The sequence below is a fragment of the Iodidimonas sp. MBR-22 genome (genome assembly GCF_029946565.1).
Classification (GTDB): Bacteria; Pseudomonadota; Alphaproteobacteria; order Sphingomonadales; family Rhodothalassiaceae; genus Iodidimonas; species Iodidimonas nitroreducens.
Genome location: NZ_JARKVQ010000001.1, coordinates 287,713 through 403,055, shown reverse-complemented (window position 1 = coordinate 403,055; position 115,343 = coordinate 287,713). Strand labels below are relative to the sequence as shown.

General features: G+C 57.8%; 94 protein-coding genes and 1 tRNA gene. 33 read left to right on the top strand and 62 right to left on the bottom strand.

The genetic code is table 11. The features are described from left to right. Window positions 1–441: 441 nt before the first annotated feature. The 4 genes from QK300_RS01840 (at window position 442) to QK300_RS01825 (ending at window position 6,881) form a co-directional block, all read left to right on the top strand. Window positions 442–1,980: a peptidoglycan DD-metalloendopeptidase family protein gene (locus QK300_RS01840; RefSeq protein WP_281299691.1), complete on the top strand. Its 1,539-nt coding sequence runs from the start codon at window positions 442–444 to the stop codon at window positions 1,978–1,980. A gap of 49 nt (window positions 1,981–2,029) precedes the next feature. Further along, window positions 2,030–2,626 (top strand): hypothetical protein, encoded by a 597-nt coding sequence (locus tag QK300_RS01835; RefSeq protein WP_281299692.1) that lies wholly within the window; start codon window positions 2,030–2,032, stop codon window positions 2,624–2,626. Further along, complete coding sequence (locus tag QK300_RS01830) at window positions 2,623–3,687, top strand: methyltransferase domain-containing protein (RefSeq protein WP_281299693.1); 1,065 nt, start codon at window positions 2,623–2,625, stop codon at window positions 3,685–3,687. The genes QK300_RS01835 and QK300_RS01830 overlap by 4 nt, the downstream gene beginning before the upstream one ends. A 170-nt stretch (window positions 3,688–3,857) precedes the next feature. After that, a complete protein-coding gene (locus tag QK300_RS01825; RefSeq protein ID WP_281299694.1) occupies window positions 3,858–6,881 on the top strand; it encodes a TonB-dependent receptor in 3,024 nt (1,007 codons plus the stop codon). Between the two features lie 91 nt (window positions 6,882–6,972). On the opposite strand, the gene QK300_RS01820 is transcribed toward QK300_RS01825, so the two are convergent. Beyond that, window positions 6,973–8,793, bottom strand: a complete 1,821-nt coding sequence (locus QK300_RS01820) for a tetratricopeptide repeat protein (protein ID WP_281299695.1) — start codon at window positions 8,791–8,793, stop codon at window positions 6,973–6,975. A 142-nt stretch (window positions 8,794–8,935) separates the two neighbouring features. Between QK300_RS01820 and QK300_RS01815 the strand changes: the two genes are divergently transcribed. Both QK300_RS01815 and QK300_RS01810 read left to right on the top strand, forming a co-directional pair. Next, complete coding sequence (locus tag QK300_RS01815) at window positions 8,936–9,532, top strand: hypothetical protein (RefSeq protein WP_281299696.1); 597 nt, start codon at window positions 8,936–8,938, stop codon at window positions 9,530–9,532. A gap of 264 nt (window positions 9,533–9,796) precedes the next feature. Then, window positions 9,797–12,976 carry a TonB-dependent receptor gene (locus tag QK300_RS01810; protein WP_281299697.1) on the top strand — a complete coding sequence of 1,060 codons (3,180 nt, stop codon included), beginning with the start codon at window positions 9,797–9,799 and terminating at the stop codon, window positions 12,974–12,976. Between the two features lie 96 nt (window positions 12,977–13,072). On the opposite strand, the gene clpB is transcribed toward QK300_RS01810, so the two are convergent. From clpB to QK300_RS01760, 10 genes are all read right to left on the bottom strand, one after another. Continuing rightward, window positions 13,073–15,682 (bottom strand): ATP-dependent chaperone ClpB, encoded by a 2,610-nt coding sequence (gene clpB / locus QK300_RS01805; RefSeq protein ID WP_281299698.1) that lies wholly within the window; start codon window positions 15,680–15,682, stop codon window positions 13,073–13,075. A gap of 197 nt (window positions 15,683–15,879) precedes the next feature. Beyond that, complete coding sequence (locus QK300_RS01800) at window positions 15,880–16,785, bottom strand: DUF4167 domain-containing protein (RefSeq protein ID WP_281299699.1); 906 nt, start codon at window positions 16,783–16,785, stop codon at window positions 15,880–15,882. Window positions 16,786–16,902: 117 nt separating this feature from the next. Next, window positions 16,903–17,880 carry a peptide chain release factor N(5)-glutamine methyltransferase gene (gene prmC, locus QK300_RS01795; protein ID WP_281299700.1) on the bottom strand — a complete coding sequence of 326 codons (978 nt, stop codon included), beginning with the start codon at window positions 17,878–17,880 and terminating at the stop codon, window positions 16,903–16,905. Beyond that, complete coding sequence (gene prfA / locus QK300_RS01790) at window positions 17,880–18,959, bottom strand: peptide chain release factor 1 (RefSeq protein WP_281299701.1); 1,080 nt, start codon at window positions 18,957–18,959, stop codon at window positions 17,880–17,882. The genes prmC and prfA overlap by 1 nt, the downstream gene beginning before the upstream one ends. Further along, on the bottom strand, window positions 18,956–20,266 hold the full coding sequence (gene hisS / locus QK300_RS01785; protein ID WP_281299702.1) for a histidine--tRNA ligase: 1,311 nt from the start codon (window positions 20,264–20,266) through the stop codon (window positions 18,956–18,958). The genes prfA and hisS overlap by 4 nt, the downstream gene beginning before the upstream one ends. Before the next feature lie 89 nt (window positions 20,267–20,355). Next, the gene (ispG, locus tag QK300_RS01780; RefSeq protein ID WP_281299703.1) at window positions 20,356–21,489 is read right to left on the bottom strand and encodes a flavodoxin-dependent (E)-4-hydroxy-3-methylbut-2-enyl-diphosphate synthase; all 1,134 of its coding nucleotides are present in this window, start codon (window positions 21,487–21,489) and stop codon (window positions 20,356–20,358) included. Between the two features lie 133 nt (window positions 21,490–21,622). After that, complete coding sequence (locus QK300_RS01775) at window positions 21,623–22,621, bottom strand: helix-turn-helix domain-containing protein (protein ID WP_281299704.1); 999 nt, start codon at window positions 22,619–22,621, stop codon at window positions 21,623–21,625. Between the two features lie 421 nt (window positions 22,622–23,042). Continuing rightward, on the bottom strand, window positions 23,043–25,298 hold the full coding sequence (ptsP, locus tag QK300_RS01770) for a phosphoenolpyruvate--protein phosphotransferase (RefSeq protein ID WP_281299705.1): 2,256 nt from the start codon (window positions 25,296–25,298) through the stop codon (window positions 23,043–23,045). Window positions 25,299–25,327: 29 nt separating this feature from the next. After that, window positions 25,328–26,329: a nitronate monooxygenase gene (locus QK300_RS01765; protein WP_348651807.1), complete on the bottom strand. Its 1,002-nt coding sequence runs from the start codon at window positions 26,327–26,329 to the stop codon at window positions 25,328–25,330. A 77-nt stretch (window positions 26,330–26,406) separates the two neighbouring features. After that, on the bottom strand, window positions 26,407–27,648 hold the full coding sequence (locus tag QK300_RS01760) for an aspartate kinase (RefSeq protein WP_281299707.1): 1,242 nt from the start codon (window positions 27,646–27,648) through the stop codon (window positions 26,407–26,409). Between the two features lie 136 nt (window positions 27,649–27,784). Between QK300_RS01760 and ubiG the strand changes: the two genes are divergently transcribed. After that, window positions 27,785–28,552, top strand: coding sequence for a bifunctional 2-polyprenyl-6-hydroxyphenol methylase/3-demethylubiquinol 3-O-methyltransferase UbiG (gene ubiG / locus QK300_RS01755; protein WP_281299708.1), 768 nt, complete (start codon window positions 27,785–27,787; stop codon window positions 28,550–28,552). A gap of 47 nt (window positions 28,553–28,599) precedes the next feature. Here the strand turns inward: ubiG and QK300_RS01750 are convergent, their stop codons facing one another. The 7 genes from QK300_RS01750 to QK300_RS01720 all read right to left on the bottom strand — a co-directional run bounded on the left by QK300_RS01750 (window position 28,600) and on the right by QK300_RS01720 (window position 34,872). Continuing rightward, window positions 28,600–29,157: a DUF1178 family protein gene (locus tag QK300_RS01750; RefSeq protein WP_281299709.1), complete on the bottom strand. Its 558-nt coding sequence runs from the start codon at window positions 29,155–29,157 to the stop codon at window positions 28,600–28,602. Window positions 29,158–29,252: 95 nt separating this feature from the next. After that, entirely contained in the window at window positions 29,253–30,104 is an 852-nt protein-coding gene (locus QK300_RS01745; protein WP_348651806.1) for a carbon-nitrogen hydrolase family protein, read from the bottom strand. Window positions 30,105–30,120: 16 nt separating this feature from the next. Beyond that, window positions 30,121–30,378, bottom strand: a complete 258-nt coding sequence (gene grxC / locus QK300_RS01740) for a glutaredoxin 3 (protein ID WP_042086922.1) — start codon at window positions 30,376–30,378, stop codon at window positions 30,121–30,123. 46 nt (window positions 30,379–30,424) lie between these two features. After that, window positions 30,425–31,258 (bottom strand): ComF family protein, encoded by an 834-nt coding sequence (locus tag QK300_RS01735; RefSeq protein WP_281299711.1) that lies wholly within the window; start codon window positions 31,256–31,258, stop codon window positions 30,425–30,427. A 3-nt stretch (window positions 31,259–31,261) separates the two neighbouring features. Beyond that, window positions 31,262–33,145, bottom strand: coding sequence for a cobaltochelatase subunit CobT (gene cobT, locus QK300_RS01730; RefSeq protein ID WP_281299712.1), 1,884 nt, complete (start codon window positions 33,143–33,145; stop codon window positions 31,262–31,264). 17 nt (window positions 33,146–33,162) lie between these two features. Beyond that, window positions 33,163–34,155 (bottom strand): cobaltochelatase subunit CobS, encoded by a 993-nt coding sequence (gene cobS, locus QK300_RS01725; RefSeq protein ID WP_281299713.1) that lies wholly within the window; start codon window positions 34,153–34,155, stop codon window positions 33,163–33,165. 78 nt (window positions 34,156–34,233) lie between these two features. Further along, the gene (locus QK300_RS01720; RefSeq protein ID WP_281299714.1) at window positions 34,234–34,872 is read right to left on the bottom strand and encodes a J domain-containing protein; all 639 of its coding nucleotides are present in this window, start codon (window positions 34,870–34,872) and stop codon (window positions 34,234–34,236) included. Window positions 34,873–34,950: 78 nt separating this feature from the next. Between QK300_RS01720 and QK300_RS01715 the strand changes: the two genes are divergently transcribed. Continuing rightward, a complete protein-coding gene (locus tag QK300_RS01715) occupies window positions 34,951–35,286 on the top strand; it encodes a BolA family protein (RefSeq protein WP_281299715.1) in 336 nt (111 codons plus the stop codon). A gap of 161 nt (window positions 35,287–35,447) precedes the next feature. Continuing rightward, complete coding sequence (rpmB, locus tag QK300_RS01710; protein WP_281299716.1) at window positions 35,448–35,756, top strand: 50S ribosomal protein L28; 309 nt, start codon at window positions 35,448–35,450, stop codon at window positions 35,754–35,756. Window positions 35,757–35,851: 95 nt separating this feature from the next. Here rpmB and QK300_RS01705 read toward each other — a convergent pair whose 3' ends face one another. Beyond that, window positions 35,852–36,958, bottom strand: coding sequence for an esterase-like activity of phytase family protein (locus tag QK300_RS01705; protein WP_281299717.1), 1,107 nt, complete (start codon window positions 36,956–36,958; stop codon window positions 35,852–35,854). Window positions 36,959–37,072: 114 nt separating this feature from the next. Here QK300_RS01705 and QK300_RS01700 point away from each other — a divergent pair, with 114 nt between their 5' ends. From QK300_RS01700 to QK300_RS01685, 4 genes are all read left to right on the top strand, one after another. After that, window positions 37,073–37,882 carry a dienelactone hydrolase family protein gene (locus QK300_RS01700; RefSeq protein ID WP_281299718.1) on the top strand — a complete coding sequence of 270 codons (810 nt, stop codon included), beginning with the start codon at window positions 37,073–37,075 and terminating at the stop codon, window positions 37,880–37,882. A 2-nt stretch (window positions 37,883–37,884) separates the two neighbouring features. Next, complete coding sequence (locus QK300_RS01695; RefSeq protein ID WP_281299719.1) at window positions 37,885–38,772, top strand: methyltransferase domain-containing protein; 888 nt, start codon at window positions 37,885–37,887, stop codon at window positions 38,770–38,772. Between the two features lie 115 nt (window positions 38,773–38,887). Then, on the top strand, window positions 38,888–40,135 hold the full coding sequence (locus QK300_RS01690; RefSeq protein ID WP_281299720.1) for a hypothetical protein: 1,248 nt from the start codon (window positions 38,888–38,890) through the stop codon (window positions 40,133–40,135). Then, window positions 40,135–40,422 carry a hypothetical protein gene (locus QK300_RS01685; protein WP_281299721.1) on the top strand — a complete coding sequence of 96 codons (288 nt, stop codon included), beginning with the start codon at window positions 40,135–40,137 and terminating at the stop codon, window positions 40,420–40,422. The genes QK300_RS01690 and QK300_RS01685 overlap by 1 nt, the downstream gene beginning before the upstream one ends. Before the next feature lie 29 nt (window positions 40,423–40,451). On the opposite strand, the gene QK300_RS01680 is transcribed toward QK300_RS01685, so the two are convergent. Continuing rightward, complete coding sequence (locus tag QK300_RS01680; protein ID WP_281299722.1) at window positions 40,452–41,366, bottom strand: carbon-nitrogen hydrolase family protein; 915 nt, start codon at window positions 41,364–41,366, stop codon at window positions 40,452–40,454. 181 nt (window positions 41,367–41,547) lie between these two features. On the opposite strand from QK300_RS01680, the gene QK300_RS01675 reads away from it, so the two are divergent. Beyond that, entirely contained in the window at window positions 41,548–43,950 is a 2,403-nt protein-coding gene (locus QK300_RS01675; protein ID WP_281299723.1) for a S8 family peptidase, read from the top strand. 28 nt (window positions 43,951–43,978) lie between these two features. Here the strand turns inward: QK300_RS01675 and QK300_RS01670 are convergent, their stop codons facing one another. From QK300_RS01670 to QK300_RS01655, 4 genes are all read right to left on the bottom strand, one after another. After that, window positions 43,979–44,479, bottom strand: a complete 501-nt coding sequence (locus QK300_RS01670; protein WP_281299724.1) for an RT0821/Lpp0805 family surface protein — start codon at window positions 44,477–44,479, stop codon at window positions 43,979–43,981. A gap of 98 nt (window positions 44,480–44,577) precedes the next feature. Beyond that, the gene (locus tag QK300_RS01665) at window positions 44,578–45,978 is read right to left on the bottom strand and encodes a sensor histidine kinase (protein WP_281299725.1); all 1,401 of its coding nucleotides are present in this window, start codon (window positions 45,976–45,978) and stop codon (window positions 44,578–44,580) included. Continuing rightward, on the bottom strand, window positions 45,975–46,688 hold the full coding sequence (locus QK300_RS01660) for a response regulator transcription factor (RefSeq protein ID WP_281299726.1): 714 nt from the start codon (window positions 46,686–46,688) through the stop codon (window positions 45,975–45,977). The genes QK300_RS01665 and QK300_RS01660 overlap by 4 nt, the downstream gene beginning before the upstream one ends. Beyond that, a complete protein-coding gene (locus QK300_RS01655) occupies window positions 46,688–47,071 on the bottom strand; it encodes a PepSY domain-containing protein (RefSeq protein ID WP_150007415.1) in 384 nt (127 codons plus the stop codon). The genes QK300_RS01660 and QK300_RS01655 overlap by 1 nt, the downstream gene beginning before the upstream one ends. Before the next feature lie 126 nt (window positions 47,072–47,197). On the opposite strand from QK300_RS01655, the gene QK300_RS01650 reads away from it, so the two are divergent. From QK300_RS01650 to QK300_RS01640, 3 genes are all read left to right on the top strand, one after another. Beyond that, window positions 47,198–48,061: a universal stress protein gene (locus QK300_RS01650; protein WP_281299727.1), complete on the top strand. Its 864-nt coding sequence runs from the start codon at window positions 47,198–47,200 to the stop codon at window positions 48,059–48,061. A gap of 22 nt (window positions 48,062–48,083) precedes the next feature. After that, entirely contained in the window at window positions 48,084–48,977 is an 894-nt protein-coding gene (locus QK300_RS01645) for an alpha/beta hydrolase (RefSeq protein WP_281299728.1), read from the top strand. A 133-nt stretch (window positions 48,978–49,110) separates the two neighbouring features. Beyond that, window positions 49,111–49,935 (top strand): thermonuclease family protein, encoded by an 825-nt coding sequence (locus QK300_RS01640; RefSeq protein WP_281299729.1) that lies wholly within the window; start codon window positions 49,111–49,113, stop codon window positions 49,933–49,935. Between the two features lie 7 nt (window positions 49,936–49,942). Here QK300_RS01640 and QK300_RS01635 read toward each other — a convergent pair whose 3' ends face one another. From QK300_RS01635 to QK300_RS01600, 8 genes are all read right to left on the bottom strand, one after another. Further along, window positions 49,943–50,449, bottom strand: a complete 507-nt coding sequence (locus QK300_RS01635; protein WP_281299730.1) for a CarD family transcriptional regulator — start codon at window positions 50,447–50,449, stop codon at window positions 49,943–49,945. A 426-nt stretch (window positions 50,450–50,875) separates the two neighbouring features. Next, window positions 50,876–51,214 carry a ferredoxin FdxA gene (fdxA, locus tag QK300_RS01630; protein WP_281299731.1) on the bottom strand — a complete coding sequence of 113 codons (339 nt, stop codon included), beginning with the start codon at window positions 51,212–51,214 and terminating at the stop codon, window positions 50,876–50,878. 122 nt (window positions 51,215–51,336) lie between these two features. Further along, the gene (locus QK300_RS01625) at window positions 51,337–51,798 is read right to left on the bottom strand and encodes a TerB family tellurite resistance protein (RefSeq protein ID WP_281299732.1); all 462 of its coding nucleotides are present in this window, start codon (window positions 51,796–51,798) and stop codon (window positions 51,337–51,339) included. Between the two features lie 25 nt (window positions 51,799–51,823). Continuing rightward, window positions 51,824–52,240, bottom strand: coding sequence for an RNA-binding S4 domain-containing protein (locus QK300_RS01620; RefSeq protein ID WP_281299733.1), 417 nt, complete (start codon window positions 52,238–52,240; stop codon window positions 51,824–51,826). Continuing rightward, entirely contained in the window at window positions 52,237–55,488 is a 3,252-nt protein-coding gene (locus QK300_RS01615; protein ID WP_281299734.1) for a helicase-related protein, read from the bottom strand. Before QK300_RS01615 ends, QK300_RS01620 begins: the two co-directional genes overlap by 4 nt. Window positions 55,489–55,539: 51 nt before the next feature. Further along, window positions 55,540–56,817: an HlyC/CorC family transporter gene (locus QK300_RS01610; RefSeq protein WP_281299735.1), complete on the bottom strand. Its 1,278-nt coding sequence runs from the start codon at window positions 56,815–56,817 to the stop codon at window positions 55,540–55,542. A 43-nt stretch (window positions 56,818–56,860) separates the two neighbouring features. After that, the gene (gene aroB, locus QK300_RS01605) at window positions 56,861–58,009 is read right to left on the bottom strand and encodes a 3-dehydroquinate synthase (protein ID WP_281299736.1); all 1,149 of its coding nucleotides are present in this window, start codon (window positions 58,007–58,009) and stop codon (window positions 56,861–56,863) included. Further along, on the bottom strand, window positions 58,006–58,587 hold the full coding sequence (locus QK300_RS01600; RefSeq protein WP_348651805.1) for a shikimate kinase: 582 nt from the start codon (window positions 58,585–58,587) through the stop codon (window positions 58,006–58,008). The genes aroB and QK300_RS01600 overlap by 4 nt, the downstream gene beginning before the upstream one ends. Window positions 58,588–58,791: 204 nt before the next feature. Between QK300_RS01600 and QK300_RS01595 the strand changes: the two genes are divergently transcribed. Genes QK300_RS01595 through QK300_RS01585 form a run of 3 tightly spaced genes read left to right on the top strand, consistent with a single transcriptional unit; the run spans window position 58,792 to window position 62,073 of the window. Further along, window positions 58,792–58,932, top strand: a complete 141-nt coding sequence (locus QK300_RS01595) for a hypothetical protein (protein ID WP_161760619.1) — start codon at window positions 58,792–58,794, stop codon at window positions 58,930–58,932. Next, entirely contained in the window at window positions 58,913–61,060 is a 2,148-nt protein-coding gene (locus QK300_RS01590) for a hypothetical protein (RefSeq protein WP_281299738.1), read from the top strand. The genes QK300_RS01595 and QK300_RS01590 overlap by 20 nt, the downstream gene beginning before the upstream one ends. 38 nt (window positions 61,061–61,098) lie before the next feature. After that, the gene (locus QK300_RS01585; RefSeq protein WP_281299739.1) at window positions 61,099–62,073 is read left to right on the top strand and encodes a tyrosine recombinase; all 975 of its coding nucleotides are present in this window, start codon (window positions 61,099–61,101) and stop codon (window positions 62,071–62,073) included. Between the two features lie 9 nt (window positions 62,074–62,082). Here the strand turns inward: QK300_RS01585 and QK300_RS01580 are convergent, their stop codons facing one another. The 3 genes from QK300_RS01580 to QK300_RS01570 form a co-directional block, all read right to left on the bottom strand. Further along, the gene (locus QK300_RS01580) at window positions 62,083–62,871 is read right to left on the bottom strand and encodes a LuxR family transcriptional regulator (protein ID WP_052371277.1); all 789 of its coding nucleotides are present in this window, start codon (window positions 62,869–62,871) and stop codon (window positions 62,083–62,085) included. A gap of 288 nt (window positions 62,872–63,159) precedes the next feature. Beyond that, on the bottom strand, window positions 63,160–63,819 hold the full coding sequence (locus QK300_RS01575; protein ID WP_281320804.1) for a hypothetical protein: 660 nt from the start codon (window positions 63,817–63,819) through the stop codon (window positions 63,160–63,162). Between the two features lie 122 nt (window positions 63,820–63,941). Continuing rightward, window positions 63,942–66,125 carry a malate synthase G gene (locus tag QK300_RS01570; protein ID WP_281299741.1) on the bottom strand — a complete coding sequence of 728 codons (2,184 nt, stop codon included), beginning with the start codon at window positions 66,123–66,125 and terminating at the stop codon, window positions 63,942–63,944. Between the two features lie 160 nt (window positions 66,126–66,285). Between QK300_RS01570 and QK300_RS01565 the strand changes: the two genes are divergently transcribed. After that, the gene (locus tag QK300_RS01565) at window positions 66,286–67,578 is read left to right on the top strand and encodes a Xaa-Pro peptidase family protein (RefSeq protein WP_281299742.1); all 1,293 of its coding nucleotides are present in this window, start codon (window positions 66,286–66,288) and stop codon (window positions 67,576–67,578) included. A gap of 23 nt (window positions 67,579–67,601) precedes the next feature. Here QK300_RS01565 and pyrF read toward each other — a convergent pair whose 3' ends face one another. The 6 genes from pyrF to aroA all read right to left on the bottom strand — a co-directional run bounded on the left by pyrF (window position 67,602) and on the right by aroA (window position 73,413). Continuing rightward, entirely contained in the window at window positions 67,602–68,321 is a 720-nt protein-coding gene (gene pyrF / locus QK300_RS01560) for an orotidine-5'-phosphate decarboxylase (RefSeq protein WP_281299743.1), read from the bottom strand. 66 nt (window positions 68,322–68,387) lie between these two features. After that, complete coding sequence (locus QK300_RS01555; protein ID WP_281299744.1) at window positions 68,388–68,825, bottom strand: LapA family protein; 438 nt, start codon at window positions 68,823–68,825, stop codon at window positions 68,388–68,390. 60 nt (window positions 68,826–68,885) lie between these two features. Next, entirely contained in the window at window positions 68,886–69,176 is a 291-nt protein-coding gene (gene ihfB / locus QK300_RS01550; protein WP_281299745.1) for an integration host factor subunit beta, read from the bottom strand. 303 nt (window positions 69,177–69,479) lie between these two features. Beyond that, a complete protein-coding gene (rpsA, locus tag QK300_RS01545; RefSeq protein WP_281299746.1) occupies window positions 69,480–71,183 on the bottom strand; it encodes a 30S ribosomal protein S1 in 1,704 nt (567 codons plus the stop codon). Window positions 71,184–71,350: 167 nt separating this feature from the next. After that, window positions 71,351–72,007 carry a (d)CMP kinase gene (gene cmk, locus QK300_RS01540; protein ID WP_281299747.1) on the bottom strand — a complete coding sequence of 219 codons (657 nt, stop codon included), beginning with the start codon at window positions 72,005–72,007 and terminating at the stop codon, window positions 71,351–71,353. Beyond that, window positions 72,004–73,413: a 3-phosphoshikimate 1-carboxyvinyltransferase gene (aroA, locus tag QK300_RS01535; RefSeq protein ID WP_281299748.1), complete on the bottom strand. Its 1,410-nt coding sequence runs from the start codon at window positions 73,411–73,413 to the stop codon at window positions 72,004–72,006. The genes cmk and aroA overlap by 4 nt, the downstream gene beginning before the upstream one ends. A gap of 145 nt (window positions 73,414–73,558) precedes the next feature. Between aroA and QK300_RS01530 the strand changes: the two genes are divergently transcribed. The 9 genes from QK300_RS01530 (at window position 73,559) to trxA (ending at window position 86,418) form a co-directional block, all read left to right on the top strand. Further along, complete coding sequence (locus QK300_RS01530) at window positions 73,559–73,891, top strand: TIGR02300 family protein (RefSeq protein ID WP_042083776.1); 333 nt, start codon at window positions 73,559–73,561, stop codon at window positions 73,889–73,891. A gap of 251 nt (window positions 73,892–74,142) precedes the next feature. Further along, window positions 74,143–74,218, top strand: a tRNA-Ala gene (locus tag QK300_RS01525). 290 nt (window positions 74,219–74,508) lie between these two features. Then, window positions 74,509–76,971 carry a PAS domain-containing sensor histidine kinase gene (locus QK300_RS01520; protein WP_281299749.1) on the top strand — a complete coding sequence of 821 codons (2,463 nt, stop codon included), beginning with the start codon at window positions 74,509–74,511 and terminating at the stop codon, window positions 76,969–76,971. Window positions 76,972–76,989: 18 nt separating this feature from the next. Continuing rightward, window positions 76,990–77,502: a tRNA (adenosine(37)-N6)-threonylcarbamoyltransferase complex ATPase subunit type 1 TsaE gene (tsaE, locus tag QK300_RS01515; protein WP_281299750.1), complete on the top strand. Its 513-nt coding sequence runs from the start codon at window positions 76,990–76,992 to the stop codon at window positions 77,500–77,502. Next, a complete protein-coding gene (locus QK300_RS01510) occupies window positions 77,499–78,581 on the top strand; it encodes a phosphotransferase (RefSeq protein ID WP_281299751.1) in 1,083 nt (360 codons plus the stop codon). Before tsaE ends, QK300_RS01510 begins: the two co-directional genes overlap by 4 nt. After that, a complete protein-coding gene (locus QK300_RS01505) occupies window positions 78,578–79,348 on the top strand; it encodes a nucleotidyltransferase family protein (protein WP_281299752.1) in 771 nt (256 codons plus the stop codon). The genes QK300_RS01510 and QK300_RS01505 overlap by 4 nt, the downstream gene beginning before the upstream one ends. A 12-nt stretch (window positions 79,349–79,360) precedes the next feature. Continuing rightward, a complete protein-coding gene (gene addB, locus QK300_RS01500) occupies window positions 79,361–82,414 on the top strand; it encodes a double-strand break repair protein AddB (protein ID WP_281299753.1) in 3,054 nt (1,017 codons plus the stop codon). 3 nt (window positions 82,415–82,417) lie between these two features. Beyond that, window positions 82,418–85,945 (top strand): double-strand break repair helicase AddA, encoded by a 3,528-nt coding sequence (addA, locus tag QK300_RS01495; protein WP_281299754.1) that lies wholly within the window; start codon window positions 82,418–82,420, stop codon window positions 85,943–85,945. Between the two features lie 140 nt (window positions 85,946–86,085). Then, a complete protein-coding gene (gene trxA / locus QK300_RS01490; RefSeq protein WP_081837021.1) occupies window positions 86,086–86,418 on the top strand; it encodes a thioredoxin in 333 nt (110 codons plus the stop codon). A 157-nt stretch (window positions 86,419–86,575) separates the two neighbouring features. On the opposite strand, the gene QK300_RS01485 is transcribed toward trxA, so the two are convergent. Together QK300_RS01485 and QK300_RS01480 are read right to left on the bottom strand one after the other, a co-directional pair. Beyond that, a complete protein-coding gene (locus QK300_RS01485) occupies window positions 86,576–89,545 on the bottom strand; it encodes a TonB-dependent receptor (RefSeq protein WP_281299755.1) in 2,970 nt (989 codons plus the stop codon). Window positions 89,546–89,624: 79 nt separating this feature from the next. After that, complete coding sequence (locus QK300_RS01480; protein WP_281320803.1) at window positions 89,625–92,534, bottom strand: TonB-dependent receptor; 2,910 nt, start codon at window positions 92,532–92,534, stop codon at window positions 89,625–89,627. 265 nt (window positions 92,535–92,799) lie between these two features. Here QK300_RS01480 and QK300_RS01475 point away from each other — a divergent pair, with 265 nt between their 5' ends. Next, window positions 92,800–93,573 (top strand): glucose 1-dehydrogenase, encoded by a 774-nt coding sequence (locus QK300_RS01475; protein ID WP_281299757.1) that lies wholly within the window; start codon window positions 92,800–92,802, stop codon window positions 93,571–93,573. A 157-nt stretch (window positions 93,574–93,730) separates the two neighbouring features. Here the strand turns inward: QK300_RS01475 and pufC are convergent, their stop codons facing one another. The 12 genes from pufC to QK300_RS01415 all read right to left on the bottom strand — a co-directional run bounded on the left by pufC (window position 93,731) and on the right by QK300_RS01415 (window position 104,707). Then, the gene (pufC, locus tag QK300_RS01470; RefSeq protein ID WP_281299758.1) at window positions 93,731–94,807 is read right to left on the bottom strand and encodes a photosynthetic reaction center cytochrome PufC; all 1,077 of its coding nucleotides are present in this window, start codon (window positions 94,805–94,807) and stop codon (window positions 93,731–93,733) included. 26 nt (window positions 94,808–94,833) lie between these two features. After that, window positions 94,834–95,805 (bottom strand): photosynthetic reaction center subunit M, encoded by a 972-nt coding sequence (gene pufM / locus QK300_RS01465; RefSeq protein WP_281299759.1) that lies wholly within the window; start codon window positions 95,803–95,805, stop codon window positions 94,834–94,836. Window positions 95,806–95,815: 10 nt separating this feature from the next. Further along, on the bottom strand, window positions 95,816–96,640 hold the full coding sequence (gene pufL / locus QK300_RS01460; RefSeq protein ID WP_042083789.1) for a photosynthetic reaction center subunit L: 825 nt from the start codon (window positions 96,638–96,640) through the stop codon (window positions 95,816–95,818). 169 nt (window positions 96,641–96,809) lie between these two features. Beyond that, the gene (gene pufA / locus QK300_RS01455) at window positions 96,810–96,986 is read right to left on the bottom strand and encodes a light-harvesting antenna LH1, alpha subunit (RefSeq protein WP_081837023.1); all 177 of its coding nucleotides are present in this window, start codon (window positions 96,984–96,986) and stop codon (window positions 96,810–96,812) included. Between the two features lie 18 nt (window positions 96,987–97,004). Further along, window positions 97,005–97,229: a light-harvesting antenna LH1, beta subunit gene (pufB, locus tag QK300_RS01450; RefSeq protein WP_281299760.1), complete on the bottom strand. Its 225-nt coding sequence runs from the start codon at window positions 97,227–97,229 to the stop codon at window positions 97,005–97,007. Window positions 97,230–97,341: 112 nt separating this feature from the next. Then, a complete protein-coding gene (locus QK300_RS01445) occupies window positions 97,342–97,578 on the bottom strand; it encodes a hypothetical protein (protein ID WP_281299761.1) in 237 nt (78 codons plus the stop codon). 56 nt (window positions 97,579–97,634) lie between these two features. Next, on the bottom strand, window positions 97,635–99,086 hold the full coding sequence (bchZ, locus tag QK300_RS01440; protein WP_281299762.1) for a chlorophyllide a reductase subunit Z: 1,452 nt from the start codon (window positions 99,084–99,086) through the stop codon (window positions 97,635–97,637). Then, the gene (gene bchY, locus QK300_RS01435; protein WP_348651804.1) at window positions 99,086–100,528 is read right to left on the bottom strand and encodes a chlorophyllide a reductase subunit Y; all 1,443 of its coding nucleotides are present in this window, start codon (window positions 100,526–100,528) and stop codon (window positions 99,086–99,088) included. Before bchY ends, bchZ begins: the two co-directional genes overlap by 1 nt. A gap of 97 nt (window positions 100,529–100,625) precedes the next feature. Further along, entirely contained in the window at window positions 100,626–101,588 is a 963-nt protein-coding gene (locus tag QK300_RS01430; RefSeq protein ID WP_281299764.1) for a chlorophyllide a reductase iron protein subunit X, read from the bottom strand. After that, window positions 101,585–102,544, bottom strand: a complete 960-nt coding sequence (gene bchC / locus QK300_RS01425) for a chlorophyll synthesis pathway protein BchC (protein ID WP_281299765.1) — start codon at window positions 102,542–102,544, stop codon at window positions 101,585–101,587. Before bchC ends, QK300_RS01430 begins: the two co-directional genes overlap by 4 nt. Window positions 102,545–102,707: 163 nt before the next feature. After that, window positions 102,708–103,799 (bottom strand): methyltransferase, encoded by a 1,092-nt coding sequence (locus QK300_RS01420; RefSeq protein WP_348651803.1) that lies wholly within the window; start codon window positions 103,797–103,799, stop codon window positions 102,708–102,710. A gap of 17 nt (window positions 103,800–103,816) precedes the next feature. After that, on the bottom strand, window positions 103,817–104,707 hold the full coding sequence (locus QK300_RS01415) for a polyprenyl synthetase family protein (protein ID WP_281299766.1): 891 nt from the start codon (window positions 104,705–104,707) through the stop codon (window positions 103,817–103,819). Between the two features lie 122 nt (window positions 104,708–104,829). Here QK300_RS01415 and crtD point away from each other — a divergent pair, with 122 nt between their 5' ends. Next, window positions 104,830–106,395: a 1-hydroxycarotenoid 3,4-desaturase CrtD gene (gene crtD / locus QK300_RS01410; protein ID WP_281299767.1), complete on the top strand. Its 1,566-nt coding sequence runs from the start codon at window positions 104,830–104,832 to the stop codon at window positions 106,393–106,395. A gap of 35 nt (window positions 106,396–106,430) precedes the next feature. Next, window positions 106,431–107,297 (top strand): hypothetical protein, encoded by an 867-nt coding sequence (locus QK300_RS01405; RefSeq protein WP_281299768.1) that lies wholly within the window; start codon window positions 106,431–106,433, stop codon window positions 107,295–107,297. Here QK300_RS01405 and QK300_RS01400 read toward each other — a convergent pair. The 7 genes from QK300_RS01400 to bchI form a co-directional block, all read right to left on the bottom strand. Further along, entirely contained in the window at window positions 107,238–107,447 is a 210-nt protein-coding gene (locus QK300_RS01400; protein WP_042083807.1) for a hypothetical protein, read from the bottom strand. The two genes, QK300_RS01405 and QK300_RS01400, sit on opposite strands and share 60 nt — an antisense overlap. 15 nt (window positions 107,448–107,462) lie before the next feature. Further along, the gene (locus QK300_RS01395; RefSeq protein WP_281299769.1) at window positions 107,463–108,509 is read right to left on the bottom strand and encodes a phytoene/squalene synthase family protein; all 1,047 of its coding nucleotides are present in this window, start codon (window positions 108,507–108,509) and stop codon (window positions 107,463–107,465) included. After that, window positions 108,490–110,016, bottom strand: a complete 1,527-nt coding sequence (locus QK300_RS01390) for a phytoene desaturase (protein ID WP_348651802.1) — start codon at window positions 110,014–110,016, stop codon at window positions 108,490–108,492. Before QK300_RS01390 ends, QK300_RS01395 begins: the two co-directional genes overlap by 20 nt. A 10-nt stretch (window positions 110,017–110,026) precedes the next feature. Then, entirely contained in the window at window positions 110,027–111,331 is a 1,305-nt protein-coding gene (locus tag QK300_RS01385) for a DUF3422 domain-containing protein (protein ID WP_281299771.1), read from the bottom strand. A 79-nt stretch (window positions 111,332–111,410) separates the two neighbouring features. Beyond that, window positions 111,411–112,346, bottom strand: a complete 936-nt coding sequence (gene bchO, locus QK300_RS01380; protein WP_281299772.1) for an alpha/beta fold hydrolase BchO — start codon at window positions 112,344–112,346, stop codon at window positions 111,411–111,413. 1 nt (window position 112,347) lies between these two features. Beyond that, the gene (locus QK300_RS01375) at window positions 112,348–114,177 is read right to left on the bottom strand and encodes a magnesium chelatase subunit D (RefSeq protein WP_281299773.1); all 1,830 of its coding nucleotides are present in this window, start codon (window positions 114,175–114,177) and stop codon (window positions 112,348–112,350) included. Further along, the gene (gene bchI, locus QK300_RS01370) at window positions 114,174–115,205 is read right to left on the bottom strand and encodes a magnesium chelatase ATPase subunit I (protein ID WP_281299774.1); all 1,032 of its coding nucleotides are present in this window, start codon (window positions 115,203–115,205) and stop codon (window positions 114,174–114,176) included. The genes QK300_RS01375 and bchI overlap by 4 nt, the downstream gene beginning before the upstream one ends. Between the last annotated feature and the right edge of the window lie 138 nt (window positions 115,206–115,343).

Below are 115,343 nucleotides of genomic sequence, written 5' to 3'. Positions count from 1 at the left end.
CCTGTCAAGTGGTCCAAACGAAACCACCGACCGCATCTCCCTTCTCTCATCAACACTGTCAAAGAGCGAATTCTACCCCCACGACTGCCGAAGCATTCGCAAAAACCTTTTCGGGTTGTAAGGCAAAATTTTGGCGTGCTCACCAATGTGAACATGCGCAAGACCGTCATATAAGCGTCTCGAATGAACGAGTCAAGCCAGAAGCTTAAGTGCCGGTGCCGACGTTTGCCGCCGACGAGGGGGTTTCTATGCCCTTGAGCCGCTGGGGTCAAGCGGCTTTTTTACCGATGCGTCATTTTTTTTACAGTTTGGGGGATGTGCGGTCATATTTCATCATGAATCCGCAGAATTCCGCCGATTGACAGACGCATCCCAACAAGACATGGTTATTTTAACCTTATTCATCGTAGAGTCTTCCCCATGAAGGCTCAGGAGATTGCTGTGACGGATAACGCATCGAATAGCCCCCATGATCAGGACGGAAATCATGCCAAAATGCATAAGAGTCATGGCCCGCGAAACTGCTGGCTGGGGCGGCGTTCGTCTGCTTCAGCCTCTGCACCCTGGCCGCTGGTGATTGATTTGTCGCGGAACAAGGGCGAGCGCGCATGGTGGGCCGGGCTTACCACATTGATGGCCGGGCTTGCTCTGGCCCTTGGCATTGGGTTGTCATCGGCGGGCACGCGCTTTGATCAGGCGACTGCTTTAGCGGATGCTGCTGAAACAGCGGCCGATTCTATGGATTTAGCCGATAGAACCGAAAGCCTGGGGCCATGGGCCGCCGCCCCCACCCCGCAATATTTCCCAATCATGGCAGGGCATATAGAGAGCGAAACTGCTGATCAATCGAAAGCGCCCTTTATCCGCACCATCACCATCGGCCGGGGCGACACCATGACCGAAGCGCTGATGCGCGCAGGCATTGACCGAACACAGGCCCATGCAGCGATCACGGCTCTTTCCAAGCATTATGATATGCGGCGTCTGGCGATTGGCCAGATCATCGATGCCACATTAGAGGCAGATGGGAAGACCTTGAGCCTGAACACACTTGCCCTGCGTGCCAGCTATGATCGCCTGATCATCGCAGACCGCCTTGCCGATGGCCGCTATGAAGCGCGCAATGAAGCGCTTGAGGTGACCCCCTTGCTGGCCTATGGCAGCGGCACCATTGATGACAGCCTTTATCTTTCGGCGCGGGCGGCCGGTGTGCCAGCCGAGATTATCGTGGAACTCATTCGGCTTTACAGTTTTGATGTCGATTTCCAGCGGGAAATCCGGACGGGCGACCGATTCGAGATTCTTTATCAGCGCACCATGGCACAGGATGATGGGGCCATCAAAGATGGGGCCATTCTGTATGCCCGGCTTAATCTGCGGGGGCGTGATCTGCCCCTTTACCGCCATACCCCGGCTGATAGCGGCGATTGGGATTATTTCGACGAAAACGGCAAAAGCGTCCGCAAGGCATTGATGAAAACCCCTCTGGACGGAGCGCGGCTGACCTCGCGATTCGGTAAACGCAAGCATCCCGTTCTGGGCTATGTACGCTCGCATCAGGGGGTTGATTTTGGGGCCCCCACCGGCACGCCGGTTTTTGCCGCCGGCGATGGGATCATCGAGCGCGCAAGCCGCTATGGCTCTTATGGGAATTATGTGCGTATCCGGCATAATGGCACCTATAAAACCGCTTATGCCCATCTCAGCAAATATGGCCGGGGCATCAAGCAGGGTGTGCGGGTGAAACAGGGCCAGATCATTGGCTATGTGGGGGCCACAGGCCGGGTCACCGGGGCGCATCTGCATTATGAAGTTTATATGGGTGAAGAGCGTGTAGATCCTCTGACCCTGAAGCTGCCATCCGGACGGGTTTTGACCGCCGATGCCCTTGATGACTTTATCGAGGCCCGGCAGCAAACCGATGCGGATCGTTTGGCCCTTTCAAGGGCGCAGGCGATTTTGCTGGCAAAAGCCGATTGATCGGAGGCACAAAGGCCTTTCTTTATATTCAAGTTGAAACGGAACCGGCATGCCTATCACGTTCAACCGACCCCGGCGGCAGATGATCGCCGCTGCTGCTTTGCTGCTGGCCCTGCTCATGCCGAATTTGGCGCAAGCGCAAAATCCCGAGCCTCCAAAAAGTCTGTCGGGGCAGATGCAGGCCTGTCGGCAGATCGCACAGGATACAGCAAGGCTTGCCTGTTTTGATCGCATCGAGCTTGATGCATCCGGCACCGAGATGGCGGATCGGACTGAGACTCTCGACCAACAGGCGCCGCAGGCCAGAGATAATGCCCAAAGCAGCAAAGAGAGCACCAAAGCCGAACGACCGAGCGATAACAGCCAAAGCAACGGCAGCGTGCAGGAAGATCGCTTTGGGTTTGCCCCGCGCCCGGAACCGGGCCAATCCGATGAAGCGCGCAGCATGACGGTGGAGAGTGCCGAAAAGTCCCTGCGTGGGCAATGGATCATCCGCATGGAAAATGGCCAGATCTGGCAACAGGTGGATACCGAGCGTTTATCAAGGATCAAGGGTGGCCTCAAAGCCGATATCGAAAAAGGCGTGATGAGCAATTTCATCATGACCATCGATGGCCGCAGCTTTCGTGTGAAACGGCTGCAATGATCAGCAATTCGCACCATCAAAGCTGGGCCTGGGATCTTTATTGGAAGGCTGACCGGCTGCAATCCTGTGTTCCCCAAAACAGCGCAGGCAGCGGCGATGCAGCGGCGGCGCTTGATGCGGCATGGATGGCGTGGTTTGCCAGCCTGCCTGCCAAAACCCGCCTTCTGGATGTAGGCACCGGCAATGGGGCGCTGGCGGCACTGGCGGTGCAATCGGCCCGCGAGCGAAAGGCAGATTTCACGATTGATGCCGTCGATGCCGCCGATATCGACCCTGTTCAATATGTAAAAACTGGGGGTGAGGCCCTGCAAAGCGTGCGCTTTCACCCCCGCACCCTGATGCAAAAGCTGCCCTTTGATGATGGCACCTTCACCGCCATCAGCGGCCAATATGCCCTTGAATATGCGCCCATTGATGAAGCCGTTCCCGAAATTTTGCGGGTCTTGGCCCCCGGCGGCGCTTTCCGCTTTCTGATCCATGCCAGCGATAGTGCGCTGATGGCCCATAGCCGCCAGCAGATGACGCAATTGCAGATGATCGAAGACAGCGGCTTGATCGCCTTGATGCGCGAACAAATCCCAGCGATCAGAAATATGGAGCAGCGCGTACAGCATCTCCGCACATCCGGCACATTGAATGCCCATGATAGCCATGCGCTGAAAGCCAAAGCCCGGGAAGCCAGCCAAAGCCTGTCCATCGCCGTCGCCCGGCTGGTGCGGGATGGAACCGCTTTGGGGGCGGGCGATATTTTCAAGGCCTTCATGGAAAGCGCAGGCTGGCTTTTCGAGCAAAGGCACAGGCTGGACGATGCCGCCATAAAAGCGCTGATCGATGAAATCGATCTGAAGCGCGCCGCTCGTCATCAGCGCTTGTCGGCCCTGCTCGCCGCAGCCCATGATGAAGACCAGGGCCGGGCGCTCCGCGATCTGTTTGCCAGACATGGAAGGCGCAGACATGGAAGGCGCAGACAGGGGGAGGGGGAAAGAGTCGCCATCTCACCGGCCATTTTCGGCACTCAGCAAATCAAGCTGGGCTGGTGGCTAACGGGAAACCGCTCATAAAGCGGGGTATTTGTTGCATCATAGCAACAGCTTTATGAAAGAATGATGAAGAGCCCCCGAATTTCACCCTACAGGCCTGTACAGGCAACCGCGTTTAGGTGATCTTACGCATCGCATAAGATGCATTCGCATTTTTTCTCTACGGACCGTAAAATCAAAAGGAAGCGCCTATGTCTCGTAACGGACCCATGAAGCGCAGAGCCCTCCTGCTCGGCAGTGCAGCCACTGCTCTCGCTGGCAGCCTGCTCTCGGTTTCTGCGCTGGCTCAAACCCAGCAAAATTCTGATGTGGCCGAAATCGAACAGATCGTGGTTACCGGCTCGCGTATTGCCCGCACCGATCTCACCAGTTCCAGCCCGGTTGCTGTGGTCAGCGCCGAAGAATTCAGGATTTCCGGCACGGTGAACGTCGAGCAGCTGCTCAATACCATGCCCCAGCTCATTCCTGCGACCACCGCCTTTTCCAATAACCCCGGAAATGGCGCGGCAACCCTCGATCTCCGTGGTTTGGGCACCACCCGCACCATGATTTTGGTGAACAACCGCCGCTATATGTTCTTTGATGCCAATCAGATCACCGATGTGAACACCATTCCATCGGCGTTGATTGAAAGCACCGAAGTGGTGACCGGTGGCGCGTCCGCCGTTTATGGCTCCGATGCCGTTGCCGGGGTTGTGAACTTCAAATTGAAGCAAAATTTCCAGGGCATCGAACTCAGCGGTCAATATGATATCACCAGCCGTGGCGATGCGGATCGCGCCAATATCGATCTCACCATGGGCGGCAATTTCGCCGATGGTCGCGGCAATGTCGTGCTGTTCATGAACTATTTCGATCGCGATCCGGTATTCCAGGATGCCCGCAATTTCTCGACCAATGCATTGATTGATGATGAAGATGCCAATGGCAATCCGGCGCTGGTGCCCGGCGGTTCGGCGTCCGTTCCCAATGGTCGCTTCACCGGCCCCAATGCGGGCGATGTCAATCAGGCTCTGCGCCCCGGGCTCATCACAGCCCTCAATAATGCCAACCTTGGCAGCCTCGGCGGATTGGGTTTCCTGCCCGATAATAGTGGCCGCAATGCCACCCCGTTCAACAATCCGGGCGATCTGTTCAACTATGCGCCTGATAACTTCCTTCAGCTTCCTCAGGAACGCTGGTTGATCGGCACCATGGCCAGCTTTGATATCAATGATAAGATCGAAGCTTATGCCGAAGGCACCTTTGCCAATAACCGGGTGGATTCCGAGCTTGCCCCCACGCCTATTACCGGCAACTTCCTGTTCAATGTGAACAATCCCTTCCTGTCTCCTGCCATGCAGGAAGTTTTGCGCCAAAATGATCTGGCAGAAGGCACCATCACCGGCACTGTGCGCGATGATGTTACCGGCGCTCTGATCAATCCCGGCACCCTCACCCTTGCCGGCACCGCCGGTGATGGGCAAACCACATTGGGCATCGGCCGCCGTTTGGAAGAAGTGGGCCCGCGCCAGAATCTTGATGAACGCAACAGCTGGCGGGTGGTCACCGGTGTGCGCGGCGATCTCGGTGATTTCAGCGACACCATGTTCAAGAACATGAGCTATGATGCCTATTACATGTTCTCCAGAACACTGAATACCCAGCGTCAGTTCGGCAATGTCTCCCGCAGCCGTTTCCAACAGGCCCTGCTCACCAATGAAGATGGCACAGCCTGCGCGGATCCATCGAGCGGATGCGTTCCCATCAATATCTTCGGACCCAATATCACCCCTGAAGCGGCTGGTTTCGTCCGCATCAATGCAACCAATGTTGAAGAATCCCAGCTTCAGGTGGCATCGGGTGTGATTTCCGGTGATATCATCGATCTGCCTGCCGGCACCATGGGGGCCGCCTTCGGCTTTGAATGGCGCTCGGTCTCGGCGCGCTTCAGCCCCGATTTTGCCCTTTCTTCGGGTGATGTGGTCGGCTTCAATGCCGGTCAGCCCACGCAGGGTGGCTATGATGTGTGGGAACTGTTTGGCGAAGTTCGCGTTCCTGTTGTTGCCGATCTGCCCTTCGCTAAACGCGTGGAGTTGAACGGCGCCTTCCGTTATTCCGATTATGATCTGGATAATGTGGGCGGTGTGTGGACCTATGCGGGTGGCGTGGACTGGCGCGTTACTGATGATGTGATGTTCCGTGGTCAGTTCCAGCGTGCCGTTCGGGCCCCGAATGTGCAGGAACTGTTCGGTGGTCAGGCTCAGGGCTTCCCCGGTGCGATCGATCCCTGCTCCAGCCGCTTTACCGGTGAGCGCACTCAGGCCCTTCGCGACATCTGCGTTGCCAGCGGTGTTCCGGCTGGCAGCGTTTTTGGGGCCATTCAGCCCAATTCGCAGATCCAGGGTCTTTTTGGCGGCAATCCTGATCTAAGGGAAGAAGAATCAGATACCTTCACTATAGGTGCGGTGATCACGCCGCGGGCCATTCCGGGCCTTAGCATCACGATCGATTACTATAATATCGAGATTGATGATGCCATCAGCGTGCTGGGTGGTTCATTGAACAATCTGCTCGATCTGTGCTTCAATGTGTCTCAGAATATCAATGATCCGCTCTGTCAGGCTGTTAATCGTGGCCCCGATGGGGTCATTCAGGAACCTAATTTCGTTGAAGTTCTGAATGCCAATATCGGGAAGATCGAAACCGATGGGATCGATGTTCAGATCGCCTATTCAATGGATCTGGGCCGTGGGCTTTTGAGCGAAACCAGCAGCCTTGATTTTGCTTTCGCCGGAACCTGGCTGAACAGCTTCGATGTGACCCCGGTGGCCACTATTCCTGATCGCATCGATCGCTGTGCCGGCACCTTCGGCAATACCTGCGGTGAGCCTTTGCCGGAATTCAAGACCACCAGCCGTGTGACCTATCGGACCGGTCCTCTCAATGTCAGCATGCGTTGGCGCTGGATTGATAGCACCCGGGATGATCAATTGCTCAATCCGAACGCCAGTGCTGAGGATCTTGCGGCACCAAAACTGGCAAGCCAGCATTATTTCGATCTGTCATCCACTTATGATGTGATGCAAAATCTGCAGATCTATGGCGGTGTCGATAATATCTTCGATAACAAGCCTCCTTTGGTGGGCGATTCCGCCGAGCAGGCCAATACCTTCCCGGGCACTTTCGACGTGCTGGGCACGCGCTTCTTCATGGGTGCCACGGTTCGCTTCTAAGACCGAGCCACCCGATAGATATGGAAAAGGCGGGGATCATTCCCCGCCTTTTTCTGTTTCATCTTCAAGTGATCCGGCTTTTTGACAAGGATCAATCCGGCACCACATCAAAAGCAATGGTCAGCCGTTCGGCCTCATCATCGAAAGGAATGGTGCCGTGATAAACATAGGATGGGAAAAGCACCAAACGGCCGGGCTTTGGCTGGATCACCCGCTGGATGGCATCCTCCCCGCCCAGGCCAAGGCTTGATTCGCCAAATTTGATCCAGCCCTGCTGGCCATCGCCCTGATGGGTGGAGGGCGGCAGTTCCACATAATAACACGAACTGATCCAGCCCTTGGCATGCACATGGTTCACATGAAAGCCATGGCGATGAAGGCGCACCGACCAGGACCCCGAAAAGCTGAAATCCCGGGATTTGCGATTTAAAAACACATGCGCCGGATCATCAGGCAGGGCTTTGATATAATCCTTGATCGCCGCCTCGAACAAGGCGCGGGCCTGCTGGATTTCTGGATAATCGCGGGAAAACAGGCTGCCCATGGTTTGCGATCCGCCGCGCAGGGTTTGCTCCATAGGGTGCTGATGAGCTTTATGCAAATCCCGCAAACAGGCCGCCAGCCTTTCATTAAAAGCTTCAATGCTCGCATATCCGGGCGGTGCGGGCAGATCGAACACACCGATAAACCGCTCATAATCATTGAGATCAGGCTCTCGCGCATCCCCCAGAAACCGCCAGGAAAGGGCGCGCCAAGCCAGCGCTTCCTGATCCAAAGGGGCCCGGCGCAGGGCTTTTTCAGCGGCTTGCTCTGCTTCCCTGTAGGATTTCGCCAAAAGACAACAGCGCGAGAGATCAAGGACGGCGGCCAAAGGTGCATCAGGCCGATCCGTGGCATCAATGAGGGCGGTTTGCGCTTTACCATATTGCCCCATGCCCATCAGGGCCCGCCCCAGAACATGGGAAAGCCGGGCATCATCATGGCCCTGATCCAAAGCCCCCGCCACCGCCGCCACGGCCTCGCCGCACTGCTCGGCCAAAATCAGCTTATCAGCCCAATCAATCCATAAATCCAAAGCCTGCGGCACTTTTTGCAGCGCCGTCTGATAGCTTTTCAGATAATGATCGCCCATCCCATGCTGCCAGAAAAGCTTGTTCAGGGTATCATGGCCTTCGCGATAATCGGGGGCGAGGGCAATGCACAGCTCATAGCTTTGGATGGCTTCATCGGTTCGCCCCAATTCATAAAGGGCATGGCCCCGATTATAATGAGCCAGAGCCAGATCAGGCTGCCGCGCCAAACATTGATCGAGCAGGTGAAGGGATTGTTCCGCCCGCCCGGCCACAAAATGTGTCACCGCCAGATTATGGAGCGCGGGCACATGATCGGGCTTGATCCGCAAAGCCTGTTCAAATGCCGCCACCGCCTGTTCATAATCCGCCAAGGCCCGCAAGGCCCGGCCATAGGCAGACCATATCTTCACGCTGCCCGGCGCAAGTTTTGTCGCCTGCTCCAGCACATGCCTCGCCTCATCAAGATGCCCGTCATCAAGCAAAAGCCGCCCCAGATTAAGCCGGGCATCGGCATAATCCGCATTAAGGGCAATGGCCCGCCGATAAGCCGCCACGGCCTCATCCCGGCGGGCAGATGCCAAAAGCGCATTGCCCAGATTATTCAACACATGGGGCTGCGCGGGGTTCATGGCCAAAGAGCGCTGAAAAAACTCTATGGCCGCAATCTGATCCCCCTGCCCGCGCTTCACCAAACCCATCAATTGCAAAGCATCGGGCTGATCGGGCCATTGCTCCAAAAGCCGTGATAAAAGCGCCTCCGCCTCGCCCAAGCGGCCCGATTGTGCCATGGAAAGGGCGGTTTGCAGGCTTTGGGAAAACGCCGTGTGTGAAGCCGTCATGGGCAAGTCCACCATTGGATCGGTCTGTCGATCATCAGAAAAGCACAGAGTCCCCCCAAACTGTCAATGCGCATCATTTACAGCCGCGCGCCCGGGCGCTATCGATAGTTCCTAAAGGCAACAGAAAAAAGTGAGATCCCCTATGCGCCGCCCCATCATTGCGATCAGCCTGCTGTGCTGCACAGTGCCCATTTTCCCCGCCACGGCACAAAACAGCACGGATACGGCGCAAAGCGTGCTGTCGGATTTTCTATCCTGCGACCCCCTGATCATCCCTGCCGAACGCCTTGGCTGCTATGATAGCCTGCTCAAGAAATACAAAATCCGCTATGGCCTGATCGAGGCAACACCCGAAGCCATCGCCGAGGCTGAACGCGACAGGCCGCGCCAGATCACCAGCCCCCGCGCCGTGCCCCAAGGGCGGGTTGGGGAGGAAAACCTAGGTGCCGATGATCAGGGGAAAACAACCCGTGGGTCATTTGTGACCAAGCTGGCCACCGCCGAAGACCTCACCCTGCCCCTTGAGACCAAAATCATGGATTTTGCCCAGAACAGAGCTGGTGATTTTAAAATCCGCATCAGCGAAGGCTTTGTTTTTGAGAGCGCGGGCGGCAGAATTCCTGATGATATCAACGCGAAGGGCCAGACAATCCTTTTAACCAAAAATTTCCTCGGCCAATGGCGGATGAAGCTATCCAGCTATGAAAAGCTGATTGAAATCAGACCAATATCAGACTGATCGGTCCAGTTTTCCAACGCTTTCACCCTTTTGATCCGCCAAAGTTTTGATCTTTTCAATTGTGACTAAATTGTCACAGAAAAAACTATATTCAAGAATGGCATTTTCTGCAGGTTTACAACTGTGGCAAAGCGTGGCTTTTTTCCAATCGAATTGCGGCATCAAAAAAAGCTGCGCTTCATGACGTACAGATAAAAAAATGAAATAAAATTTCACGCCAGCGCGGGACTATCAGTAACAATAATAGAGTTCAGGAGGGATAGAATGCACCCGCAAGATTTGAAAAAGGGCAGACGTTTAAGTCTGCTCGCCGCTTCGTCCATCGGTATTCTGGCGATGACGACAAGCGCCGTCTGGTCGCAGGAATCAGCCACCGAGGAAGATGAAAGCGCTCTCGAAGTTGAAGAAATCGTGGTCACCGGCTCGCGTATCCGGCGACCCGATCTGACCGCCGTTTCTCCCATCATCTCGCTCGATGCCGCTGATCTGCAAAACCGTTCTTTCACCAATATCGCTGATGCCTTGAACGAACTGCCTGCCTTTGGTGCCCCGGGTGCCAGCCCCGCAGGTGCCCAGAATGGTTTTGCGGTCGGGCAGAATTTCGTCAACTTCTTTGGCCTTGGCTCGCAACGGACCTTGACACTGGTGAACGGACGCCGCTTCGTTTCATCCAATGTTCCCTCCGTGTTTGGTGCAGCCGGTGGCCTTCAGGTCGATTTCAACGTCATTCCCATCGCCATGGTCGAGCGGATTGAAACCATTCCGGTTCGCGGTGCACCCATTTATGGCTCTGACGCCATTGCGGGCACGGTAAACGTGATCTTGAAAGATGATTATGAAGGCTTCAGCCTCAGCGGCCAATATGGCCTCACCACCGATAAGGGTGATGGCGAAACCTGGCAGGTGCAAGGCGTTTGGGGCGGCAATTTTGCTGATGGTCGCGGGAATGTGGTGACCAGCATCGAATTCAACCGTCAAGACGGCATTGCCGGCGGTACGCGCAAATTCTTCTCCGATAATGAAGCCTTCTTTGGGGAACAGGCCAATTTTGCCGATGCCGATGGGGACGGTCAGCTTGACGATGTCAACACCATCTTCCGCGATCAGATGGTCCAGATCGTAACACTGGGCGGGATCGTTTCCCCTGGGCCGACCGTCGTCCCCACCCTTGGTCTTGGGGCTTTTGGCGGCGAATTCCTCCAATTTGAGAATGGCACCGGCAATATTGTGCCCTTTACTCCGGGCACACGGCCTCCGGGCTCGGTCTTCTTTGCTGCCGGTGGCGATGGTGTGGATCTGTTTGATCTCACCGATCAGATCCAGTCCCCTCTTGATCGTATCGTCGGTTCTTCCATCGCCAGCTATAAGCTGACCGATAATATCACGGCATATTCCGAAATGCTGTTTGCCAATACGAATTCTGTTGAATTGGGCAATCAGGCCGGCTTCCAAACCTTCGCCTTTTCTGGCGATTCCGGGGCTCTTCGCTTCAATAGCGATCATCCCTTCCTCAATGCGCAGGCGCGAGGCGAATTGAATCGCGTGGGTGCGGATGAATTTTATGTCAGCCGCTTCAATTTCGATTTCCTTGATGGCGGTCGGAATTATCTGGAAAGCTCTTTGTGGCGCGTGGTTGCTGGCTTCAAGGGTGATTTTAACCTTGGTGAGCGCAAGTTCAACTGGGATGCCTCATCCGTTTTTGGTGAATCCGATATCGATACCCGAAGCACCAGCATCATCGACCAGAATTTCGTCAATTCGCTTGATGCGATTCAGGTGACGGAATCTGATTTGCAATCTTTGATCGACGCAGGGGCGGCCACTGATCGAGCCGGTGCCATCGCGGCCCTTGAAGCCTTGTCAGGTACCCCATCCGCAGGTGTGGGTGACATCATCTGTCGCAATGTTCTTGAATTTGCCCGCGGTGATATCGATCCTCCCATTTCCGGGAATGGGCTCGTCGATACCGACCTACCGGGCATTGAAGGTTGCGCTCCCTCCAATCTCTTTGGTGCCGGTCAAATGTCGCCAGAAGCTGTTGCCTTCGTTACCGGAAACAACGTCACCAGCTCCGATATTAAACAGCGCATTTTCAACGTCAACCTCTCGGGCGATTTGATCGAACTGCCCGGTGGTTGGGCAGGCTTTAACTTCGGTTATGAAAATCGTCAGGAATCAGCCGATTTCAATCCCGGATTTTTGGCCGCCAGCAATCTGAACCGCGCCTCACCATCAAACCGGACGCAAGGAACCTTCACCACCAATGAAATCTTCCTTGAAGGGTTCATTCCGATCATCTCTCCCGATATGAACATCCCCTTCCTTCAAAATTTCTCCTTTGAAGGGGCCGCGCGCGTGGTGGATAATTCCATTGCCGGAACGGATACCACCTATACATTCGGCGGGCAGCTTGGTTTCACCGAAGATCTGACAGTTCGGGGCAACTTCACCCAAGCTATTCGGGCGCCTTCGCTGACCGAATTGCTGACCCCTGATACCCTGAGCTTCTCTTTTGCCAATGATCCCTGTGACTCACGCTTTGTGAATGAAGGGCCAAGCCCCGACATTCGCAGAAGAAATTGTGAAGCCGTTGGCTTATCACAGGATTTCACATCTGATATCGTCAATGCGTCTCGTCAGGGCATCAATGCTGGGAACCCCAATCTGCAAAACGAAGTGGCTGAATCCTGGACACTTGGTGCGATCATCACGCCGCGCTGGGTGCCCGGTTTCTCGCTGACTCTGGATTATGTGAACATTTCGATTGATGATCGCATCGCGTCCCTTACGCTGACCCAAATCCTGCAGTCCTGCTTTGACTCAGCCGATTTCCCGAATGTCGGAACCTGCGATCAGTTCGAACGTGCTCCTGATGGTCAGATTATCGACTTCCGCTCAGGCTTCAATAATGCGGCAACCTCCGAGTTTCAGGCTGTCGTCTTTGATGCCAATTACCGCTTCGATGTTGCCGAAGCTTTGGGGATGATTTCCGAAAGCTGGGGCAGCGGCGATAAAGGTAATCTCCGATTCCGGGTCAATGGTATTCGCAGATATCAAAATGACTTCTCGGTCGTCGGGGAAGAGCCTGTCGAGGTGATCGGTGGCTTTAACAATCCCAAATGGTCGGCAACGTTCGACACCACATACAACTATGGCCCATTCCAGGCTTTCTGGCGTGTTGCCTATCAGGATGCCACTTTGCTCGATCCGCAAGGTGACAATTTCTTCCAGGATGAATCCGGTCGCTTCGTCAGCAAAACCGGTTCACGCTTCATCAATAATGTGACCCTGTCCTATAATTTCCTTGAAAATTATACGGCTCAGGTCACCGTTGATAATATTCTGGATCGCAATGTTACCGCGATTGAACAGGCCGATGGTGCTTTTGGTTTTGAAGAACTGCTTGGCCGGTTCATTACCTTCTCATTCTCCGCCCGCTTCTAATCCTTTCGAGGATTGAACAAAAAAGGCCCGCTCCCTGATGGGGGGCGGGCTGTTTTTTTGATATGTGTCTCAATCCGGTTTCGGGCTGAGGCGTTTTCAGGCAGCTTTTTCCTGCGGGTTTCTCAAGGAAAGCGCCAATTGCCCGCCATCCCCCACGCCCACCTTCACTATCTGGCCATCCTTCACCTCGCCACGCAGGATCATTTCGGCCAGCGGATTTTGCACCTGCCTTTGGATCGTGCGCTTTAGGGGCCGCGCCCCATAAACGGGATCATAGCCCGCCTCTGCCAGCCAATTGCGCGCCGCATCATCCAGTTCCAGCCTGATCTTGCGATCATCCAGCAGCTTTTGCACCCGCTGCATTTGAATATCCACGATCCCGGCCATCTGACTGCGGGCGAGCCGATGAAACAGAATCACATCATCCAGCCGGTTGAGAAATTCCGGACGGAAAGCCCCGCGCACGGTCTCCATCACCTGATCGCGGGCTTCTTCCACATCGGCCCCATCGGGCAAGGCGGCAATCGCCCCGCTTCCCAGATTGGAGGTGAGAATGATCAGCGTATTGCTGAAATCCACCGTGCGGCCCTGCCCATCGGTGAGCCGCCCATCATCAAGCACCTGCAACAGCACATTGAAAACATCCGGATGGGCTTTTTCCACCTCATCAAACAAAATCACCTGATAAGGGCGGCGGCGCACGGCTTCGGTCAAAACCCCGCCTTCTTCATAGCCCACATAGCCCGGCGGTGCCCCGATCAACCGGGAAACCGCATGTTTTTCCATAAATTCTGACATATCGATCCGCACCATCGCCTGTTCATCATCAAACAGAAAATGCGCCAAAGATTTGGTCAGTTCGGTTTTGCCAACCCCGGTCGGCCCTAAAAACAGGAACGATCCCAAAGGCCGGTTCGGATCCTGCAAACCCGCCCGCGCCCGGCGCACGGTATTGGAAACCGCGGTGATGGCTTCTTCCTGCCCCACCACGCGGCGGCCCAGCCCTTCTTCCATGCGCAAAAGCTTGTCGCGCTCGCCTTCCAGCATTTTTTCCATGGGAATCCCGGTCCAGCGCGAAACGATCCCGGCAATGTCATCCGCCGTCACTTCCTCACGCAGCAAACCTTCGGGGCTGCCATCGGCGCTTTGCTCGGCTTTGGTAATGCGCTTTTCCAGATCGGGAATAATGCCATAAGACAATTCCCCCGCTCGGCCCAGATCGCCGCGCCTTTGCGCCTGTTCCAATTCCAGCCGCGCCTGATCAAGCTGTTCCTTCAGCTTTTGCGAGCCGGTCAGCTTTTCCTTCTCGGATTGCCAGCGTACCGTTAATTCCGCGCTCGATTGCGATAGATCGGCCAGTTCCTTTTCCAGATTTTTCAGCCGATCCCGCGATGCCTCATCCTTCTCTTTTTTCAGGGCTTCACGCTCGATCTTGAGCTGAATGATCCGGCGGTCCAGCGCCTCGATCTCCTCGGGCTTGCTTTCCACCTCCATCTTCAGCCGGGCCGAGGCTTCATCCATCAGATCAATCGCTTTATCGGGCAAAAACCGATCAGTGATATAGCGGTTCGATAAAGTGGCCGCCGCCACAATCGCCCCATCGGTGATCCGCACCCCATGATGCAGCTCGTATTTTTCCTTCAGCCCGCGCAAAATGGAAACGGTATCCTCAACCGTGGGTTCGCCCACAAAAACAGGCTGAAACCGGCGCTCCAGCGCGGAATCCTTCTCAACATATTTGCGATATTCATTAAGCGTAGTGGCCCCGATGCAGTGCAATTCACCCCGGGCCAAAGCCGGTTTCAAAAGATTGGAGGCATCCATGGCCCCATCGCTTTTGCCCGCGCCCACAAGGGTATGCATTTCATCGATGAACAATATCACATCCCCAGCGCCACCCGTCACCTCATCCAAAACACCCTTCAGCCGCTCTTCAAATTCACCGCGATATTTCGCCCCGGCAATCAGGGATCCCATATCCAATGACATGATCCGCCGATCACGCAAGGATTCGGGCACATCGCCATTGGCCACGCGCAGGGCCAGGCCTTCAACGATGGCGGTTTTCCCAACGCCCGGCTCACCGATCAGCACCGGATTATTTTTGGTGCGCCGTGAAAGCACCTGAATGGTACGGCGGATTTCCTCATCCCGGCCAATCACCGGGTCCAGCTTACCATCCCGTGCGGCTTCGGTCAGATCGCGGGTATAGCGTTTCAGCGCCTCGAAACTGTTTTCCGCCCCGGCGCTATCGGCGGTGCGGCCCTTGCGCACCTCATTGATGGCGGCATTCAGCGCCTGCGCGGTCAGCCCGGCATCGGCCAGAATCCGCCCGCAGGTGGATTTCGTTTCGGTGGCCATGGATAGCAGCAAGCGTTCCGCTGTCACAAAACGATCACCCGATTTCTCGGCCAGCTTTTCCGCACTTTCAAAAATCCGGGCCAAAGCCGGGTCCAGATAAATCTGCCCCGCGCCCGATCCTTCCACCTTGGGGATTTTGGCGAGGGCGGCTTCGGTTGCCTCCAGTGCCTGCTCAGGCCGCCCTCCGGCAGCCCGGATCAGATTGGCGGCAAGGCCCTCCTTGTCATCCAGCAAAACCTTCAGCAGATGTTCGGGAGTGAATTTCTGATGATTGGAGCGGATAGCCAGTCCTTGAGCCGATTGAATGAAGCCTCTGGACCGATCAGTATAATGCTCGATATCCATGGATCCTTATCCCATGTTGTGGCAGGCCCCAACATTGGCAGCACTGCGCTGTGATCATCATCAAAGAGCAAAGCTTTTTTTGGCACGGAATATCCGCCCGGCTCGCTCTCGTCTCTCCTCGATATGGGGAGAAACCAGCGCCGCTCAAGGTTTATTTAAGCAATCTTCATCACCCCGCCTTCAATCAGACCCGACGATCAATCAGAAATCGCCGGGGCTTCTTCCCTATCTGCCACCGTCTTGCGCCGACGGCGGGGCTTTGGCTTCTCTGCATCCGCTAGGTCGGCTGATGGCTTTTCACTGGCCGGGGCCTTTTCACCTTCAGCCCCTGCATCGGCCTTTGGCTTTGCCGCCGGGGCCTTTCTGCGCGGACGCGGTGCAGGCTTTTCCGCAACCGGAGCATCATCCGCCGCCGAACGCTCGGCTGCTATGGGCAATTCACCTTGCGGTGCGGATTTTGGCGGCTCTTCTGTGCGATCATAAAAATCAGGACGCGCCTGATCCCCCTGATCTCGCTGATCTCGCTGGTCCCTGCGAGGGGCTTCTGCATCGCTGCGGCGTGGAGCCGGACGACGCCGATTGTTATGGCGCGGGCGCGGACCGCGATCCCGGCCATCCGCATCCCCATCCTCTGTCAGATGATCATCAGAACGGTCCGCACGTTCAGAACGCTCAGGCCGCTCTGGCCGTTCTGGCCGCTCTGGCCTTTCAAAACGCTCGGATCGATCCGCGTTCCCCTGTTCAGACAATGCGGCATCTTCGGCCCGCTGGCTGCGCGAGCGCTGCTGGCTGCGGGGCTGTGATTGCTGAAGATCATAATCGTCTTCATCGTCGTCGTCATCTTCATCATCATCGACGACCGGGCTCACCCCAAAACGTTCATTCACCACACGCTGATAGTGATCGGCATGCTGGAAATAATATTCCGCCAAAACGCGATCACCAGACTGCAAGGCATCACGGGCCATCAGCTTGTATTTATCCAGCGCCTGCTTTGGATTGCCCCGGGCCCGATTATCATTCCGAAGGCCCCCGCCCCCACCCTTGTTCGGGCGTTTCGGACCACGACCGCGCGGCCTGCGCGGACTTTGAGGTTTGTTCATAGAATAACTACCAGTACTTGCTGTTTTCGGTCACGGCACACCACCCCCGCAGCAAAGCCAAAAGACCGCCGCTTTGCGATATCAATTTTTATCATCGGGGGGCCCGGAGGGAGCGGTTCACTGCTTCTCACCGTGCCTTGTGAGCCAGACCCTAACCGTTTCAGAATCATATTCCAAGGTTTTTTCAACCGCGTCCGCTTCTTTTACCGGCAAACCCGCTTTGCTGGCCAGAACCACCCGATCAAAGCCTGCCAAATCCTTGTAAATCTGAGGGGTTGTGCCACAGTGCGACGCTATCATCTGCGCCACGGCATCGGCCTGCCCTGCCCCCACCTCGAAGGCCAAAAGACCCCCATCCGCCAAAATATGCGAGGCCGGGCCCATCAAAGCCCGATAAACATCAAGCCCATCCGCCCCGCCATCAAGGGCGCGCAAGGGCTCGTGATCACGCACATCCGCCATCAGATTTTGCACATCACCATGGGGGATATAAGGGGGATTGCTGATGATGATATCATAGCTCCGGCCATCATGCGGCACCCCCGCCAGCCAATCGCTTTCCAAAAAATCGGCACGCAACCCACAGCCCAGGTTTTCCGCATTCCGGCGCGCCATCAAAAGCGCATCCGCACTGATATCAAGCCCTAAGCCTCTTGCCTTGGGCAACGCCATAAGCAGGCTAAGCAACAAACATCCACTGCCGGTGCCCAAATCCAGTATCCGATAGGCCCCGTCGCGATCCGGCACCTGATCGAGCACCGCATCCACCAGCGTTTCGCTATCAGGACGGGGGATCAATGTTGCGTGATTGAGGCTGAAATCATGGCCATGAAATTCCCGCTTCCCCACAAGATAGGCAATGGGTTCATGACACATCCGCCGATCAATAAGAGCATGATAAGCATCAACCTCGGCCATGCCGGGCTCGATGGCCGGGTACAATACCAGATCCATCCGCGACCGCCCCAAAGCATGCGCCAGTAAAATTTGAGCATCAAGCCTTGCCGTCTCGATGCCTTGGCTGATCAGCTTTTCCAGGCCCCCGCGCAGCAGCGCCGCCACCGTCAAACCCTCAGCCTTTGGGTGATCGGGCATCAGGCCATCTGCTCCATCGCCGCCAAACGCTCCGCCTGATCATAAGATAAAAGGGCATCCACCACCTCGGATAAGCCGGGACCGGCCAGAATCTGATCAAGCTTATGCAGGGTGAGATTGATCCGATGATCGGTCACCCGACCTTGAGGAAAATTATAGGTGCGGATGCGTTCAGAGCGATCCCCCGATCCCACCTGCTGCTTGCGGGCATCGGCCCGTTCACGATGCACCTTTTCGCGCTCATGTTCATAAAGCCGGGCGCGCAGCACCTTCATCGCCTTTTCACGATTTTTATGCTGGGATTTTTCATCCTGCTGACTGACCACCACACCGCTTGGCAGATGGGTGATGCGCACGGCGCTATCGGTGGTATTGACCGATTGGCCGCCGGGGCCAGAGGCGCGGAAAATATCGATCCGCAGATCTTTTTCATCGATCTTGATATCCACATCCTGTGGCTCGGGCAGCACCGCCACTGTGGCCGCCGAGGTATGGATGCGCCCGCCGGATTCCGTGACCGGCACCCGCTGCACCCGATGGACGCCGGATTCAAATTTGAGATGGGCAAAAACACTTTTCCCCACCACCGAGGCAATCAGTTCCTTCACCCCCCCGGCATCGGATGCGCTGGCCGACAGAATTTCAAATCTCCAGCCCTGCTGTTCGGCATAGCGCTGATACATGCGTGCCAGATCAGCCGCAAAAAGCGAGGCTTCCTCACCCCCCGTGCCCGCCCGGATTTCCAGAATGGCGGGCAGATCATCGGCTTCATCTTTCGGCAATAACAGGCGCTGCAAATCCTGCTCCAACGCCTCGATCCGAGCCTTGCAGGCTTTCATTTCATCCTGCGCCAGCGCCCGCATATCGCTGTCATCGCCGCTCATCAAATCGAGCAGGCCCGCCTTTTCCGCAAGCGCCTCATCCAGCATCCGGGTGGCAGCCACCACCGGATCGAGATCGGCAAGTTCCTTAGAAATCCGCATGATCTCGGCAGCCTGAAGATCGGTGGATGTGTTCATCCTGTGCTGCAATTCAGCATGGCGATCAAACAGCGCCTGCAGCTTTTCGCGCGGGATCATGGCCGCTCCGCATCGATCGCATCGCGGCTGGCCGCAGTGGAAAGATCCGCAATGGGGGGGGCGGCCAGCATCATCCGCACCTGATCATGAACCGCCGTGAGGGGATAATCTTTTTGCGTGCTGTGATCGAGATCGCGCACCACCACGGCCCCCCGCGCCATTTCTTCATCCCCGATGATCAGGGCCAAACGGGCATCGGCTTTGGCCGCACGATTGAGCCGCTTTTTCATATTACCCTTGTAATCCATCAGGGTTCGCACCCCTGCCGCGCGCAGATCGCGGGCCAGCACCAGCGCCTGCTTTTCCGCCGCATCGCCCATGGGGATCAGCGCCACTGCCCGCATCGGGGCTGGCGGTTCATCGATCAGCAAGGCTAGCCGCTCGATCCCCGCGGCCCAGCCCACGCCCGGGGTGGACGGCCCGCCCATCATTTCGATCAAACCATCATAGCGCCCGCCGCCCAAAACGGTGCCTTGGGACCCCAAGGCATCGGTGACGAATTCAAAAGCCGTGTGAGAATAATAATCAAGGCCGCGCACCAGCCTTTGATCATGGATGTATGGAATCCCAAGGCTTTTGACACCCGCGCACACCGTTTCAAAAAAAGCGCGCGACCGCTCATTCAAATAATCGGCAATCTGCGGTGCATCGGGAAGCAGGGCCCGATCACCGGGGTCTTTGGAATCGAGAATGCGCATGGGATTTTTCTGCAAACGCATTCGGCTGTCTTCCGACAGGGCATCCACATGATCAGCAAAATAAGCCGTCAGCGCCGCCCGATAGGCAAGGCGGCTATCCTGATCGCCCAAGCTGTTGAGATGCAAAACAATGCGATCCGAAATGCCCAGATCGCTTAAAAGCTGCCAGGCCAAAGCCAGCAGATCAACATCGGCGGCAGGTTCAGCAGCCCCGATGATTTCGGCATCCAACTGATGAAATTGCCGGAAACGGCCCTTTTGCGGCCGTTCATGGCGAAACATCGGGCCCCAGCCAAACAGCCGCGACACCCCCGCCTGTGCCATCCCGCCCGACATATAAGCCCGGGCGATCCCCGCCGTATATTCCGGGCGCAAAGTGAGCAGATCGCCCGAACGATCCTCGAAGGTGTACATTTCCTTGGTCACGACATCGGAGGTTTCCCCCAAAGTGCGTTTGTATACTTCGGTAAACTCAAAGATCGGGGTGCTGATTTCATCAAAGCCATAAGCCTGTGCCAGTCGGTCAAAAATCCGCACAACATGGCTGAAGCGGCGCATATCATCGCCAAAAATATCCCGCGTCCCCCGAACGGGTTGCAGCTTGCTCATGGGTTCTTATTCCTTGTTGATGCCGCCCATACCAATCTATCGAGCCCTCAAAAAGGCCCGCAATGGCATCTTGTGATCAGAAGGGCGCCTTATTCCGCTGCATTCGAGCGGGCTTTTTCCGCTTCGATCTCCGCCTCGATGGCCGCCGCTTTTTGTTCCACCAGATCAACGATATGATCCACCATCTGATCATCGGCAATATGATGATCGGTCACCCCAGACAGATAAACCATATGCTTGCCATTGCCGCCGCCAGTGAGGCCGATATCGGTTTCCCGTGCCTCGCCCGGGCCATTCACCACACAGCCGATGATCGACAAGGACAAAGGCGTTGAAATATGCGACAGGCGTTCTTCCAGAACCTCAACCGTTTTGATCACCTGAAAACCCTGCCGCGCGCAGGAAGGGCAGGAAACGATCCGCACCCCGCGATGGCGCAGGCCAAGGGATTTAAGGATCGAAAAGCCGACTTTCACCTCTTCTTCCGGCTGAGCCGACAGCGACACCCGAATGGTATCGCCAATGCCCGACCACAAAAGCATCCCCAAACCCACCGATGATTTCACCGTGCCATCACGCAGGCCACCGGCTTCGGTGATGCCCAGATGCAAGGGATAATCGCAGGCTTCCGCCAGCCCCTGATAGGCCGCCACCGCCAAAAACACATCGGATGCCTTGCAGGAAATCTTGGTATTGAAGAAATCATTGTCTTCTAAAATGCGAATATGATCGAGGGCGCTTTCCACCATGGCATCGGGGCAGGGCTCGCCATATTTTTCCAGCAGATCCCGCTCAAGACTGCCGGCATTAACGCCGATCCGTATGGCACAACCATTTTCCTTGGCGGCCCGCACCACATCCTTCACCCGATCAGCCGAGCCGATATTGCCCGGATTGATGCGCAAACAGGCGGCCCCGGCATCGGCGGCTTCCAGCGCACGCTTATAGTGGAAATGAATATCGGCAATGATCGGCACATTGGCTTCACGCACGATAGTTTTCAGCGCGGCGGTTGATTCTTTATCGGGGCAGGAAACCCGCACAAGATCAACACCCGCCTCTTCAGCCCGACGAATTTGCGCGATGGTACCGGAAATATCATGGGTGAGGGTGTTGGTCATCGTTTGCACGGTGATCGGCGCATCCCCCCCCACGGGCACATTGCCCACCATAATCTGTCGGCTTTGACGGCGAAAAATATCGCGATAGGGGCGGATGCTCATGGTTATCCTCTTTCAACTGGGCAGCACAACATCACAATAGAACACGGCCCCGACCTTTGAAAGAGTCGCGGCTCCTCAATCTTTGAGGAAAATGATGGAGTTTTAAAGGAAAGGCAAGGCCCGGTGCGATCACTTAACGCAGAGCCAGTTTTTCCCGCTTTTTCAGACGATCAGGATTGAGCGAGACATCCCGCACAACATCGCCCGACTTGCCCAGAGCAGACAGCTCCTCGCCATCCACAAGGATACGCAAAGCCCCGGCATTGCTGGTCATCAGGCGCAAACCAGAACGACCAGAGGGGGGCGACCAGCGTTCGCCGGTGCGCAGCACGCCATTCCACACTTCCCGATTGGCCTCATCCACAATATAAAGCCAGGCATCCGAGCGGGCCTGCAAAACAAGGCGGCCATCCTTAGATGCCGCCCCATCATCACCAGAAACGGCATCAGAAGAGCCCGCATCCAGATTTGCAACCAAGGCGCGCACGGCATTGGGTTCAGAATTTGGATCAGCAGGGGTGCGGCTTTGATCGGCAGTTAAAGACCGGCCCGCAGCCTCGCCCGCAGGTACAGATTTGGTCACTGCCGAAGCGATCACCTTGCTGATCTGAGTATCCTGAGCATCCTGAGCATCAGAGTTGGATTTTTGCGCCTGATTGAGCATGGCGGCATCCTCGGCCGGCCCCGAGCCGATTTTGCCATCGGCGGCAATATCCGTGAGATGAGCGGTCAGATGATGCGGCACCGGATCCACTTGTGATTCCGCCATGGATATGGTGCCAAAATCAGCGATCCAGCCAAAATAAATAGCCAGCATCCCGGCAGAACCCGCTAAAAGAACAGCCCGCCCCGGCAAGCGGGAATCCGCTAAAGGCTCGGGAAAATGCAAATGCGATTGTTCATTGACCGCCCCGGCTTCCCTGCGGAAAGATTGCGCTAACGCTTGCCCATCAAGACCAAAAAGAGCCGCATAAGATCGCACGAAACCGGCACTGAAAGCGGGCGGCGGCATATCCCCATAGCGGCCATCTTCCAAGGCGGCCAGATATCGGCTTTTGATCTTCAATTCTGCGGCGCTCTCTTCAAGAGAACGGCCCTGCGCCAAACGCGCCTTTTGCAGAATTTGTCCCACAGATAAACCGGACCCTCCTGTATCGGGGCTCCTATCATCAGGTCGGGATAATTCATGCATTATGGATTGGCGCTCATCAGTCATGGCTTGCAACTTTCCGACTCAGTTTTCTATCCGCAGCCTTTGGTTTCATTCACAAATATCTGGCAATAAATATCTGGCAATTTTGAATGGCATCTCAGGGCCATCATGCAGCCATCCTCACCAGAGCAAAGCCCGTCTTCTATGAAAAGCGCTTGAACCAAGCTCTAGCCCATCCCTTTTTGCTTGGTTCTGCCCCTATAGCAATGATGGACCACGCCCATTTCCAGCATTCTGTTCACGATAGCGTATCATATAGGACACAGGTCAATAGAGGATTAATGATTAATCGCAATATTCTTCTAAAAAAATCTTATTTCTTCGTAATTCTTAGGAAAAATCACAAATCGACGGAATGATCCCGTGCATAATCCTTAAATTTTACACGTAATGAGTGATCAGGCGATTGGAGCATATCCAGAATGTAGTTTTCGATCTGCCGCACATTAAGCGAACGAATCATCCGGCGCACCGGGCCAATGGTCATGGGTGAAATCGACAGACGCCGCAAGCCCAATCCAATCAGGGCCATGGCCTCCAGGGGCCGTCCGCCCATTTCGCCGCACACGGTCACCGGCACCCCGGCCCGATCACAGGCCTTCACCACCATGCGGATAAAGCTCAAAACCGCAGGCGACAACAGATCATAGCGATCAATCAAACGCGGATTGGAGCGATCACTGGCAAAAAAGAACTGCATCAGATCATTGGTGCCAATCGACACGAAATCAACCAGTTCAAGAAGCGAATCAAGCTGCCATGCCAAAGCCGGCACTTCGAGCATGGTGCCGATCTGAAGATCCACAGGGCCCTTGAGGCCAAGACGCTCGAAGCGCTCCATTTCCTTTAAGGCAATTTTCCGCGCCGCCTTGAATTCGGCAACATCGGCGATCATCGGAAACATGATCGAAAGACTGCGCCCGGCTGCCGCCCCCATCAAGGCCCGCAATTGATAACGCAACAAAACCGGCCGATCGAGGGCAATGCGGATCGCCCGCCAGCCCATTGCCGGATTTTCTTCTTCTTCCTGCTGCAAAAAAGGCACGGCCTTATCGCCCCCGATATCAAGGGTACGAAACACCACCGGCCGATCCCCCGCCGCATCCAGAACCGCTTTATAAAGCTCTTGCTGGGTTTCAAGGCGGGGCAAAGTGGAGCTGACCATGAACTGAAATTCAGTGCGAAACAGCCCCACACCATCAGCCCCCAAAGCATCGAGATGCGCCATATCCGATTGCAGACCGGCATTCATATGCAAATGAATCCGCACCCCATCGCGGGTCACGGATGGTAAATTCCGCTCGGCCCGAAACTGGGCCGCCTGCGCGCGCTTGATCAGGATGCTGTCGCGATAGGTTTCGCACAGATCCTCGCCGGGGCGCACCAGAACCTGGCCGCTGTCGCCATCCAGAATGAGCCGATCACCAGCCCGCACATGCTCGCCAATATCAATGCAGCGACCAATCAGCGGAATCCCCATCGCCCGCGCCAGGATCACCACATGGCTGGTGGCGCTGCCATCTTCCAGAACCACGCCGGCCAATTTGCTGCGATCATAATCAAGTAATTCCGCAGGCCCCATAGTGCGCGCGATGATGATCGAATCTTCGCTCAATTCCTGACCATTCTGGCGACCAGCCAAAGTCCGCAGCAGGCGATTGGCCAGATCATCGAGATCCGACAGGCGTTCGCGCAGATAGGGATCGGGGCTGGCAATCATCCGCCGCCGATTTTGCTGCTGCACGCGCTCCACACTCGCCTCAGCGGTGAGGCCCGATTCGATGGCATCAAAAATGCGCCGCTGCCAGCCGCGATCATAGGCAAACATCTTGAAGGTTTCGAGAATATCGCGATGTTCGCCCGCCGTGCCGATTTCGGGCAGGGCAATCATCCGATCCACCTGTTCGCGCATGGTTTCAAAAGCTTCGAGCAGGCGCGCCTTTTCGGTTTCCAGATCTTCGGCCACAAAGCGGGTGACCTCGACCCGGCCTTCATGAAACACCGCCGCCCCAAGGGCAATGCCATCCGCCATCTTCTGGCCCTTGATGGTGAGCGGCAGGCCCGATTGATTGAGGCCATCGGCGATTTCATCGGGATCGACCAATTCCCCCGAGCCCACCAGTTCAGCCAGAACCATGGCCACGGTCAGCAGGGCTTCTTCTTCTTCGGCGGAATATTCCCGTGGCTTGACATTCTGCACCACCAGAATGCCCGCAACCTTATTATGCCGAACAATCGGCACCCCCAGAAAAGAATGATAGGTTTCTTCGCCGGTTTCCGGGCGATAGGCATAGCGCGGATGGCTAGACGCTTCCTGCACATTAAGGGGCAAAGCGCGCTGCGCCACCAGCCCCACCAGCCCTTCGCCAAAGCGCAGGCGGGTATGATGCACCGCTTCCTGCTTCAGACCTTCGGTCGCGAAAAGCTCAAGAATTTCGCCCGCCCGAACAAGATAAACCGAACAGACTTCGGCCACCATATTCTGGGCGATCACGGTCGTCAGCCTATCAAGCCGCTCCTGCGCACTGCCGGGCCCCGCCATCACCTGATGAAGGCGGCGCAAGAGCAGACGGGGACGACTGGCCAGATCGGTCACATCAGATCCAATTCTGCTGCATGAAATTCTCAGCCATCAAAGCTTGGGACAGAACCGGTCCGATCAAGATAATGGGCCGCCTCGGCCATCAATTCAGCCATGATCTCTTGCACCGATTGTTCCGATCTGACCAAACCAACACTTTGTCCTGCCATCACCGAACCCTGCTCCACATCACCTTCAATCACCGCGCGCCGCAAGGCTCCAGCCCAGAATCGCTCGATTTCAAGCTGCGCATCTTTGGGATTCAATTCCCCTTGATCAACGCGCGCGATCACCCTGCGCTGTTCTTCCATGAAACGCCGGGATGCATCATTTTTCAAGGCTCTTACCGGGATCACCGAAAAGCGGGGATCAAGCTGCACCGATGGCACCGCATCCCGCGCCGAAGCCCGGATGAAGGCCTGCTTGAATTTCGGATGCGCCGTCGATTCGGTGGCGCACACAAAGCGCGTGCCCAATTGCACCCCCGCCGCCCCCATTTCAAGATAAGCGGCCATCGCTTCACCCCGGCCAATGCCGCCCGCCACAAAAATCGGCACGGCATTGATATGGGGCAGAATTTCCTGCGCCAGTACGCTGGTTGAAACCGGGCCGATATGGCCCCCGGCTTCCGAACCTTCGACCACCAGAGCATCGACACCCGAACGCACCAGCTTTTTCGCCAAAGCCAAAGCCGGGGCAAAACAGATCACCTTGATCCCGGCGATTTTCAACCGATCGATCGCCCAGCCCGGCGGCAGGCCACCGGCCAGCACCACATGCCCCACATCCTGATCGATGCACACCGCCACCAGCTCAGCCAATTGATGATGCATGGTGATCAGATTGACCCCGAAAGGCCGGGTGGTCAGCGCCTTGGTCGCCGCGATTTCGGCAGCCAGCAGATCCGGGGTCATCGCCCCGCAGGCCAGAACCCCAAATCCCCCGGCATTGGAAAGAGCCGAGACCAGATGGCGTTCTGAAAGCCAGGTCATGGCGCCGCCCAGAATGGCCCGCTCCACCCCTAAAAACGCACAGCCCCGGGCCATCAGATGGGTCAGCCGCCGATGACCTTCAACCGCCTCTAAAGTCTGTGGCGGCTCGGTGGCCTCCGCCTTCAGATCTTTCATGCCCGCTCATCCTGCTGCTGCGCCGCATCCAAACCATAAGCGCTATGCAAAGCCCGCAGCGCCAATTCAGTATATTCCGAATCGATCAGAACGCTGACCTTGATTTCCGATGTGGAAATCGCCCGGATATTGATGCCGCGATCCGCTAGGGTTCGGAACATGATATTGGCGACCCCGGCATGGCTGCGCATTCCGATCCCGATCACCGAAAGCTTGACCACATCGGAATTGACCTCGATCGATTGATAGCCGATGCGGTCGCGATGATTGGCCAGCACCTCCTGCGTGCGCGCCAGATCGCTTTCCGGCACGCTGAAGGTCACTTCGGCCTCATCCTTATGGGGGGCCTGGCTTTGCACGATCATATCAACAATGATATCGGCTTCCGACAGCGGGCTGAACAGATCCGCCACGGTGCCCGGCCGATCCGGCATTCCATAAACCGTTACAACCGCATCGGCACGCGAATAGGCAAGGCCGGTTACCAGTTCTTTTTCCACGATTTCATCCTCATTCACCACAAGCGTTCCGGGCGTATCCTTGAAACTTGAAAGCACCTGAACCCGCACAGCATGGGTCATGGCCATGGCCACCGACCGGGTTTGCAATACTTTTGCACCAAGTGATGCCATTTCCAGCATTTCTTCATAGGTGACACGATCAAGCTTTCGCGCGCGCGTCACAATCCGGGGATCGGTGGTATAAACACCATCCACATCCGTATAAATATCACAGCGATCCGCCCCCAGGGCCGCAGCCAGCGCCACCGCCGAGGTATCCGATCCCCCGCGCCCCAGAGTGGTGATGCGGTTATCGGGCCCAATGCCCTGAAATCCGGCGATCACCGCCACCTGACCTTCGGCCATGCGTTTTCGCAATTCAGACACATCAATATCTTCGATCCGGGCGGCCCCATGCACGCCACTGGTGATCATCGGCATCTGCCAGCCCAGCCATGATCGCGCCGGCACCCCCATGCCCTGCAAAATGATCGCCATCAGCCCCACGGTCACCTGTTCACCGGTCGAGACGACTGTATCATATTCCCGAGCATCATGAAGGGGAGAGGCTTCCGTGCACCATTTGACCAGCTGGTTCGTTGTCCCGGCCATGGCCGAGACCACCACGGCCACTTCATGGCCTTCATCAACGGCCTGCTTCACATAAGCCGCCGAAGCCCGGATACGATCGAGATCGGCCACCGAAGTGCCACCGAATTTCTTGACAAGACGCGCCATAGAATGGTCCTTGAATCGAAGCAACGAGGACAGCACAACATCAAGATCGTCATGCCGCCCGCAACAAAGGTGGCGTATTCATAGGGCGAACTTTGCCTGCTCGCAAGTTACCCAAAGGATGATCGAAAGGTTTCTCATGAGCCCCAATACAGATCACAGCCCTAAATCCGCCACCATCGACCCTGCTGAAGCCCGCCAATTTGCCGATGTCGCCGCCCATTGGTGGGATCCAAAGGGCCCTTTTCGCCCCCTTCACAAGCTCAATCCCGCCCGACTCGATTTCATTCGCAAGGCCATCACAGATCATAAAAAATGTGATGCCGGATCATTAAGACCGTTCCAAGGCCAGCAGATGGTCGATCTGGGATGCGGCGGCGGGTTGATCTGCGAGCCTTTGGCGCGTTTGGGGGCCGATGTCACCGGGCTTGATGTTTCCGATGAAACCATCGCAATTGCCCAAAGCCACGCCCGATCCATGGGCTTGCCCATCAGCTATCTCAAGGCCAGCGCCGAGGATCTGGCCGATGAGGGCAAGCGCTATGATGTGGTTTTAGCGCTGGAGGTGATCGAGCATGTGGCCGATCCAAAGCTGTTTTTAAAGGCCGTGCGGCAATTGGTGAAGGCGGATGGGCTGGTGATCTTTTCCACCCTTAATCGCACGGCGCGGTCTTTTGCCGTGGGGATTGTGGCAGCGGAATATCTGCTGGGCTGGGTGCCCCGGGGAACCCATGATTGGAAAAAATTCGTCACCCCCGCCGAAATGACCGCACTTCTGGGTGAGCAGGGCTTTGATGTGGGCGCGATCGCTGGCCTATCTTATGATCTTTTAGGGGATCGCTGGCATCCATCCCATGATTGCGGGGTGAATTATATCGGCTGGGCCAAACCCCTTAAAACCGGCTGAAGGGCAAAACCGGCCTCATGGCTGGGGGGCAGGGGGGATGAGGCCGTTCAGGCATCTGATGGCCTGCGCCCGCCGGGTAAAGGCATCACATCCACCCCTTCATCGATCAGGTCGGCGGCATCTTTGAGGCTGGCCTCGCCATAGATATCGCGCTTTTCGGTTTCGCCATAATGCATCCGGCGGGCTTCTTCGGCAAAACGGTCTCCCACATAATCGCAATTTTGTTCCACCTGCCGGCGCATCTCTATCAGGGCTTTGTGCAGGGAATCCGGCATCGTTTTGGGCGGCATCGCTGTGGGCGGCATCTGGCCGGGGGCTGCCCGCGCATCATGGGGCATCGGGGGGGCGTGACCTGCCCCTTTGCCATCCTTTTCACCAGATGAGGAGGCGGCAGACAGCGTGCCGCCGGTCCGGTCCTGATCATCCCCCCCAGAGCCGCGTAAACCGGCAAGCTTGGGGGCTGAAAATGCTTTTGAAATATCCACCGATGCACATTCAGGACAGCTTAAAATCCCGGCATCGCGCTGGCGGCTGAAATCATCCCGCCCGCGAAACCAGCCTTCAAAGCTATGGCCATGGCCACATTTCAGATCAAAAACGATCATGCATTGTCCCTAAAACAAAAAGATCGGGCACCCCAAAGGGATCAATCTCCTATCCTTTATCGCAAAATAAACCGCCATCAAGAACGAAACGGCGATCAGATGGTCAAATGCCGATCATGGCCAAGGGCGGGGATCCGTGCCCGCGCCGCCGCCACCGCATCCAGATCGATGGTGAAAAGGCTCACCCCCCGATCCCGACCGGCATCCACCAGAACCTCGCCCCAGGGATCGACCAACAGGGAATGGCCAAAGGTATCGCGGCCATCCGCATGATGGCCCGATTGCGCCGGAGCCATCACAAAACACCCCGTTTCAATGGCCCGGGCGCGCAGCAGAACATGCCAATGCGCCCGCCCGGTGGTTTCGGTAAAGGCGGCGGGGATGCTCAAAATTTCTGCGCCTGCCTGCGCCAAAGCCCGATAAAGATAGGGAAAGCGCAGATCATAGCAGATGCTAAGCCCCAGTTTTGCAGGCCCGATATCGGCCAGAACGGCCTGTGCGCCGCCCTGATAGGTTCGCGATTCGCGATAGCTTTCACCCGCCCCCAAAGATACATCAAATAAATGGATCTTGTCGTAGCGGGCGATGATCCCGCCATCTGGGCCGATAACAAAACAGCGATTGGCCAAACGCCGCCCATCGTCCTCCTTGCCACCCTCTGTGGCATCAGGCTGAAAAGCGGGCAGTAAAATCGGCATCGAGCCGATCACAAGGGTGGCGCCGCAATCCTGCGCCAGCGCCCGAAAAGCCCTGAGCGCCCGATCCTCGGCTTCGGGCCGGGCCGTGGCCAGGGCACGATCCCGCTGGCGCACAAGGCAGCTTGTCATTTCAGGGGTTGCGATCAGCTGCGCCCCATCCGCTGCCGCCTGCCGGATCATGGCTGAAGCCGTGGCCAGATTATCCTCCACATCATCCGAGGATGTCATCTGCACCATCGCTATGCGCAGGGGGCACGGCATCGGTTCAGGCCCCCAGAAGGGGATCGAGCCCACCCTTGCGATCAAGGGCTACCAGATCATCGCAGCCGCCGATATGGCGATTGCCGATGAAAATCTGCGGCACGGTCGAAGCGCCCCCCGCACGTTCGATCATCTCGGCGCGCTTAGCAGCTTCACTGCCAATATCGATTTCGCGGAACGTCTGGTTCTTTTTCTTCAAAAGGCTTTTGGCGCGCACGCAATAAGGGCACCAGGCCTTGGTATAGATCACCACATCCGCCATATCGTCTCCATTCCTGTTAAGTGCGCCCCGAAAAGCGCCATTGAGCCTATTGATGCGCCGGGGAAAGCACCCGCGCCACCGTGAGTACAGAGATATGGGCAACCCCCGCCTTGCGCAAGACCCGAGCGCAGGCATTGACCGTGGCCCCGGTGGTATAAACATCATCCACCAAAATCACCCGCCGCCCCGAAAGCGCCGCCCGGCTCCGGGCCGAGCCCCCCAGCGCAAAAGCCTTGCGCACATTTTTCATGCGCTCGGATCGATTGAGGCCCCCCATGCTTTTGGTACGCTTCACCCGCACCAGCAGCGTGGGATCATGGGGAATGCCGCTTTGCCGCGATAAGGCCCGAGCCAGAAGCGCCGATTGATTGAAGCGTCGGCTGAAAAGGCGGCTATGATGCAAAGGCACGGGCAAAAGCAGATCCGCATCCGCCAGCAGCCCCCCCCCGGCCCGAGCCATTAAAAGCGCCAGAGGTGCAGCCAGTTCGGTGCGATCAGCGCGTTTATAGGCAAGGATCAGGGAGCGGCTGGCATCATCATAAACCAAAGCGCTCAGCCCCCGATCATAAAGCGGCAAACCCGCCAGACAGGCACCGCACAGGGGGTTGCCTGCCATGGCATACTCAAAAGGATAGCCACAGCGATGACAGCGCGGATCGGTGATGAAGCGCAAGCCGCCCCAGCAGGCTGCGCATAAGGCCCCCTGCCGGTCCACCAGAGCCCCGCAGCCATAGCAGCGTGGGGGCAGGATCAGGTCGATCCCCCGCCGCAGCATGGCCCCCATGGCCGCCAGCCGCCCCCCCATGAAAGAGCCTGCCGTGATCCCCACCCTTATCGAAGAGAGAGGATCGGGATCGGGATCGGGCTTCATGCGCGCCATGGATCAGATCATCCGGGCCGGGATGGATGCGCGCAATCGGGCTTTCAACTGATCTTCTTCAAACAGGGCGGCAAGCTGTTCGGTCATCGCCCCGCCAAGCTGTTCGGCATCAACGATGGTCACCGCCCGGCGATAATAGCGGGTCACATCATGGCCGATGCCGATGGCCAGCAATTCCACCGCCGAACGGCTTTCGATCCAGCCGATCACCTGCCGCAGATGCTGCTCGAGATAGGTGCCGGAATTGACCGACAAGGTGCTGTCATCCACCGGCGCGCCATCGGAAATCACCATCAATATCCGGCGTTCCTCGGGTCGGGCGATCAGCCGGTTATGGGCCCAGAGCAGCGCTTCGCCATCGATATTTTCCTTCAAAAGCCCTTCGCGCATCATCAGGCCCAGATTGCGCCGCGCCCGCCGCCATGGGGTATCGGCGGTTTTATAGATGATATGGCGCAGATCATTCAGCCGTCCGGGATGGGTGGGCTTGCCTTGATTGAGCCATTTCTCGCGGCACTGCCCGCCCTTCCATGCCCGGGTGGTAAAGCCCAGAATTTCCGTTTTCACACCGCAGCGTTCCAGGGTGCGGGCCAATATATCGGCGGAAATGGCGGCAATCGAAATCGGCCGCCCGCGCATGGAACCGGAATTATCAAGAAGCAAGGTGACCACCGTATCGCGAAATTCGATATCGCTTTCGGCCTTGAAGGATAAAGGCTGGGTGGGATTGGTAACCACCCGGCTCAGCCGCCCGGAATCGAGAATGCCTTCTTCCAGATCGAAATCCCAGCTCCGGTTTTGTTGTGCCATCAATCGCCTTTGCAGCCGATTGGCAAGCTTGGTCACCGCCCCCGATAAATGCACCATCTGCTGTTCCAGATAGGCGCGCAGGCGATCCAGTTCTTCGCCTTCGCACAAATCTTCGGCCCGGATCAGTTCATCATAATCGGTGGTAAAGGGACGATAGGATGGCAGATCGGGCGGGGTTTGCGGCGGCGTGTTCGATTGCCAGGGCATGGCCCCTTCCAGGCTGTCGTCGCTTTCATCGGCCTGGGCCACATCCTCGCCATCCAGTTCCACAGCATCGCCATCCTCGCCTTCGGCGTTGCTTTGATCGTCTTCGGCATGATCCGAGCTATCGGCGGCGCCATCGCCGTCTTCGCCTTCGCCGTCCTCACCATCCTCGCGGCCATCGCCTTCATCGGATGCTGTGTCCGGGTCGTCCTCCTCGTCGCGATCCTCGCGCTCATCAGGATGATCGGCCAGATCGAGATCGGCCAGCAACCCGCTCACCTGCCGGGCGAAGGCGCGCTGATCGGTCATTGTATCGCTCAAGCCATCCAAACGATCAGCGGCGCGTTCCTCGACCCAGGCGCGCATCACATCAAGCGCCGATTGCGCCGAAGCCGGTGAGCCTTCACCGGTCATCCGTTCGCGGGCCAGAAGATCAACAATATCCGACAGGGCCACTTCGCCCGGCTCATGCACCCGATCAAGGCCGCGCGCCTTGCAGCGCCGATCCAGCGCATGGGCCAGATTGGCCTTCACCCCGGCCATGGCATTCGCCCCCAAACACTCCACCCGCGCCTGTTCCATGGCATTATAAACCGCCCGGGCAACCTCGCCAGCCGGAGCATGGGCGGCATGAAGCCGGGGATCATGATGGGCAAGGCGCATGGCAAAACCATCGGCATCCCCCCTGAGATCGGCAATCTCATCGGGGGAAAGGCCGCGCGAAGGCGCTTTCAAATGCAGATCGAGCCCCGAAAGGCCCGGCCGATCATGGCTGAAGCTCACCTCCAGTTCCGGCTTGCCCGCCAGGGCCCGGGTCGCCCCGGCCACACTGCGCTTGAAGCTTTCCGCTGGCGATCGATCCTGTGCCGCCATAAAGGCCTTATTCCTCTCTAGCTCGCGCGGGCGATGCGGGTCGCGGATTCAGGCAGATCCGTGCCAAAGCAGCGCTGATAATATTCCGCGACCAGTGCCCGTTCCGCCTCATCGCATTTATTGAGAAAGCTGACCCGGAAGGCAAAGGCCACATCCTTGAAAATTTCGGCATTCTGGGCCCATGTCAGCACCGTGCGCGGGCTCATCACTGTGGAAATATCCCCCGCCACAAAGCCGGCACGGGTGAGATCGGCGACATTGACCATCTGGCTGACGATTTTGCGGCCCGCCTCATTCTGATAATGGGGCACTTTTGCCAGCACAATCTCGGTTTCCGTATCATGGGGCAGGTAATTGAGCGTCACCACCACATTCCAGCGATCCATCTGGCCCTGATTGATCTGCTGGGTGCCATGATAAAGCCCGGTGGTATCGCCCAGGCCCACGGTATTGGCGGTGGCAAACAAGCGAAAAGCGGGATGTGGGCGGATCACCCTGTTCTGATCGAGAAGCGTGAGGCGTCCCTCCACCTCAAGCACCCTTTGGATGACGAACATCACATCCGGCCTGCCCGCATCATATTCATCGAACACCAAAGCAGTGGGCGATTGCAAAGCCCAGGGCAGCAGCCCTTCGCGAAATTCGGTCACCTGCTTGCCATCACGCAGAACAATCGCATCCTTACCCACCAGATCGATGCGGCTGATATGGCTATCGAGATTGATTCGCACGCAGGGCCAGTTCAGCCGCGCCGCCACCTGTTCGATATGGGTGGATTTGCCGGTACCGTGATAGCCCTGGATCATCACCCGGCGATTGAAGGCAAAACCGGCAAGGATGGCCGCTGTGGTTTCCTGATCAAACACATAAGTGGGATCATGATCGGGCACATGTTCGCTCGGCTCGGAAAAGGCCGGAACATCCATATCAAGATCGATACCAAAGGTTTCACGAGCCGAAAGGGTGATATCGGGGAGGCGCGCGCTATCGAGTTTTTCAGAAACGGTCACGTCAGGTCTATCCAATCTGTTCTTGTCTCACTTTTACGCATCGAGCTCATCGGGCGGGCTTATCCGGCGCTTTGCCGCTCATTTCATTGCCTTATCATCTTGCGTCAAATATTTATACGCACCGATCACGGCGTTCAGATGAGGCTCATACCGCCGGTCGCCGCCATGGCTGTCGGGATGATAGCGCCGCACGAGATCTTTGTAGCGGTTCTTTATGTCTTGCCTTGAAGCCGATGCGTCAAGCCCCAGAATTTCGAGGGCTGCCCGGGCCTTGTTGTGATCCCCCTTATGATCAGGCCCTGCGCCCGCCGCTGCCCTGGCCGACCGGGGCCGCTGGCTTTGGGTTTCGGTAAAAAGATCATGGGGATCGTGAAAGGGCGGTTGCCCGTCAGCACCCCGATGATCGGCAGGACGGCTGCCCATCGGCCAGGTTCTGCGTTCCCACATCGGCGCGGCATGGCGCAGGCGCTCGATGTCATCCTGATCCATGCCCATGGTATAATCCCATGCCGCATTAAAGGCCCGGATATGCGGCAGGCAAAACCAATGCCAGCCCGCACCGCCATCCCGGCGGGGGGCGCGAAACAGGCCCGCATCATCGCAGCCTGCCTCGGCACAGGGGCGAAGGATGCCATCCTCCACCTTGCCATGAAATCGTTCGGCGCGTGTCATGGCCCCAATATCGTTGATCGGGGCGGCGGCGACAAGCCCATGCATCCCCCCCCTTTATCCAACAGCCAAAGAACGCTATCTATAAAGACCCATCATCTGATCACAGCGATCTGAAAGAGTCCCATGACCCATCAAAACACACAGGATTCGTCGCAGGATTCAATCGAGTCTCTCGAATCTCTGGGCCCTGCCGGTCAGGCCCTGCAGCAAAAGCTTGCTGCCGCCTTCAGCCCCGATCATCTGCGGCTTCGTGATGAAAGCCATAAACATGAGGGCCATGCAGGCCACCGCCCCGAAGGGGAAAGCCATTTTCATCTGGAAATGACCAGCAGGGTTTTCAGCGGGCAATCGCGTGTGGCCCGCCAAAGAATGGTTTACGCCCTGCTGGCCGATGAATTAAAGCAACAGGTGCATGCCCTGAGCCTGAGCCTTGCCGCCCCCGATGATAAAAGCAAATGATCGGCTTTTGCGATGCGCAAGGCTTGACGTGCCAGCCGATGCGGTGTAGATGCCCCCGTCTGCCGTGAATGGAACCATCCACGCGGCTCTTTGGAAATAGAATGCCCTGATCAGCCCTTTTTGTCTGATCTGGCGCTGCGAACAAACAAGAGGATCAAGACATGTCCCGCCTGTGCGAACTGTCTGGCAAGCGTGTTGAGACCGGCATGAAAGTCAGTCACAGCCATATCCGCACCAAACGCCGCTTCATGCCGAATCTGAAGCGGGTTCGTTTGCTGAGCGAAACACTCGGCCGCGCCGTCAGCTTCCGGATTGCCGTGAGCACGCTGCGTTCGGTCGATCATCGCGAAGGTCTTGATAATTATCTGCTGAAGGCAAGCGACGCCGAGCTTTCCACCAAAGCCCGCCGCCTGAAAGCCGAAATCAAAAAGAAAAAGACGGCCGAGCCTGTCGCCCTCGCCGCTGAATAAGCGCTGCGTTTAAGGCTGAAGCGTCCAAGGCTGTTGGACATTAAAATGAAAGCGCATTGGGATCATTCTCCTGATGCGCTTTTTCATGTTGGGGCTTATGGCTGCGGCATCTTATAGCGCAATAAAATCGTGCGTTGCAGCGGTGAGAAATTATCATCCGAGATGATCGTGATCATCCACTGCCCGGCAGTATCCACATGCACCGCAAGGCCTTCCATATTATCCACGGTCATGGGTGGTTCCAGCCGCGCCAGTTCATCGCCCTTGAGCACCGCATCGGGCAGGATAGCCGCAGCATCAATGCGCAAAAGGCGAGCCCGCACCCCCCTTAAGGGCGAATAGCTGCGCAGCAAAAGCAGCACATCGCCATCGGGCAAAAGAGCCGCTCCCGTAGGTGAAAAACCTTCCGGTGCATCCAGGGCCATCGCCGCCGCTATGCCATCGCGATAAATCCAGGCTTTGAGCGGACCATCCTTTTTCATACGGCCATGCTCTGAAAAAGCTACAACAGCCCCATTAGCCAGGCGCACCATCGCTTCAAGGCCGCCATTGCCGGGATGATCCAGCATCATGGGGGGTACCTCCACCGCCACGCCCGGTGCCAGAAAAAAGGGGGTGGGATCAGCAAAAACATCCGCCGCCCCGTTTGTCGCCCGATCAAACCCTTCAGGCGCAAAGGCCAGCACCCGATCATGGCTTTCATAGCCAACCCACAGGCCATCTTCCATCAGGATCAGCGATTCGGAATCCCGATCACCCGCCGCCAAAGGCACGCCATCAGCACCGCGCATCGGGGCCATCCGCGCCGCCCCCACCCCTGTGGGGCGACCATCACCGGCAGCAGAGTCTAATTCCATCCACAGCCACTGCCCGCGATCCGTCAGCCCGATCATGGTTTTTCCATCCGCACTGATCTCGATCGAGGAAATGCCGCCAAAATCCTTGTTTTTACTTGTCAGTTCCAGAGCCGTAACAAATTCGAGCTGGCCCACTGTTCGCGGCTTTGCGGGATTGGCAGGGCTATACATGCCGATCTCCCGACTTTCGATCACCAGCCCATCATCAGCCATGCCCAAAGAGACGCCATCGGGGGGTGCGGTCTGATCGGCATGGGCGAAACATCCGGCCAGAGAAAGGCCCATCATCAGGATCAAAATCCGGAGCAGACTTTTGCGGGCCATCCGGACGGGCTGTGCAATCATGAGAGACTCCATATCAAAAGCCGCTTTGATGGAAGGGATTGCGGCGCTATGCTGCTTCTTTATCAAGGGTCTGGATCGTTTCTTCAACCCGGCACAATAGCACAGGAGCCGATCATGGATGGCACCAGCATGCTGAAAACCGATGGCCTGATGGCCCGCCGCAATCTGTTGAAGGGGCTTTCAGCCCTGCCGTTGGCGGCTGTTCTGGCAGACCCGCGCCTTGTCCGGGCGGCGGCGGCCGGGCTCAAAAATGTCGAGATCAAAGGCCCTGATGGCCGCACCCTGCGCGCTGCTTTGGCTCTGCCCGAAGGGGCCAGCGCCGATCAGCCCGTGCCCGCGATCATCACCATCCATGAATGGTGGGGGCTGAATGATCAGATCAAGGCGGTGACCGCCGATTTTGCGCAGCAGGGCTATGCCGCTTTGGCCATCGATCTTTATGATGGGGCGGTGGCCACAAGCCCGGATCAGGCGGGCACATTGGCCCGGGAAACAGACCCCGAAATCGCCACCCAAACCCTTCAAAGCTGGGTTTCATGGCTGCGGGCCCATGCCGCCACCAGCGATAAGCTGGGCACGGTGGGCTGGTGCTTTGGCGGCGGCTGGTCATTGAATGCCGCCATTGCAGCGCCTGTGGATGCCTGCACCATTTATTATGGGCGCTGTGATCGCCCGGCCAGCGATATGGCCCGGCTCAATGGCCCGGTGCTGGGGCATTTCGCCAGCCGCGATGGCTATATCGATGAAGCCATGGTGGGCCGCTTCAAAGCCGCGATGGATGAAGCGGGCAAGCCTTATGATGTCTATTGGTATGAAGCCGATCATGCTTTTGCCAATCCCACCAGCGCCCGTTATGATCAAGAGGATGCAGCCCTGGCCTGGAGCCGCACCCAGGCCTTTTTCGCAGCGCATCTCAAAGCCTGAACATGAGTGATCAGGCCCTTGTTTTTGATCGGCGGCTTCTGCGCCAGCGCCGCAGCAAAGCCTGTGCGGGCATGGCCAAAGCAGGCTTTCTGCACGAGGAAGTCGCCGGGCGGCTGCTGGAACGGCTGGGCGATATCAACCGCCCATTCGACAGCGCTGTGGCCTTGGGCTGGGATGCCCCCCATCAGCCGCTGCCCGCCCGCCACAGCTTTTATGCCGATCTTTCGCCCGGGCGCGCGGCCCGGATGCCCGGCCCGGCTTTGGCCTGTGATGAAGAATGGCTGCCTTTGCGTGATGATAGTCTGTCCTTGGTGATCAGCAATCTCGCCCTCCATTGGGTGAATGATCTGCCCGGCACCCTCATCCAGATCAATCGCGCTTTGCGCCCCGATGGCCTGTTTCTGGCGGCCATGCTGGGGGGAGAAACATTGATGGACCTGCGCCGCGCCCTGATGGATGCCGAGCTTGATCTGTGCGGCGGAGTGCGCCCGCGCGTTTCTCCCATGGCCGATCTGCGCGATATGGGTGGCCTGCTCCAGCGGGCCGGATTTGCCATGCCCGTGGTCGATAGCGATCTGATCGAGATCAGCTATGGCGATCCTTTGGCGCTGCTTCATGATCTGCGCGCCATGGGGGAAAGCAATGTTTTATATGATCGCCAGAAAAGCCTTTGGCGGCGCGATGTTCTGATGGAAGCCATGCGCCTTTATCAAAGCCGGCACAGCAATATGGATGGCCGCATCACCGCCCGCTTTCAGATCCTGTTTCTCACCGGCTGGGCCCCGGCCCCGGGCCAGCCGCGCCCCAAACAGCCGGGCAGCGCCAAAATGCGCCTGGCCGATGCCTTGGGCAGCCGGGAAATCAGCATCAAAAACAGCCGCGACCCTTGATCCCTTTGATCTGGCCTATCGGTTTGGCCTGATCTGTTTGGCTTGCGCTAAAGTTCTTGTTTTGTTCTAATCATCGGCAGCCAGCCGATTCCCTATGAACAAGGACCATCTCCCCATGCGCAAGCCCCAACGCCTTGAGTGCATGTATATTGATTTTGATGGATTTTTCGCATCCGTTGAAGAACAGGCACGGCCCGCTTTGCGCGGGCGGGCGATTGGGGTGATTCCTTTTGAGCATGCCACCGCCACCATCGTGATCGCCGCCAATGCCAAAGCCAAACGCTTTGGTGTGAAAACCGGAACCGATGTGGTGGAAGCCCGGCGTTTATGCCCCGAAATCGCTTTGGTTCCACAATCGCCCGATCTATATGCCCGCGCCCATCACAAGCTGATTTTAGAAATCGAATCGGTGCTGCCCATCGATGTGGTGTGCTCGATTGATGAACTGGCCTGCACCCTGAAGGCCGAGGATCAGGCCGATCCGCATCAATTGGCCCGGCGGATCAAGGATCGCATCCGGGATCGGGTGGGGCCTTATGTTACCTGTTCCATCGGCATGGCCCCCAATCGGCATCTGGCCAAAATCGCCAGCGATATGAACAAACCCGATGGCCTGACGATCCTTTATCCCGATGATCTGCCCGGCCCTTTGCTGGATCTGGAGCTTGATGATCTTCCCGGCATTGGTCGGCAGATGCAGCGCCGCCTGAATGCGGCAGGGATCTGGAGCCTGTCGGATTTATGGGATACCCAGCCCAAACAGCTTCGCGCCCTGTGGGGCAATGTGAATGGCGAGCGATTCTGGTATGCGCTTCATGGCTATGCGGTGCAGGCCGAAGCCACGCAGAAATCGATGTTTGGCCATGGTCGGGTGCTGCCGCCGGATCGCCGCGGCTATGATGATGCCAGCGATTATTCCCGCCTGCTGACCATCAAGGCCGCCCGCCGGATGCGCCGAGAGCGCTTTCTGGCCCGGCGATTTGGCCTGTGGCTGATGATGAAGGATGATCGCTGGTCGGGGGAAATGCCTTTGGCGGAAAGCAATGATGATCACAGCTCGCTTCATGCTTTGGAACAGCTCTGGCAGCGGGCGCGGGCCAACCTGCCTCCGGGCCTGCGGGTGGTGCGGGTGCATGTGGCGCATTATGATCTGGTGCCCGAAGGCCACCGGCAGCTTGATCTGCTGACCCCGGAAACGCATCAATCCGAACGCTGGCGGAAAATTTCCACGATCATCGATCAGGTCAATGCCAAATATGCCGCCACAGTGATCAGCCAGGGGGTTTGGGCCCCGCCACCGGGGGGCTATGCCGGGGCCAAGATCGCCTTCAGCCGTATTCCCGATATCGAGGATGGCTGGTGATGCCCCATGATCTGCATCTGAGCGATTATCTCGATGGCTATCGCTTTATCTGCCGCTGCCCCCATTGCGGCCTCACATGGTCTGTGCGGCCTGCCGATCTTTTGCAACGCCCTGATCTGCATGGCCGCATGACCCTTGATGAACTGGCGGCGATCCTGCCCTGTCGCCGTGCCCGGGATCATCAGGGCCGCATTCAGGAACGCGAATCGGCAAAAACCGCCAAAGACCTGCGGATCACCCCGATCAAAAGCCGCCCCGATCATCATTTCATCGCCGGGATGGTGTGATGCCGATGCACCGAAAAAACCGCCTCCGCTCAGCTTTTGGCCGCATCATCAACGATCAGGCGGAAAATATCGGGCCGGGCATAATGGCCCGCCACATCGAGATCGAATTTACCCCGCGCCAGATCGCCGCGATCAAGATCGGCCAACAGCACCGCATCCTCGCCATAGACCGGGCCCGCCAAAATTCTGCCCAAAGGCGAGATGATCACAGAGCCCCCATTGATAAGGGTCGTTTCGGGATCGTTTCCTTCCCGGCAATCAAAATCATCGGGCAGATCCCGCCGCTTCAAATGCTGGCTGGCCGAGAGCACAAAACAGCGCCCTTCAAGGGCGATATGGCGCATGCTGGCCTGCCATTCCTCGCGCTCATCCACCGTGGGGGCGCAATAAAGGGTCACCCCTTGGGCATAAAGATGGCTGCGATAAAGGGGCATATAATTTTCCCAGCAGATGGCCATGCCGATCCGCCCGATGGGCGTTGGCACCACCTCCATCGTCGAGCCATCGCCCTGCCCCCAGATCAGCCGCTCCATCGCGGTAGGCATCAGCTTGCGATGTTTGGCGAGCAGGCGGCCATCCGGGCCAAAAACAAGACTGGTGCAATAAAGCGTGCCGCCCGCGCGCTCGATCACCCCCACCACCAGATAAAGCCCGCAATCACTGGCGATTCCGGCCATGCGATCCAGCGCCGGACCGGGCAGATCAATCGCCGCTTCATGATAGCGACGAAATTGATCCCGTCCTTCAGGGCTGCGCGAGCCCAGCCGGGTGCCAAAATCGATCCCCTTGGGATAGCCCCCGATAAAGGCTTCGGGGAAAACCGCAAGCTCAGCCCCGCCGCGCGCGGCATCGGATGCCAGATCCGCCAGTTTTCCAAGGCTTTTCTGCGTTTCAAAACCGGCTGATCCGGCCTGCACCACAGCGGCTTTTATCCCATCATCCATCGCCTTCATCCTTCAGTTTTTATGCCTGCACTCTTTCGATCCAAGCCGGAAATTAGCATGAAAGCGCGACAAAAAAGCCCCCCGATTGATCACAAAACGGGCATCCAAAAAGGCAACCATCTGCTAAGCTTTTCGTGTCATTCTGTGATCATTCTTTCTTTTATTTGCACGGATTTTCATCATGCAAGATCGCAAGCCATCCGGGCGCGCCCCTTTATTTCTATCAAGCCTGCTTGGTCTGTGCCTGCTGCTCGGTGCCTGTGGCGGGGGCGGATCGGCCAGCAATCGCCCCAATACCACCCCCACCCCCGCACCCCCACCACCACCGCCGCCAGCACCAATTATGGAAAATTTCGATACTGCGGAATTTCGCCGCTCAAACGGGCTTTCCAATATCAATGCTCTCGCCGCCTTTGATGCCGGCGGCACCGGTGCGGGGGTGATCGTGGGGGTGATCGATACCGGCATTGATCGCGAACATCCCGAATTTGCCGGGGCCATTTCCGAATTGAGCGCCGATGTCACGCTCAATCGCGATACCCCCACATTCGATGACAGCGATGGCCATGGCACCATCGTGTCCGGCATCATCGCCGCCCGCCGCAATGATACGGGCACTTTGGGCGTGGCTTTTCAATCGACGATCCTAGCGCTCCGTGCCGATGATCCCGGCTCTTGTGAAACCGAAGATGGCTGCAGCTTCTTTGATCGCGATATCGCCCGGGGCATCAATCAGGCCGTGCGCGATGGGGCGCGGGTCATCAATATTTCCTTGGGCGGCGAAGGCTTTGGCTTTTCAGTTTTACAAGCCGTACGCAATGCCGCCGCCAATAATGTGATGGTGGTGATCTCGGCGGGCAATGATAGTGAAATCGACCCTTCGGGCTTTGCTTTTCTAGCCAATGATCCCCTTACCCGCGATCATGTTCTGGTGGTGGGGGCCACCGATCAGTTCAATGCGCTGGCCGATTTTTCCAATCGCGCGGGCCAATTGGCGGAATTTTTTCTGGTGGCACCGGGCGAGGATATTCTTGCCCCCTTCCCGCAGGAACAATGCGAAACCGGGCCGGGCAATTGCTTTGCCCGGGCTTCCGGCACATCCTTTGCCGCCCCCCATGTGGCCGGGGCGGTGGCTTTGCTGGCCCAGATGTTTCCCAATCTCAGTGCGGCGGAAATCGGCCAGATCCTGCGCGAAACCGCCCTTGATTTAGGGGCGCCCGGGGTGGATGGGGAATTTGGCAATGGCCTCATCGATCTGGCCGCTGCCATTCGTCCGGTTGGGACCACATCCATTCCCACCAATGCCACGGCCAGCCGCACGCTCCCCACCGATGGATCGGCCATGGCCAGTTCGGCGGCTTTTGGCGATGCCTTCAGCGCCGCGCGGGCTTTGGATGGGGTGTTGATGATCGATGGATTTCGCCGCAGCTTTCGCCTTGATCTCAGCCAAAGCATCGAACGCGCACCCGCAGCCCTTGCCTTGCAATCTTTGGTGGATCGGCCCCGACATCTGCCCGGTGGCGATCTGGCGGTGGGGGATGTCGCCCGCTTTTCCTTTTCCGCTTATGATGATCGCTTTGCTCAGGCCCGCGCCGCCCTCAATCCCCGCGCCGCCGCTTTGGAAAGCCCGGCCCGCCCGGTGGCATTTTTATCCGGGCAGATCAATGCGAAAACCCGCGCCAGCCTCGCTTATGGATTATCCCCCGCACGGGTGATCAATAGCGGCCAAGGCCCTGATCCGGCCGAAGATTTCGCCCTGTCCGCGCGGATCGATACGCCCTTTCTGGCGAGCGCCGCCGATCAGCGCACTGTGGCTATTCACCAGCGCCTATCGGGGATGCTGAGCTTTGATCTCGCTTTCGTCGAGGGCGATGGACCGGATGGCAATGGGGGGCAATCTTTGTCTCTGGATCGCTTGGCGCTTGATCGGCGGATCGATGACCCAAGCGGCAACCGCCTTGCTTTGGCCCAGATCAACCTGCGCTTTGGGGGGGCGCTCATCGCGGTTCAGGCCGGAACGCAGGCTGAAAATGGCAGCTTTCTGGGCACCCGCAGCGAAGGTGCCTTTGCTTTGGGCACGGGGGCCAAAAACCAGTTTCTCGCCCTTGATGGGCGCTATGCGTTCTCGGATCGCTTTGAAATCTTTGGCCGTTATCTGATGGGCAGCAGCAGCCTTGATCAACAGGGAAGCGGCCAACAGACGAGCCTTGGCGGATCGCTCTTTTCCGGCCTCGATAAAGTGCGCACGGATAGCTTTGCCTTTGGCCTGCGCCATGCCGGCCTTTTTCATAAAGGCGACCGCGCCGGCTTCGCGGTGATCCAGCCCCTGCGGGTGCGGGGCGGCACGGCAAGCCTGCGGGTGCCGGTGGCCCGGGATTTCGATCAGGATATCTTTTTATTTGAAGATCGTAGCCTGTCTTTGGCCCCCACGGGCCGGGAAATCGATCTTGAATTCAGCTATGGCCTCTCCCTTGATCGCCATAGCCGGATCGAAACCAGCCTTGTGCAGCAATTTGAAGCCGGGCATGTGGATCAGGGCGCCAGCATCACATCCGTGCTTTTACGCCTGCACACCCGCTTTTAAACAACCACCGGCCTCGGCGCTTGTGCCCTTATTGCACGATTTCCCAGCTTCCATCGGGCTGACGGCAGGCCGTGCCATAGCCGGTTTGCGGCTCGCCACCCACCATGATGCTTTGGGTATATTCCCGGCAATAGCGGCCTTCTTCCGGCTGATAGGCAGCTTTGGGCTCCACCCAACCCCCATGGCCGGTATCGGGATTGTACCATTCAGTCCGGGTGCCGGAGGGGGCGGTTTCAAAGGCTTTTTGCTGGGCCTGAGCCAAAGCGATCCGGTCGGCGCGATCCAGATCCTTGCCCACCTGATTGCCAAGGGCCGCCCCGGCAACGGCCCCCAAAGCCGCGCCAATCTTGCCGCTATCGCCCCGGCCACCGATTTCCGAGCCGATCAAACCACCCGCCACACCGCCGACAACAGTTCCCCAGAATTCTTTCTCGCCATTGCCCTGATTGCTACAGGCGGCCAAACCCAAGACCAAAAAGCCGCTCATGAGCCATGTGGAAAGCCGTGTCGTTTTGTAAAATCTGGTCATGTCCTTTGATCCTCATACCCCTTCAAGGTGATCTGATTCTTAATCTAATACCTTGCCAATGAATGGCAAATGAACTTCGCAGGCCGAAGAAAGACCAGCTAAAGCCGGGCGGCGGGCAGGATCAGATCGGCCCGCACCCCGCCCCATGCGGATCGCCCAAGGCGAACGCTGCCGCCGCTGAGATCGGCAATATCGCGCACGATGGCAAGCCCCAATCCGCTGCCCGGCACCGCTTCATCCAGCCGATTGCCGCGCTCGAAAGCCGCCTCGGCTTCGGCGTCGGTGATCCCCGGGCCATCATCTTCAACCCGAATATCCAGCATTGGCCGTGCCGTATTCTCCAGCATTTCAGCGCGGATCATGACCCGACTTTTTGACCATTTGCAGGCATTATCCAAAAGATTGCCGACCATTTCAAAAACATCCTGCCGATCCACCCGGCAGGCCAGATCATGGGGAATATTGGCTGCAATCTGCAAATTGCGATCCGCATAAATCTTGCCCATCGCCCGCACCAGTTCCGCCACCGGCTCATCAAGGGGGGTGGCCAGCCCCACCCCGCCGCCCGCCGCCCGGGCGCGTTTTAGATGATGATCGATATGCTGGCGCATGATCTGGGCCTGGGTCAGCGCCAATCCGGCCAGCCGGCCCGCATGGGGATCGGCCTGGGCTTCATTCGATAACACCGAAAGCGGGGTTTTCAAGGCATGGGCCAGATTGCCCACATGGGTGCGTGCGCGTTCCACCACATGCTCATTCTGGGCGATCAGGGCATTCATTTCCTCGACCAAAGGCTGGATTTCCGATGGAAAGCGTCCTTCCAACCGCTGCGCCCGCCCGGATCGAATATTGGCAAGCCCGGTGCGGATCGCCGTGAGCGGCCGCAGCCCGATCCAGACCTGCGCCAGAACCGCCAGCAAAAGCGCCAGCCCCAAAAACCCCAATGACCGCAGAATCAGCATATCAAAAGAATCGATATCGGTTCTGATCTGCTGGGTATCGCCCGCCACCATATAGCGATAGATGGCATCATCATCGGGCAGGACCACATCGCGCACCATGATCCGCAGCCGCTGACCTGCAAGGCCATCCGTTTCATAAACACGCTGATTGAAGGCGGGGATCTGCCATTCCGGCTCCAGCGCCTGATCCCACAGGGATCGCGAGCGGAAATGCGGCATATCATCGGTGGAGACCTGCCAGTAAAGCCCGGAATAAGGCTCGGAAAAGCGCTGATCCGTGACCGGGCGGGTAAAGCGCAAAACGCCATTTTCCACCTCGCTCACCCCGATCATATGTTCTAAAATAAGATCAAGGCGGGCATCGAAATCGCTGACCACATAATCGCGAAAGGCCGCCGCCAGAATCAATCCGCCCAGGCTGAGCGCCGCCGCCAGCCAGATCACCGCCGCCAATAACAGCCGCAAGGTGAGGGATCGGTTGAGATGGCGCAGCCGCCAGAACCGACCCTGATCATCTGTGTTTTGTGGCGCTTTCACCCGTCTGCCCGTTGGCCGCCCTTTTGAGAGGGGGCGGTTTTCTGATCCTCTGTGGGGGCTTCCAGCCGATAGCCAAGACCCCGCACGGTTTGAATCAGATCAACCCCCAGCTTTTTTCTGATCCGATTGACAAAAACCTCGATGGTATTGGAATCGCGGTCGAAATCCTGATCATAGATATGTTCGGTCAATTCGGTGCGGGAAATCACCTGATCCTGATGATGCATCAGATAAGAGAATAATTTGAACTCCAAAGCGGTCAGCCGCACCGGCTCCCCCGAAACCCAGATCCGGGCATTGCGGGTATCCAGCATCACCGGCCCCAGCACCAGTTCCGATGTGGCATGGCCCGCCGCCCGGCGGATCAGCGCCCGCAGGCGCGCCAGCAATTCCGCCAGTTCAAAAGGTTTGGTCACATAATCATCGGCCCCGGCATCCAGCCCCTTTACCTTATCATTCCAGCTGTCGCGGGCGGTGAGAATCAAAACCGGCATGCTGCGCCCCGCCTGCCGCCATAGATTGAGCACCGAAATGCCATCGAGCATAGGCAGGCCCAGATCAAGGATTACCGCATCATAAGGTTCGGTATCACCCATGAAATGCGCATCTTCGCCATTATCTGCGTGATCCACAGCATAGCCCGCATCTTTCAAGGATGCCACCATCTGGCCCGCCAGATCTTCGTCGTCTTCTGCCACCAGAACCCGCATCACCGCTTTCCTTTCACCGCAAGAACCTGCCCTGTATGGGCATCCACTGTTACTGATGCCACCTTGCCGCCCTCTTGCAAAATCTTGATCTTGTAAACCCAGCGATCCCGGGCGGCGCGCTGCAATGTCTGGCCCACCACCCGGCCCGCAACCGAGGCCTGCGCCCGGCGCACGATTTCCGAATAGCTTAAAATCTTGCCTTCCAGCATTTCTTCGCGGGCCCGATCCTGTTCGGATTGCGCATAAAGAACGGGCTGAGGGGCATGGGATGACCGGGAAAAAGGCTGTGCAGCCCCATGCAGGCCCGCCCCGAAAGCATGGCTTTCGCCAATCGGGCAGGCCAGCAGCGCGGCAAAAATGATCACAAGACGGTATAAGCGCATTTTTTCATCCTTTGGCACAATGTCTTATACTGATCTCCGTGAACAGTCCATGAACCGGCTCCCCTTTCCAGACTGTCCGCGCTATGCTTTGCTGATGGCTTGTGGTTTTTAATAAGGGGACTGACCATGCGCAGCTTTCTCGTTCCGATGACCGATCCAAATGGGCAGGATGCCGTGCTCGATCTGGCTTTTGCCATGGCCCGGAAATTCAGGGGTCATTTAAGCGGCCTGTTCATTCGCCCCGATCCCCGCGCCGCCATCCCCTTCATGGGCGAAGGGCTGACCGCCGATGCCATTCAGGATCTGGTCGATGCATCCGACCGCGAGGGCAAAGCCCGCGCCGCCCGCGCTTTTGCGGTTTTTGAAGACAAGCGCCAATCTGAAAATCTGCCCCTGGGGGATGGCCTTGAAGGTCTGGACGACCCCACCATTTCATGGGAGGAAACCACCGGCTTCATTGCTGATCGCGTGGGCCGCGCCGCCCGCCTGGCCGATCTCACCATCGTGCCCCAGCCGGTGGAACCCAATCATCAGGATAGCGCCGATCTGCTCAATGAAGTGCTGTTCAGATCGGGCCGCCCCCTGCTGCTGGCCCCGCCCGAACGCCAGCATAAAAATCCGGGCAAGAGCATTCTCGTGGCATGGAATGGCCGGGCGGAATGTGCCCGCACCGTGGCCGCCTCCTTGCCTTTTCTGCATCAGGCCGAGCGCATCATATTGCTGACCGTGGATGATGAACATCCCGACCGGCCATCATTGGAAGGCTTGCGGATCTATCTGGCGCGCCATGGTCTGACGGCTGAAACCCGGCAAGTTCACAGTGAACAGCGCAGCGTTGGCGAAACCATCCGCGCCACAGTAGAAAAGGAACAGGCCGATCTTTTGATCATGGGCGCTTTTTCCCACAGCCGCTGGCGGGAAATGATCGTAGGCGGGGTGACGCGCGATGCCATTCATCATGCCCGCATCCCCGTTTTCATGAGCCATTGATCATGGTTTGAAGGTGAGATGGATGACCGAACATGCCAAACCCATGCCCATCAGCCTGTCCCAATGGCAGAGTGGGGGCATGATTTTTCCCTATCGCGGACATGATATTTTCTATCGACGCGGGGGGGCTGGCCCGCCGCTTTTATTGCTGCACGGATTTCCCACCGCAAGCTGGGATTATGCCGCGATCTGGGATGGCCTTTGTGCCCATCATGATGTGATTGCGCCGGATTTCATCGGCTTTGGTTTTTCGGCCAAGCCCTTGCCTTATGCTTACTCGATTTTTGATCAGGCCGATCTGATCGAGCAGTTACTGGCCCATTGCCGGATCAGTCGCGTGGCGATTTTGTCCCATGATTTTGGGGATAGCATCACCCAGGAATTGCTGGCCCGGCAAAATGAGAACAGCCACAAGATCGAAATTCAATCAGCCATGCTTTTGAACGGGGGCATTTTTTATGACCAGATCAGCCCCCTGTTCACCCAAAGGCTTTTGCGATCGAAATGGGGAGCCATCGCCCAGCATCTGATGAACCGACGCACATTCGGCCGCAGCTTCAGGGCTATTTTTGGCCCCCAAAGCCAGCCTTCATCCGCCGAACTCGATGATTTCTGGCGCCTGATCACCCATCATCGCGGCAAAAGGGTGATGCATGCGATCAGCCAATATCTTAATGAACGACAGCGCTTTCAAAGCCGGTGGAGCGATGCCTTTGCCCAGGCCCTGTGCCCCTTGCGCTTTGTTTATGGGCCTCAAGATCCGGTTTCGGGCACGGCCATGGCCCGGCGCTTTGCCCAGATCGTGCCGGATGCCGATATCGTGGCTTTGCCCGGCATCGGCCATTATCCGCAGGTAGAAGCGCCTGAAGCCGTGCGCACCGCCTTTGCAGACTTCGAGGCCAAACATGCCGCTTGATCGCTGGATCGGGGGCCTCGTTCTTGCTCTTATGTTGTGGGCGATGCCGGGGTCTGGCAGCGCTTCTGAACCACCCGCGCCTTCGGGCGTTCTTTCAAAGTCGTCCTTGACGGCAGAGGACCTTCTGGCAGCCTTGGGCCCGCCATTTGAAGCCATTCTGGACCGGGTCGATCCCGATCTTGCCCTTATCAGCCGCGATGGGCGCTCTTTTGTTCTGGCTGATCTGTGGCGCCTCCGCCGCAGCCATGAAGGGGGCAACGCGCGCGAAGATGGATGGGCCCGCATGGCCCACGCCCTGATCGGCACGCATCTGGGGCAGCGCTTTTGGGTTTATCCCACCAGCGATGCGCCGGATCGTTATGGCCGCATCCGGGCGCATATCCTGTTTGAAACACCGGAAGGCGATCCCCTATGGATCAATGCTGTCCTATTGAAAGAGGGGCTTGCCCGTGCTTTTCCCCTTGATTTGCCCCCCGATATAACCCGCGCCCTTTATGAAGCCGAAGACAGCGCCCGAGCCGATCATCGCACTCTGTGGTCGGCCCCCGCCTTCGCACCCATGAGAGCGCATGACCTGATGAATGATGGCGGCATCGGCGGCGGTGATTTTGCCATCGTTCGTGGACGGGTCTTTCAAGCCACAAAAGTAGGGGGCACGCTTTATCTCAATTTCGCAGCCGATTGGCGGCAGGATTTCACGATCCGCCTGAATTGGCCGGTGCGGCGGCAATGGCCGGTGGCCGAGCGCAGTGCCGCATTCTGGCGCGGGAAAGAGCTGGAAGTGCGCGGCGTGATGGAGCCCATGAATGGCCTGATGATCACCCCCATCAGCCCGGCTCAGATCAAAATCCTTGCCTCCCCGCCCGCTGATGAGGAACAGGATCACGGATCAAAAAAATCCCCGGCACAAATGGCACCGGGGATTCATGAAACAAAAGCAGGATCGAAAACCGACTGAAAAACGATCAGGCGGCAATCAAAACATTTTCAAGCTGGGTCATGGCGGATTTTTCGTCGATATCTTCGACCGCCGCCAGTTCACGCGCCAAACGGCCAAGGGCGGCCTCATAAATCTGGCGTTCGGAATAGGATTGTTCGGGCTGATCGGCCCCGCGATGCAGATCGCGGACCACTTCGGCGATCGATACGATATCACCGGAATTGATCTTAGCCTCATATTCCTGGGCCCGGCGGCTCCACATGGTCCGCTTGATCCGGGCTTTGCCCTTCAATGTGGAAAAAGCTTCCTGAAGCGTCACCTTATTGGAGAGTTTCCGCATCCCAACCGTTTCAGCTTTACTGATGGGTACACGTAAAGTCATCCGTTCTTTTTCAAAGCGAACAACATAAAGCTCAAGCGTTGCTCCGGCAATTTCCTGCGCTTCAACTTCAGTGACACGACCAACACCATGCTTGGGATAAACGACATAATCCCCTGCAGCGAAATCAAGGGTAGTTTTCTTTTTTACCATGACCGGTCTTAAAGCCCCTTTTCTGTTGGGCGGATATTGCAGCAAATATTGACATCATAAAACACCGCACAGTTCATCAGTCGGAAAGACCTGTCCTGCTACATATCATGATGGAATATTAAGGGTGATCAGCCTCACTGCTGTTCAGATCCGCTTGCTTGATGACAAACGACACACAATCAATTCGCGTACTGTAACACAACTGTCTGAAAAAAGACAGTCGTTTCGCATGTGCGAAAATTCACTGAAATTTGACATGAAGCGCCAACACTGCACGTCATCCCGGACGCGGGGCAGCCCGAAGGGGTGCGCCGCAGAACAGGGATCCATCTTTCACACGCGCGGGCCCTTCACGAGATGGACCCCGGCCCGGGGGCCGGGGTGACGAAAGAGGGGGCCGGGAGGACGCGAGAAAGGCCCCCGCTCTCAATCGCCGGTGCCGGGCTCGGCCGAGAAGAATTTATCGAATTTGCCGTCTTCATCCTTATGATCATCGGCGTCGGCGGGCGGTTCTTTCTTTGTAGTGATATTCGGCCATTTTTCCGAATAATCCGCATTCAGTTCCAGCCATTTTTCAAGGCCATCCTCGGTATCGGGCAGGATGGCTTCCGCCGGGCATTCCGGCTCGCACACGCCGCAATCAATACATTCATTGGGATTGATGACGAGCATATTATCGCCTTCATAAAAGCAATCCACCGGGCAAACCTCGACGCAATCGGTGTATTTGCATTTGATGCAGGCTTCGGTGACAACATAGGTCATAGATTTCCTCTCGACACAAAAGGCATATGCGCCATCATGAACTTTTCGGCCTTATGCCCAAGAATAAGAACCGAGACAACCATTTTTAAGGCCATCTGAACAGAGCCGGGGCGGGCGTGTCCTCAGGCCTCGATCCCCAAACGATCAAGCACCCGCTTGCGGGCCGAACCATTGTCTTTATCGCTAACATATAAAAGCCCGCCGATCCGCCGCAGCAAATTGGCTTCATAAGGATGCAAAACGCCATCGGCATAAGCCACTTCCCACAGCATTTCAATAAGGACCACCCGCTCTTCATATGAGCAGCTTTCCTTCACCGCGCGGGTGAAGCCCAAAATCTGTTGCGCATCATGGGACCGCGCTTTGGCTTCTTCGATCAGGCTGGCAAGCTCTTCCGCCGAAAAATCGAAATGCCGATCCAAAAGATCGCGCACCGATGCGTCTTCGGTTTCATCCAAAGCCCCATCCATCATGGCCGCTTCCAAAAGCAGGGCTGCGGTCGCCATGTGCCGATCTTCATAAAGCGGGCCATCGGTATTTTTATCTGCTGCACGATCAAAAAATGAGCGTATCCGGTTGAGCATCAGCATCTATCCTTTTCTGGTCTGGTCATAGATCGCCCGTGAGCCGATCAAGGGCGCGGCGTTCCGCCTTGGTTGGCCGCCCACTGCCTGCATCGCGCCGGGCATGAACGCCCCGGCCTTCATCAGCGGTGCCCAAAGCCGCCTGTGGAGGGCTTAAATCATCATATAAAAGCCGAGCCACGCTGGCCGGCCCGCGAGTTTCCGACAAGCCCAGCACTTTCACCACATAAATGCGCTGGGCTTTGGGAAAGGTCAGCACATCATGGGGAGAAATCAGCGCCGAAGGCTTTTTCACATGCGACCCATTGAGCCGCATCCGGCCGCTTTTCACCTCTTTTGTGGCTAAAGATCGGGTTTTATAAAACCGCGCCACCCAAAGCCATTTATCGATCCGCATCCGAGGCGCTGAAACCGCCTGTTTCTCGGGGCCCAGTGCTGTCATCCAGAACGCTTTTCCAATGCGGCTTTCAATGCTTTCAATTGGGCAAAGGGGCTGTCTTCATTGATTTCGGAGCGGCCCGCTGCTTTCCCATCAGACCGCCCGGATGCCCCTGATTTCGCCGATTGACCTTGCGGCCCGGACCTGAAGACCCGTGGCCCCTGCTTTCCATGATCAGGTCCACTCCGATCAGTACCACCGCGATTCGGGCGGCGCTGATCAGCCCCACCACGATCCGGCTGCGGCCTGCGGCCTTTTTGCCCCTCATGACGAGGCTTTGCATCCGGCCCGGTGCGATTGGCAGGGGCGTCATCCGGCGACTGCGCGGCTTTTCGGCCATGTTTCTGGGTCGGATTTTTGGCCTGATCCCCTTGGGTTTTATGGTGGGGGCGCGTAGCCGCCCGGGGAGGTCGGGGCGCCCAGAAAAACCGCGTTTCAGCGATCATCGCTGGCGGCTCGGTCGATAAGGTCGCAGTCGATTCAAGACCAGCATCAGTTTGGGGGCCCGCTTCAGCTTGGGGAGCCGCTTCAGCAGGAATATCAGCATCAGCTTGGGCGGTTGGATCCGTTTCAGAATTCACGGCAGAATCGGGCGTTGATACAGGGGCTGGCGTTTCAACAATTTCATGGCCATAGCCCACCGCCCGCATGGCGCGCACAAAGCTATCGCCCGAACAGCCCACAAGGCCCATGATTTCCGGGGTGACCGTAAATTTCTGACCGCCCAGACCCAAAGGCCGCACCATATCGGCCAGTCGCTCCAGCATATCAAGGCGCACGGCTTCATGGCCGCCAATCAGCCGAAAACCGGCAATTTCATAAAATTCGCGCGGGGCTTTGGGATCGGTTTGAATCCAGACCAAACCCGGCGTGGGCATCACCGGCAGATCGGCAATATCATGCCACAAGGCCCAGGCCAAAAGCCGCAATTCCACGGCATGGGGCTTTAATATTTGCGGAATATAAAGGGCGGTGGCCCCGATCCTGATCTGGAAGCGGCGCAAGCCTTTGCGCGCATCCTGATCGATCTGACGCAATTCACCGGCCACCTGCCCGCGCGACAGAACACCAAATCGCTCCAAAAGCTGGAAGGCGACTCCACGGGCCAGCCCGCTCAAGGGGGTCTCAACGGTTTTCACGGCGGGCTTTTGGGCGGGCTTTGGTGCCGGGTTCGATCCCGCATCTGATGGCGGGGCCGCCGCCTCGACAGGCAGGCTTACGGCCTCACCCTCAGATGAAACACTTTGCTCCGCGCCACCTAGCTCCGCGTCACTTTGGGCCGCATCGTCCACAGCCACATTTTCCGCAGCTACATCTTCTGCCGGTTGCAGGACAGAAGCCGGTTTCTGCGCTTCAAGCTCGGCTTTCAGCTTCAAAAGCGGCTCAAGCTTATCGGCGATCCGCTCGGCCAGCCAGGCTTCACAGCTTTCGCGCACCTGATCGGCCAGCCGATCGGTCAATAAGGTGCCCTCGGCCAGCCGGACCCGGGGTTCATAGGGGCCATGGCCTTTTTCGATCCGGGCAATCACCGAATTCTGCCAGATCAATTGCGGCCGATGCATCCCCTGCGAGAGATCGAGCTGCATGGTTTTATAGCCGATATTGCAAAAAATCCTGGCACGGCGGGTGATTTCCGCCCTCAACGCCAAACCGGCTGCGGATTCCAGAGTTTTATAATCGTCCCCCACCGCCGCTGGATCGGCATGAAAGGTAAAGCCATCAAGCCTGCCAATGGCATGGCCTTCGACAATGATTTCATTCGTTTCGTCTATGCTCACCGACAATTCGCCCCGTTGGCGCAATTCGCGCATCAGGACCGATGTCCGTCTGTCAACGAAACGCTGCGTCAATCTATCATGAAGGGCATCAGACAATTTGTCTTCGATGCCCCGCGTCACATAAGCCCAGTGCCCCGCATCCGCCAACCAATTTCGCCGATTGGCGACATAGGTCCAGGTTCGGATATTGGCAATCCGCGCGGCCAAGGTATCAATGTCGCCTTGAGCATTGTCAAGTCGGCTGACCTGCCGCGCCATCCAATCATGGGGCACCACACCATGTCGCCCCATCAAATCGCGATATATCTTCCGAAGCAAGGATAAATGCTCGCTTTCCGAATGACGGCGAAAATCGGGGATCTGGCAAATTTCCCACAATCTTTGCACCGCTGCCGGGGTGGTGGCGATCTTGGCAATCTCTTCGTCTTTAGCGAGCGCCTTCAAGGCCCGCAAATCCAAGGCTTCCCGCGCCCGCACAAGATCGGGCCGCATGGATGGCGCCTCAAGCGACGCCACAAGCTTTGGCAGAGAGCGATAATCAAGCCGGGCATTGCGCCAGATCAGCCCGCGCAGGGGATTGAAATCATGGGCTTCCACCTGCGCAATCAGCGAAGGCGAAAAGGCATCGGCATCCGATCCGGCAAGGGTGGAGAAGGTTCCATCATTTAAATAACGCCCGGCCCGGCCCGCAATCTGGCCGATTTCAGCGGCCTGAAGCCCCCGCACCCGTTCGCCATCAAATTTATGTGTGGCGGCAAAGGCCACATGGTCGATTTCCATATTAAGGCCCATGCCGATGGCATCGGTGGCCACCAGATAATCCACATCGCCGCTTTGATAAAGCGCCACCTGCGCATTGCGGGTGCGCGGGCTGAGCGCCCCCATCACCACAGCCGTGCCGCCGCGCGTGCGGCGCACCAGTTCCGCCAGCGCATAAACATGTTCGATGGAAAAAGCGACAAGGGCCGAACGCCTTGGCAAGCGATGCAGCTTTTGCGGCGGGATATGCTGCAATTTTGAAAAGCGCGGCCGGGCCATGATGGTGATATCGGGGATCAGCCGGCTGACCAGCGCCTGCATGGTATCGGCCCCCATGAAAATGGTTTCCTGCAGGCCACGGGCATTGAGCAGGCGATCGGTAAAAATATGGCCGCGCTGCTGATCACCCGCGAGCTGGATTTCATCAACCGCCAGAAAATCCACCGATTGGCTCATCGGCATCGATTCGACCGTGCAGATCCAATAAGCCGGGCTGGGCGGCACGATCTTTTCCTCGCCGGTGAGCAGGGCCACCCGCGAAGCCCCCTTGGCCGCCACCACCCGATCATAAATCTCGCGCGCCAAAAGCCGCAGGGGAAAGCCGATCATGCCGCTGGCATGGCCCAGCATCCGCTCTACGGCATAATGGGTCTTGCCGGTATTGGTCGGGCCAAGAACGGCAATCACCCGCCTTGAACCATGATATCCCGTCATTCTCTTCCGTTCAGCACAGTTGCAGTTTTGCGGCTTTTTCAGGCCATATTTTCAGGCGGCTGTTTCAGATGGCTTGGGCCTGATCTTGATTTGGGTGATCTGATTACGACGACGACCGATGATTTCAAATTCAAAGCCATAAAAGCTAAAGCGCTGGCCGACAATGGGGATGATTTCCGATTCGAAAATCACCAGCCCCGCCAGAGTCGAAGCATCGGCATCCGGCAAAGACCAATCGAAGCGACGATTGAGATCGCGTAAAGTCATGGTGCCATCCACCTGCACCCAGCCATCCGCCAGCTTTTTCACCCCATGGATCATATGATCGAATTCATCGGAAATATCGCCGACGATTTCTTCCAGAATGTCTTCCAGGGTCACCAGCCCCTGAATCGAGCCATATTCATCCACCACCAAAGCAAAATGAGCGCGGCGGGATAAAAAACGATTGAGCTGTTCGCGCAGGCTGGTGGTTTCCGGCACGAACCAGGCATCCGTCATGATCTCGCGGATATTGATGGCCGCCGGATCGCCCACCGCCTTCAGCGCCCGCAAAACATCCTTGGAATGGAGCACACCAATGATATTTTCCGCATCTTCTTCATAAACCGGCAGGCGCGTATAGGGGCTTTTGATCACCTCATCAACGATCTCCGCAGGGGGCATGGACCCATCGATCAGCGCCATATTCTTGCGGTGGATCATCACATCTTCGATGCTGATTTCATCCAGATCAAGGATCGAATCGAGCATATCGCGATGGGCTTTGCGGATACCGCCTTCGCTGGCCCCCAGATCGATGGCCCCGCGAATCTCATCACGGGCCGACAGGATCGCCTCGCCGTTTTCCAGATCCACCCCGAAAACAGACAGCGTGCCGCGCACAATCTGGCGCACCAGATTAACCACGGGCGAAAACAGAAAAACCAGAATGGCAATCACCGATCCCACCGCCAAAGCCATGCCATCGGGATTGGAAATGGCATAGGATTTGGGCAGCACTTCAGCAAAAATAAGGACCAGAGCCGTCATCACAAGGGTGGCATAAACAACCCCGCCTTCACCCACCATGGCGATGAAAACATAGGTGGCCAAGGCGCTGGCCAGAATATTCACCAGATTATTGCCCAGCAAAATGGCCCCGATCAGGCGTTCTTTATCCTCGATCAGCTTTTCCACCCTTTGGGCTCGATGATCGCCATCCCGGGCCAGCCGATGAATGCGGGCGCGGCTGGCCGCAGTGAGGGCGGTTTCCGAACCTGAAAAAAAGGCCGATAAACACAGCAGAACAAGAATCCCGATCAAAGCGGGCAGATGAGCCATCAACATGTTCAACATCCGTTTAAAACCACCAGAAAATCTTCAGAACCGATCAGGCAGGATCAGGCAGAACGCCCTTGAGATAATCGCGCAGAACCGGCATGGGCACATCGCGGCTGATGAACGCCCGGCCAATGCCCCGTGCCAGAATGAAGCCGATCATCCCATTTTCAACCTTTTTATCCTGCTGCATCAGGGCAATCATGCGATCCGCCCCCAGCCCCTTGAAAAGATCGCCCGCGATATCCTCGCACCGGATGGGCAGTCCGGTTTTTTGCAAATGCTGGCGCAGCCGCGCAGCATCATCGGGTGGGCACAAAGAAAGGCGGGCTGAAAGTTCAAAAGCCATCACACAGCCGATGGCCACCGCCTCGCCATGCAAAAGCCGGCCATCATAGCCGGCATGGGCTTCCAGGGCATGGCCAAAGGTATGGCCCAGATTGAGCAAGGCGCGCTGGCCTTGTTCCCGCTCATCAGCGGCAACGACCCGGGCCTTCGACCGGCAGCTTTGCGCCACCGCAAAAGCCTGCGCCCGGCGATCCCCGAGCAAGACATCCGCACCATGATCTTCGAGCCAGGAAAAGAAATCCGGCTGATCGATCAGCCCATATTTCATCACTTCGGCATAGCCTGCGCGGCGTTCGCGCATCGTTAAGCTGTCAAGGCTCATCAGATCGATCAAAACCCGGCGGGGCTGGTGAAAGGCGCCGATCAGATTTTTCCCCTGCGGCACATTGATCCCGGTTTTCCCCCCCACCGAGCTATCGACCTGCGATAAAAGCGTGGTGGGCATCTGCACCACATCAACACCACGGCGCAGAATGGCACAGGCAAAGCCGGTGAGATCCCCCACCACGCCGCCGCCCAGCGCCAGCACCAGATCCCGGCGTTCGATATCAAAATCAAGAAGCGCCGCACAGAGCCGCTCCAGTTCTGAAAAGGATTTTGCCCCTTCCCCCGCCGGAATGATATGCCGATCCGCCCTGATCCCGGCTTTGGCCAAGGCATCCATCACCATATCGCCATAAAGCCCAAACACCGTTTCATCGCTGACAAGAGCCAGACGCGGCCGCAGCAAAAGATCGCCCAGCCAGCGCCCCGGATCAGCCAACAGGCCTTCGCCGATCACGATATCATAGCCGCGATCACCCAAGCCCACGGGCACCGTGCAAATCTCCATCGCCGCCACGCCGTTGCTCATGGGCCTGTCCTTTCCCTGATATAGCCGCCCATCGCCTCGATGATCTTATCAACCACATGTTCATGGGGGCCATCGCTGCTTTTGATATGGATATTGGCCTGAGCATAATCACCCGCCCGGGTTTGCCACAAACCTTCGAGGATGGTGCGGGGATCGCCCTGCCGCAAAAGCGGACGGGTATCGCGCTTGGCCGTGCGCTCCACCAGAATATCGATATCGGCATCCAGCCACACGGAAAAACTGCGGGATAAAACCAGATCCCGGGTTTGCGGATCGGCAAAAGCCCCGCCGCCGGTGGCAATCACCTGTGGCTTATCATCAATCAGGCGGGCGATCACCCGGCGTTCGCCCTCGCGGAAGGCGGCTTCGCCAAAGGCCTCGAAAATTTCGGAAATGCTGCGCCCCGCCGCTTCGGCAATGGCATCGTCAGCATCAACGAAATCAAGCCCCAGGCGCGCCGCCAGCCGCCGCCCGATGGTGGATTTACCGGCCCCCATCAGGCCCACCAGCACGATGGGCATCCCGGGATTATGGGGATCGATCAGGGAAAAATGTCTGTTTTTTGTTTTTTCATGCATCATAAACAGACTTACAGCACAAAAATCGCCGATCATAAAGCAGCCCTGCATGCCTGCGGCCATTTTCCTGCCTGATCTGCATGTTCAGATGATCAGCAGGCGCTTTACAGGCTGAAGGGCCAATAGCATCAAGGGGCTGTGCTGGACAGCAAGTCCCCATATTGCCTATAAACGACGGTAAGGACAAAAAAGGGTTGATCTGGAATGAAAAGCGTTTGGCTTGTGGTGATCGCGATTGTTTTGCTGGCCTTGATCGGCGGTTCGATCTGGCTTTTTACATGGGATATTCCCGCCCCCCAGCAATCAGTGGAACAAGAGCTTTCCGATGACATCATCAATGATTGATCCCGATTGCTTCAAGGGCCGCTTTGGGGCTGCAGCCCTGCTTGCGGCAATGCTATCCTGCGCCGCGCCTTTATCGGCTCAAGCCCAGCCAGAAAGCGAGCCTCAAACCGAGCCCCAAAATCAGGGCGCTGAGGGCCGTTATTATCTGGGGGGGCCGCGTTTGGAGCCATCGCCCGGCGAACAGCGCAAGGCCGATGCCCAAAAAGCCCCCACCTCGATCCTCATCGGGCCTTATGTGCCGCCCCGCTCCATCCCATCGCCCGCCTTCACCAGCAGTGAATCTCAAAGGGATGGCGAACAGCCGGATGCCGAAAACAGCTTAACCGAACAATCTGTTACTGAGCAGGCATTTGTTGAACAGGACATCAGCATCGATTCCCTTGATCGTCTCGACCCGGCGGCCATCGGGGTTTGGGTCGATGAATCTGAACCGGCTTACCCCGTCACCTTATGGGAAGGCAGCCCCCGCGCCCTTCTCTCAACGCTTTTACCCGCTTTGCCCGCAGAAAGCGCATCGCCGCCCGTGCGCGCCCTGATGCGTCGGCTTTTATTATCGCCTGCCATTCTTCCGCCTCTTCCTGTTGCGGCTGAAGGCGCGCCCGAAAATTCTGAAAGCGTGCCATCCCTCATCGAAGCCCGGCTGGAGCGGCTTTATGCCATGGGGCGGGTCGATGATTTTCTGGCCCTTGCCAATGAGCTTCCCAAGGGTGAAACCGGCGCCATAGAAGCCCCCATAGAAACCTTGGCCATCACCCGCATGCACAGCGATGCTCTGCTGGCCATCGGTGATTATGATCAGGCCTGTACTTTGGCGAATGACGCTATCAGCCGTTCTGGCGCGGCCTATTGGTTGCGGATCACCGCTTTATGCGCGGCCCTTGATGATCAGATCCCCGCAGCGCGCTTCAAGCTGGCCTTGCTCGCCGATTCCAATGAAGCCGATCCGGCCTTTTTCAGCCTGATGGAAAAGCTGCTGACCCAAGACAACACCCAAAATGCGGCCCAAAATGCCCGCCAGAATGCCAGGATGGGTGATGGGATCGCGGCCACATCCGCCCTTGATCCAGCGCTTTTTGCTTTGGCGCGCCTCACCCAAAGCCGGCTGGCCGCCGATCTGGCCTTGCGTGCCCCCCCCCTTCTTTTGGACAAGGTGGCCCGGCTGCCCGGCTATGAACCCGAAACCCAGCTTCATTTGGCCATCCGCGCCGCCCGCCATGGCTTTGTCGATGGGCCCCTGATCGCGGCAGCCTTTGCCGCCATCCCCTTTGATGAAGCCCAAAAGGCGGGCGTTTTCTCATCTTTGGAAGCCGCCAATGATCCGGGCAATGATCCGGGCAATGATCCTGAAGCCACGTCCGATTTTGCAACCGACTCTGGCCCTGAAACCGCCGCTGATCATCTGGTCTCCGGTTTGAAGCTCGATGCGCTTTTGTGGCAATTTGCGGCTGATGCCAAAACCCCGGCGGAGCGCGCCCGCTGGATCGAAATCGCCTTCCAGCATAGCCGCAAAGCCGGACGGGCCAGAGCCATGGCTGCGGCACTTTCCGGCCCGCTGGATGCACTGGATGCCAGCATGTCATTGGCGGGCTATGCCGATAGCATGGGCCGGGTGCATCTGCTCAATGGCCAGCCGGAACAGGCCCTTGGATGGTATGAAGCGGCGCGCATCGCCGCCGATGCCGGCAATGCCGATGCGCTAAGGGCCCAAAAAGCCCTGTGGCCGCTGATCCTGATCGCCGATGCCGATCCATCCATGGGTTTTGAAGCGGCCCTGCTCGATCAATGGCTGGCCAGCGCAGATAAGGTCCGGGCCGATCTGCTTTTAAGCATTTTCCATGAATTGGGCTATTCTTTGGAAACGGCGGATACCCGCTCCTTATGGCTCGCCACCGCACCCTCCAGAACGGGACCATCGGCCTTTTTATGGCGGCAGATGGTAGAGGCGATCAGGGAACAGCGGCTGGGGGAAAGCCTGCTCACCAGCCTAGTGGCGATCCGGCACAGTGGCGGCATTGATGGGCTTTCCGCCCCCGTGCTGGCAACCATATTGGCCGCCCTGCGGGAAGCCGATCTCAAGCCTTATGCTCGCGATCTTGCCCTTGATGTTTTGCTCACCCAAAGCGATTGAGGGCATCGCGATGCACAGGGCCATGACACGGCATCACGATGAGCCGCCGCACGGTCACTATGGCTGAAGATCGTCATCTGATTGAACAGTTTCTGGAAATGCTGGCTGCCGAGCGCGGGGCGGCAGCCAATAGCCTGGCCGCTTATGAACGTGATCTGGTGGATTTTTTCACCCGCACCGGGGCCAGCACCCAAAGCACGACAACAGAAGATATCCGGCATTATCTGGAGCTTTTGCATCGCGAAAAGCGCGCCGCCAGCACCGCCAGCCGCCGCTTATCGGCCTTGCGGCAATATTTTCTGTTTCTCTTTCGCGAAGGGCTGAAACCCGATAATCCCGCCATTGGTATCGATAGCCCGCGCCTGCCTGCCCGCCTGCCCGGTGTTTTGAGCGAAGAGGATGTCAATAAGCTGCTGTCTTGCGCCGAAGACATCCACAGGGAAAAAAACAATCTGCAAAGCGCCCGGCTGCTCGCTTTGCTGGAAATGCTTTATGCCACCGGTATGCGCATCACCGAATTGATCCGCCTGCCGCGCCGGGCTTTTGCCCCGGATCGCCCGGTGCTGTTCGTGCGCGGCAAGGGGGGGGCAGAACGCATGGTGCCCATGGGCGATCAGGCGCGCGCCGCTTTGCTGGCCTATCTGGCGATTTTAAAACGCGATAAGCCCGATATGGCCGCCTCGCCCTGGCTTTTTCCCTCACGCGGGGCGATGGGCACGCTGAGCCGGATGCGGGTGCAGCAAATGCTCAAATCTTTGGCACAAGAAGCCGGGATCAGGCCCGAACTGCTTTCCGCCCATAAAATGCGCCATGCCTTTGCCACCCATCTTCTGGCCCATGGGGCCGATTTGCGGGCGGTACAAAAGATGCTGGGCCATGCCGATATTTCAACGACCCAGATCTATACCCATGTGCTGGAAGAACGGCTGCGGACTTTGGTGAGCGAAAAACACCCGCTGGCCCAAAGGGACCAGACAGATAGCCCGAAAGACAAACCATGGCAGGATGGCTGAAAAGCCTGTTTATTCCACCGGCCCCAGCCAATCGCGGCGAATGGCTTTGGCCACCGCATGGCTGCGAGAACTGGCATCAAGCTTGGCAATCGCATTGCGCACATGAAAGCGCGCGGTTTCCGGCGAACGATCAATGATGATGCCGATTTCGCTATCGGTTTTCCCGCAGGCCACCCATGTCAAACATTCGCGCTCCCGCTCGGTCAGCGGGCAATCATCTTTGATATTGGCAGCCCCACGGGCCATCATGGCATCCACATGCTCGAGAAAGGCATGAGCGACCAAAAACAGCTCACCGGCATGATGCCCGGCCCATTGGCGCACGGTTTGGAGGGATTCATCGCTCACCCATGAAACAAATCCGGTGCGGCCACCGGGCTGATGCACAGGCACGGTGATGCCGGATCGCACCCCTACCTGACGCAAAAGGCTTAAGGTTTGCTGCCCCAGGGCGGTGAAGGGCCGGGGCAGATCTTCTTCGGGAAGGCCCAGATTTTCTTCATCAAGGCCCCAACTGAAAGGCCGCCGCATTTTTCGGCAGGGCACAACCAAAGGGCAGGCCAGAACCAGCCCGCCCCCGGCCCAGCGGCGAATGAAATCAGAAGGCCATCCCAATTCCACGCCTATGGGCTCGCCATCCTTGCCCATGGGGAAAACCGGATTGCCCAGATCATTATCAAAAGCAGCGCGCGGGGTTGGCAGGGAACGGCTATAATGCCCCAAAAGCATCGAGGCTTCCTGCAGATTTCTGGCCCCGGGAAGATCGCTTAAAAATCGTTCAGTCGGATCGGCTAACATTTCACACCCCAAAGAACAGATCAGGACTTTTTGTCCCCTAAACGCTTTCCCATAATATAGTACGATCTGCACTATAGGCCAAGATGCCAATCACAATGATCAGGGCCATGCTGTTCCCAGCCATCAAGTTTACGTAGCGTAAAGGTGCAAAATGATCACACAACTTTTACAAACTGATCATGCACTTCACGTCTTTTGCTCCCATCGGGCTGGCTTTCGTCAGCAAAAATCCTCAAATATCCTGGATCAAGGGCATCTGATTCTTTGATCGGGCTTTCAGAATCGGCCTCAATCGAAATCAGGGACCAATTGCGGCGCGCCCATTTTCCAATTGCCATCCGGCATCAGGCAGGCGGTGCCATAAGCTTCCTTTTCATCGCCCGCGATGGTGATGGTGGTTTGATATTCCCGGGTTTGCAGGCAGCTTGGGGCTTCGGCTATGGGTGCATCGCCTTGGGCAGAGGCGGCCCCTGATCTGGCCGGGATCGAACCGGGGCGCGGAGCATAGCGGGGCGGCTGGGCCACATCATAAACCCGATCCCCGGGCTGATAATAACCATCTGCACCATAGCTGCCGCCAGAACCGGCATTGGCCCGATTTTCATTGGCGCTATCGATCACATGATACAGCAAAAGGCCAGCGCCAACGCCCAAGAAAACATTTCGCGCACCATGGCCGCGACCATGATGACGCCCCCCGCGATAGCGATGGCCACCGCGATAACCATGCCCACCCCGGACCCCATGACCGCCGCGATAGCTATGGCCACCATAACCGCCATGGCCGCCATAATAACCGCCCCCGGCCTCGGCAGGGGTGGCGGCGATCAGGCCCGATGTTCCCAAAGCCAAAGACGCGATGAAGGCCAAAGCCCAGCCACGCAGGCGAAAAGGCCGCCGCCCTTGGGTGGTTTTCGGATCAATCGGTCTGGCATGCAACATGGTCATCATCGCTCTCCTCGATTGCTGCCCCATAGGCAATCACGGGCATCATGGATCACAGCATAAAGGCGGCCATCTGAACCTATGCTGAACGCACAGATAGGGGCTTTAGCGGGGGCATGCCGCGATCATGAGCCTTTCAATTCTCGCCGCCGCCGGTGCAGCACCGGCTCGGTATAGCCATTGGGCTGCGCGCGGCCCTTGAAAATCAGATCACAGGCGGCTTGAAAGGCGATGGAGTCCTCAAAATCGGGGGCCATGGGTTGATAAGCCGGATCGCCCGCATTCTGACGATCCACAAGGGCGGCCACCCGGCGCAGGGTTTCGTTCACCTGCGCGAGAGTGCAGACCCCATGATGCAGCCAATTGGCGATATGCTGGCTGGCGATGCGCAAAGTGGCGCGATCTTCCATCAGCCCCACATCGTGAATATCGGGCACTTTCGAGCAGCCGATCCCCTGATCGATCCAGCGCACCACATAGCCCAGGATGCCCTGGCAATTATTATCCAGTTCGGCCTGAATCTCTGCGGCGCTCCAATCGGGCCTGTGGGCAATCGGAATCTCCAGCAGATCATCGCGATCCGCCATGGACCTTGTTGCCAGTTCGCGCTGGCGTTCCGCCACATCCACCTGATGATAATGAAGCGCGTGAAGGGTGGCCGCCGTGGGCGATGGCACCCAGGCGGTATTTGCCCCCGCCATGGGATGGCCGATCTTCGCCGCCAGCATATCCGCCATGCGATCGGGCATCGCCCACATGCCCTTGCCGATCTGGGCATGGCCGGGCAGGCCGCAAGCCAGCCCCACATCCACATTGCGATCCTCATAAGCCGTGAGCCACCGGCTGTCTTTCATCGCTGCTTTGGGGATCATCGGCCCGGCTTCCATCGATGTGTGGATTTCATCGCCGGTGCGATCCAGAAAGCCGGTATTGATGAAAAACACCCGATCCTTCACCGCCGCAATGCACGCCGCCAGATTGAGCGAGGTGCGGCGTTCCTCATCCATGATGCCGATTTTGATGGTGTGTTGAGGCAGGTCGAAGGCCTTTTCCACGAAGCTGAAAATGGCATCGCTGAAAGCCACCTCATCCGGGCCGTGCATTTTGGGCTTCACGATATAGATCGACCCCGCACGGCTGTTGTGTAAGGATCCCGTGCCCTTCAGATCATGGAGGGCGATGGCCACCGTCATCATGGCATCCAGAAGGCCCTCGAACACCTCATGCCCCTGCGCATCAAGAACCGCCGGGGTGGTCATCAGATGCCCCACATTGCGCACCAGCAAAAGGCTGCGGCCATGCAGATCGAGCCTGCCGCCATCGGGGGTATGATAATGGCGATCCTGCGCCATGGCGCGGGTCATTGTTTCCCCGCCCTTTTCAAAACGGGCAACCAGATCACCTTTCATCAGCCCCAGCCAATTATCATAGGCGGCAACCTTGTCATCGGCATCCACTGCGGCCACTGAATCCTCGAAATCCATGATCGTGGTCAGCGCGGATTCCATGATGATATCGGCCACGCCTGCGGCATCGGTTTGGCCGATGGGATGATCGCGATCTATCAATATTTCCAGATGCAGACCATGATGGCGCAGAAGAATGGCCTCCGGGCGCGCTGCCTTGCCGCGATAGCCAGCAAAAAGCGGTGGCTGAGCCAGCGGGCTTGCCCTGCCATCCGATAAGGCCACCTGAAGGCGACCATTTTTGATGTCATAGGCCACCGCATCCTTGTGCGATCCTTGATCCAAAGGCGCCACCTGATCGAGCAGGGCCCGGCCATAGGCGATCACCCGATCCCCCCTGATCCGATTATAGCCCGATCCCGCCGCCGCACCGCCATCATCGGGGATGGCATCGCTGCCATAAAGGGCATCATAAAGACTGCCCCAGCGGGCATTGGCGGCATTGAGCGCAAAGCGCGCATTCATCACCGGCACCACAAGCTGCGGCCCGGAAATGGCTGAAATTTCGAGATCCACCCCTTTGGTGGCGACCTTGAACGGCGCGGGATCGGGCTGCAGATAGCCGATATCGCGCAAGAAAGCCTTATAAGCGGCCTTATCAAACGGCTGGCCAAGGGACTGATCGGCCGCTCTTTTGTGCCAATCATCGATCTGCTGCTGCAAATCATCGCGCCGCGCCAGCAGGGCCCGGTTTTGCGGCGACATCTGGGCAATCAATCTTTCCAAAGACGACCAGAAATGATCGGGGTCAAGGCCGGTGCCGGGCAGAACCCTTTCCGTAACAAGCTTTGCCAAAGATGGGGCCACCGATAGCCCGCCGATCTTTTGTCTGTCTCTGGTCATGATCCGAACCTTTCAAACCCTGTCATTCGATCCGGCCGCCCCCATCAGGCGGTTTTGATCTGAACGAACGATCTACCCAAAATGCGAAGGGAGAGTTGCATATCCCGCCCACCCGGCGCAACGTGGGGGCTAAGAATTCTCTCATATGATGAGCAAAGCCATGCAAAAACGTGATTTTCTGAAAGCCTCCGCTTTGGCCTTGATGGCCCCCATCCTTGCCCCGGTCTTGTCGCGATCCTTTGCCGCCCCCAAAAGCGCATGGGCGCAATCGGGCGCACAAGGGGATGGGGGTGATTTGCCCGATCTGGCCGCCCGTGCCCGCCCGATCAGCGCATCGGATTATGCCGCCCGCATCGATAAAGCGCAAAAGCTGATGCGCGATGCCGGGCTATCCGCTTTGGTTTTGGAGCCGGGATCAAGCCTTGTTTATTTCACCGGCCTCCATCTGCGGCGATCCGAGCGCTTTCATGGCGCGGTGATCCCGGCGGATGGCGATATTGCCCTCATCAGCCCGGCTTTCGAGGAAGCGAGCCTGCGCGAAAAGATGGCGACAGACATCGATGTGCGGGTATGGGATGAGCATGAAAATCCCTTTCGGCTGGTGCATGGTGTTTTGAAGGATCGTAAGGCCCCCGACGGGCCGATAGGGATCGAGGCCACCGTGCGCCATTTCATTGCTGATGGGATCAAAGCCAGCGCGCCGGAGCGCGGCATTGCCCCGGCCCACAATGTGGTCACCGGCTGCCGGGCGATCAAATCGGCTGCCGAAATCGCCCTGATGCAGATCGCCAATGAGATCACTTTGGCCGCCTATCGTGCCACGGTGCCGCGCCTTGAAGCCGGGATGGAGCCTGCCGATTTCAGCCGCATGATGAATGAAGCGACAAAGGCCATGGGCGGCACGCCGCTCTTTTCCATGGCTTTGTTCGGACCGGCCAGCGCCTTTCCCCATGGATCATCGGCACCTCAGATTCTGGCGGATGGCGATATCGTTTTAATGGATTGCGGCTGTGCGGTGGAAGGCTATCAATCCGATATTTCCCGAACCATCGTTTTTGGCACCCCCAGCAAACGCCAAAGACAGGTGTGGGCGATCAAAAAGGAAGCGCAATTGGCCGCCTTTGCCGTCGCCCGGCCCGGTGTGCCTTGTGAAAAGGTCGATGAAGCGGCGCGCGCCATCATCGAAAAACACGGCTTTGGCCCGGGCTATGCGGTCCCCGGTCTGCCCCATCGCACCGGCCATGGGATCGGTTTGGATGGCCATGAAAGCCCCAATTTCGTGAAGGGGGAAAGCACCCTCATCGCCCCCGGCATGTGTTTTTCCGATGAGCCGGGTATCTATATCCCCGGTGAATTCGGGGTGCGTCTGGAAGATTGCCTGTGGATCGGCGAAGATGGCCCGCACTGGTTCACCGAGCCTGCCGCTTCGATCGATAATCCCTTGAACCTCTAAGGTCCGGGCGTTACAGCCGCAACCTACAAATCGCTGATGCTGTTGACGATGGATCGCGCCGCCCCCACCGGATCGCTGGCGCGGGTGATGGGCCGCCCCACAATGATCACAGTCGCGCCATTCTCGATGGCTTCTTTCGGCGTCATCACCCGCTTTTGATCATCGCTGTCCGATCCCCTGGGGCGGATGCCGGGCACCACAAGCTTTAAATGCCGGCCGGCAACCGATCTGGTGGTGGAAATTTCATGGGGCGCACACACCACCCCATCCAGCCCCGATTTTTCCGCCAGACGGGCAAGGCGAGCCACCACCTTATGGGTCGTTCCCTCGATCCCCAAAACATCGAGATCACCCGCATCAAGGCTGGTAAGCACAGTAACCCCAACGATCCACGGAACCTTTACCCCAAGGCGGCTGGCTTCATCGGCGGCGGCATCGGCAGCCGCACGCATCATATCCGCGCCCCCTGCGGCATGAACGGTGAGAATGGCCGGATTGAGCCGCATCACCGAACGCACAGCCCCGGCCACGGTATTGGGGATATCGTGAAATTTCAGATCAATGAACAGCGGAATATCCCGGCGGGCGATTTCTTCCACCCCATGCGGGCCATGGGCACAGAAAAATTCCAGCCCCAGCTTGAATCCCCCCACCACATCCTTAAGGGAATCCGCCAGATGGATGGCCTGGGCCAGATCACCGGTATCAAGGGCACAGAATAAAGGATTGGAAAAACGTTGCATATGAATTGCCCGACAAAAGATTTAAGGCCAAAGCCCTTTTGATGCTGATAAAACGCCCCCCGGCCTTCAGAGAGCAGATCGCCCGGTGCCTGATGCCTTATTCTGACCCGGCGATGGTCGCGTGACTCCTAAAGCCGGCGCACGCGCAGATGATGCGGCCGATGAACGTGGGGCCTGAGCTTGATCAATGGCCTCGAATTTCTGGCTGGTCTGCCCGGCCTCTCTATTTTCATTTTGCGCATCCAATCGCGCTTGGGCGGCATCGGCCCGGCGTTCGGCCTTTTTCAGCTTGCGCGATAAAACAAAAGATCGGCGGAAAGATAAGGCGAAGGCCAGAATCGCTCCCACAAATATCCCGGCCAGAAACATCGCAAACAAGGGCAGGCGCAAAGCCAGATCAAAACCGGGAAGGCTCACCAGAACCGGCTGGCGATTGAAAAGCGCAAAAACGACCAACGCCACCGCTGGCAGCAAAAAAAAGATCCAGCGCAGGAAAGAAGGCATCAGCGTCCCTGTTTATGATCGGGGTTTATGAAAGATAAAGGCCCCATCAACAGCGGCCCATCAGGCCCCATATTTGTCATTGAGCTGTTCGCGCAGATCTTTTCCGGCCTTGAAATAGGGCACATGCTTTTCTTCCACATCCACCGCTTCACCGGTGCGGGGATTGCGCCCCACCCGCGATGGCCGGGATTTGACCGAAAAAGCCCCAAAGCCCCGCAATTCCACACGATCACCACGGCTCATGGCGGCGGTGATTTCCTCGAAAATCGTGCCGACAATCCGCTCCACATCGCGATGAAACAAATTCGGATTGGCCTCTGCCAGCTTATTGATGAGTTCGGATTTGATCATAAGGGAAGGATCCTTTCATCGAACCTTCTGAAAACCTGAGGATGGACCATATCCCAAGCGGGCCTGATCCCCCTCAATCTTGCAAGGATGCTCCAGCGCCAGCACCGCATCCATCATAGCACGGCGATGATAATAGGGCAGAAAATCTTGTGGGGCAAAATTTTATGAAAAAGATCATAGCAGCACCAAGCCGCGCATCCCGCCCCATGAATTGTCAATACCCATCCCGCTTTAAGCAAATCAGGCCGCCCCGCCAGAATGACGGAACGGCCTTTATTTTGCCGGGCGCTTGATCACAAGGGATCAGGCGTCGGTTTTGTCTTCTTTGGCCTTTTTCAAGGCCGCACCCAGAATATCCCCAAGGCTGGCACCGGAATCCGTGGAGCCATATTCCGCCACGGCGGCTTTTTCCTCGGCCACTTCAAGGGCCTTGATCGACAGATTCACGCGGCGCTGACCCCGATCAACATTGGTGACAAGGGCATCGACCTTATCGCCAACGGCAAAGCGATCAGGACGCTGATCCCCGCGATCCCGGGCCAGATCGGAGCGACGAATGAAGGCGGTATAACCATCGGCGATGGAAACCTCGATCCCGCCATCATTGACTTCGGTCACCGTGCAGGTCACCACATCGCCTTTTTTGCGGCTGGCAACATCGGCGAAAGGATCGCCGGAAAGCTGCTTCATGCCAAGGCTGATGCGTTCTTTTTCCACATCCACATCCAGCACTTTGGCTTTCACATGATCGCCCTTGCTGAATTTGGCAATGGCATCTTCGCCGGTCCCTTCCCAATCGATATCCGACATATGCACCATGCCATCGACATCGAATTCAAGACCCACGAACAGACCGAATTCGGTGATGTTCTTGATCTCGCCTTCCACTTCGCTATCGGCGGGGAATTTCTCGGCAAAGGCTTCCCACGGATTTTCAAGGCATTGCTTCAGGCCAAGAGAAATGCGGCGCTTTTCAGGATCGACCTCAAGCACCATCACTTCCACTTCCTGGCTGGTGGAAACGATCTTGCCCGGATGAACATTCTTTTTCACCCATGACATTTCCGACACATGAACAAGCCCTTCAACGCCGGCTTCAAGCTCGACGAAGGCACCATAATCGGTGATATTGGTGACGGTTCCGGTGAATTTCGCACCCAGCGGATATTTCGCGTCGATGGCTTCCCATGGATCGGCTTCAAGCTGCTTCATGCCAAGGCTGATGCGCTGGCTATCCATATTCACCCGGATGATCTGCACCTTCACCGATTCGCCAATGGTGACAACATCAGACGGATGATTGACCCGCTTCCATGCCATATCGGTGACATGCAACAGACCATCGATGCCGCCCAGATCAACGAAGGCACCATATTCAGTGACATTCTTGACCACGCCATCCACCACATCGCCTTCTTTCAGGCGATCGAGCAATTCAGCCCGCTGTTCGGCGCGGGTTTCTTCCAGAACGGCCCGGCGGGAGACAACGATATTGCCCCGGCGACGATCCATTTTCAAAATCTGGAAGGGCTGCGGGATATTCATCAGAGGCGTGACATCGCGCACCGGACGGATATCAACCTGGCTGCCGGGCAAAAAGGCCACAGCGCCGCTCAGATCAACGGTGAAGCCACCCTTGACCCGACCAAAGATAACGCCTTCCACATGCGTTTCTTTTTCATAAGCCGTTTCAAGATGGTTCCAGGATTCTTCGCGGCGGGCTTTGTCGCGGCTCAGAACCGCTTCGCCATTGGCGTTTTCAACACGCTCAACGAACACTTCAACCTGATCGCCAACGGAAATTTCCGCCGCCTTGCCGGGGGCTGCGAATTCGCGGAGGGGCACACGGCCTTCCGCCTTCAGCCCAACATCAATCACGGCAAGATCGCTTTCAATCGCCGTTACGGTGCCCCGGACAACCTGACCTTCAAACTGCGAGTCTTCCGACATCGTTTCGTTCAAAAGCGCTTCGAAGTCCGCCAATGAGGGCATTTGCATTTCTGTCATCTGTTTGGTTCGATACCGATTTTGAGGGAGCTTTTCATGCTGGCCGATCACATCTGGCCGCTTTCTTCCGGGGCTCCTTGACCGGCGACCATCGCCCGTCTTCTCTCCATCCCGGAAAGCCAATGGCCCCAAATAACATAAAGGGTGGCATCAAAGATGCACGCCCCTCACCGCTTTATGGTGCCCTGGCTCATTTTCATGCGTTGTCTGCTCTCGATTTCCATGCAGGCACGCGCGAATGCGTCCTCTATATCCAATTCAGTGGTATCAAGCAAGACCGCGTCTTCAGCCCGGGTCAGGGGGGCCGTTGCGCGGGCCTGATCCCGTGCATCGCGTTCTCGCAAATCGGCCAGAACCGCCCCAAGGCTGGTTTCGACCCCCTTTTGGCGCAATTCTTCGAATCGCCTTTGGGCGCGCACCGCATCGCTGGCTGTCACATAAAGCTTCACATCGGCATCGGGGCACACCACCGTGCCGATATCCCGACCATCAAGCACCGCCCCTTTTTGCGCAAACTGGCGCTGAAAGGCCAAAAGCGCCGTGCGCACATCGGGAATGGCCGCCACTTTCGAGGCTGCCGCCCCCGTGGCCTCATCGCGCAAAGCCGGATCATGAAGGGTGGCCACATCGAGATGCCGGGCCAGAACCGCCGCGCGGCGTTCATCGATTCTATCCCCGGATGCGGGGTTATCACGCAACAGCGCCAGCCCCACAGCGCGATAAAGCGAGCCGGTATCGAGATAGGCAAGGCCATAAAACTGCGCCAGCCGCCGCCCCAAAGTGCCCTTGCCCGATGCTGCCGGGCCATCGATGGCGATGATCATGAAACCTCCGTGATCTTCATGCCTAGGCCATTCATCAGGCCCACAAAGCCCGGAAAGCTGGTGGTGATCGGTGCCGCATCATCAATGGCCAGAGGCGCCGTGCAAGCCGACCCCAGCACCAGGGCCGCCATGGCGATCCGATGATCAAGATGGGTTTGCACCCGCGCCCCGCCCGCCGGGCGCGCCCGCCCCGCATGGCCGCTGATGATCAGGCCATCGGGCAGTTCCTCAACCCCCACGCCCGCCGCCGAAAGCACGGCCGCCATCGCAGCGATTCGGTCGCTTTCCTTTACCCGCAATTCCTGAAGGCCGGTGAAGCGTGAAACCCCATCGGCCATCGCCGCCGCCACAAACAGCACCGGAAATTCATCGATCATCAGCGAAGCCAGAGCCGGATCGAGATCCACCGCCTTGAGATGATCCGGCCCCCGCATCAGAAGATCAGCCACCGGCTCGCCGCCCTCCATGCGTTCATTCTGGATGCTGACCGGCGCCCCCATCCGGGCCAGCGCATCCAGAATCCCGGCGCGCAAGGGGTTGATCCCCACGCCTTCCAGATAAAGCTCCGATCCCGGATGGATCGCCGCCGCCACCAGTGGAAAAGCGGCCGATGAAATATCCCCCGGTACCGTAATATCAACCGGCTTTAATTCGATCTCGCCGGTGATGCGGATGATCCGTCCCGCCCCTTTTTCCTCGGTCTCGATCCCCGCACCCATGGCTTTCAGCATCCGCTCGCTATGATCGCGGGTGGCCTGCGCCTCGCAGATGGTGCTGGTGCCCGGACAATTGAGCGCGGCCAGAATGATCGCCGATTTAACCTGTGCCGATGCCACCTTGGGCGCATGATCAATGGGTAAAGCTGTTCCTGTGCCCCGGATCAGCAAAGGCAAACGCCCCCCATCGGCGGCATCGATTTCAGCCCCCATCTGCGTTAAGGGATCGATCACCCGGCCCATCGGCCTTTTCCGCAAAGAAGCATCGCCACTCAGGATGGCGCGCACCGGCTGGCTTCCCAGCATCCCCATCAAGAGCCGGGTCGAGGTGCCGGAATTGCCCATGTCCAGCACATCATCAGGGCTTTTCAATCCCCCCACGCCCACGCCATCCACCAGCCAATCGCCGCCTGCCTTGGCGCTGCTATCGCGGTGGATCGCCACCCCCATGGCGCGCAAGGCCGCGGCCGTGGCCCGCACATCTTCGCCTTCCAAAAGATTGACGATCCGGGTGCGACCGATGGCCAAAGATCCCAGCATCAGGGCGCGGTGGGAAATCGATTTGTCGCCGGGAACGGTGCAACGACCCTCAATCCGCACCGCAGGCGCAGATTGAAGGCCCCGATGCGGCTCTATATGATGCACGGCGACTTGCTCCATTTTATCCAAATTCACTTTTTTTGTTGACATTAGGGCCACTCTTTTCGATCTGACGCACTAGCTTTTGACAGAAGCGACCGAGCGTGGCAATCCATGGTGCCTGCACCCGCATCGGCATCAGGAACATCGAGAGGGGCGCACCGTCCCCCTTGACGAGGACCAAAGGAGTATTTTCGTGGCCAAACCCGAATGGGGAACCAAGCGTACATGTCCCAAATGCGGTACGCGCTTTTACGATCTGCAAAAGGACGATCCCGTCACTTGCATCGATTGCGGCAATGAATGGGCTCCTGAACCCATCCTCAAATCACGTCTCACCCATCAGCCGGAAGCGGCGAAAAAGGTTGTGAAGCCGGTTGTCGATGATGACGACTCGGATGATCTCGATCTCGATGATGATGACGATGATGATATCAAGATCGATGATGATGACGATATCACCGTTGAAGATGATGACGATGATGATGTCTCGGATGTTGTTGTCGGCCCCTTGAAAGACGAAGACTGAGCGGCCAGCCGTTCTTCCTTTATCTGCTGTGGCAAGGTCGGCATGAACCTCTCTGGGGCGTGCCGGCCTATAAGCAAACAGACCGATCATAGGGGGCCAAAAGAGCCCCCATAAAACCGGGGCGATGATTTTTATCGCCCGGAAGCGATTTCCCCCTTGATCGCAACCGGCTTAGCCACTAAGTTCCGCCCCGCTCCTGCCCCCAAGCACGGAGCGGATCGCGCGCAGGGTAAAGCCTGTTGCAGCAAAATGGGGCCGTAGCTCAGTTGGGAGAGCGCTACAATGGCATTGTAGAGGTCAGGGGTTCGATTCCCCTCGGCTCCACCATTTTTTCAAAATGCTGATCGCCTCGGATGATAGACTCTTCGGGGCTCCACCACCAAATTCCGTCATCTCGGCCCCCGAGCCGGGCTCCACTCTTTGGAGTGCTGAGGATTGGAAAGAGTGGACCCCGGATCAGGGCCGGGACAGGCAAGCCCGGGGAGACGAAAAGGTGAGACCCTCGGCGACGAAGAGGGGAGAGAGCGAGCGAGCATGCGGTGTTGCTTGTATCTCTATCTATGGCTGGTTAGATTGCGCAGGCAGGCCCGCGCGCCTTTTCGCCAAGACCGAGGATCATGACCAGCATCGCCGCACCCCTATCGGCTTCAACCAACGCCGTACATCCAATGATTTTTGTTGATGGCGGTCAAAGCCTGCTGCCTTTGATCATCTTGTTCATAGCCACCTTATTCTGGATGGCTCTGGCCGTGTGGGCCATGCGCAAGCGCAGCCAGGCCCATGATCTTTATCGGCAATCCCAACAAAAAGCCTCATATTTCGAGGCTGTGTTCAAGGCTGCTCCCTTTGGCACCTTATTGTGCGATCGGATCGGGGGCTGCACGCTCGATGGCAATGCGGCGATGCTTTTAGGGCTATCAGAGCAGGTGAAAAGCCTGCCCGATCTCTGCCCCCGCGATGGCGCGGGCGGGCTGACGGCGGATGCCCTCTCGATTTTGGAACAGGCATTAAACAGCCCCAGCACGGGCCTTGCCGCCGATCAGGGCGGTGCCATGCTCAACAGCCGCGATGGCCGGGTTTTAAAGCTGGTGCGGGCCCGCGATTATCTGGACCCGGATCAGCAGGATAAAACCCTGTTCTGGCTTGAAGATCATACCGAGGCCTGTGCAGAGGCGGAAGCCAGCGAGCAGGCCCGGATGGCCGAGAAAATCGCCCTTAAAAGGCTGCGGATGCTGATCGATATCGCCCCCTTTCCGATCTGGCTGCGGGATCGCAATCTGGATCTGGTGCTGGTCAATCAGGCCTATGTGGCCTCGGTCGAATATCCATCCGAACCGGCGGTGATCGCCGCCCAGATCGATCTGGTGGATAATGCCCTGACCGGATCATCGCGGGAAAGCGCAAGGCGGGCAATGGAAAACGATGGCCCGGTTGTTGAGCGCCATTTTGCCGTGATCGGGGGCGAGCGCCGGGCTTTATCCATCAGCCATCATAAAACCCAAGGGCTGATCGCGGGCTTTGCTGTCGATGTGACCGATGTTGAAGACAAGCGGGCGGAACTGGCCCGGGTCATCGAAGGCCATGCAGAAACCCTCAATGCGCTTTCAAGCCCGGTGGCGATTTTCGATCCCGATCAAAAGCTGCAATTTTTCAACAGTGCCTTTTCCCGGCTGTTTCGGCTGTCGGATGATTGGCTGCTGGATCGCCCCGATCATGCGAGCCTTCTGGAAGCCATGCGCGAAAAACGCCGCCTGCCCGAACAGGTGGATTTCAGGGCCTGGAAAACCGAACAGCTTGGGCTGCACCACAGCCTGACCCTTGCCGAAGAGCTATGGCACCTGCCCGATGGCAGCACATTGCGGATGGTGGGCCAGCCTCATCCTTTGGGCGGGCTTTTATTGCTTTATGAAGATGTGACCGATCGGCTGGCTTTGGAAAGCAATTATAATGCCCTGATCGCCGTGCAAAGCGAAACGCTGGATAATCTGCATGAAGCGGTGGCGGTGTTTGGCAGCGATGGCCGCCTGAAGCTTTATAATCCCAATTATGCCAATCTGTGGTCGCTGGATCGCGCCATGCTCGATAATCAGCCGCATTTCGGCGAGATTTTGGACGCCACCCGCACCTTGATGCATGACAAGGAAAGCTGGCCCACTTTGCGCAGTCGGCTTTTGAATCAGATCCAGGAGCGCGGCAGCCATTCCGGGCGCTGGCACCGGCCCGATGGCCGGGTGATCGATTATGCCGTTGTGCCCCTGCCCGATGGCCAGACTTTGGCCACCCATCTCGATGTGACCGATAGTTCGCTGATGGAACAGGCCCTGCGCGAACGCAATGAAGCACTGGAAACCGCAGATCGCCTGAAATCGGAATTCGTCGCCAATATGTCTTATGAATTGCGTACGCCCCTGAATTCGATCATCGGCTTTACCGAAATGCTGATGAGCGAGCTGTTTGGCCCCCTTAAAGAAAAACAGCGCGATTATCTGGCCTATGTGCTGACCGCTGCCGGTGATCTGCGCGATCTGATCGATGATATTCTGGATCTGGCGGTGATCGAAGCCGGTGAAATGACCCTTGATATCAAGCATATAGAGGTGGTGGATCTGGTGGAGAACTGCATTGCCATCGCCCGCGAGCAGGCACGAAAAGCCCATATCAGCCTTGAAAGCAAGGTCGATCCCCAATGCGGCAATCTGGAAGGCGATCCAAGACGACTGACCCAGGCCCTTTATAATTTATTGGGCAATGCCATAAAATATACACCACCGGGCGGCAGGGTGCAGATCATCGTCAAGCCTTATGGTGACGATCAACTCGAATTCATCATCAGCGATAATGGCGCTGGCATCAGCAAGGACGATCAGCTCAAGGTGTTCAAAAAATTCAACACAGGCTCCGGCGTACAAAATCGCAAGGGCGTGGGTCTGGGGCTGTCGCTGGTGCAAAGCTTCATTGAATTGCATTGCGGCACGGTGGATCTTGTCTCAACCCCCAACAAAGGCACCACTGTTACCTGCCTCTTGCCCCGCGTTCAAACCGGGGACCGCACCGCCCCCATTCCCCACTCTGTGCCCTGAGAAGGACTAGACGCCCTTATGATCCCGTCCGCGCCCCTGATCGCATCCCTTCATTGCGAGAGCGAAGCCCATCTGAGCCACATGGCCGCTGATCTTGCCGGATTTCTGGAAGCTGGCGATCTGCTGGCTTTAAGCGGGCCTTTGGGGGCGGGGAAAACGGTGCTGGCCCGATCGGTGATCCGTAGCCTTTTCGATCAGCCCGATCTGGAGGTGCCGAGCCCCAGCTTCACGCTGGTTCAGGCTTATGAGAACCCGCCCGAAATTATGGGCAAAAATCCGCCGCCGCTGTGGCATGTGGATCTTTACCGCCTGCAAAATCCCGATGATCTGATCGAACTGGGGATCGAAGATGCCCTTGATGATCATCTCATCTTAATGGAATGGCCCGAACGCGCCGATCCCGCCCTGCTTTCATCGGCGCTGTTCATCAAGATCGAGATCAGGCCCGATCATCGCCGCCTGCTTCATCTGCATGGCCAAAGCCCCTGGGCGGATCGGCTGGCCCCCTGGCTTTTAAGGCACATCCCATGACCCGCGAACAGCAGTTGATCGATTTTCTGGGGCAAACGGGATGGCACAAAGCCCGGCGCACTGCCATTCCCGGTGATGCATCCTTTCGCCATTATGCGCGATTGGAACAGCCCGAGCGGCGGGCGATCCTGATGGATGCCCCCCCACCCCATGAGGATGTGCGCCCCTTCATGGCCGTGCTCGGGGCCTTGCGATCTTATGGCTATGCGGCCCCGGCCCTTTATCATGCCGATCAGGATGCGGGGTTTTTAGTGCTCGAAGATTTAGGCGATGATCGCTTTAGCCGGGTCATCGCCCGCGATCCTGGGCTGGAATCCGGGCTTTATGGGGTGGCAGTCGATCTGCTGGTCGATCTGCACAGCCATCAGCCGCCCACCCGCCTGCCCGTCACCGACGGGGGGGCCGATCATCCCCTGCCCCTTTATGACAAGGCGCTTTTGCTGCGGGAAGCAGCGCTTTTTGGCGATTATTATTATCCGGCCTTTGCCTCCCCTCAGATGGGGGCAGATGAACAGGCCGCAGATGTAGAAGACGTGGATCGCCTCAACACAATCTGGGCGCAGCTGTTGGACCAGAGCAAAATCTGCGATCCCGATGATCCGGTTCTGGTTCTGCGCGATTATCATGCCGATAATCTGATGTGGCTGCCCAGCAGAGATGGCTTCCAAAAAATCGGCCTCCTTGATTTTCAGGATGCCGTGCGCGGCCATCGGGCTTATGATCTGGTTTCGCTTTTGCAAGATGCCCGGCGGGATGTTTCGCCCGATCTGGAACGCCGGATGATCCGCCATTATCTGGAGGGGGCCAAAGCCGCAGGCCAGCCCATTCCTGAAGCCGCCTTCATCGATGATTATACCCTTCTGGGGGCCCAGCGGGCCATCAAGATCATCGGCATTTTCACCCGTTTATGGAAACGCGATGGCAAGGATCGCTATTTGCAGCATCTGCCGCGCATGTGGGGTCTTTTGGAGCGCAATCTGGAGCATCCCGCCCTGTGTGATCTGAAGGCCCAACTTGATCGGATGATCCCCGCCCATCAGCGCCAGCGTACCCTGCCATCAAGGGATCGGATGTTATGACCACAGATCGCATCGCCACCACCCTGCCCCAAATCATTCAGGCTGAAATCCATGCGCCGATCCCCCACAGCGCCATGCTTTTTGCCGCCGGTCTGGGCACAAGAATGCGCCCGCTCAGCGATGATCGCCCCAAAGCGCTGGTGGAAATGGGAGGGAAGCCGCTCATCGCCTACAGCCTTCAGCATCTGGAACGGGCGGGGGTGAAACGACTGGTTGTGAATGTGCATGCCCATGCCGATCAGATGGAAAACTGGCTCGCCCAATGCGGTTCAACCCTTGAAATTTTATGTTCCGATGAACGCGATCTTTTGCGCGATACCGGCGGTGGCCTGAAAAAAGCCGCGCCCTTGTTAGGGCCTGATCCGGTTTTTACCTTGAATTGCGATGCCTTCTGGCAGGATGGTCTGGTCAACAGCCTGGCTTATCTCGCCAGCCGCTGGGATGGTGATGTGATGGATGCCCTGCTGATGATCGTGCCCAGCCGCTTTGCTTTGGGCTATGAGGGGCCGGGGGATTTCATCATGGATCAGATGGGGCGATTGCAGTTTCGCGAGGACCGCACCATCAGCCCCTTTGTTTTTGCCGGAATTTCGATCCTGAAGCCCGAACTGGCCGCCGATCATCCGGGCGATCTCTTTTCCTTGCGCGAAATCTGGGCCGAACTGGCCTTGAAGGATCGGCTTTATGGGCTTGTGCATGAAGGGCCATGGGCCCATCTGGGCAGCCCCGAGGCCCTGAGGCTGGCGGAGCGCAAACTTCTTGATTAAGCTCAAAGGATGATGACCGAAAATCCCGCCTCGTCGCACAATCAATCCCTTCATGATCAAGCCGTTAAGGCGCCATCGGTTTATACCATCGGGCCGGCCCATTCCTTTGTCGATGCGCTGGCCCGCTCGCTTCTCGATCAATATGGCGATCAGCCCCACGCTTTGGGGGCCATTCAGATTTTATTGCCCAATCGCCGCAGCGCCCGCACCCTGCGTGAGGCTTTTTTGCGCAATCATGGGGGCCGGCCCATGCTTTTGCCGCGCATGTTGGCGATTGGTGATGTGGATGAAGATGCGCTGGATATCACCGCGCCTGCCAGCGATCTGATCGATCTGCCCCCGGCCATCAGCGATACGGATCGCCTGTTTTACCTCACCCGCCTGTGCCTGCAGATCCCCGAAAATCATGGCCGCCCCGGATCGATGGCCGCCGCCTTGAAGCTCGCCCGCGATCTCGCCCGCCTGATCGATAGCGTTCACACCGAACGTCTCGATTTCAGCCGGCTGAAGGAACTGGTGCCCGAAAAGCTGGCCCATCATTGGCAGAATACCCTGAAATTTCTTGAGGTGATCACCGATCAATGGCCCCGGCTGCTTGATCATTTGGGCCAATGCGATCCCGCCGAGCGCCGCAATGGGCTTTTGGCCGCCCTCACCCAAAAATGGCAAACCCATCCGCCCAAGGGTCTGGTGATTGCGGCGGGCAGCACAGGATCGATCCCTGCCACCGCCGATCTGCTGGCGCTGGTGGCCCGCCTGCCCAAGGGCTGTGTGATCCTGCCGGGCTTTGATCACAGCCTTGATGATGATCTGTGGCAGGCTCTTGATCCCGGCCATCCGCAATTTTTGATGAAAGCCCTGCTCGATCATATGGGGGTTTCCCGCCATGAGGTGGAAAACTGGCCCCTGGTGAAAGCCGATCAGGCGCTGGAAACCCGACGTGCCGACCGGCTTTTGCTGATCAATTCAGCCCTTTTACCCGCCAAACAGGTGGATCGCTGGAACGCCATCAGCATCGATCATCAGGCCGCGAAAAAGGGCCTCGACCGGATCGATTGCGATGGCCTCAGCGAAGAAGCGGGGGTGATTGCGCTTTTGCTGCGGGAAGCGCTCAACCACCCCGAAAAGCGGGCGGCGCTGGTCACCCCGGATCGGGCTTTGGCCCGGCAGGTGCGCGCCCATCTCGCCCGCTGGGATATCCAGATCGATGATTCCGCCGGCGATCCGGCAGAACGCAGCCTAAGCGGCAGCTTTTTGCGCCTCACCCTCAGCTTTGCCGCCGATCCCGGACCGATCAACCTGCTGGCCCTGCTCAAGCATCCTTTGGCCGCTGCCGGAATGAAGCCTTCGGCCCTTCGTCAATTGGCGCGGCGGCTTGATCGCCATGAAAGCCGCGAAGGCTCGGCCCTGCGCGGCCCCCGGCCCGAAGCCAGCATCGATGGCATGGAAAAAGCCGCCGCCGATGCCGGGGTGGATGAGGCCGACCATGGTGTGCTCAAAATGATTTTCGGGCTTTTAAGGCCGCTGGAAAGCGTGCTGCACAGCCCGTCTTTGGCGGTGGGCGATCTGTTGTCATGCCATCTTGAGGTGGCGCAAAATCTGGCACAATCCCATGATCAAAGCGGGGCGGATCGCCTGTGGCGGGGCGAGGCGGGGGAGCATCTGGCGCAATATCTGGCAAAAGCCCGGGCAGGCATCGATTGTTTGGGCGCCACGCGGGGCAAGGATTATCCCGCTTTCTTTCATGCCCTGATCACCGATCAGATGGTGCGGCCGCGCTATGGGATGCATCCGCGTCTGGCCATTTTGGGGCCGATGGAAGCCCGGCTGCATCATGTGGATCTGATGATCCTTGGCGGCCTGAATGAAGGCACATGGCCTGCCAATCCCGGTCATGATCCTTGGGCGAGCCGCGCCATGCGCAAAGATTTCGGCCTGCCCGATCCCGATCAGCGGATCGGCCAATCCGCCCATGATCTGGTGCAGGCGATGGGCGCGCCCCATATCATTCTGACCCGCTCGGGAAAGGTGGATGGCACCCCCAGCGTGCCCAGCCGCTGGCTTTCCCGGCTGGAAGCGCTGGCCCCCTATCTTGATGGCAAGAACAGCCCCATGGTCAGGCTTTATCAGGCCCTTGATCAGCCCGATAAAATCGATCCCATCGATGCGCCCCGCCCCATGCCGCCCCTAAGCGCCCGGCCCCGCAGCCTTTCGGTTACGCAGGTGGAGCTATGGGTGCGCGATCCCTATGCCCTTTATGCCCGGCATATATTAAAGCTGCACCCCCTTGAGGATCTGGAAGCCGAACCCGGCGCCCTTCATAAAGGAACCATCTGGCATCAGGCTTTGGATGATTATAAACGCCGGGCGATCCCCGCATGGAGCCGGGAAGAGGCTTATAAGGCACTGATTGAATGCGGCAAAACCGCCTTTGGCCCCCTGCTCGAACGCCCGAGCATCTGGGCTTTCTGGTGGCCGCGTTTTCAAACCATGGGAAAGCGATTTTTAGAGATCGAGGAAGAACGCCAATCCAGCCATGAAACCATTGCCACCGAAATCAGAGGGGAATGGCCGATCCAAGAAGGGCCCTGGCCTTTTACCCTGAAGGCACGGGCGGATCGTTTGGATCGCGAGCGGGAGAGCGGGCATATTGAAATCATCGATTATAAAACCGGCTCGCCCCCCCAGAAGCGCCAGATCGAAGCGGGCTTTGCCCCGCAATTGCCGCTGGAAGGCTGGATGGTCAATGAAGGGGCCTTCACCGGCCTTCCGCCCTGCGCCGTTGCCGGTTTGAGCTTTTGGCAATTGCGCGGCACCCGCGATCCCATCGAGATCAAGCATGTGGCCGGGCATGACGAACAGATCAGCGCCAGCCGGGCCGGATTTTTATCCCTGCTGGCGCGCTTTTCCAAGCCCCACACGCCTTATCTTTCCAATCCCCGCCCGGCCTATGCGGGCTATGGCGATTATGATCATCTGGCGCGCACGGCGGAATGGACCCGATTGCCCGATCTTGATGACCTGCCCATGCATTTCAATGGCCATGAACCCGTAAAGGAAGATTGAGCGATGCCCAGCCCCGCCGATCCCCATCAAGGCCCCCTTTTGACCACCGGCGAAGGGCTGACCGCCGTGCAGGACGCGGCCAGCAATCCGCGATCCAGCATTTGGGTGATGGCATCGGCAGGCACGGGGAAAACCCATGTGCTGACGGCGCGGGTGCTGCGCCTGCTTTTGCGCGGAGTTCGCCCTGAACAGATCCTGTGCCTCACCTTCACCAAGGCCGCAGCCGCCGAAATGGCCAATCGGCTGCGCAAAACTCTGGGCACATGGGCCAGACTGCACGATGATCAGGTGCTCGCGGCCGAGATCAATCTGAAATCCGGCGAACGCGCCGATGCGGCAATGCTGAAGCGGGCGCGGCAGCTTTTCGCCCATGTTCTCGATCTTAGCGAAGGGCTGCGCATCCAGACCATTCATGCCTTTTGCCAGGCCCTTTTGGGCCGCTTTCCGCTGGAGGCGGGCCTGTCGCCCCATTTCGATCTGATCGAAGATCAAGGGGCAAAGGATCTGCTGGCAAAAGCCCGCGAAGACGTCATCAATCATAGCCGCCATCTGGCAAAAAATGATCAGAAACTGGCCGATGCCATCAGCCGGATCGCCAGCGAGGTGAATGAAGAAGGGTTTGACGCCCTGATCAACACCCTGATCCATGAACGCCGGATTTTACATGATCTTTTGCAGGCTTATGGCATGGAGGGGCTGATCACCGCCATTCGCCGACGGCTGGGGGTGCATGAGGGGGAAACGGCCGAAAGCCTTCTGAGCGATGCGTTGAGCGACAATGCCTTGCCCCTCGATGACCTCAGGCATTTTTTAGCTCTGTTGCATGAAAAGGGCGGCGTAAAAGATAAACAGCACATCCCCGCCCTGGAAAGCATCTTCGCCACGCCTGCTTCAGAGCGCACAGCCTGTTGGGATGCCTATGGCCGTGTTTTTCTGACCGGAAAGGGCGAACCCCGCAAAACAAGCAAATATCCAGTGAAAGCCGTGAAAACGGCCTGGCCCGAGGTGGTCGATTTCATCGCGAACGAAGCGGCGCGGCTCCTCGCCATCGACGACAGGCGCAAGCTTATTCAGGTGAGCCAATTTGCCGAAGCGGCTTTGCGCGTGGGCGCGGCGATCCTGTCAAACTATGAAGCCGCCAAAACACGCGAAGGCGTTCTGGATTATAATGATCTGATCGCGGCAACGGAAAAGCTATTAAAGCGTGACGATATCGCCCCATGGATTTTATATAAGCTTGATGCCGAAATCACCCATGTTCTGGTGGATGAGGCTCAGGATACCAATCCCGAACAATGGTCGGTGATCAATGCGCTGACCGATGATTTCTTTTCCGGCCAATCCGCCTATGAACCGAAACCCGTCAGCGATCAGCCGCCATTGGATCGCACATTATTTGCGGTGGGGGATTTAAAGCAATCGATCTATGGCTTCCAAGGGGCTGATCCCCGCGCCTTCATAGGGGCCCGCGACCGGGTGCACGACAAGGCCGAGGCGGCCCATCAAAATTTCGGGCAGATCGCCCTCGATCAATCCTTTCGCTCGGTGCAGGCGGTTTTATCCCTTGTGGATGCGGTGTTTGATGATCCGGCGCTGACCCAAGGCATCAGCCTCGAGGAGCGGGCGATCCGCCATCAGGCCCATCGCGCGGGCCATGGCGGCCTTGTGGAGCTATGGCCCATCGAGCCGCAATCTGAAAAGATCGTGGATGATGCCTGGGATGTGCCCGATCAGCAGCAGCCCGATGACAATGTGCAGGCCCGATTGGCGGTGCGTATCGCCCGGCATATCCGCGCCCTGCTCGATAATGGCGAACAGCTCAGCGCCCGGGGGCGGGCGATCCGACCGGGGGATATTCTGATCCTGATGCAAACCCGCTCGCCCTTCGTTGATTTTCTCATCAAGAAACTCAAGCAATTGCATGTGCCGGTGGCCGGATCGGATCGCATGACCATCACCGACCAGATCGCGGTCAAGGATATGCTGGCGGCGGCGCATCTCGCCTTGCTACCCGAAGATGATCTGTGTTTGGCCACGGTTTTAAAGGGCCCCCTGATCGCCCTTGATGAAGCGGCTTTATTTGATCTGGCCCATGATCGCGGCCAGCAAAGCCTGTGGGATCGCCTTCGGGAAAAAGCCCCCGATCACCCGATCTTTGCCCCGGCTTTAAAGCAGATCGAAGCGATCCGCGCCGGGGCCGATCAGATGCCGCCTTATGAATTTTTTGCGCGCCTTGCGGGCCCTTTGGGGATGCGCCGGGCGCTGATCGGTCGGATGGGGGCCGAGGTGCTCGATCCTTTGGATGAATTGCTGCGCCTTGCCCGTGATTATGAAACCAATCAGCCGCCATCCTTGCAGGGCTTTTTGCAATGGATCGAGCGGGGCGGTGCCGAAATCAAGCGCGATCCCGAACAAAAAGGCCGCGATGAAGTGCGCATCATGACCGTGCATGGGGCCAAAGGCCTGCAAGCGCCCATCGTTTATCTGCCCGATTGCAATCGTCTGCCGCCTTTGGATCAAAGCCTGCTGAAGCTTTCCCCCGCCGCCCCCAGCGGCCGGCCTGATCTGCCTTTGTTGATCTGGCGCGGCAATAGCAAAAGCCTTGAAGTCGGCCCCTTGAAACAAGCGCGCGATGCGCTGACCGCCATCGCCGAACAGGAATATTGGCGGCTGCTTTATGTGGCGCTGACCCGGGCCGAGGATCGGCTTTATGCCTGCGCATGGGAAACCCAGAAGACATCTTCGGTTCAAAGCTGGTATGAACGGATCAAAAGTGGGATGGAGCGGCTAAAGGATGTTGAACACATTACCAATCCCGAGGACGAGCGCACCATCCTGCGCTTTTCCGGCCAGCAGACCTGCCCGCCCAAAGCCGAGGAACAGGCGCTGGAACCCGATGGCCCGATCGACCGGCCCGCATGGCTTGATCAGCCGCCGATGGCCGAACCGATCCCGTCGCGCCCGCTCAGCCCCTCGCGCCCCACAGATGAAGAGCCCGCAGCTTTAAGCCCCCTTGAAGCCGGGCAATCCCATCGCTGGCAGCGCGGGCTTTTGATCCATAAATTGCTGGAGCTTCTGCCCGAAATTGCCCTCGAAAATCGCGAAGCGGCGGCGCGGCGCTTTTTGGCGCAACCCGCTTATGCCCTCGACCCTAAAACCATTGATCAATGGTGGGCCGAGATCGCGGCTATTTTGGATGCTGAAGATTTTTCCGCCCTGTTTGCTCCGGGCAGTCTGGCCGAAGTGTCTTTGGCCGGATTGGTGGGGGATCGGGCGATTTCCGGCCAGATCGACCGGTTGGCAGTCTCGGATCAGGGGGTGTTCATCATCGATTATAAAACCAACCGTCCGCCCCCCCTCAAGGTCGAGGACACCAGCCCCGCCTATCTGCGGCAAATGCGGGCCTATCGCGATGCCCTGCGCCGCATTTATCGGGATAAACCCATCCGCTGCGCCCTTTTATGGACAGATGGGCCGCGCTTGATGGATCTGCCCGACGATCTTCTCGATCGCCAAAAGCTTGCGGGCTAAGGCGGCGATTTTCATTCAACATCGCTTGATGTCGTTCTGGCATCTTGACCGGGGGCATGGGCCTCCCTACTTTCAGGCCAAGCAGACGCATCCGGCCTTCATCCTCATGAATGCCGCCCATGCGGCTTTCAGCCAAGAGAATGGAGTGCATGATGGCGACGATTAAAATCAGTGACGCAAGCTTTGAAAATGATGTTTTGAAATCCGATAAGCCGGTTCTGGTGGATTTTTGGGCCGAATGGTGTGGCCCTTGCAAGATGATCGCCCCGGCTTTGGAAGAAATTTCCGGCGAGCGCGATGATCTGGTGATCGCCAAGATCAATATTGATGACAATCCCGAAACACCCACCCGCTTTGGCGTGCGCGGTATCCCCACGATGATCCTGTTTCACAAGGGCGAAGCGCAGGCCACCAAGGTGGGTGCTCTGCCAAAGCAACAGATCGCCAGCTGGATCGACGACGCCCTTTTGTGAGCCTGCGCCTTTGCTGATCGCATAAAATCACACGGCTCCAACGCCCGGTCATCCATGGCCGGGCGTTTTGCTTTTTAAACCGCTGGGAAAAAACCTTTTGCCATAAAAAAGGGGGGGCGCATCAGGCCCCCCCTTTGCCGCAAGGCATTGGCCCAGATCAGAAGCTGGAAATCAGCCGAACATAGGCCATGCGCCCACGGGGATCATGGGTGCGGCTTTCAAAGCCACCATCGGTATTGACGAAAGGCGGAGCATTATTAAAGAGATTGATCGCCCCCACCGCGATACTTGCGCCTTTCAGCGGACCATATTCACCAAAGCTATAGCCATATTGGGTATCAACCGTGGTGTGGCTTTTGATCTTGGAAAATTGCAGCCCGCCATCGCACAAAAGTGTTTCAGGATTGGGGCTTGAAAAATCCGCCGGGCTATCGCCGCCGCCGCAATTCTGATCATCCCTCAGGCTATCCGTGTAGCGCACGAAGGTCACAAAATTATGGCCGCCATTGCGATAACCAAGGGTGGCATTGAAGCGCAATTCCGGGATGGGAGCAGCAAAATTCTGCGAATTGCGCGAGCCCGCCGCATCGATGATGGCTTCGCCCACGCCCACGGGCGCCCGGTATTTATTGACATAGGTGCCTTCAATCCCGGCACGGAAGGTGCCGATATTGGTATCATAGCTGTAATTGACCGAAGCATCGACGCCATTGGTTTTAATCCCCGCCGCATTGATGAACTGCGTGCGAATAAAGGCGAGGCCGCCGGTTGGCCCAAGCACCACATCCCGACCCAAAAGCGTGGGATCAAAATTGGGATCGCTCTCGATCAACGCCCGGCGGGCCACTTCTTCGGGCTGCTGACGAACGATGATGTCATCGAAATCAAACTGCCAGAAATCAACATTCAATTCCAAACCGGCAATCGGTGTGGCCGTGAAGCCGACATTGAAATTGGTTGATTCTTCGGGCGCCAGTTCTTCATTCCCCACAGTATTGATGGCAATGAACGGCTGCCCGCCGGTGCGGGGATCTTCCACTGAATTGAGGCTGGTTTGATTGCCGAATTGCTGGAAGATCGAAGGGGCCCGAAAGGCAGTGCTGAAAGAGCCGCGCACCGAAAGCCAATCAGTGGGGGTATAAAGAACCGCGACCCGCGGATCGACGGAATCGCCAATGCTGCCGCCATAATCTTCAAAGCGCACGGCTGCGGAAATTTCCAGATTTTTGGTCACCGGGATCTGGGTTTCCGCAAAAAGCGCGTAAACATCCCGGCTTCGGTCAAAATCTTCAATTGCCGCAGTGACAAAGAGGAAATTGCCACGATTGGTATTGTCATCAAAATCCTGCGCCAGCCGATCCTCACGATATTGGAAACCAAAGGCCACACCCAAGGGGCCAGCGGGCAGATCAAAGGCCTTGCCCGCAATCACACCATCCAGAACCGTGAGATCGCTATCCCCTTCGAGATTGATATCACCGGTGATAAAATCCAGAACATCGCTGCTATTGCGGACTGGTACGAAAACCTGATTGCCCTGAGCATCCAAAACACCGGGCACCGGAACGGTTGCACTGGGATCAGCCAGAAAGCCCGAGCCGAAGGGATTATAGAAGAAGCAATTGCCAACGCCCGGCGTACCGGTAGCGGGATTACAATTCTGCCCGCCCAAGCCGTTCAGCGCCAGATTGGTTTGCAAATCAAGCCCATCGGAACTGTTCAGGCGATAATCATTGATGCCCCGGGTATAGCTGACATCATAATACCAGTTTTCCGAAATATCCCCCCGCATCCCGGCATTGATGCGATAGGTGTTATGGGCAAATGTATTGGGATTGGGATCATTGGTGAAGAAATCATCCACCTGCCCTGAGCCGGGGCTGCGGCCAACAAAGAAGAGCGCCGCACCGGTAAAGGGATTGAACGGATTGGTGGGGGCGATGAACAGGGGATCAATGATCGGGAAATTCGAGGTCTGGCGTGTGGCGCGATTGCGGGCATAGGTGAATTCACCATAAAATTCCGCTGCCTTGCTGAATTCATGGGTGAGGCTGGCATAGCCCTGTAACCGCGTTTCTTCAGGCACATGATTGAAATCACGGGCGAAATCAAATTGGCAAGTGCCATTGAATCCGCCGGTGCCATTGGGCAGAGCAATATTCACGCCTGTGCCCAGAAAGGGATCCTGCAGAGGCGCAAATTTCACATCGTCATCAAATTGCGCGGCTTCAGCGCATTGCGGATCGGGAACGATCACATTGCCCTGGCCCAAGGCCCCGAACAAAGCCGCCAACGCAGGCAGATCGGGATTGGATGGGTTCAATTGCGGAATGGGCGGCGAGAGTAAGATGAAATTGCCCGGTGTGCTGGTAATGCCCGATACGCTTTGGCCATTTACGCCACGGAAGGCTTCGGGGCGAAGATCACGCTCCCGCGTGGTCAGTGATGTGCGATCGAGATAGCTGGCCGCCACCACCATATGGGTGCGATCATTCCCGCCGCCGATGATGCCTTCAACCTTCAGGTCGTTTTGGCTATTATTGGTATTGCCCTGCCATTCGCCTTTCAGTTCCAGGCCTTCAAATTTGCTGCGGGTGATGAAATTGACAACACCGGCCACCGCATCCGAGCCATAGATGGCCGCCGCCCCATCCTTGAAAATTTCCGTGCGTTCCAAGGCGATCATCGGGATCAGGGAGGCGGTATCGACGAACAAAATTCCCTCATCGGTGGGCGCGGCCGAACTCACCTGCCGCTTGCCATTCAACAGCACAAGGGTGGAGGCAAGGCCAAGGCCGCGCAGATTGATCGATTCCGTGCCCGTGGTCAGATTCTGGGTAAAGGCATCGGGATTATTCTGCGCCCCATTATTGATGGTGAGGGTATTGGTGAGATCGGCGATATCGGCCGCCCCGATTTCCCGCAAATCATCCTGACCGATGATCGAGATGGGTGAGGGCCGTTCGGATTGGCGCGGCGAGCGGATATAGCTGCCGGTAACGGTGATTTCTTCAAGGCCGGCATCGTCCGCCACCGATTGCTGCGCTAAGGAAGGCACGGCCATCAGGGTGGCAAAGGACAAAGAGGCCAAAGCCGTTCCAAATTTTAAAGCATTGATCTTTTTCATGAGGTCCCCCTGGCGGGTTTATGACAAAATTAAATGAACTGAAGGCAGGGAAAGGGGGGCGCATCAGGCCCCCCGTGCATCAGAATTTGGTCAGCAGCCGCACATAAAGCACCCGGCCACGCGGATCATGGACCTTGCTGTCAAAGCCGCCATTGGTGTTGACCGAGGGCGGATCTTCCCCGGTGACATTGATGGCGCCAACCGTAACCCCCACATTCTCGGCGAAATCGAGATATTCGCCCAATTGCACGCTATATTGCAGATCGACCGTGAACTGGCTCGATACCCTGCCATTTTCCTCGCCCACAAAAGTGGCGGTGGGGCTGAGCTGATCATCATTATAATCATGGATATAGCGGCCGACGGCAAAAAAGCTGTGCGCGCCCATGGCCCAATTGATCCCGGTATTAAAGCGCAGGCGCGGCGTGGGATCGCCCACATTGCGGAAATTACGATTGCCAACACCCCGGATCTCGATCCCCAATGTGGGATCAAAGACATCATAATTGAAGATATAGGTGCCTTCGAAAAAGGGCGAGAACACCCCATAATCGCTATCCATCACATAGCGCAGATTAAGATCCACCCCATCGGTTTCGATGCTGGGTGCATTCACGAATTGCGTGTTCACCTGCGAGAGGAGCGGCAAGGCGGCCCCCAAGGGACGGACGAAAGGCGGGCTAAGAAGGGCGCCTGCACGCTGCAGCGGATTTTCGATCGCCCCTGCCGCATCCAGAAGCGCCTGAGCATTTTCCTTGACGATGGCATCGCGGAATTTGAAATTCCAGTAATCCACATCCACCGAAAGCCCCTCAAGGAAGGATGGCTCCCATGTGCCGCCCAGATTGAACTGACGCGATGTTTCAGGCTTCAGATTCTGATTGCCGGTCGTGAATTCGGCAATGAAGGCGGTATTGCCGAGCAGCGGATCGGTCAGCTGCGCCAAGGCCACGAAACCTTCGGTATTCTGCTGGAACAAGGATGGCGAGCGGAAAGAGGTGGAATAGGTGCCCCGCAATCTCAGATCCGGGGTGGGGGTGATCAGCACGCCCACCTTGGGATCGACGGTATCCCCCACATCATCAATATCTTCATAACGAACCGAAGAGCTGATTTCAAACCAGTTGGTGACCGGCAGATTGATTTCGGCAAAAACCGCAACCACATCGCGATCCGCCTCCCAATCATTGACCCGGGTACCCGCCCCGCTCACGAACAGGAAATTGCCATTATTGGAATTGGTATCGGCATTAACGGAAAATTCTTCATTCCGGAACTGCGCCCCAACGGCAAGGCCGATCTTGCCCCCCGGCAGGGTAATCGTATCGCCCAGATCGCCCGAGAGCACCGCATCGACCACCAGAAGATCGGAATCGATATCGATCAGATTACGGCCAAGAATGAAATCGAAAATCTCGTCGCTATTGGCTACGGGCACCGGCAGCCCGGTGGCCGGATTGATCACTGTGGCACCTTCAGGTGAGGTGAAGGACGAAGCAAAGGGATTGAAGAACTGGCAATTGCCAACCCCCGGCACGCCGGTCAGCGGATTACAGTTTTCCCCACCCAGGCCATTCAATGCAAAGAAGAATTCTGTGGCCAATGTGTCCTGAGCCGAGACCGTGAAATCATTTTGCGCGGCCACCAGATCGGTTTGCAACCGCCAGGTATCATTGATCGCCCAATCCAGCCCAACAACGGCCCGGAAGGTATCGGAATCATGGGTGCTATCAACCGGCTCGCCCTGACCCAAAGGCCGAACGAGGGAGATGGCATCCACCCCGAAAGGATTGAAAGGATTAGGCGCAATGGCCCGGGGATTATTGGGATCGCCAAAAGTGCCCGGCGCAAAACCCCCGGAAAAGCCCGGAATGGTTTGCGGAATCAGAACCGGGAAGGTGGGGGTGTTGCCCCGCTTGGCGCGATTGCGGGCAAATGAAAACTCGGAGAAAAATTCCAGATCATCGGTGATGCTGTAACCCACCTTGGCAAAACCCTGCAGGCGGGTTTCTTCGGGCACCAGATTAAAGAAATCACCAAAATCAAGACGACAGAAGCCAACCACCCCGGCCGGAATCCCAAAAGCCGGAACGGCAGCGGGCGGCAGGGAATTAGGATTGGCGGCACAGCCCGGATCGGCGAAAGCCGGCGTTTGCCCCGCGCCCACAAGGCCATTGAAAATAGCACCAAACAGCGGATTAGGCGGCGGCGCGGTGAGGATAAATGTGCCCGGCTGGCCGATAGAGCTGACATCCGGCCCGCCAAATTCCGACAGGCGCTTTTCGCCGGTGGTCAGCGATGTGCGATCCATAAAGCTGACAGCGGCCACGGCATAGCCACGATCAAACTGCACGCCGCCCATGCCTTCGATCTTCAGATCGGTTTGCGTGCCGGTATCCACCACGCCCTGATAATCGGCCCTGATTTCAAAGCCTTCAAAGCGATCCCGGGTGATGAAATTGACCACACCCGCCACCGCATCCGAGCCATAAAGCGTCGCCGCCCCATCCTTCAGGATTTCCATCCGTTCGATGGCGATCATCGGCACCAGCGACGAGGTATCCACGAAGCCCACCCCATCATCGGTGGTGGCCCCGCTCACCACCTGCCGACGGCCATTGAGCAGCACGAGAGTGGATGACACCCCAAGGCCGCGCAGATTGATATTGCTGGTTCCGGTGGAAAAATTCTGGGTAAAGGCGTCCGGGTTGTTTTGCGATCCCGTGTTGATCGTCAGGGTCTGGACGATATTGGCAATATTGGTGGCGCCGATCTTGTCGATATCCGCACTGCCGATCACCGAAATCGGCGAGGATTGGCTCACCCCGGAAGACCGGCGGATATAGCTGCCGGTGACGACGATTTCTTCAAGGCTGATTTCAGCCGGTTCTTCCTGCTGGGTTTGGGCCCAGGCGGAAGCAGACCCCAAAAGGCAAGCAGACGTTGCAAGTGCTGTCGTCGCCCGCAATACGGATTTTGCGTAAAACATAACCTCTCCCAAAATGACCCAAAACCACATGCAATTTTGTTTTTAAACCGCTTGCACCATGGTCGTTATTTCTTTTCTGGACCGAGATTGATGGACTGCCATGCGTCCGTCAAGTGGCTCTATACTGCGGATGAGAAGTAGTTGTCAGATTGCAACACCTGCCAAAAACGGCAAGAAGGATGCTTTGTTCTGGTTCTTGGGCTGTGCTTTTGTCTCAATCCATTCTGAGCAGATCCTATTCATTCCCATGACAAAGGCAGAGTCCATGAGCGAGAATACGACAGGACGACTTTCCGGCAAAGTTGCGTTGATAACCGGTGCAGGATCAGGGCTTGGTCGCGCCATGGCCCTGCTTTTTGCCCGTGAAGGGGCGAAGGTCATCGCCACCGATATCAATGAAAAAAGCGCCCAAAGCGTTGCCCAAGAGATTGGCGATAAAGCTTTATTTCTGCATCAGGACGTGACAGATGAAGCCCGCTGGGACAGCGTGATCAGCGAAGGTTGCGCCCATTTTGGTGGACTTGACATTCTCGTGAACAATGCCGGAATCGGGGGGATGGGATCGGTGGAAAACACCTCCACCAAGGATTGGCGGCGCATGCATGAGGTGGATCTCGACAGTGTTTTCTTTGGCTGCCGCGCCGCCCTGCCGGCCTTGCGCCAAAGCAAAAGCGCTTCGATCATCAATATCTCGTCGATTGCCGGAATTCTGGCGGATGGCAATATGGCCTCTTATTGCTCATCAAAGGCGGCGGTGCGGCACCTCACAAAATCGGTAGGCCTTCATTGTGCACGCAATCGCTATCCGGTCCGCTGCAATTCTCTGCATCCCGCTTTCATCGATACGGCGATTCTGGATGATGTGATTCCCGGCATGCCGCGCGATGTTTTATTGGAAAAACTGGCCAGGGGAAATCCCATGGGCCGGGTGGGTGAACCCATGGATGTGGCCTATGCTGCCCTGTTTCTGGCCAGCGATGAAGCCAAATTCATCAATGCCAGCGAATTGCTGATCGATGGCGGCCTCAGTGCTCAATAAATGGGCTCAATGAATGGGCTCAATGAATGGAAAGGATCAGCCGCAACTGAAAAGGGGGCCTGATCAGTGATCAAGCCCCCTTACCCCGCCCCATTCTGTTCAAATTACGAGATTGTTCAAAACTCAAGGCCACTCAAAACTCAAAGCCACTCAAAACTCAGGGCTGCTCAAAATTGAGGGCTGCCGTGCCCGCAGCCTTCTGGCTGAAATCGGCATCCCCCCATAATTCAGGATGATCGCGCAACATCGGCGCCCCCAAAAGCGGCTTGTTCACGCCCTGATGGCAGGTGCTGCAATTGACCTTCGCCACATCACCCAAAGGCCCCAGCCGATTTTCGGGAAAAACGTCTGTGAGCGGCTTCAGATGATCCTGATTAAGCATCCGGGTCATCTGGATGCCATGCCAGGCAGTGGTCCGCTGGGGCGGGCTTTGCGTCCAATCGCCAAAGCTGCGGCTATTATGGCAGAAGGTGCAATTCACCCCCAGGCTCTGGCTCATATGGATCATCAGGGCATAGGTTTTCTCGGTCTGCTGGATCGGGGCATCATGGGCTCCGGGCAAAGCCTTGGGGGCCGCAATGCGGATCGCCTCATCATCAAGCAGATAAGCGCTGAAGGGATCGGCAGGCAAGGAGCTGTAATTGATCGCGGCTACCGGATGATTCTGGCCACCATCCCAGCCCACCATCTTCGTTGTGGGTGGTGGGGCGGCAAACCAGATATTGGCGGGCACCGGCTCGCCACGATGGCAGCTATAGCAGGTGACCCCGGTCTGGCTCACATGATCGCCCCAATCGCTATTGATCTGGCGGGTCATGGAAATCATCGACCGGGCAACGACCTTGGTATAAACACTGTCGTCCGCCAGATTTTCGGGATTATGGCAATAGTTGCAGCCCTGTTCGGGTGGGGCCACCCATTCGGTGATATGGGCCATCAACCGATCAAACTGATCGGCGGTCAGATCCCCCAGCACCTGAACATTCTGATAAATCTCGGTCGCCATCGGCCCATCGGCGGGCACCGGATCATAGATCGGCGGCGGCACCTCATTGAGCTTCACCAAAAGCGCATCGAGCCTTGGATTGCTCACCTGCTCCATCCCCGTGCCCCGATAGCCGATCTGCTGGCTATCAAGGGGGGGCACATCCACGGGATCATCGCAGGCGGCAAGCCCTAAGGGCACGATCAGCATCGTGATCAGCCCCGTTGTGCGTGCCCACCGGCCCGACACAGGATTTCTCTTGTCTATGAATGACATCACTGGCCTCCTGTGGCGGCGGGATCGACGGCGGGGGTGTAAACTTCGGGATAGGTTGGGGCCAGCCCATGTTTCACCGCCCAAAGATACCAGTTATCCACGGCCGTTCCGGTGAGCAAAATCCCGATTCCGCCGGTGAGAGTGCATAAAACCGCAAACCACCAGGCCCAGCGATGGATCGATTCCATGCTGGCATTAAAGCCCATGGTCCAGCGCCAGAAAAGGCCCGCGCGTTCCGATGCCGTGCCGCGATCAACGATCTGTTCGATTTCACGCTCACCGCCAAAGCGGCTGACCGCCAGAATGGTGGCTGCATGCATGGCAAAGAGAAGGGTCGAGCCATATAGAAAGACGATCGACAGCATATGGAAGGGATTATAGAACAAATTGCCATAACGCAGGGAAAAAGCCGCCGTCCAATCCAGATGCGGGAAAATCCCGAAGGGCACGGCTTCCGACCAGCTGCCCATCAATAAAGGCCGAATGAAGCCCAGCACCAGATAAAGCCAGATTGCCGCGCCAAAGGCCCAGGCTACATGGGTGCCCATGCCCAGCTGAACCGCCCGGCGATAGGTGCGCACCCACCATAAAATGATCGATGCGGTGAGGAAGAACCCGGCAATCAGCCACCATCCCCCTTCATTGAGGGGCGGAATGCCAATGCCATGTTCAGGCGATGGGGCCTCTAAGGCCAACCAGGGTAATTGCCGGACGAATTCCACCGGATCCCATCCCACCGAAGCCCACATATTGAGCCCGATGATCTCGAAAGCGACAAATCCGCAAACCAAAGACATCAGACCAAGCCAACCGAGATAGATCGGCCCGATCTGCGCATCACCAAGGGCACCCAGCCAATAAACGAAGCCACCCTTGCCTACACGCGGTTCATTTCCCGCACCCAGGGGAACACCGGGATAAACCGGGCCTCTGATCTGAACCTGTGTGAAGATATTTTGATAATCAGCCATCATCGCCCCCTCAGGACCATACCGGCAGCTTCAGCCACCAATCCCAGAATTCCGGCCATCCGCGTGTCCAGAAAGGACCACTGATGACAATGCAAACGGCGCTCCAGAATCCCGCACTCAGCGCCAGAAACAGGCCAAGGCGATGAATGCCCAGCGGCCCGATGGAGTATCCCATGACATCCCGGAAAAAGGTGTTTTCATGCTCTGCCGTTTTCACCGGTTCGCCTTTGCGCGGATTGGTGGACGACAAGATCAGGGAGCCGTGCAGCGCCAGAGCGAATGTCGTGGCGAAAAAGAAGCTGACGGCGATCATATGGGCGGGATTATAGTGGAAATGCAGATATTGGTAGCCCACATTGGACACCCAATCGAGATGCGAAATAATGCCATAGGGAAAACCATGCCCCCAGGCACCCAGCAAAAGCGGCCTGAAAACCACCAAAGTCACATAAGCGAAAATGGCAAAGCCAAAGGCGATGGGCACATGATAGCCGATCCCCAGTTTTCGGCAGATTTCCACTTCGCGCAAAGCCCATGAAACAAAGGACCCGATGGCGCAAATGGTGATGACCTGCCACAGCCCGCCTTCCTTGAGTGGGGCGAGGCCTAAGCCATATTCCAGATCCGGTGGCGCGATACTGATCTGCCACAGATTCCAGGTTGGCCCCAAAGCCGCCCCATAAACGATGAGGGCGGTTCCCAAAGCCGTAAAAAAGAGGGTGGTGATGCCAAAAAAGCCGACATAAAACGGTCCGAACCAAAAGTCGAACAGATCGCCGCCAACCAACGTTCCACCACGTACGCGATATTTTCTCTCGAAACTGAGCAAAGCCATGGTTGCTATCTCCGATCTGTCAAAGCAATCGTGCAATTACGCTCGCTTATACCGTTTCATGGGGTGGCAACGGGCCGGGGGGCACATTTGTGCCACACCGTGCCGCCCGTTGACGTTTTCTGCAGCCCTTTTGGGGCCGGATATCGGATCAGATCCTGCGATCCTCTGATCAGGCAAAGCCCGCCATACGCGCCACCTGCATGGCCGAAGCTGCCGGACCTTCGATCCAATTGAACCGATCGGTGCTGAGCAAGATGAAATGAATCAAAATCGCCAGCACGAATAAAAACACGAACAAAGCGATCAAAGACCGTCTTGGATCGAATAAAAGCCAAACGCGCCACATGATGCGTCCTCCTTGTGATCAGCCGAAAATCGGCAATGCGGTTAAGGCAAGCTGAGCGCCTTCGATAAGCGAACTATATCCGCCTTCGCCGGGCAGCCACGGACGCCACATCCACACAAGAACATGCGCAACAATGGCAATCACGGTGAACAGGATGAAGCTTTGCATGAAGATGCGATGAAATTCCTTCGCCTCATCTTCAGACAGCCCCGAAAGGGAGCCGCCTCCTGGTGTTGTACTCATTCGTTTCTCTCCTTTTTAAGGCCGCAGCCTTGTGCGGACATCCGCACGGGTGACAAAGGGATGGGGGTCGAGTATCGGGGCGCCGATCATCCCATTGCCCGAAAAAGCGCCCCTACCACGACATGAAAGCATAAGGTATGCACGCATGCGCCTTCTCCCGCGCCTCACGGAAAACCGTGCGGCGGGGGCCGTGTTCCTGCGCCCGCGCGGTAAAGGGTGAAACCACCCGCGCAAGCAAAACTGCCAAAAGAAATATCCAGAAGGTGGCATAAAGGGTGAGCCGCATGGCCAGAACATCACGGCGTCGGTCATCGCTTACCGCCGGTCCTGTTTGTGCCAGATCAACCATATCACTCTCCCTCGTCCTGTTTCCGGCGGGCCCATGCCGCACCGGTGGTCCAATGCTTAAAAAGCGCCGGACATCTGTGTTTTCGCACTCAAAACGGTCTCGACCGTCACCTGCGCATCACCCTGTTCCCGACACAGCCTTTCGGCCACATCGCGCAAACGGCGGGCCGCCGATATGCGGGTCAGCACGGAATGTTCCGCCACCAGGCTATCGAGCAGGGCGCGGGCTTCCTGCTCCCAATCCACATTTTTCCGCAGCTTGGCCGGGGTTGGGGTGCCGCCATCCATATCCTTGGCCAAAGGCAGAATATGAAACAGCACATCAAACAATGCGTTGCACACTTCCTGCACCAGATAGCAGGCACCGGAATATCCCATGAAAGGCGTGCCGGTGTGCCGCCGGATGATCCCGCCGGGAAAAGATGCCGGAATATAGGCCGACCGTCCGCCCCGTTCGGCGATATACATGCGTTCATTATAGCTGCCGAACACCATCACCGGAGCGGTGCGGGCAATCGCTTCGCGCACGGCGGCATTATCGGGCTTTTGGCCGGCCACCCTTGAAAAACTGAAACAGCAGGGCAGGCCCATTTCCTCTTCCAGAAAATTGCGCACGCCCCGGCTATAGGTATCGGTGGCAACAATGCCGAAATTGGCGGTAGCAAAAAAATCCTGGGTCACCGACCGCCACAAATCCCAGATCGGCTTTAAGGTTGTGTTCTTTTCACGGGTGATGAAGGGTTCGGGATCAAGGCCGAGCAATTCCCCCAAAGTCCGCAGGAATTTGCTGGTGCTGTGCAGGCCGATGGGCGCCTGCAAATAGGGCTTTTCAAGGGATTCACACAGCAGGCGGCCAAATTCGCGATATAGGCAGATATTGACATCCGCATCCACCAGCCGCTTCACATCCGACAGATGCGAACCCAGCGGGAACACCATCGAAACCTCGGCCCCGATGCCTTCAACAAGGCGGCGGATTTCCGCCAGATCCGATGGCATATTGAAGCTGCCATAGATCGGGCCGATGATATTGACTTTGGGCGTCTCCCCCTCGGCGCGTTTTTTGGGCTTGGGCATCTTGCCGCCCTTGGCGCCATATTGGGTCCACAGCCAGTTCATCGCGCGATCCGCGCTTTGCCACTGATCCTCATCGATGGTGCGCGGCAAGAATCTTTGGATATTGGTGCCTTGGGGGGTGACCCCGCCGCCGATCATCTCGGCGATCGAGCCGGTCACCACCACCGCGGGCTGATCGGGATCAAGGGTTTTATGAGCCCGGCGCATCGCATCTTCGGTGCCATGCTGGCCAAGCTCATCTTCGCCCAAACCGGTGACAACGATGGGCAATTCATGGGGCGGCAGGGCATCGGTATAATGCAAAACCGATGTGACGGGCAGATTTTCACAGCCCACCGGTCCATCGATGATCACCTGCAATCCCTTGATCGCAGAAAAAACATAAACCGAGCCCCAATAGCCGCCCGCGCGATCATGATCGAGAACAAGCATCAGCCCACCTCCGCATCAATGATGCTGCCGGTGGTCCGTTCGGCCGGCTTTGCTTTGGATGGCGCGGCTTTGGCGGGCAGGCGGGGGGTATCTTCCCAGATGCCTGCGGCATAGCCGGTGCCCACACCTTCAAAAAACCGCTCCATCACATCGAAGCGATCCTTATTCCCCATGGCGCCCATCACCACCTGCGCCAGCGATCCCGCCCCCGCCGGGCCCATCAATGGCCGGGCCGAGATGAGATTGGTGAAATAAAGGGCGGGAATGCCGCGCTCTTTGGCTTTTTGCACCACCGGGGTCGTGCCGATGGCGAGATCCGGTTCAAAAGCCTCCATGGCCGCCAGATCCTGCTCCAATGAAGCGCGATAGCCAATCTCAACACCCTTTGCCAACAGCCAATCGCGATCATCATCCGACCAGGGCGTGCGCGGGCAGGCAGTGCCCACATAGCGCACATCGGCCCCGCTTTCGATCAGCAGGCGGGCAACCAGCAATTCCGATCCCTCATAGCCCGAAAGGGTGATCCGGCCCTTGATGGGATGATCGGCCAAAGCCGCACGGATCGCGGGCAAGGCCTTGTTTTGCGCCTCGGCCAGTTTATCCGGTGCAATCCCACAAAGGCCCGCAGCCGCTTCAAGCCAGGCGGCCGTGCCATCCACACCCACCGGAGCCGAGCCGAACACCGGGCGGCCAGCGGCTTCAAACTCGCGCACCGAAGCCGTGTAAAAAGGATGAATGGCGGCCACCGCCGCGCAATCAAGGGCGCTGTATAATTCCCGCCATTCCCGCGTTGGCACCACCGGTCCGGCGGCCAGCCCCATGGGTTCGAGCAATTGATTGATACTCATGGGATCAACGGGGAACATTTCGCCCAGTAAGGTGATGGTGGGCAGATCTTCGCGGCGACTTTCCGGAGCCTGTACCGGCCCGCTCATAATTTCGGCGCGGGCATAAGCCAGCATGGCCCCGGCCAGCACATCCTTGGCTTCGGCATGGGTGGGCACCCCAAAACCGGGCACATCAATCCCCACCACCCGCACGCCATTGATCGATTTGGGCAGCAGGCGCAAAGGCACGCCCGAAGCCGTGGGCACACATAAATTGGTAACGATGATGGTATCATAAAGCGCCGGATCGGCGAGATCGTGGACGGCATCCTTGATATCTTCAAAAAGCTTGCCAGTGACCAGCGTTTCCGAATTGAACGGCACATAACCCACGGTGCGCCGGGCCCCGTAAAAATGCGATGTGAAGGTGAGGCCGTACACGCAGCAGGCCGAGCCGGATAAAACCGTGGCCGTGCGCCGCATCCGCAATCCCACCCGCAGGCTGCCGAATGCCGGACACATGCTTTGGGGCTTATCATGGGGGCCTGCCGGATAATCGGCAGCATAGCGCTCAAGCACGGCGCTGTTGCCCGCCGCCTTTGCCTTCGCCCGCATTTTTTCAGCACCATTATGGCACGATGCCTCGGCTGCCGGGTCTTCAGACTTAGCCGGGGGCGGATCGATCTGAGCCAGTCCGCCCGGGCCTGCCGGATCAGACTTTTTCATAAATCACCTCCAGCGAGGGTTTGATTTTCACTTCACCGCCACACATATCGGCAAGGGTTGCGGGCTTCAGCACCACATCGCGGCCAACGCTATCGGCGGAAAACAGATCAAGAAGACCATCCTGATCCAAAGGCGTGGGGCGAAGCGGCGGCGCCGATGCCGTCTGCGCGGCCAGATCCTCGAACAGCGAAGCCCAAGGACTGCCGGGCATGCCGACGATCTGGTAATTGGCGGATTTGCGACGGATATCCTCATCCTGAGGAATCGCGGCCAGAACCGGAATGCCGACCTGATCGGCAAAAGCCTGCGCTTCGCCGGTGCCATCATCCTTGTTGATGACCAACCCCGCGACCCCCACATTGCCGCCCAGATTGCGGAAATAATCCACCGCCGAGCACACATTATTGGCCACATAAAGGGATTGCAGATCATTGGAGGCCACCACGATCACCTTCTGGCACAGATCACGGGCGATCGGCAGGCCAAAGCCGCCGCACACCACATCCCCCAGAAAATCGAGCAGCACATAATCGAAATCCCATTCATGAAATCCCAGCTTTTCCAAAAGCTCGAAGCCATGAATGATGCCGCGTCCGCCACAGCCGCGCCCCACTTCGGGGCCGCCCAATTCCATAGCAAAAACCCCATCGCGCATGAAGCACACATCGCCGATGGCCACATCTTCGCCAGCCAGCTTTTTCTTTGACGATGTTTCAATGATGGTGGGGCAGCTTCGTCCGCCAAAGAGCAGCGACGTGGTATCGCTTTTGGGATCGCAGCCAATCAGCAAAACCCGTTTGCCCTGCTGCGCCATCATATAAGACAGATTGGCAAGGGTAAAACTCTTGCCGATCCCACCCTTGCCATAAATGGCAATGACCTGGGTTTTTTTATCCGAACGGTTTCCCACCGGCGGCTCTGACTCGTGAAAACTATCGAGCGGGCTCATCTGATGGACCTCCAATCCAATATCATTTTAAGGCATGCCGGATCGCCGAACGCGGTCCGATAAGCATCATCGGCCTGACGAATGTCGGCCCGATGGGTGATCAGATCATCAAGGGATAAAGCCCGTGATGAAATCAGGGTCATGACCGCCGCCAGATCATCAGGCGTCCATTGCGCCGCGATCCGCAAACGGGCTTCGCGCATGAAGGCGGGGGGGAAGGAAAAAGACAAAGGCCGGGCATAGAAACCGGCCAGATTGATGATGCCGCCCGGAGCGAGCCGGGCAATTAAACGATCCAGAATGGCGCTATCGCCGCTGACATCGCAAATACTGTGATAATCGGTTTTCGGGTCATCATCGGGATGCACCACCTGATAACCCACTCCACCCCCGCGGCGGCCCGCATCCAATTCCCACACCATGGGATGGCCGCCGGCCTGCACCGCCAGCCGGGCGATCAGGCGGCCCAAAACCCCATGCCCGATGATCAGATCGGGCAGCGGTTCGATTGGCTGTTTGGGGAAGATAGCGTGATAGGCGGTGGCGGCCAGAGCCATTAAAATGCCCTGTTCCCCCAGATCAACACCCACCCGATCTTTGCTTAAGGAAATACAGCGATCAGCGGCAACCACCAGATGCGAAGCGGTCCCCCCAAACAGGCCCCTGACATCGCCAAAGCAATTGGCCCCGGGAACGAAAACCGCATCGCCCGTCTTATATCCGGTGGCCGATCCGGCCTCCAGAACATGGCCGACCGACTCATAACCCGGCACCAGAGGATAGCCCATGCCGGGAAAATCGGGCATGTCGCCGCTCCACAAAAGCCGTTCGGTGCCGGTGCTGATGCCGCTATAGCGGGTTTCAACCACAAGATCGGCATCATTGGGATCAACCAATGGCAGGGCCCGCAAGCCCAGCTGCTTTGGTTTTTCCAGAACGATTGCCATGCTCTCCATCTTGTTTTCGCTCCTTCAGCCTGTTCCTGCTGTGATGCCCTTGTCTGCTCGGGCCTGATCAGGGAATCGGCTTTCTGTGTGTAAGTTTAAAGTGACAGTTTGATTTGTCAACTTTATATGACGCATGGAGATGTCATATTTCAAGAAAACCCGGCGATGAGGATTATTTCCGGGCCAGCAAAAGCCGGGTGATCATGGGCTGAGCGGTTTTTTTCTCGGCGATTTGGCTAAATCCGGCGGTGGCCAGCATCGCTTTCAGGCGATCCGCCCGGCGCGGCTTGCCTTGCCCCATGGCCAGCAGATAAATCCCGAAATAGGCATCGCCCATGGCCCGCGCGCCCTTTGTATCGGCCATTGGCTCGGCCAGTAAAAGGCGCCCCCCCGGGGGCAGGGCTTCATAAGCGGCGGCCAAAAGCCGCTCTACGATCGCATCTTCATGATCATGCAAAATGCGCACGAAACAGATGAGATCAGCCCCCTTTGGCAAGGGATCGCGGGTAAAATCACCGCCCACACAAGACAGCCTTTGGGCGGCCACCAGATCGGATCGGGCATCGCCCGCCCGCGCCGCCACATCGGGCAAATCAAAAAGAATCAAGCGGGCATCCCGGGCTTTTTGGGCGACATGCGCCAAAAACACCCCCTCGCCCCCACCCACATCAAGAATCACCTGATGCCTGTGCACGGGATAAGCGGCCAGCACCTGTTCAGCGATCATATCCTGGGATGCGGCCATCAAGGCGCTGTAGCGGGCAACCGATTTTGCATCCGGCTTTGGGTGATTCGCACCCCCGCCCTTTTGGGCATAGGCCCAGAATGCGCCCAGTTCGGTGCGGTGCTGTGGATTGCGAAACAGGGCCACGGGATCGGCCAGATCGCGATACAGCATATCATGATGGGCGATCATCGCCAGCAGGCCCCGATCCCCCACAAGGCTCGCCCCCAGCGCCCCCAAAGCATAAGACTCACCCTCAACCCGATCAATCAGATCAAGGGCAACCCCGGCATCCAAAAGCCGCCGGGCGGCTTCGATCTCAAGCCCATTGGCACGGGCCAGCGCCTGCAGCGGCACCGGGCCATCCGCCAATTGCTCAAACAGATCAAGGGCGACCAAAGCCGCCAGAATCTGGGAATAAACAAAGCCCGCGCACAGATCGAAAAGCGCCGCCGCCCTTTTGCGGGCAACCGCCCGGGTGAGGGGAAAGCGCGCGGCCTGAAAACGAAAGCGGCGACTGGCTAAAAGCCGATTGCGCAGGCGATGAAGCCACGGGTTCAGTGGGCTGCTTCCCAGATCATTTGCGGCAGGAAGCTGCGGGTAACAGCCCGGATTTCAGCACATAAAACGGCCCGGCCCGGGCAAAGGGGGATCTGATCGATGGCGCTGGCAATCAGATGTTCCAGCCTTTCAACCGCGCGCGGCAGGCCAAGGGCCAAGGCGGCATTGGGCCGACCCAAAGCATCATCGCGGCCCACCGGCTTGCCTTCCTGCTCGGCGGAACCCGCCACATCGCGAATATCATCGGCCACCTGAAAAGCCTCGCCCAAACGCTCGCCAAAATCGCGCCACCCCGGATCGGCCTCAAAGCCCACAGCCACCGCCCCAGCCAGACTGGCCGCCGCAAACAAGGCCCCGGTTTTTGCCTGCTGATAGGCCGAAAGATCGGCATGGGGCTCACATTCCCACGCCTGACCTGCGGCAATACCCAAAGGCATCCCAACCGATCGGGCCAAAATGCTCAAAAGCGCTGATAAGCGTTCGGGCCGGGCTGCGGCCTCAACCGCTAAAATCTCGAAGGCCATCACGATCAGCGCATCCCCGGCCAAAACCGCCAGGCGCTCATCAAAGGCCACATGCACCGATGGCTTGCCCCGGCGCATGGCCGCATCATCAAAACAGGGGAGATCATCATGAACCAAAGACGCACAATGCAACAGCTCGATCGCGCTGGCGGCCCCGAACATGATGGACGCATCCTGATGATCGGGCTTTGGTGCCGGGCTGCACGCCCGGGCCACCGAAAGGCACAAGCGGGGGCGAATGCGCGCCCCGCCGGGAAAAACCGCATGGCGCATGGCCGCACCCAAACGCGGTGGGGCCCCCGGGCCTTCTCCGCGATCCAGAGCCCGCATTAAGGTTGCTTCGATTTGGTGCATCGGATCCATCCGGCCTCTCCTGCGCAATGGACTGGTCATGCTTCACTGTCAGATTTTATAGTCACATATTATTGTCAATTAGTATAGACATAAGAACCGCATCAGGCGAAAAACACGGATCAGGAGCATCCATGGCCGCATCAGTGATCATTATCGGCGCCGGGATTGGCGGCTTGAGCGCGGCCTTAGTGCTCGCCTCCCGGGGCTATGCGGTCACCATTCTGGAACGCCAGCCCGTGCCGGGGGGCAAGATCCGCAGCCTAGATGGCGGCGGGCGGCCCATCGATAGCGGCCCCACGGTCTTTACCCTGCGGGCGGTGTTCGATGAAATTTTTGCCCATGCGGGCTTATCTCTTGATGATCATCTTGGCCTCAAGCCGGCTTCTGTTCTGGCCCGGCATTTCTGGTCGGGCGGGGCGCGGCTCGATCTTCATGCCGACCCCGAACGCACCTGCGCTGCCATCGGCGATTTTGCGGGGGCCGCCGATGCCCGCGCCTATCAAGCCTTTGCCGCCCAATCGAAACGCTGCTTTGAAACCCTGGATCACAGCTTCATGCGCCAACCCAAACCAAGCTTATCCGGGCTTATAGGGGCAGGGTTACAAGGCGGGGCCAAGGGCATGACCGATCTGCTGGCGATCTCGCCCTTTGCCCGCTATGGGGAAAGCCTGGCGCGGCAATTTCGCGATCCCCGGCTGCAACAGCTTTTTGGCCGCTATGCCACCTATTGCGGATCGTCGCCCTATGCCGCCCCGGCCACCCTGATGCTGGTCGCCCATGCCGAACAAAAAGGCGTATGGCAGATCAAGGGCGGCATGGCGGCGCTGGCCCGTGTCCTTGGCGAACTGGCCATCAAGGCAGGGGCCCTCTTCTGCCCGCGCCATGAGGTCACGGCCATCCGCCCAAGGGGGCCGAAATCCAAAGGCGGGGGGGGCTATGAAATTCTCATCAACCATCAAGGATCGCAGCAGAGCATGATGGCGGATATGATCTTGTTCAATGGCGATAAAACAGCCCTGCAATCAGGTTATTTCGGAAACGAAATGAAAAAGGCTCTGCCAAAGCTTTCACAGGCCAAAGCCCGCGCCGAGCGATCTTTATCGGCGCTCACATGGTCGATGCTGGGGCGGATCAAGGGAGGTCCCCTCCATCATCATATGGTTTGTTTTTCCGATGATTATGGCCGCGAATTTGATCAGCTTTTCCGCCAGAAAGCCGTGCCCCATGATCCAACGGTTTATCTGTGCGCACAAGATCGCAGCCTGAGCGATGACCAGCCCACGGGACGAGGCCCTGTGAACGGCACAGAGCGGCTGTTCTGTCTGATCAATGCCCCGGCCAATGGCGATCAGAAAACCTATGATGAGGAGGAGATCAAAGGATGCGAAGAGCGGATGCGTCGCCGATTGGAAGCCTGTGGGCTGGAACTCAGCAATCCCCATTGGGTGGAAACCACCAGCCCGCAGGATTTTGCGGCCCTTTATCCGGCCACCGGCGGGGCGCTTTATGGCCCGGTGTCTCATGGCTGGCGGGCCTCGTTCCAAAGGCCGGGGGTGAAAACGGCCTGTCCGGGGCTGTATCTGGCGGGGGGGAGCGTGCATCCGGGGCCGGGGGTGCCGATGGCCGCCCTTTCGGGGCTGATGGCGGCCAAAGCGCTGATCAGGGATCACGAGGGCCGGGATTTGACCAGCCCCTGAAGGATGGCGGCTATCTGTGGTATTATTGCGATGCCTTGAGCGAAGATGGGCGCTATGGCCTTACCCTCATCGTTTTTATCGGCAGTGTGTTCTCGCCCTATTATGCGTGGGCTGGCTGGCAGCGACCGGAAAATCACTGCGCCTTTAACATTGCCCTTTATGATGGCAAAAAACGCTATTGGGCGATGACCGAACGCCGCGCCGACCGGCTGGAAACCAGCCCCCAATGCCTGCGCATCGATCAAAGCAGCCTGCGTTTCACCCCCACGGCCCTGATCGCCGATCTTCATGAAACCAGCACCCCATGGCGGCGGCCCATCCGGGGCCGGATCACCATTCCCCTGCCCGCATCCTTTGGGCCTTTTCATGATCTTGACCCCCATGGCCGCCATCAATGGCGACCGCTCAACCCCCATATGCGGGTGAAGATCGAAATGGACGAACCCCGGATGCACTGGACCGGCCATGGCTATTGCGACATGAACCGGGGCGCGGAACCTTTGGAGCGGGCCTTTCGCCAATGGCAATGGTCGCGCGCCCGGCTTGATCAGGAAAGCATTGTTTTCTATGATCTTTTGCGCCGCGATGGCAGCCGCCACGCGCTCGCCCTGCGCTATCATGAAAATGGCAGCATGAAAGCTTTTACCCCACCGCCTTTGACCCGGCTCCCCACCAGCGGCTGGCGGATGCGGCGGCTCACCCGCAGTGATCGGGGGGCTGCGGCCACCTGCCTGCGCACCCTTGAGGATTCGCCTTTCTACACGCGCTCGATCCTTGATGTGCCGCTTTTTGGCCAGCGGGCGATTGCCGTTCATGAAAGCCTTGATCTCGACCGGTTTCGATCACCCATCGTGCGGGCCATGCTGCCCTTTAGAATGCCGCGCGGGCAATGGTGGGGATGAGGTTTCCTGTGGATTTTCAGGCCCGGTTTCCGGCGGCTTTTCTTTGGCCAAACGATCCTTGCGCAAAAGCCATAATTCGCGAAACCCAAAGCCCAGCACCAGCACAAAGGTCAGGATCATCTCTGCCAGAAACAACCATTGGCCATCCATGATCGCTCCCCATCCTTAAAATTGGCGGGTCCGCAGGGCCTGACGCTCCATCAGGGCCAGAACCCAGCCCAAACGATCCGGTCCGCCATCCGTGCCAAATTCACCGGTCTCATATCCCTTGAGGCTGGCCAGCATCGGCGCATAAGCGGCCGGTAATGGGGCATTTTCCCCATCAGATGATCGCGGCCTCAATCCCAGATTGGCCAACATACTGCGCCCGATCAGGGCCAATTTACGCCCCGGCGGCACCACCGCCCGCACCGTGATCGAATCATAGCCATTGGCGGCTATCCGGCGGCCCAGATCGGCATAGATATAGCGCGCCGCATAAATGCTGGTGCGGCATTCCCGGGGCAAAAGCGCAATGCCGCCATCGGCCCGGGCATAAAGCCGCGCCGCTTCATCGAGCAAGCGGCGGATCACCCCTTTGATGCGATCATCCATCACCGGGCTGGCCAGCCAGCCTTCCGCATCGATCCCCGCTTCTGCCAGCCAAAGGCGGGGCAGATAAAGCCGCCCGGCAATGGCATCCTCGCCCACATCGCGGGCAATATTGCTATATTGCATGGCCACGCCCAGATCGCAGGCACGGGCGATCTGATCGGCGGAACGCACCCCCATCAACAGGGCCATCAAAGCCCCGACCGTGCCAGCCACCCGCACCCCATAGGCACACACATCATCAAGATCATCATAGGATCGGCCCGCCACATCCCACAAAAACCCTTCAAACAGCAGCTCAAAAAGACCCCTTGGCAAATTATGATGGGCCACCAGATCCGCAAAAGCGCGATCCACCGGATGGGGCAAAGGACGACCGGCATAGGCATGATCGAGGCGATCATGCAGCCGGGCAAGGGCCGCGCCGCCATGCACGGCATGATCGATGCCGTCATCGGCCAGGCGGCAAAAGGCATATAAAACCGTGACCGGCTGGCGCACGGCTAAGGGCAAAAGGGTTGTTGCGGCATGAAAAGAATGGGACCCCCGCCGCAGCAAGGCCCGGCAGCGGGCATGATCGGCAGGACTGGCATGGCCGGGATCAAGCGAAGGTCTGCGCATCGGGCACCACCTTGTCGAGGATTTTCGCGGTTGTCAAAACCCCGGGCAAACCGGCCCCGGGATGGGTGCCCGCCCCCACCAGAAACAGATTTTCAATATCTTCCGACCGGTTATGAGGGCGAAACCACGCGCTTTGGGTCAGAACCGGTTCCAGCCCGAATGCCGCCCCCTTGAGCGAAGAAAGTTGATCACGAAAATCAAGGGGGGTCATCAAACGCGAACTGATGACCTGATCCGACAGGCCGGGCAGGACCGTGCGCTCCAAAGCCTGTTCGATGGATCGACGATAAGGCTCGGCCATGCTCCGCCAATCGGTGGGGCCATCCAGATGGGGCACCGGCGACAGCACATAAAACGCATCGCAGCCCGCCGGGGCCAGGCTGGGATCGGTGGCCGTGGGGCGATGGAGATAAAGGCTGAAATCCTTGGCCAGATGATGGCTTTTGAAAATATCGCGTAAAAGCCCGCGATAGCGCGGCCCTAAAAGAATCTGATGATGGGGCACATCTTCATAGCGCTTTTTAGTTCCGAAATACCAAACGAACAGGCTCATGGAATAGCGCGCCCGATCAATCTTGCGATTGGTCCAGCGGCGGCGGGCATAAGCGGGCAGCAAGGTGCGATAGGTGCTGGCAGAACAGGCGTTTGAAACCACGATATCGGCCCGGATGGTCTCGCCACCCTGCAAACGCACACCACAGGCCCGGCGGCCATCGAGAAGGATTTCTTCAACCCCTGCGCCATAGCGGATGTGATTGCCCTGACCCTTGATCAAACCCACAAGGCCATCCACCAAACGGCCCGTGCCACCCATGGCAAAATGCACGCCCCAATGATGTTCCAAAAAGCCGATCAGATTATAAACCGATGTGGTGGTAAAGGGATTGCCCCCCACCAAAAGGGGATGAAAGCTTAAAACCACCCGCAGGCGCGGATCCTTGATAAAGCGCGAGACCGCCTGATAAACGCTGCGATAACCCCCCAGCCGGATCAGATCGGGGCCCACTTTCAGCATATCGCGAAACCGGCTGAAGGGCACATCGCCAAGCTGCTCGAAACCGATTTCAAAAACCTGCTGGCTATAGGCCATGAAGCGATCATAGCCCGCAACATCCTCGGGCGAAAAGCGCCCGATCTCTGCCCGCATGGCTTCACGATCGCCTGTATAATCAAAGACCATTCCATCATCGAAACGAATACGATAAAAAGGCGATATGGGCCGCAGATCCACATCGTCGGAGAGCTTTTTGCCGCATAGAGCCCATAATTCCTCGAAAAGAAAGGGCGCGGTGACGATGGTGGGTCCGGCATCGAACACAAAGCCATCCTGCCGAAAAACCGTCGCCCGGCCGCCCGGCCCATCGCATTTTTCCACAATCGTCACGCGATAGCCCCGCGCGCCCAAACGCACCGCCGCCGCCAGGCCGCCAAAGCCGCTGCCGATCACCACGGCATGGGGTGCGTCAGAACCCGGCCCAGCCAATGGTTCCGAAGAAAAGGGCGCCATGGCCCGGCCATCATCCATGATGATCTCCTGCTGTATCGTCCTTGAAAAGATGACGACGCAATCGCCCCACCCCGATCAGCAAAAAAATCAAGACAAAGGGGATCGAGGCGGCCGTGACCACGGAGGGATCGATCGCCGCACCGAAGGGTTCCAATCCCTTGGCAAGATAGCTCACAAGCCCCACGATATAATAGGTGATGGCCGCAACCGAGAGACCTTCCACCGTTTGCTGCATCCGCAATTGAATGCGGGCGCGCCGGCTCATGGTTTTCAAAAGGCTTTGATTTTGCTGCTGGCGATCAATATCCACCCGAGTCGATAAAAGCTGGGTGGTGCGCGCCACCCGTTCCGATAAGGATTGCTGCCGCCGGGCCATGGTTTCGCAGGTATTCATTGCCGGTTGCAGGCGGCGTTCGGTAAATTCCCGCAGATTCTGGATGCCCGGATAGCGCTGTTCGCGCAATTCCTCGATCCGCCGGTTCACAAGCTGATAATAGGCCCGCGCCGCATCAAAGCGATAGCTATTAAGGGAAATCCGCCGTTCCAATTCCACCTGCAAGCGGGTGAGCCGATCAAGAAGGCTGCTCTCATCCTTTGGTCCGGCTTCGGCCATGGCGGAAATGATGCTGACCAGATCATGTTCCTTTTCCGTCAGGATCGGGCCGAGCTTTTGCGCCGTGGGCAAAGCGAGAAGGGCCAGCAGGCGGTAGCTATCGATTTCAAACAAGCGCTGCATCATCCGCCCCGCCTGACGATCCGACATGGTTCGGTTAATCATCAAAAGGCGGCTGAACCGATCCCCATGAATGCGAAAATCCTTGAACGCCGTGCCCGCGCCTGCCCCCACATCCGAGCCCAAAAGCACATTGCCGCCAAAAAACCGGGCGGCGATAAGGTCGGGATCGGATGGCGCGCCTTCAGGCCGCACGAGGGTTGCATGTTTGGCCACCAGAACCGACCCCGGCAGGGATTGCAGCCAATCTTCAGGCACCAGTTGGATCGCCGGTTCGGCAAACAGATCTTCGCCCACCCCCGGCGCGATAAAGGTATAGCGGGTATATTCGGTATGGCGTTCCCAGCGCAGGCGAAACCGCCCGAAATCGGCACTATAATGATTGCTCGAAGGGCGTGGCTCCACGGCCTGAAAACGCCGGGCCAGTTCTGTCACCGGTTCAAGATCGGACGGCGCAAGATGCCAATCGGTATAAAGCGCCAGATAAGACACCCGGCACGGCGTGGGCAAGGGTTCCGGCGGGCGGGCATGAACTTCATCATTGAGATTGAAGCGTTCGGGATGATCGACGGGTATCTGCATGCCTTCTTTCATCCCTTCTCATAGCGCGGCTTCATAAACCCATATCTGTCATGATAGACTGACAGATGAAAATGTAAATTCAATTCCCCGCAGCTTCATCCTCGTTCACAATCAGGGCGATAATCTGATCGGGATCTTCCTCATGGGCCAGATGCCCCAATCCGGGCAGATGCACCAAATGGGCGCGCGGCACCATCATGGCCAGCTTGGCCTGATAATCGGGCGGAATGGCGCGATCCCCATCCCCGATGATAAGGATCAGCGGGCAGGATAAATGCGCAAGCTGCTTTTCCAGGCTCTCCAGATCCCAATGGGCCATCATCGATAAAGCCCCCGCCACATGCCCCGAGCAGGAAAAGAGCGCACGATAATGGGCAAGGCCTGCAGCAGAAATGCGCGAGCCGGTTTCAAGAATCAACTGCTCCACCACCCGTTTGGATCGCCCGCGCCATGATAAAAGCGAAGGCATCACCGGATTTTCCGCCAAAAAGCGCGCAGTGAGCCGGGCAAATTGGGAAAAAACCGGCAAAGAGCGGCTTTGATAAGGCCGCAAAGCCCCATTGATGGCGATGATTCGGTCCGGATTTGCAAGCTGATCCAAAACCATCTGGCAGGCAATCGCCGCCCCTGCCGAATGGCCGATGATCCGTGTTGGCACCTGATCGAGATGCCCCAGCAAATCCGCCAAGGCCTTCGCAATCATGGGTAAAGTCATCTTGAAACCATGGGGGCTGCGGGTAAAGCCATGGCCGGGCAGATCGGGGATGATCACCACCGCATCCTGCGCCAAAGCTTCAAAACTATCGGCAAAGCTGTGCCCCGAAGCGCCGGTGCCGTGCAGCAGCAAAAACACCGGCGAGGGCGACGCTTCCGCATCCGAGCCCTTTTCCAGCGGCCCGGCGATCTGCACATGCCAGCGAAAACCGCCCACATCGACGAAACGGCTAAGGCGGCGATGGGGCCAGTTTTTCCCCTCGATGGAAAAATCAGGATAATGCAAAAAGGGCGAGACCATTTCAGCCCCCCTTTCGATTATGATATTGCACCACATCAGACAGCGATGTTGCATCGGCGCGGGGTAAAAACACATAATCCGCGCCCATGGCCGCCGCCAGTTCCTGCGCTGCAAGGCCCGCGCGCCGAGCCGTATCCACCAATATGGCTGCCGCCCCAAAATGCCGCAAAGCCCGGGCTGCCAGCATGGCATCCGCTTTGGCCTGATCCCGCCCGGGCAAACCCTCACGATCAATATTCCCCCGGCCATCGGTGAGCACCACCAGAAGCGGCCGCTGCCCGGCCTTTTGCACCTGCCCCGCCAATTGCAAGAGGGCTTCCAGCCCCAAAGCCAAGGGAGTGCCCCCACCCCCCGGCAGACCCGCCAGGGATCGCCGGGCCCGGGCCAAAGAGCGAGTCGGCGGCAGGATGATATCGGCAGCCGTGCCGCGAAAGGCGATCACCGCCACCTGATCGCGGCGGATATAACAATCGGCGAGCAACAGCTCCACCGCGCCCTTGGCCTCGGCCAGCCGCTCCATCGCCGCCGAGCCGGACGCATCCACAAGAAAAATCGTGGCGGTTTCGCTGCGCTGTTTATAGCGGATGACGCGCAGATCATCAGGCCGGATCAGCACCCGATGCCCCGGCCCGCCCCCATGATCCGCCTGATTATGCAGGGCCTGGCGCCGCAGGGCCTGCCAGGGTGCAGCGGCCCGCAGGCTGGCCAGAAGATCGAGACGCGCGCCATCGCGGGGCAGGCCGGGGCGCACCCCCACCGGGCGACCCCGGCGCACAGACATAGTTTTCGCCATCGCCGCCCGCTGCCCGCCCCGGGATCGGCTGGCGGCTTTATCACCTGCCCCCTTTTGCAAGCCCGCCAAAAGATCGGGCGGCAGATGCGCCATCACCGCATCAAGCAGGCGATCTTCGGCCCGGCCATCGCCAAGAGGCTCGGTGGGGGGTTCACTGGGGGCCTCACTGGGGGCCTCACTGGGGGCTTGATCCCCATCGGGTGGCGGCGCGGGGTCATCCTCTGGCGGGTCGCTCTCTTGTCGATCTTCCGGCGCGGGGCGATCTTCCGGTGCCGGAAAGCGCGTGGCCCGGGGCAATAAAACCAGCCGCACGGCAAGGGCTGCATCCTCATCATTGCTGGCGGTGCGGCCATCCAAAGCGGCGGCGGCCAGGGCCACCCGCAAAGCCAGAATTTCCGCCCGCACCGAAGCAATCCCCAAGGCCTGCGCCGTTTCACACAGATCACGGATCAGGCCATCTGCCGCCGCTACATCCTGAAGTCGGGCGCGGGCGGCGCTGATCTCTTCCTGATGAAACGGGGCGCCGCCAATCTGACGATGGCTCAGATCATCCAAATACAGATGAATGCCCAAGCGATCCCTCAGCACCAGAGGGGCGGGCTCTTCATCCTCTTCATGTTCATCAATAGCCACCAGCCCAAAGCGTGCATCAAGACGATCAATCGCGGCGGCGATTTGGCCCGCCACCGAAGGCAGCAGCCGATCCGCCATCCGCAACAGCACAAGGCCGCCATCCGCTTGCGCCAAAAGACCGGGGCTGTGGACCGGCTTGCCGCTTTTCAAGGTGGCGATCAAATCCAAGCCCCCGGCCAGCGCTTCCTGACTGATCTGGCCCGGACAGGGCCTGATGATGATCCCCGCATCCGCCGCCATTCCCTGCAAGGCAGCCAGCCATGCATCCCGCACCGGGCCGGGATGGGCGCGCAGATGCACCCCGCCAAGGCCCACCGGATCGATCAGCAGCAAAGCCGCCACCGTCATCGCATCCGGCCAGCGATGATCTATCCCCTCTGGCCCATCATCCCCCAGCGCGGTCATAAGGCATCGAAGCGGTCAGCAATCACCCGCTCCACCCGGGCGGCGGAACCGGCATCATCCAAAGGATCGCGGCGCAGGCGGTGGCCAAGCGCCGCCGGTGCCATCCGCCGCAGATGATCAGGGCCCACCACATCATCGCCTTCAAACGCCGCCAAAGCCCGGGCCACCCGGATCAGGGTCAGTTCACCCCGCAGGCCATCGGTTCCCAGATCCACACACAGGCCCGCCGCCAGCGCCAGCATCTCATCGGGCACGGTGATCTGGGGCAGGCGGCTTTGGGCGGCGAGGATTTTCTTGCGCAAAATGCCATCGCGTGGGCGATAGCGCTTGATGAAGGCTTCGGGATCATGCTCATAAGCATCGCGGCGACGCACCACCTCGACCCGGGTGGGAATATCGCGCGGGGTGACCACATCCACCGCCAAACCAAATCGATCCAGCATCTGTGGCCTTAAATCCCCTTCTTCGGGATTGCCCGAACCAATGAGCACAAAACGCGCCGGATGACGAATACTCAGCCCTTCGCGTTCCACCAGATTTTCCCCCGAGGCGGCGGCATCGAGCAACAGATCGATGATGTGATCTTCTAAAAGATTGACCTCATCGATATAGAGAAAGCCGCGATTGGCGCGGGCGAGCAGGCCCGGTTCAAATTTTTTCTCGCCACTGGTCAGCGCCCGTTCGATATCAAGGGCCCCCACCACCCGATCTTCGGTCACCCCCAAGGGCAAATCCACCACCGGCACCGGAACCATCCGGCTTTTAACGGCTGCGGATTTGGCCTGACGCGGGCAGCCATCAGCGCATGGCCCCAGCGATGGATCGGGGGCGCAGCCATAGGGACAGCCCACCACCACTTCGATCTTTGGCAAAAGCCCGGCCATCGCCCGCACCGCCGTTGATTTTCCGGTGCCCCGATCCCCCATGATCAAAACGCCCCCGATCCGGGGATCGACAGCGACCAGAACAAGGCCCATGATCATCGCATCCTGACCAACCAAGGCTGAAAAGGGATAAGGCTGTGCCATGGTTATGATCCTCCGATCCGGTGCAGGGGGGCTATAAATGGAGAGGTTATGGGCGCGCCTCCGGTTTTTTTGGCCAGATGATCCAAAGCCGCCCAAGGGTCGTAGAACAACAGGCCCATACCGTTGACACTGGCCTGC

Excerpts from the sequence above, each read along its gene's own strand:
- QK300_RS01505 (WP_281299752.1), top strand. The coding sequence starts at position 78,578 with ATGACCACAGATCGCATCGCCACCACCCTGCCCCAAATCATTCAGGCT.
- ihfB (WP_281299745.1), bottom strand. The coding sequence starts at position 69,176 with ATGATCAAATCCGAACTCATCAATAAGCTGGCAGAGGCCAATCCGAAT.
- QK300_RS01635 (WP_281299730.1), bottom strand. The coding sequence starts at position 50,449 with ATGGTAAAAAAGAAAACTACCCTTGATTTCGCTGCAGGGGATTATGTC.
- bchO (WP_281299772.1), bottom strand. The coding sequence starts at position 112,346 with ATGGTCTCGCCCTTTTTGCATTATCCTGATTTTTCCATCGAGGGGAAA.
- QK300_RS01375 (WP_281299773.1), bottom strand. The coding sequence starts at position 114,177 with ATGACCGCGCTGGGGGATGATGGGCCAGAGGGGATAGATCATCGCTGG.
- addB (WP_281299753.1), top strand. The coding sequence starts at position 79,361 with ATGACCGAAAATCCCGCCTCGTCGCACAATCAATCCCTTCATGATCAA.
- bchZ (WP_281299762.1), bottom strand. The coding sequence starts at position 99,086 with ATGCTTGTTCTCGATCATGATCGCGCGGGCGGCTATTGGGGCTCGGTT.
- QK300_RS01395 (WP_281299769.1), bottom strand. The coding sequence starts at position 108,509 with ATGCGCAGACCTTCGCTTGATCCCGGCCATGCCAGTCCTGCCGATCAT.
- QK300_RS01820 (WP_281299695.1), bottom strand. The coding sequence starts at position 8,793 with ATGACGGCTTCACACACGGCGTTTTCCCAAAGCCTGCAAACCGCCCTT.
- QK300_RS01675 (WP_281299723.1), top strand. The coding sequence starts at position 41,548 with ATGCAAGATCGCAAGCCATCCGGGCGCGCCCCTTTATTTCTATCAAGC.
- ispG (WP_281299703.1), bottom strand. The coding sequence starts at position 21,489 with ATGAGCATCCGCCCCTATCGCGATATTTTTCGCCGTCAAAGCCGACAG.
- cobT (WP_281299712.1), bottom strand. The coding sequence starts at position 33,145 with ATGGCGGCACAGGATCGATCGCCAGCGGAAAGCTTCAAGCGCAGTGTG.
- rpmB (WP_281299716.1), top strand. The coding sequence starts at position 35,448 with ATGTCCCGCCTGTGCGAACTGTCTGGCAAGCGTGTTGAGACCGGCATG.
- bchY (WP_348651804.1), bottom strand. The coding sequence starts at position 100,528 with ATGCGGGCGAAGGCAAAGGCGGCGGGCAACAGCGCCGTGCTTGAGCGC.
- QK300_RS01590 (WP_281299738.1), top strand. The coding sequence starts at position 58,913 with ATGACATCATCAATGATTGATCCCGATTGCTTCAAGGGCCGCTTTGGG.
- addA (WP_281299754.1), top strand. The coding sequence starts at position 82,418 with ATGCCCAGCCCCGCCGATCCCCATCAAGGCCCCCTTTTGACCACCGGC.
- QK300_RS01625 (WP_281299732.1), bottom strand. The coding sequence starts at position 51,798 with ATGCTCAACCGGATACGCTCATTTTTTGATCGTGCAGCAGATAAAAAT.
- QK300_RS01620 (WP_281299733.1), bottom strand. The coding sequence starts at position 52,240 with ATGACAGCACTGGGCCCCGAGAAACAGGCGGTTTCAGCGCCTCGGATG.
- QK300_RS01700 (WP_281299718.1), top strand. The coding sequence starts at position 37,073 with ATGGATGGCACCAGCATGCTGAAAACCGATGGCCTGATGGCCCGCCGC.
- pufL (WP_042083789.1), bottom strand. The coding sequence starts at position 96,640 with ATGGCTTTGCTCAGTTTCGAGAGAAAATATCGCGTACGTGGTGGAACG.
- QK300_RS01555 (WP_281299744.1), bottom strand. The coding sequence starts at position 68,825 with ATGCCTTCTTTCCTGCGCTGGATCTTTTTTTTGCTGCCAGCGGTGGCG.
- QK300_RS01660 (WP_281299726.1), bottom strand. The coding sequence starts at position 46,688 with ATGCGGGTTCTGGTGGCAGAAGACGACGAAGATCTGGCGGGCCAGATG.
- QK300_RS01430 (WP_281299764.1), bottom strand. The coding sequence starts at position 101,588 with ATGAGCCCGCTCGATAGTTTTCACGAGTCAGAGCCGCCGGTGGGAAAC.
- cmk (WP_281299747.1), bottom strand. The coding sequence starts at position 72,007 with ATGATCATCGCCATCGATGGCCCGGCAGCATCGGGCAAGGGCACTTTG.
- QK300_RS01705 (WP_281299717.1), bottom strand. The coding sequence starts at position 36,958 with ATGATTGCACAGCCCGTCCGGATGGCCCGCAAAAGTCTGCTCCGGATT.
- QK300_RS01690 (WP_281299720.1), top strand. The coding sequence starts at position 38,888 with ATGCGCAAGCCCCAACGCCTTGAGTGCATGTATATTGATTTTGATGGA.
- aroA (WP_281299748.1), bottom strand. The coding sequence starts at position 73,413 with ATGTCAACAAAAAAAGTGAATTTGGATAAAATGGAGCAAGTCGCCGTG.
- QK300_RS01575 (WP_281320804.1), bottom strand. The coding sequence starts at position 63,819 with ATGACCATGTTGCATGCCAGACCGATTGATCCGAAAACCACCCAAGGG.
- trxA (WP_081837021.1), top strand. The coding sequence starts at position 86,086 with ATGGAGTGCATGATGGCGACGATTAAAATCAGTGACGCAAGCTTTGAA.
- QK300_RS01735 (WP_281299711.1), bottom strand. The coding sequence starts at position 31,258 with ATGGCGCGCATGAAGCCCGATCCCGATCCCGATCCTCTCTCTTCGATA.
- QK300_RS01390 (WP_348651802.1), bottom strand. The coding sequence starts at position 110,016 with ATGGCGCCCTTTTCTTCGGAACCATTGGCTGGGCCGGGTTCTGACGCA.
- QK300_RS01800 (WP_281299699.1), bottom strand. The coding sequence starts at position 16,785 with ATGAACAAACCTCAAAGTCCGCGCAGGCCGCGCGGTCGTGGTCCGAAA.
- ubiG (WP_281299708.1), top strand. The coding sequence starts at position 27,785 with ATGAGCCCCAATACAGATCACAGCCCTAAATCCGCCACCATCGACCCT.
- bchI (WP_281299774.1), bottom strand. The coding sequence starts at position 115,205 with ATGGCACAGCCTTATCCCTTTTCAGCCTTGGTTGGTCAGGATGCGATG.
- QK300_RS01835 (WP_281299692.1), top strand. The coding sequence starts at position 2,030 with ATGCCTATCACGTTCAACCGACCCCGGCGGCAGATGATCGCCGCTGCT.
- QK300_RS01720 (WP_281299714.1), bottom strand. The coding sequence starts at position 34,872 with ATGCATGGGCTTGTCGCCGCCGCCCCGATCAACGATATTGGGGCCATG.
- QK300_RS01750 (WP_281299709.1), bottom strand. The coding sequence starts at position 29,157 with ATGATCGTTTTTGATCTGAAATGTGGCCATGGCCATAGCTTTGAAGGC.
- pufB (WP_281299760.1), bottom strand. The coding sequence starts at position 97,229 with ATGAGTACAACACCAGGAGGCGGCTCCCTTTCGGGGCTGTCTGAAGAT.
- hisS (WP_281299702.1), bottom strand. The coding sequence starts at position 20,266 with ATGAGCAAGCTGCAACCCGTTCGGGGGACGCGGGATATTTTTGGCGAT.
- prmC (WP_281299700.1), bottom strand. The coding sequence starts at position 17,880 with ATGCCCGATCACCCAAAGGCTGAGGGTTTGACGGTGGCGGCGCTGCTG.
- QK300_RS01650 (WP_281299727.1), top strand. The coding sequence starts at position 47,198 with ATGCGCAGCTTTCTCGTTCCGATGACCGATCCAAATGGGCAGGATGCC.
- QK300_RS01810 (WP_281299697.1), top strand. The coding sequence starts at position 9,797 with ATGCACCCGCAAGATTTGAAAAAGGGCAGACGTTTAAGTCTGCTCGCC.
- QK300_RS01385 (WP_281299771.1), bottom strand. The coding sequence starts at position 111,331 with ATGCAGATACCCGTCGATCATCCCGAACGCTTCAATCTCAATGATGAA.
- QK300_RS01670 (WP_281299724.1), bottom strand. The coding sequence starts at position 44,479 with ATGACCAGATTTTACAAAACGACACGGCTTTCCACATGGCTCATGAGC.
- QK300_RS01715 (WP_281299715.1), top strand. The coding sequence starts at position 34,951 with ATGACCCATCAAAACACACAGGATTCGTCGCAGGATTCAATCGAGTCT.
- crtD (WP_281299767.1), top strand. The coding sequence starts at position 104,830 with ATGGCCGCATCAGTGATCATTATCGGCGCCGGGATTGGCGGCTTGAGC.
- QK300_RS01680 (WP_281299722.1), bottom strand. The coding sequence starts at position 41,366 with ATGGATGATGGGATAAAAGCCGCTGTGGTGCAGGCCGGATCAGCCGGT.
- QK300_RS01645 (WP_281299728.1), top strand. The coding sequence starts at position 48,084 with ATGACCGAACATGCCAAACCCATGCCCATCAGCCTGTCCCAATGGCAG.
- prfA (WP_281299701.1), bottom strand. The coding sequence starts at position 18,959 with ATGATCCCGCGCGAAAAGCTGCAGGCGCTGTTTGATCGCCATGCTGAA.
- QK300_RS01570 (WP_281299741.1), bottom strand. The coding sequence starts at position 66,125 with ATGACCAGAGACAGACAAAAGATCGGCGGGCTATCGGTGGCCCCATCT.
- QK300_RS01825 (WP_281299694.1), top strand. The coding sequence starts at position 3,858 with ATGTCTCGTAACGGACCCATGAAGCGCAGAGCCCTCCTGCTCGGCAGT.
- pufA (WP_081837023.1), bottom strand. The coding sequence starts at position 96,986 with ATGTGGCGCGTTTGGCTTTTATTCGATCCAAGACGGTCTTTGATCGCT.
- QK300_RS01415 (WP_281299766.1), bottom strand. The coding sequence starts at position 104,707 with ATGGATCCGATGCACCAAATCGAAGCAACCTTAATGCGGGCTCTGGAT.
- clpB (WP_281299698.1), bottom strand. The coding sequence starts at position 15,682 with ATGGATATCGAGCATTATACTGATCGGTCCAGAGGCTTCATTCAATCG.
- QK300_RS01400 (WP_042083807.1), bottom strand. The coding sequence starts at position 107,447 with ATGGATGGCCAATGGTTGTTTCTGGCAGAGATGATCCTGACCTTTGTG.
- QK300_RS01520 (WP_281299749.1), top strand. The coding sequence starts at position 74,509 with ATGACCAGCATCGCCGCACCCCTATCGGCTTCAACCAACGCCGTACAT.
- QK300_RS01565 (WP_281299742.1), top strand. The coding sequence starts at position 66,286 with ATGCAAAAACGTGATTTTCTGAAAGCCTCCGCTTTGGCCTTGATGGCC.
- fdxA (WP_281299731.1), bottom strand. The coding sequence starts at position 51,214 with ATGACCTATGTTGTCACCGAAGCCTGCATCAAATGCAAATACACCGAT.
- rpsA (WP_281299746.1), bottom strand. The coding sequence starts at position 71,183 with ATGACAGAAATGCAAATGCCCTCATTGGCGGACTTCGAAGCGCTTTTG.
- QK300_RS01765 (WP_348651807.1), bottom strand. The coding sequence starts at position 26,329 with ATGGCCCGGGGCTGTGCGTTTTTAGGGGTGGAGCGGGCCATTCTGGGC.
- QK300_RS01815 (WP_281299696.1), top strand. The coding sequence starts at position 8,936 with ATGCGCCGCCCCATCATTGCGATCAGCCTGCTGTGCTGCACAGTGCCC.
- QK300_RS01615 (WP_281299734.1), bottom strand. The coding sequence starts at position 55,488 with ATGACGGGATATCATGGTTCAAGGCGGGTGATTGCCGTTCTTGGCCCG.
- QK300_RS01480 (WP_281320803.1), bottom strand. The coding sequence starts at position 92,534 with ATGTTTTACGCAAAATCCGTATTGCGGGCGACGACAGCACTTGCAACG.
- QK300_RS01685 (WP_281299721.1), top strand. The coding sequence starts at position 40,135 with ATGCCCCATGATCTGCATCTGAGCGATTATCTCGATGGCTATCGCTTT.
- bchC (WP_281299765.1), bottom strand. The coding sequence starts at position 102,544 with ATGGAGAGCATGGCAATCGTTCTGGAAAAACCAAAGCAGCTGGGCTTG.
- aroB (WP_281299736.1), bottom strand. The coding sequence starts at position 58,009 with ATGAGCAACGGCGTGGCGGCGATGGAGATTTGCACGGTGCCCGTGGGC.
- pufM (WP_281299759.1), bottom strand. The coding sequence starts at position 95,805 with ATGGCTGATTATCAAAATATCTTCACACAGGTTCAGATCAGAGGCCCG.
- grxC (WP_042086922.1), bottom strand. The coding sequence starts at position 30,378 with ATGGCGGATGTGGTGATCTATACCAAGGCCTGGTGCCCTTATTGCGTG.
- QK300_RS01485 (WP_281299755.1), bottom strand. The coding sequence starts at position 89,545 with ATGAAAAAGATCAATGCTTTAAAATTTGGAACGGCTTTGGCCTCTTTG.
- QK300_RS01695 (WP_281299719.1), top strand. The coding sequence starts at position 37,885 with ATGAGTGATCAGGCCCTTGTTTTTGATCGGCGGCTTCTGCGCCAGCGC.
- QK300_RS01585 (WP_281299739.1), top strand. The coding sequence starts at position 61,099 with ATGAGCCGCCGCACGGTCACTATGGCTGAAGATCGTCATCTGATTGAA.
- QK300_RS01595 (WP_161760619.1), top strand. The coding sequence starts at position 58,792 with ATGAAAAGCGTTTGGCTTGTGGTGATCGCGATTGTTTTGCTGGCCTTG.
- QK300_RS01830 (WP_281299693.1), top strand. The coding sequence starts at position 2,623 with ATGATCAGCAATTCGCACCATCAAAGCTGGGCCTGGGATCTTTATTGG.
- QK300_RS01475 (WP_281299757.1), top strand. The coding sequence starts at position 92,800 with ATGAGCGAGAATACGACAGGACGACTTTCCGGCAAAGTTGCGTTGATA.
- pyrF (WP_281299743.1), bottom strand. The coding sequence starts at position 68,321 with ATGCAACGTTTTTCCAATCCTTTATTCTGTGCCCTTGATACCGGTGAT.
- QK300_RS01655 (WP_150007415.1), bottom strand. The coding sequence starts at position 47,071 with ATGCGCTTATACCGTCTTGTGATCATTTTTGCCGCGCTGCTGGCCTGC.
- QK300_RS01610 (WP_281299735.1), bottom strand. The coding sequence starts at position 56,817 with ATGTTGATGGCTCATCTGCCCGCTTTGATCGGGATTCTTGTTCTGCTG.
- QK300_RS01580 (WP_052371277.1), bottom strand. The coding sequence starts at position 62,871 with ATGTTAGCCGATCCGACTGAACGATTTTTAAGCGATCTTCCCGGGGCC.
- QK300_RS01445 (WP_281299761.1), bottom strand. The coding sequence starts at position 97,578 with ATGGTTGATCTGGCACAAACAGGACCGGCGGTAAGCGATGACCGACGC.
- QK300_RS01600 (WP_348651805.1), bottom strand. The coding sequence starts at position 58,587 with ATGCATGAAAAAACAAAAAACAGACATTTTTCCCTGATCGATCCCCAT.
- QK300_RS01510 (WP_281299751.1), top strand. The coding sequence starts at position 77,499 with ATGACCCGCGAACAGCAGTTGATCGATTTTCTGGGGCAAACGGGATGG.
- tsaE (WP_281299750.1), top strand. The coding sequence starts at position 76,990 with ATGATCCCGTCCGCGCCCCTGATCGCATCCCTTCATTGCGAGAGCGAA.
- QK300_RS01760 (WP_281299707.1), bottom strand. The coding sequence starts at position 27,648 with ATGGCGCGTCTTGTCAAGAAATTCGGTGGCACTTCGGTGGCCGATCTC.